The organism is Catenuloplanes japonicus (genome assembly GCF_000717135.1).
Lineage (GTDB): Bacteria > Actinomycetota > Actinomycetes > Mycobacteriales > Micromonosporaceae > Catenuloplanes > Catenuloplanes japonicus.
In genome coordinates, this window is the sequence record NZ_JNXY01000007.1 from 57,672 (window position 1) to 171,924 (window position 114,253).

A 114,253-nucleotide genomic window follows, 5' to 3' on the forward strand; every position below is an offset into this window, starting at 1 on the left:
AGCGCGCTGTTGCGCACGGCCGTGTTGCCGACCTGGTCCGCGATCTCCGCGATCCGGGCCGCGCGGCCGAGCCCCTTGCCCGTCCAGTACGTGTCCGGCCCGCGGTTGTCCTCCGGGTTGGCCTGCGCGGACGAGAGGTAGCCGGTCAGCGTGGTCAGGTCCGCGCCGGAGTTGCCGACGCCCGGGATCTCCGGCAGCGCGCCGTGGAACGTCATCGCGGTCCGGAAGCTGCTGACGCCGGTGAGCACCTTCATGACGCCGCGCGCGGAGATGTAGCTGTCCGAGATCGGCGTGGAGCCGCTCAGGTACTTCCACTGGTGCGGGTAGAGCGAGACCACGGTGCCGGTGGCGCTCCCCTCCCGGGCCACGGTGGTGAAGGAGTAGGTGGTGCTCAGCGCGTTGTTGCTGTTCGGGCTGTAGGTGTACGCGATCCGGGTGCCGGTCACGTGCGCGTGCGCGTAGGTCCCGTAGGACGACGCGAGCGCCTGCTTCGCCGCGGTCGAGGTGGAGGACGTCGTCGGCAGCACCGCCACCGAGAAGTACCCGCGTCCGGCCAGCGCCGACGTGATCGACGTGCCGCTGACCGCCCAGGTCGCGCCGGACGGCGCGTAGGCCACGTAGTCGCTGCCGCCGGCCGTGAAGCCGATGACGCTGCCGCTGTTCGACCAGACCGTGGGCGTGCCGGCCGTGGTGAGCTGCGCGTTGCCGCCGGTCACCTGGTAGTACGAGAACGGCAGCCCGTGCCCGATGGTGGCCTTGAGCGTGCGCGCGCCGTCGCTCCAGTAGGGAGTGACGGTCCAGTCGCTCCAGCCGTCCACCTTGACGTCCGGCGAGTTCAGCCCCGCGACGCCGACGAGCAGATCCTGCTGGTACGGGTAGTGGTACTCCCCCACGCCGGTCGCGGTGCCGCTGATCGTCGGCGTGGTGGTGTACGAGAGGCCGAGCCCGCCCGCGGACGGGTCGAACGCGAGCGGGTGCGCGTGCAGCGGCTCGCTGTAGGAGCAGTCGGTGCGCTTGAACAGCAGTGACGACCACCAGTCATTCGTGGGTACGGCGCCGGCGGGCGCGTTCGCGGTCACGTACTGCCGGGGATTCGTGGTGAGCGCGCCGCAGCCGTTGGGCAGCGCCGCGCCGGCCGGGGGCGTCTCGGTGTAGCTGCCGGCGCCGACGGTGGCCGCGTCCGCGGAGCGCGTGATCGCCACCGTGAGGAGGCCGGAGACGAGTGCGAGAACGGCGCCGGCGGCGATGGACCGCCAGCGGGATCGAGAGGGCATGGGTACCTCTTCCTGATGGCACCGGGGGACGAGCCGGTGTCCGCGCTCTCTGAGAGCGCTTTCCACGGGGGTGGCATCAGAGTGACGTGCGTCGCTATTCCTGTCAAGAGAGCGCTCTCAACATTGCCGATGCCGAATCATGAAGATCATCAATATTGGGTACGGTAGGGGCTTGGCCCTCGACGGAGGAGAGCGCGTGCGCAGCCGTACCCTCGCCGGATTTGCCCTGGTCCTTGCGCTTGTCGCGGGCTGCGACGGTGGCGGTCCCGCGCCGGAGACCACCGCGGACGCGGCCCGGGAGTCCGCACTGACCGCGCTCGCCCGCTCCGCCGACCACCTGCAGACCGAGAGCTTCACGGTGGAGGTCGAGTCCGGCGACGCCATGCGCACCACCAGCAGGATGGACGTGCCGCACCGCCGCGCCGAGATGGCGCTGCGGCAGGCGACCGGCGAGGAACGGACGATGACCGTGCGCACCCGGCTGCTCGGCGACGACGTCTTCATGCAGATCGAGGGCGCAGCGATCCCGGGCGTGGACGCGCGCTGGATGCGCATCGACCAGTCGAAGATCAAGCGCGGCCTGGAGGTCGGCTTCACACCCGGCACCAACGACGCCGGCGGCGCGAACCGTCTGCTCGCCGCGATCACGGACGCGAGCCGCCTGCCGGACGGCCGCTACAAGGGCACGGTCGACCTCGCCCAGGTCGGCACCGGCACCGGCCTGTCGTTCAGCACCTCCGACATCGCCGGCCTCGGCGACGCGGCCCGCGCGGTCCCGTTCCTGGCCCGGCTGGACGAGCGCGGCCGTCTCGTCCACCTGCAGCTCGACCTCCCGGCCGTCACCGCCGGCAAGGCCCCCATGATCGAGACGCGCTACTCCGCGTTCGGCGAACCGTTCGACGTCCAGGCCCCACCGGCCGACCAGGTCGTCACGCCTCCGGACTCCGTATATCAGTATTTCGGTGGCTGATCTTCACTCTTTCGATACCCCTACGGATCCGGTGCGCGCCGATTCCAGGCGCAGATTTACCTATGATTGAACAACGTCGACTTAATCAATTCCACAGCCGTCGCGAGTTGGCGACACTCTCCTGCTTTCACAGTCTCCGGGCGGTAGTATGAGTCCGTTTAGGACGACCTCGACGCCCCGAGCACTCTCCGAAGATCGCTCTTCAGGATCTTGGGCCACAGCCCTGGACGCCTGGGCACCGGAAACCCACGGGTCGGGTCATATCCCTGAATGCGTTTTCTTTCATTGGAGGACGAAAGGCACCACCTTGATACCCACTCCGGACGAGATAAAGGTGCTCCTGGAGAAAACCTTGAAGAAGGGGGCTCGCGCGCCACAGCTCAATGCGAAGCACCAGATGTTGCGAGACCTGCTCTGCCCGGTGGCAGAGAATGAGCAACGAACCGACCTGGAGCGGGCCAGAGACGCCGAGGCCCTGCTCCGCGCCGTGATCGTCGAGGTGGGCGAGAAACGTGCTCAGTTCCTCATGACTCTGCTACATCTCACGCCGGGCCCCGAGAAGCTGACTCTGCGCTATGAATCGGCCGGGCAGCTCATGCAGGTCACCGGCCGCACCGCCCGGACCAGCACCTACAAGGGAGCGTTCCTGGAGGACCTCGCGCTCCGTCTGCACAGTCGGCTCTCCGCACGCGAGGCCGCCTAGCAAGCCCCTTCCCCCCACTCCCGGATCAGGTCAGCGGGCGGAAGCACCTCCGTCAGCGCGAGGACGTCGGCGCTTCCGCTCTCCACCTCGTCCCGAGCCAACTCCAGCGTCTCGTACGCCGCGAGCCGTATGACCTTCTCGGAGTCGGCGAGCAGGGTGCGCCAGATGGCGGCCGCCCGATCTGGGCTCACGGCGAGCAGGAGATCTATGCGCACGGCGACCGCCTCCCGGTCCGCGACGTGCACGCTCTCGGCGAGTCGCGTGTAGACGTCCAGCGCCAGTGACACATCCGTTCGCGGCAGGCGTTCCAGTTCGTCGTCGAGGCGCCGCACGGCGTCGCGGCCATCGCCCGCGAGCTTCCGCCGGTGCGCGATGAAATCCTCCGCACTCCACCCGGCAGCCGGAATAACGTGCGCCATGACCCCTTCCTTACCGTCGCGTCGAACACCCCTGCGGGCGATTTGCTCCACTTTGAGGTAGAGCTGCCAGTACCTCCGCCACATAACTTCCATTTTTGTGTATTGATCGCTGCCAGCGGGCGGATGAATGATTGGCACGCCAGATCCGAAACGCCGCGAGGACAGTAGATGCACAACATTTCCTGGTTCAAGAGCAGTCGTTGCATCGCAGATCTGCACTGTGTCGAAGTAATGCGCGATGCAGATTCGATATTCGTACGCGACTCGAAGTATCCGGACTTTGCGATCACCTTCCACAAAGGTCAATGGACGTCATTCACACTAGCAGTCAAGTCCGGCCGTTTCGACGCCGAAAAAAACCACTAGACCTCGACTTAATGCCGGAGCGTGCGGGACGGTCGGCGGAAGCGACCGGTCCGATCGGGGACGGAGCGGGCCGATCGGAGGCGGGAACGAGGCCGATCGTGCGAGGGTTCCAGCAACCGGATCGGAGGGCCGGCGCTGACCGCGAGGCGGAACTCACCATCGATCAGTCGCAGGAACCGGCGGCGACGACCCCGGGTCAGCGATAGCCGCCATGAACCGTGCCGTGACCAGTACTCGCGGCCGACCGCGCCGCCGAACAGCCCGGCCGCGTAGTTGCAGACCTCGTCGTCGCTGATATCGCCGTGGATCCAGGAGTCCTGCCAGAGCAGCAGGATGAGGTTGACGTAGTAGAAGAGGCGCTCGTCGACGCCGTCCGGGGCCATGCGCGGGCCCCAGCACTGGGCGTAGAACGGGTCGTCGAGCGCCATCTTCACCACGGTCAGATGCCGTTCCCGCAGCAGCCAGGCGCGTTCGTGCCGGACCTGGCCGCGTTGCAGGAGCACCACCGCGGCCAGCGCGACCGCGGACAGCAGCGCCGACACCCCGCCGTAGGCCTGGCCGATCTCGCTCAGCTGGGACCAGTCCTGGCTGCCGCGACTGATCAGGCCGACGGCCACGGGTGACAGCAGGATGACGGTCGCGACCGCCGCCGCGAGCGCGATGACGGCGACGATGGCGACGCCGCGGAACAGCACACGCGTGGCCTCACCGCCGCGCCGTACGGGTGGCATGGTCATGGCACACGCTCCGGCCGTGAGAAGAATCGACGTGCATCTCATTGTCGCGGTGACGGCAACCGGGGCCCGGGACGTACACGAACGATGTCCTTGCTGGTCACCCGCATGGGCGACGCCCCTGTCCGGCGCCGAACCGGGCTCGAACACTGGACGTGAGTGAATGCAGTGAGAGCCTGAGTGAAAGGTGCCGTCATGGGGCCACGCGAGGTACCGGAGTGGATGGGCTGGGTGATCGCCGGCGTGGGGGTGCTGATCGTGGCGGTCGGCGCAATATTGCTGGCGTGAGGTTGCACCGGTAGGCGAAGATCTCTCTGTGACCACGCTCAGCCAGATCATCGCGATCACCAAGGGTGTCAAGGCGCAGAGCCTCCGCGATTTCACCGACTCGCACCGCAACACGCAGAAGGCGCCGCTGCTCGGGGGCATCTCCCGGAAGTACCGGCCGAAGGACGAGGAGGGCGAGCAGCTGCCGCCCGAGTCCACGCGTGTGCAGCTCTCCGCGGAGGACGTGCTGGGTGAGACCGCGAAGACGCTGACCCGGCTGTTCGACCTGGTGCTGACGCAGGACTCGGCGAACACGCTGGCCAAGGCGGACGTGGTGGTCGACGGCCGGGCGCTGCTGCGCGACGTCCCGGTGACGTACCTGCTGTTCCTGGAGAAGCAGCTCACCGACCTGCACACGTTCGTGGACAAGCTCCCGGTGCTGGACCCGGCGGAGAACTGGACGTTCAGCCCGGAGATCGGCGCCTACGCGTCCGACCCGGTGGAGACGGTGCGCAGCCGCAAGGTGATGCGCAACCACGTCAAGGCCGAGGCGACCAAGGAGCACCCGGCGCAGGTCGAGGTCTACACCGAGGACCAGCCGGTCGGCTACTGGACGACCGTGAAGCTCTCCGGCGCGCTGCCCGCGACCCGGGTCAAGGAGCTGCGCGAGCGCGTGGAGAAGCTGCAGCAGGCCGTGAAGTTCGCCCGCGAGCAGGCGAACGCGCACGAGGTGACCGACGCCAAGGCCGGGGAGGCCGTGTTCGGTTACCTGTTCGCGCGATAACCAAGGACTCCCCGCTGTGGAGCGGCGGGGCAGGGGTGCCGCATCAGGTGCCCTGACAAAAAACTGAGACTGAACGGATCAGGCTGAACCGTCTCGAAGGCCACAGTGGAGGTTCGACTCCTCCCCCCGCGACCGACCACCGCGGGGTAGCCCAACCGGTAGAGGCAGCCCCAGGGCGACATCAAGCTCAGATTCTCGCTCCAGGCTCAGCATTCGCCACCGATCGCCAGATCGAGTGGTCGCGGATTCCGTCACGAGGTTACCGGTTCGAGTCCGGTCCGCCCCTCCAACATGGTGCGGTAGCTCAATGGCAGAGCGCGATGACATCAGATTGAACTGCGGCCTTAAACGTCACTGGCGTGTGCAAATGGGTGGCCACTGTAAGGGGCCCCGGGTAGGGTAACCCGGGGCTCCGCCATATCTAGGCCCTCTCTGAGGTGAACGCGATCGCCTCGTCCTGGAAGCCGGCGTAGTTCAGGTGTGCGGCCAGGCTCGTGCCGGACTGGCAGAAGCGGTCGTTGCGGTTGCAGTACGACTGGATCCGGTCGGCGAACGCGTCCAGGCGCCCGGCGCCGCGCGGGAAGACACCCTGGCGGGCGCCGTCCGTGACGTTGAAGTCCTCGCCGCCGGTGAACGTCGGATCACCGAAGAGCAGCACGGATGCCACCTTCCCGGCCAGCGCGTCGTCCAGTCCCACCAGCGTGTCGCCGACCACGTCCGCCCCCTGGGAATAGCCCATCAGCACGAACCGGGTGTCCTCGCACTCCGCGGCCGTCGCGGCGATGTCGTCCTCGAGCTGGGCAACGCCGGCGCGCACGCTGGCCGTGTAGTTGAAGTTCGCCGGGTAGTCGAGCGCGGTCGTGCGGACGGTCCGGGAGATCTCCCGCGTCATCCGGTCGGCCAGCGGCGTGAGCACGATGCCGAGGCCGGGGCGTTCCGTGGTGCCGCGCGCGCCGATGATCTCCAGGTCCGCGCAGGTGTTGCCGGGGGCGACGGCGGCGAACGCGTACGGCCCGGCGACCACGCCACCGCCGACGATCAGCGCGCCCGCGACGAGCGCGGCCAGCTTCTTGCCCTTCATGGTGTTCTCCCAACTTATGTGAGTCCCGGTGCACATAGATTTACGGCGCCGCGACCAGGCCGGGTTCACACCGAACGGGTGACCCTGCGGTTTTCCGCAGGCAGACTCGGCGGCCCGCCCCATACCGGAGCGAAGCCTCCGTTTCTACGGTTCTCACCATGGCCATAACCAACGAACCGATGGACGGGGTCGCCGGCTGGGCGGTCTCGATCATGGAGACGCTCGGCGCGCCCGGCGCCGGTCTCCTCATCGCGCTGGAGAACCTCTTCCCGCCGCTGCCCAGCGAGGTGATCCTGCCGCTCGCCGGGTTCGCCGCATCGCGCGGCGACCTCAGCCTGGCCGCGGCGCTCTTCTGGACCACCGCCGGATCCGTGGCCGGCGCCGCGATCCTCTACTGGATCGGCGCCGCGATCGGCCGCGACCGGCTCCGGGCGATCGCGGACCGGCTGCCGCTGATCAAACTGTCGGACATGGACCGGACCGAGGCGTGGTTCGCGAAGCACGGCGGCAAGGCGGTGTTCTTCGGGCGGATGATCCCGATCTTCCGCAGCCTGATCTCGGTGCCGGCCGGGGTGCAGCGCATGCGCTTCGGCAGGTTCCTGCTCTACACCACACTGGGCAGCGCGATCTGGAACGCGGTCTTCGTGATCGCCGGGTACGTGCTCGGCGAGAACTGGCACGTCGTCGAGGAGACCGTCAGCGCCTACTCCAAGGGTGTGCTGGCGGTCTGCCTCGTCGTCGCCGCGGTGTTCGTGCTCTACCGCATCCGCAAACGCGTCCCTACTCGCCCAGGTATCTGAGCACGGCCAGGACGCGGCGGCTGTAGCCGTCCGCGTCCGCCAGGCCGAGTTTGTCGAAGATCGAGCGGACGTGCTTCTCCACCGCGCTCTGCGAGACGTGCAGGCGGGTGGCGATGGACGCGTTGTTGTGCCCCTGGGCCATCGCGTCCAGCACGTCCTTCTCCCGGCCGGTCAGCCTCGTCAGCGGGTCCGTGTGCGTGGTCCGGCGCAGCAGCTGCCGGACCACCTCCGGGTCGAACGCGGTGCCGCCCGCACCCACCCGGGCCAGCGCCTCCAGGAACTCCCCCACGTCCGCCACGCGGTCCTTGAGCAGGTAGCCGACCCTGGTCCCGTGGCCGGTCAGCAGCTCGACCGCGTAACGCTGCTCGACGTACTGCGACAGCATCAGCACGCCGATCGAGGGCCAGCGACGGCGGATCTCCAGGGCGGCGCGCAGGCCCTCGTCCGTGTGGCTCGGGGGCATGCGCACGTCGGCCACCACCAGGTCCGGCAGGTGCGCGGCGACGGACTCGACCAGCGCGGCGCCGTCGCCGACCGCGTCCACCACCGTGTAGCCCTCGTCCACCAGCAGCCGGCGCAGACCGTCCCGGAGCAGCGCGGAGTCCTCCGCCAGGATCACGCGCACGGCAGCGTCACCCGGACCTCGGTCGGGCCGCCCACCGGGCTGATCACGGTGAACCGGCCGTCCAGCGCCGCGACCCGCCGGGCCAGGCCGGTCAGCCCGGCCCCGCCCGGGTCCGCGCCGCCGGTGCCGTCGTCCGTCACCCGTACCGTCATCGTCTTCCTCTCCCGAGTCACCACGATCTCCACGCGGGACGCGGACGCGTGCTTGACCGCATTCGTCACCGCCTCGGACACCACGAAGTAGGCCGCGGTCACCACCGGCGCGGGTGGCGGCTCGGGCACGTCATAACGGACCGTCACCGGGAACGGCGCGCGCTCGGCCACGCCGGCCAGCGCGTCCCGCAGGCCCAGCGTGTCCAGTGCGGCCGGATAGACGCGCCACGCCACCTCGCGCAACTCGTCCAGCAGCTCGCGGGACTCGTCGTGCGCCTGGGCCAGCAGCCCGGCGGACTTCGCCTCGTCACCGGCCGCGGCGCTGCGCCGGGCGCGGCCGAGCAGCATGCCCAGCGCGACCAGGCGCTGCTGCACGCCGTCGTGGATGTCCCGCTCGATCCGGCGGCGCTCCGCGTCCACCGCCTCCACCACGTCCGCCCGGGTGGCGGACAGCTGCTCGATGCGCAGGCGCAGCAGGTCGGCCGGGGTCGGGCCGAGGAAGCGGCGGGCGACGCGCAGCTCCAGCCGGACCACGCCGATCAGCCCCTGCACGCCCAGGAACAGCGCAAAACCGCAGGCCACGGCCAGGTACGTAATGATCCACGGGCTGGGCGGGATGTTGTCCGGGTGCCGGCCGGTGAGCCAGAACCAGGTGAAGACCACGATGGTGGCGGCGCCGTAGACGAACAGCAGCAGGATGCCGCCACCGAGCAGACCGACCGGCCAACGGACGCCGAGATAGGCGATCGCGCGCTCCGGGCCGTACCCCCGATAGGTTTTGGCTTCCGAGTCCCCGAACAGGTGGAACAGGCGGTGCCGTTCGAACTCCACGAACGCCAGCACGGTACGCGTCAGGCGGTGCATCGATGCCTCGCGCGCGGACGGCCAGGCCAGCGCCGGGGCCAGCACCAGACCGGCCAGGGCGAGCCCGAGCAGCGTGGCGACCGCGGTCAGCGCGCCGACGACCAGCCCCCAGACCAGGCGGGCACTCGCGGTGGCCACGCTCCAGATCCGCACCGGGTCAAGGCTAGCGGCTGTGGTTCTCCGCAACCGGACCTGTGGACAACCGCAGGTCGTGCGCCGCGATCCGGGTCGCGAGGCCGTCGGCCAGCGTGGGCGGCGCGGCCAGCAGCACCGAGCCGACCAGCCGCACGTCCGCACCCGCCTCGGCCGCGATCGGCCAGCCGGCCGCGTAGTCCCAGCGCTTGGTGCGGTCCTCGACGTAGATGTCGAGCCGCCCGGCCGCGACCCAGCACAGCGCGAGCGCGGTGGAGCCGACCATGCGGACGCCGCGCACCTCCGGCAACAGCCCGGCGAGGAACGCGGACTGGTGGCCGCGATGACCCAGGTCGTAGGCGAAGCCGGTGGACAGCACCGCGTCCGCCAGCACCGGGTCCGGCGCGCGGCGGATCGGCTCGCCGTTGAGGTGGGCCTTGTCGTCCGCGGTCGCGTGGAACAGCTCGTCGTGCACCGGGTCGTAGACCACGCCCAGCCACGGACGCCACCCGTCGCCGTCGCGGCGCTCACAGCCCACGCTCACGCACCAGAACGGGATGCCGCTCAGATAGTTGACCGTGCCGTCCAGCGGGTCGACCACCCAGCGGAACTCGGACGCGCCGTCGTGCGACGCGCCCTCCTCGCCGAGCACGGAGTCGTCCGGCCGGTGGCGGCGCAGGAACGCCAGCGCCACCGCCTCCGCCGCCCGGTCCGCGTCGCTGACCAGGTCGGTCACGCTGCTCTTGACGTCGATCCGGGCCGGGCCGCGGAACCTGCGCAGCAGCTCCGCACCGGCCAGCCGGGCGACCTCCCGTGCGGCGTCGAGCGCGTCCGTCATCGCTTCTTGGCCGCGCTGTCCACACTGGGCGTGTCGCCCAGCGCCAGCAGGACCTCGCGCAACGCGTCCGCGGCGGCGCGGGCGGCCTCCGGGCTGACCCGGGCCAGCACCGCGTGCTGCGCCTCGGCCTGCGCGCGCACCGCGGCCTCGGACGTCTCCATGCCCTGCGCGGTGAGCCGCACCCAGGTGGAACGCGCGTCGCGGTCGTCCGCCTCCTTGACGACCAGGCCGTCCACCACGAGCCGGCGCAGCAGGTTGCTGGTGCCGCCGGAGGAGAAGCGCAGGCGGTCAATCAGGTCGACGGGCCGCAGCTGATAGGGCTCGCCGGCCGCGCGCAGCACGGACAGCACCTCGTGCTCGGCCTTGGTGAGACCCAGCGCGGCCAGGCTCGCGTTGGTCGCCTCGTGGATCAGGATGCTGAGCCGAGACGCGCGCTTGCACAGCTCCAGCTCCACACCCGCGAATGTGGGCAGGTCCGACCGCCACGCCTCGACAAGCGCGTCGACGGCGTCCCGGCGTGCGGTGGCCTCGTTCACCAGACCAGCATACATTTCACCTTGCATCCGGAAAGCTTTGCCGATAGCTTTTTGAAAAGCTTTCCTGGTTAGTCGCTCGACACGAGGGAGGGACAGCATCATGATCGTCCTCCGCAACGGCCACGTCATCACCATGGATCCGCAGCTCGGCGAGCTGCCCGCGACCGACGTGCTCATCTCCGGCGACCGGATCGAGGCCATCGGCCCCGCGCTCCCCGCCGACGGCGCCACCGAGATCGACATCCGCGGCGAGGTGGTCATCCCCGGCTTCGCCGCCATGGCCGGTCCGGACACGTTCCGCCGCCTGCGCGCCGCACTCCGCGTCGAACGCACCGGCAACGCCTGCACCCCCGCCCCCGGCTCCCGGCCGGTCACCGAGGCCGCGACGGCCACGCTGCGCACCGCCGGCACCGGCTCGATCAGCGTCGGCAGCCGCGCCGACCTGGTCACCCTCGCCGGCCTCGAACACGTCATGGACGTCTCCCGCCTCGCCGGCGCGGTCGTCACCTCACTCGGCCCCGACGACGTCCGCACCGTCATGATCGGCGGCCGCATCGTCTCCACCCCCACAGCATCGGCCGCCGCCTGACCGGCCTCCTCCCGAGGCCGCACGGCAAGATCAAAATAAAGATCCAATTCATTTTCCCGCTTCCAGCGCGGTCCGGCCCGTCTGCTCCCGCGGGCAAACCTCGCGTCGGGCTCCGCTGGCGCTCCGCTCGTCGCTCGGAGCCAGTCCCGCCGCTGGTCACGGAAAACCACGTACGCACCCACTGCGGTCCGCCCCACGGACCGCGGTAGCGATTCGTGGGGCGATCCACCGGCCTTCTCCGGCCGGGCCAGAAACGCGCATCACCAGAGCAAGCATCGAAGCAGGGTTCGCGGTGACGGCGAGGGCTGATCACGGCCCTCGCGCTCCAGCAGGACGCGACACCGACAGCGCACGGGCACGGGCACGGGCACGGGCACGGGCACGGGCACGGGCACGGGCACGGGCACGGGCACGGGCACGGGCACGGGCACGGGCACGGGCACTAGGCAGTCATGCGGTGTCTGGCCTCGATCGCTTGCAGGATCGACCGTCGATGAGACGCCGCCAGCACGCCACGCCCGAAATATCGCGACATAGCAGCCAGCAGGAGAACGCCTCCATCTTGTGGATCATTGGGTGCCGCAAAAACCAGGTCGACACGCCGCTGTGGACCTGGTTTTTGCGGCACCCAATGATCCTTTCTGCGAGGACCCGCTCGCGCCGGTCGGCATGGTCGCGGGCGAGCGATGGTTCCGGCGCGTCGGGTGCGGGCGGGCCTTTGCCTCCACGCCAGCAGGCCCGCAATCTCATGAAATTTCGGGCGCAGAGCGCCCGCTACGCTACGACAGACCCGCGCACGGTGCCCGCGCTGCGTGCCGGAGACGTCGCGTGGCTGGTATTACTTTCTCCCGGGTCCGGGTCCGGGTCCGGGTCCGGGTCCGGGTCCGGGTCCGGGTCCGGGTCCGGGTCCGGGTCCGGGTCAGGAGCACGCGGGTCCGGATCGTCGGCCGAAGGGCTCGCGGTCACGCCGGGCCGCAGCCACCCCGAGCGCGGGAAAATCGGGGTCCGGAATCGCCTCGGGCAAGCGTGAAGCGCACGGGCCGGGCCGCGCCTGCTATCTGGCCGACTTTGCCAGGTGGGCGGCGGGGAGGCCGGCGGCGGCGAGCAGGGCGGACTCGAGGCGGGGGTCGGCGGCCGCGTGCTCGGCGACCACGCGGGCCAGCAGGCCGGGCGGCAGCGTCGCGGCCACGCCGGCGAGACGGCGGACGGCGGACTCCGGTGTCTCGGGCTGCGGGGACCCGCCGGGGGCCGAACGCGCGGCGGCTGGTGACGGGACGGCCGCGGCGGGATCGTCGAGCGTGTCGGGGAACGTGGCGGACGGCGACCAGCGGAAGGCCTCGTTGAGCGCCGCGATGATCACGGCGACGATGTGGACGCAGAAGTCGTCCGGCTGGGCGCCCATGGCACCGCAGTCGCAGCGGCCGGCCAGCGAGCCGTCGACGAAGCCGGCCCAGGCCCGGTGCGGGACCGGGTTCTCCTGGCCGACGGTGCCGAGTGCGCCGCCGTGGTGGGGGCGCAGGTCGTCCAGTTCCTCCGCGACCGCGTGGGCCGCGTCGAAGATCTCCGGCGCCACGGCGCGGTGCAGGTAGTCAAGATCGAGGCCGGCCATGCGGCCCACCGTACCCGCTCAAACTTGACCTATGCTCGTGGCTCGTCGGCGGGGAGGAAGTCCTGGCCGGTCCAGACGAAGCGGGCCGTGGTGACCGCGTCGTCGCCGTCCGCGTCGCCGGCGATGAGCTGGTGGATCGCGATGCCGTCGACCTCGGAGTACGTGCACCACTCCTGATCGGACGTCAGCATCAGGTCCAGGTCCAGTCCGGTCAGCACCTCCATCAGCTGGCCGCGGTTCATCTGGTCGACGCCGACGAACACCTCGTCCAGCAGGATCAGCCGCGGCGCCTCGGGCGCGGCCCGGTAGTGCGCGGCCGCGGCGGCGAACAGCGGCAGGTGCAGCACGATCGCCTTCTCGCCGCCGGACTTCGCACCGTGCTGCTTGCGGGTGACCGGCGCCCAGTCCTCGCCGCCGGACCGCATCTGCACCACGAACCGGTGCCAGCGCCGGTAGTCGAGCACCTCGCTGAGCTGCTGGTCCCAGCCGGACGCGGCGCCGGTGGTACGCAGCTCGTCGATCCGCGCGCGGAAGAAGTCGTGCAGCACGCCGCGCTCGGCGTCGGAGAGCGTGCCGGGGTCGGCCAGCAGCAGGTCGCGGGCCTGCTTGAGGCCGGGTCCCAGGTCCGGGTTGACCTCCCAGACCAGTCGCACGCCCAGGCCGGAGACCGTGCGCACCTGCTCCAGCTGCGCGCTCACCTGCCGGACCAGGCCGGTCGCCTGCCGGATCCGCTCCGCCACGTGCCGCCGGGTGTCGCCGAGGAGCGTGCGGTCGAACAGGTCGCGCTCCTCCGCGCCGAGCATCGACCGGGTCTCGTCCCGCTCCGTCGTCACGCGCGCGGCCAGCTGCGCCGGGCTGATCCGCAGGCCGTCCACGCTGGCGGAGACGACCTGCACGTCACACTGCTCGTCGGCCTCCATGGACAGGTCGGCATATCCGGTGAGCGACTCGCGGATGGTGTGCAGCACGTCCGCCAGCGCGCTCTCGTCCTGCCGCAGGTGCCGGGGGCCGTGCGGCAGCGAGCCGCACTCCTCCGCGATCGCGCGGGCGGCCTGCAGCGTTGCCGTGACCGCGCCGAGGCCGGTCAGCCGCGCCTCCAGGCCGGCGTCCGGGCCGAGCAGGCCGGCCAGCCGGGCCAGGCGGGTGACGGCGGCGTCCCGTTCGGCCGTGGCGGCGTCCCGGGCGCGCTCCGCGGTGTCCGCGCGCGCGTTCAGGTCGCTGATCCGGCTGATCAGCTCGTCGTGGCGGGGGCGGAGCGCGCGCTCGTCCCGCTTCAGGCTCTCCGCGCGGGCGCGCAGCACGTCCACCTGGTCGAGGACCGCGCTGAAGTCGGTGCCGACCGCGCCCTCGACGGACTCCAGCCGGGTCTGGGCGGCCTCCGCCCGGGAGCGCGCGGCGGCCAGCGTGTCCTCGGCCTCGGACACCGCGGACGCGGACCGGGCCTCCGCGTCCTCCGCGTCCGCCAGCCGCTCGGTGGCCGCGTCGCGCCGGGCGCGGTCCGCCAGCCAGCCCTCGCCGGCCTGCCGGAGCGCGCGGAGCGCGTCCGCGAGCTGCTCCAGGTCGCCGGGCGTGGTGGGCAGGCTCTGCCGGGAGCCGGTCAGCGTCAGGTCGCGCAGCGTGGCACGGGCCGACTCGTCCGCGACCGCGAGGTCGGACTCGGCCTCGTCCAGCAGGTCGTGCACGGTGGCCAGGCGCAGCTCGGCACGCTGCACGGCCTCCAGCGCGCGGGCGCCGTCGGCCAGTGACGGGCGGGCCGCGGCCTCCGCGTCCAGCGTGGCGCGTTCGGTGCGCAGGCCGGCGATCGCGACCGCGACCTTCTCCCGGGCCGCGTCCAGCGTGGCCAGTTCGCCGGCCAGCTCGGCCAGGCGGCGCTGGCGGGCGCGCTCGCGGGCGTCCGGGCCGAGGAACTCGGCCTCGGGCTTGGACCAGCTGCCGTAGGCGAGGCCGAGCCGCCAGGTGCCGTCCGCGCCGACGCCGACGCCCTGCCGGGGCGCGGTCTCGGCATATCCGATCGCGTTCAGGATCTGGCGGACCGCGGTCGGCGCGACCGGCAGCGCCTCGCCGCGTTCGGCCGGGGCCGCGTCCAGGATGGACAGCAGCGAGTCGCCGGCCGCGGGCAGCGCGCCCATCGACGCGATCGCGGTGTCGTGCCCGTCCGCGGCCAGCGCGATCGCACCGTCCGGACGGATCCACGCGTCCAGCAGCCCGGACGCCTGCAACGCCGCCTCCACCGCGGCCTGGGTGCCCGGCGGTACGCCGTCGTGCCACGCCACCACGCGCCACAGCGGCGCGCCGGGACGGTTCTCGTCGCGGGCCGCGGTGCGGTGCTTCGGCGCGTCCGGGCCGGCGGGCGGGCGGCGGGTGAGCGCGGCGTACTCCGCGGAGAGCGGCGTGCGCTTGGCCAGCAGCTCGCGGTCGCGGGCCATGCCGGCGGTGTGGTCGGCCGCGATGCGCTCGCGGACCTCCGCGGTCACGTCGCCGATCAGCGAGGCCAGCGCCACCTCGTCCGCGCCGAGGTCTGCCAGGACCGGGGCGACCGGCGCGACCGGGAGCACGGTGCAGGCGGCGGCCCACGCGGCGATGCTCTCCCGGTGGGTGGCGACACGCTCCTCGTACGCCTGCCGGGCCGCGCTCAGCGTCTGCTGCGCCTCGTCCCGGTCCGCGGCGCGGGCCTCACGGCGCGGGGCCGCGCGCTCCCGGTCGGCCGCGGCCCGGCGGTGCGCGTCGATCACGGCGCGGACCTCGTCGACCTGTCCCTCACGCCCGAGCAGCACGCCGCGCAGCAGCGCCCGCGCCTGGTCGCTCGACTCGTCGGCCAACGGCTCGACCAGCCCGGTCAGGCCGGCGCGCCGGGCCAGCGCGACCGTGTCGTGCCAGGAGCGGGCCTCGGCCGCGGACGCGGCGGCCAGCTCGGTGCGGCGCGTCTCGGCCCGTTCGGAGTCCCGGTCCGCGTCGGTACGGCGCGCCCGGCAGGTCTCCTCGGCCGTGAGCGCGGCGTTGCGGCTCTCGCGCAGCCCCGAGCGGATCTCGTCGAGCTGGCGGCCCTCGCGGAACGCGGCGCTGTCCCGCAGGCCACCGATCGCCTCCTCGGTCAGCGCGCCGTCGCGTTCCAGCTCCTCGCGGCGCGTGGTGACCTCGGCCAGCTCCGCGACCGCGGACGCGTGCGCCTCGCGCTGGCGGGTGGCCTCACGGGACACCTCGTCCAGCTCGTCCGTCGCGTTGATCAGGTCGCCCGCGCCGCGGCGCAGGGCCCGGCGCGCGTACTGCTGCTGGCGCTCGGCCAGCCGGGTCGCGGCGTCGACCTCGGTGTCCAGCGCGCTGAGCCGTTCCCGGCTGTGGTCCAGGCGCTCGAAGCCCTCGGCGATCTCGGTCAGCCCGGACGGGTCGAGCGGCGGCAGCGCCTTGGACAGCACCTCGGAGAGCGCGTCCGGGTTCAGGTGCTCGGAGAGCTTCGGCGTGCGCAGCTGCAGCAGCGTGGCGATCAGCGTCTCGTACTGCGCGTCGGAGAGTCCGTGGAAGACCGCGTCGCGGACCGCCTGCCGGTACGCCTCCGCGCCCTCGTGCACCGTGCCGTGCCCCTCCAGCGCGGCCGTCAGGTCCGGCTTGGTCAGCGGCACGTTGCCCGGCTTGACCAGCGAGAACCCGCCCGGCACGCCGACCCGGGAGGTGGTGGTGAAGTAGGTGGCGTCGACCGTGCGGGTGTTCGATGACGCCGCCAGCCGTGCGCCGCAGGTGAACCAGCGCGCCGCGCCGCCTGCGTCGGTACGCCCGAACTCCAGCCACACGTACCCGACGCGCGTGGTGTGCGGGTAGCCGTCGCCCATCAGGTTCCAGTGCATGGTGCGCTCGGAACCGCCGAACGTGGACAGCCGCGACGGGCGCAGCGACGCGTCGAACAGGAACGGCAGCAGCAGCTCCAGCGCCTTCGACTTGCCGGTGCCGTTCGGCCCGCGCAGCAGCAGCCGACCGTGGTGGAACGTGAAGATCTCGTCGAAGTAGCGCCACACGTTCAGCACGCCGGCCCGGGTCGGGGCCCAGCGGTCCGACCGCAGCTGTCCGGCGAGCTGCCGCGCGACCGCGACCGCGAACGGGTCGTCCGACGGCTGGTGCGGGGGCAGGGTCAACAGGGTCAACGCGCCCTCCGGGGCCTCGGGGTCTTCGCGCTTCCGTCGGGCGTTTCCGCGTAGCGTGCGGCGGCCGGGCGGGCGGTGAGCCCGTCGACCAGCTTGAAGCGCTCCAGCACGGCCAGCGCCTCGGTCAGCAGTCGCTGCGCGCCACCGTCCGAGCGATAGGTCCGTGCCCAGGCCGGCATCTCGGTGAACCGGTCCGCGATCTGCGCGGCGAGCACGTCGTGCGGCACCGGCGCCGGGTACGCCGCCAGGATCGTGTCGAGCAGCAGCAGCGCGGTCTGCGCGGGCACGCTGTTCTCCGCCGGGAAGCGCTCGTCCGTGGCGACCGCGTCCGGGTCGATCGCGAGCATTCCCTCGGCCCGCTCCTCCAGCTGCAGGCCGGCCTCCGCGATCGCGGCCCGGATCAGCTGGCGGCCGGGGAGCCCGGTCGCATACGCCCGCTCCGCCTCGGGCAGCGCGTCGAAGTAGACCACCGGGTCGTCCAGCAGGCGGCGGACGACCGCGTGCCGGAGCCGGTCCGCGTCGTCGTCGTAGCCGGGCTCGTCGACCAGCGCGGACACGTCCGGCCCGGCCATCCGCGACGGCGACTGCGGCGCCGCCAGCAGCCGGGCCAGGCGGGTGGCGTCCACCCGGTAGAGCACCTTCGCGTCCGCGTGCTCCAGGTACGCGTCCGTGCTGCCGTCCGTGGCGGTGAGCACGCCGAACCGTTCCAGCAGCATCAGCGCGTCCACATAGGCGCGCCGGTCCTCGCGGCTGGCGCTGTCGAACGTCGGTATCGACGGCTCGACCGCGGTCGCCTGGGCCAGCAGGCCGGCCAGGATGCCGATCGTGGTGACCTGGCCGGGCAGCAGCTCGGCCGCGAGCATGCAGAACAGCGCGTAGCGGCGGCGGTCGAACGGGTCCCGGTTGCCGCGCAGGCGCCGGGCCGGGCGGGTGCCGTCCGGGGTCGCGGAGACCTTGGCCAGCCGGGCGTACCCCTGCCGGGCCTCGATCGACAGCCGCCAGCCGGTCTGTGCCTCGAACCACGGCACCAGCTCGGCCGCGTGCCGTGCGACCAGGAAGAAGTCGTCCGGGTCGGCGGCGCGGGTGAGCAGCGGCCGGGCCAGCAGCGCGCGGATCGCCTGCGCACGCTCGGTGCCGCGCTGTCGGTCGAGCTCGGAACGCAGGTCGCTCACGCGGTCGCCTCACGACGGAAGTCGGGACGCAGCGGCACCGGCGCGGCCTGACCGGGCCGGGACTCGCTGATCGAGACGATGAAGTCCGGCGCGACCAGCACGCCGCGCGCGGTCCGCAGGTACGCCAGGTGGTGGTCGGGCGGCGGCAGCAGCGTGACGACCAGCCGCCCGTCCGCGGTGGACGCGCGCCGCTCGCCGTCGCGCGCGGGCACGGTCAGCGCGCGGGCCAGCAGCTCCAGCAGGCGGGAGAAGCTGCCCGGGTCCAGCCGGGCGAACGAGGACAGCCGCACCAGGCCGGGCGTGGCCAGCCGCGACCACGCCTCCTCCAGTTCCAGCCGCTCGCGCAGCGCCCGCGCACGGCGCTGCTCCCGGATCTCCGTGGTGTCCCGGACGCGCGCGGTGCGGGCCGCCCGGTCGGACTGCCCGTGCGTGCGCAGCAGCGGCGAGACGTGCACGCCCGGCGCCTCGAACCAGGACGTGCCCGGCCCGACCGCGGTCGGATCGTCCGGCGCCAGGTGTGTGTGCCGCGCCGGCCACAGGCCGGTCGCGGCCGCCCACAGCTCGTGCGCGGCCTCGTCCGACTCCGCGGCGGAGAACCAGCGGGCCAGCGTGCGGAAGTCCGCGGCCGTGCCGGAACCGCGCCGGCGGCTCTCGCTGAGCCGCTCCAGCGCGCGCATCAGCTCCACGATCGCGCGGCGGGCCGTGTCGGCCAGCTCCTCGGCCCGTGCGCGGGCGCCGTCCGCCGGGAGGAACCAGTCGCGCAGACCGGCCCAGCGCGCGGCACGGCGGGCCAGGAAACGCGGTGCCGGATCGTCCTGACCGGGCAGCACCGGCAGGTCCGCGCCGCGCAGCGCCCGCGCGTGCAGGACCGCCACGCCGCGCCGGTCGACGCGCGCCACCGCCTCCGCGATCGTGTGCCGGCGGGCGTCCAGATCGGTCACGAAGTCGGTCAGGTAGACGATCGTCGCCTGCTTGACCTCCTGGAACGTGGCCGCGTCCGCGCCCTCGTCCCGCAGCAGGCCCTGCAGGCCGCCGTTGAACCGGATCACGCCGGACCGCAGATCCTGAAGGTGACCCTCCAGCTCGCTCAGTGCGGTGTGGACACGCCGGTCGTCCGAACCCTCGTCGCCGAGCAGCGTGTCCAGCTCGCCGAGGCGGGCCACGATCGCGTCCAGCACCGCGGTCTGCAGCGCGCCGGGCTCCTCCAGCAGGCCGATCGCGTGCAGCACGCCCTGGTAGGCGGCCTCGCCCTTACGGCTCAGCGAGTAGTGCAGGTTGCGGCGCTCGTATTCCGCGGCAGACGCGTACTGCGCGGCGTGATTCTGGGTGCGCTCGATCAGGCCGTGCTTGTGCAGCGCGCCGAGCGTGTACTCCATCGACTCGTCGGAGACCGGCTCGTACCACCCGATCTCGGGCAGGCCGGCCAGGACCTCGTCGAACGTCAGCGCCGCGCGGAGCCGCTCCGCGGACTCGCCGAACACCTGCATGACGGCGGTGTGCAGGTCGGCCCGCTCGGTGGTGGTGAAGGCGAACATGTCCGCCGGCACGCGCCGAAAGACAGGGCGTGCGTCGCTCACCCGCGCCCCCTCCTCCGCCGGTGCCTGGAAAACCGAGTCCTTCGGGGAGCCGATCGCGGACCCCATGGCAGGCTACAGGTCCGGCCGGGGTTGCGCTTTTCCCCGCATCCCCCCAACCCGGACAATGGCCGCGATTCCCTAATGCCCCAGGTGGGGAAACATCCACGAACACGAGTTGACGCGCGTGGCGTGCCAATCTGTGAGCGCGCACACGTTCGTGACCATCACGATCAAGAACAAGATCCAATTCATCTTCCCGCTTCCAGCACGGTCCAGCAGCGTTGCTCCCGCGGGCGCTTGAGCCTCCCTGGGGACGACCCCAGACCCCGAACCCGCTCACGCGATGGCCCGGCCCGCGTCTCGCCGCCGGAATTCGCGCCGGCCGGGAGAAGAGTCCAGATCAAGATCTTGCTTGCCCGCTTCCGGCGTGGTCCGGCAGCGTTGCTCCCGCGGGCAAACCTCGCGCCGGGCTCCGCTGGCGCTCCGCACGACGCGAGGAGCCGGTTCCGCCGTGTTGAGGTGCACCGGGTCCGTGGACGGGTGGGCGTCGAGCAGGTCCGGGATGCCCGCGCGCGCCACCACGATGCAGGCGTGCCGGTGGCGGGACGTGAGCACGCACAGCCGCCCGGACTCCAGGTGGAACGCGGTGGCGTCACGCCGGCCGGAGAGCGGGTGCAGCACCACGGTCACGTCGTACTCGCGGCCCTGCAACCGGTTCGCCGTGTCGACCGTGATGGTCTCGCCGGGCGTGCCGCGCAACAGGTTCCGGATCACCGCGGCCTGGTCGCGGTGGGCCGTGCCGATCGCGATCCGGGACGCGTCGACCGCGGCGCCGTCGCGCGACCGCTCGGAGACCGCGACCGCGCCCGCCTCCAGCACGCGCAGCGCGAGCGCGGCGCAGGCGGCAGCGGCCTCGCCGTCGGTGCGGATCGTGTGCCGCGCCGGCAGCTCGTAGAGCGCCCACCCGGTCGCGGCCGCCTGCGCGACGGCCGCGTCCACCGCGTCCGGATCCGGCCCCTCCGGGACGTGCACGCGCGCGGACCCCACGTCCAGCACCAGTGACCGGTCGCCCGGCTCGGTGCCGGCCCGGAAGCCGGTGAACGGGTAGAACGCCGGCGCGACGACCTCGGCCGCGGACGGCGGCAGGCGCCAGGAGACCGGCAGGCGGTGGACCGGCAGGTCCGGGTTGTGGCGCAGCAGCACGGAGACCGCGCTGAGCATCGGGTCCCAGGTCAGGCCGGTCCAGCGCGCGGACTCCACGGTCGAGAACGGGTCGAGCTGGCCGGGGTCGCCCACGAACAGCGCGCGGGAGAACCGGGACGCCACCCGCAGCAGCGCGTCCGAGCGCATCTGATAGGCCTCGTCCACGATCGCCCAGGCCCAGGAGCCGTCCGCGACCGTGGCCCACTTCGCGGCCGTGGCGATGATCACCGAGCCCTGGCCGACGTCGCCGATCTTGGCGCCGACCGTGACGGACCGGTGCTGCTGCACGCGCTCCGAGGCCCGGTAGTCGCCAGCCGAGAGCCGCCCGATCGGCAGGTCCGGCGCGGCCGTGGCGAGCCGGTCGATGAGGTCGTCGACCTGCTCGTTGGTCTGCGCGATGACGATCAGCTGCTCACCGGCCGCGGCCAGCACCTGCGCGGCCTTGACCACCAGCGTGGACTTGCCGGCGCCGGGCGGTGAGTCGACCACGACGCCGCGGTGCGAGCCCTTGCCCAGGTCCGCCAGGACCGCGTCGACGACCGCGTTCGCGGCCGCGCCGGGTGCGCTCACGACCAGTCCTCCGTCGCCGCGTGATCCCCCTGGTCCAGCGGGTCGTCCGCGATCGAGTACTGCGGCGGGCCGCCGTGCGTCCACGGCGTCTCCTCGCGGGACGGGAACGTGCCGGGCGGCGCGTAGCCGAGGCTGAGGCTGGTGTACGTGATCCGCTCCCCCACCTCCGGCACGCTACCGGCCGGCGCGCGCAGGCCGCGGCCCATGCCGCCGGACAGCTCCAGCACGACCTCGGTCTTGCCGCCGTCCTCGACCGGCGTCACGAAGATCACGCGGCCCTTCTGCTGCGGCTTGGACGGGGAGACCAGCGTCGTACCCTCGGGAAAGAGCACCGGATCTGTGGTCACGACCTGGATGCGGGGGCGCAGGACCGGGCGTTTGCCGGTGTCGTCGACCCGGTCCGGTTTGGAGAGCGTGACCTCGCCGACGAACGCCTCGCCGCCGAGCCGGTGCTCCGCCATGATCAGCGGGTCGTCGAAGGCGCGCTCGATCGCGTACGACTGGCCGGCCCGCTCCAGTTTGTGCAGCCGGGTGGCGGCCGCGACCGCGCCGTCGCGCCGGGCCTGGGGTGCGCCGCCGCCCTGCACGTAGAGCGAGAAGTCGCTGAACACGTCGCGGTCCTGCGCCCACCGGGCCTCGACGGACGCGCCGGGCGGCATCGACCGCATGACGCGCAGGCCGCGCCACATCAGCTCCCAGGTGGGCGCGAGCTGGCCGCGGAGCAGATCCTCCAGCTCCCGGTAGGCCGCGCGCTCCGCCTCGGGGTCGTCCCCCTCGGACGCGGCCCGGTAGATCTCCATGGCCGGTCCGAGCACGTCGTTGTCGAAGCCCGGGTCGGTGGCCGGGCCGGCCGGCGGGCACACCTCCGGGTCCTCGGCCAGCCGCGCGGCCTTCGCGCCGGACATGCCGGGCGGCGGCGCGATCCAGTTGACCAGCGAGCCGAGGTGGGCGTCCTCGTGACCGCTCTGACCGGTGGCCCAGTGCGCGGAGAGCATCTCGGTGAGCGAGAGCAGCATCGACGAGCCGGGCTGCTCCGCGCGGTCCGCGAAGAACGTCAGCCAACGACCCAGCAGCGGTACGGTCGGGAGCACCGGATAGTCGCCGTCCGTGCGCCGGAAGCGCGTGGAGCGGCCGAACAGCCGGACGAAGCCGATGCCGGCCGGCGCGGGCACGATGATCTGCGGCGCGTCGAGGTACCGGTAGCGCACGTCGCGCTTGCGGTCGGTGGGGACGGCCTCGGTGGCGGAGCAGAAGCCCTCCGCGTACGGCAGCAGGATCTCGGCCAGGCGCGCGGCGAAGTCGAAGCGCAGCCCGCGGTCCCGGGGCTGCGGGACGATCAGCAGCTCGGGGCGGTCCTCGTCGGTGCCGACCATCACGGCGAGCGGCGCGTTCGCCTCACCGGCCATGGTCAGCGGGATGAACACGAGCGGCATATCGGAAATATGCGCATGTCGTACCGTGGCGATCGGTTGAGCTCGTCCCGCCGCGACCGCCTGCGCCTTGGCCAGCGCGGTGAGCGTGCTCACGGCACGAGCTCCGCGCGCAGCCGGTAGGCGGCCTGGAGCAGCACCGCGGCCTCGGCCTGGTCCGGCGTGGGCTCGATGGTGCCGTGCGCCAGCGCGAGCACGGTCTGCACGTCCTCGATGCCGCCCAGCTCCTCGCGCACGGACCGGCCGAGCACCGCGGTGGAGGTGCGGGCCTCGGCGCGGCAGAAGAACGACAGCTCGCAGGTGGCCAGGCAGTCGGGCGCGTAGCGGGCGGGCACGGCCTCGATGTCGGCGGTCAGCGCCTCCGGGTCGCGCGCGGGCTCGCCGTCGTCGCCGGCCTCCAGGTCGAACGTGAGACCGTCCGGCAGCGTGTCGAGCAGCTGGTCGATGCGGGCCATCCGGGACAGCTGGCGGCGCAGCACGGAGAGCTGGCGGCGCACGTCGATCATGCTGGAGACCGGCTGGTTGGAGAAGTCCTTCGGGCAGACCAGCAGCACGTGGTGCGAGACGGTCTCCGGGTCACGGCCCGCCTCGGCCAGCGCCTCGCGGAGCGCGAGCACGTAGACCGCGGCCTGGGTGGCGGCCGCGGAGACCTTGCCGGGGTCGGCCTGCTCGTCGATCACCGGGAACGACTTGATCTCGACGACGTGGTACCGGTTGTCGAGCTGGAACGCGACCAGGTCCGGCTCCAGGTAGACGCGCCGGCCGGCGACCTCGAGCCGCAGCATCGGGTGGTCGAGCAGCGTGTCCGGGTTGTCGCGCAATGCTTCGAGCGTGCGGCTGTAGCGCTCCTCGTTGGACGCCTTCGGCCCACCCGACAGATCCAGATATTTCGGGACATCGACGCCGAGGAGGCCGACGAGCGCCGCGCCCTCGTTCGCCTTGAGCCGCGCCTCGAACACGTTGCCGCGCACGATCGCGAACGACGACTGGCCGAACCGGCCGGGGAAGCCGATGTGCTCGGCCACCTTCATCTTGTCCACGCCGGCGCCGTCCAGGACCGCGCGGCGGGTGCAGCCGGGGTTCCCGGTGAGCGCGGCGATCGTGCGGGCGTTGTGGCGGCGGGGGGCCACCGGGCCGCGGAGCCGGTCGAGCCGGGCGTCTGGCGTGCTGGTCTGCGCCATCCGAGCAAAGTACAGCCTCAAGGCGGGAATGCCAGGAAGAGACGCGGCGTGTCGCACAAATGTACGGCACGCCACGTCTATATCGGGATATTTACGTCTAGAACGGGCAGGTGCTCCGGTACTCCTCCACGCTCAGGCTGGTCCCGGGCCCGGGGCAGAGGAACTGCGTGTACCGGGTGTCGTCGTCCACGAACCGCTTCAGCCAGGCGATGCTGTGCTTCGCGATCGTGGTGTTCGACGAGTTCGGCGTGAAGTGCGTGGCGTTGTTCAGCTCCAGGTACGCCTTGGAAAGCGTAGACGGCAGGCCGTTGTAGAACGGCTCCGAGTGCGTGGCGACCGGCGCGACCGTGTCACCGTCCGCGCCGATGACCAGCGTCGGCACCCGCAGCGTCGACCAGGTCTTGGTCGTGTTCCAGCCGGTCAGCGGGATCGCCGCCTGCAGGCTCGGCCGGCTCCGCGCGGCCTCCAGCGTGCCGCCGCCGCCCATCGAGTGCCCGACCACCGCGACCCGGCTGCCGTCGATCCGGCTCCGCACCGAGCTGGACCCGGTGAGGTAGTCCGCTGCGGCCAGCAGCTGGCGGCCCCGGCTGTCCGGCTGGTCGAGCGTGGTGTTCGTGTCGATGGTGAAGACCACGAAACCCTGCGAGGCCAGCCGCGGACCGAGCCACGCGATGCTGGACTGGTACGCGGTGAACCCCGGCGCGATCACCACCGCGCCGAACGTGCCCTCGGCCGTGCTCGTCGGGTAGTAGATGGTGCCGCCGCCGAACCCGCTGACCAGCAGCGAGGACACGCTGGTCTCCGCGGTGGAGAACGGCCCGCGCAGCGCCTCGACGCTGGCGTTCGTGGGGTCGGGACCGCGCTCGTACGGGCCGGCGGCCGCGGCGGACGCCGGTGCGGCCCCGGTGAGCCCGCCGGCGGTCAGCGCGAGCGCGAGGACGGCCGCGCTCAGGAATCGTGGCTTGTGCACGTCGCTGTACTCCCTGCCTCGATCGTGGAACCGCGGCTCGGAGGAGGGCCACGGTTCGATGGACGTCGATAAATATGCGCGCGCCGGACCGCGGCACGCATCGGCGAAATCGCCGGTCTCGCCCCGGTTTTCGCCCGTGATCTAGGTTGTGAGCAGGGAAGATCGACTTTGCGAGAGGGCGGCCCGCATGGACGAGCGCATCACGATCGGCCGCGGCTCCGTGATCGGCGCGGGCGCGGCCGGCACCGCGAACATCCCGCCGATGGTGGTGGCCGCCGGCGTCCCGGCCCGCGTCCTCCGCCCGATCACCGACGCGGACCGCACCTGGACCTACCGCCCACCGGCCGGCCCCGGACCCGCCCGCGCGCGACCGGCCGCCGACGATCTCCTTGATCCGGTGTTGCCGCGCACGCACCGCGCGCCCGCGCGACCACCCGCCGAACACGCAGGAGCACCCCGCACCCACCCCTGACGATCGGGACCGGCCGGCGCGCATGGGAGACCGCGCCGGCGGCCACCCACGGATCCCGCAGGGAGGAGCGCCAGCGACGACCGGTGCCCGCGGGAGCGTGCGGGCCGCAACCACCCACAAAGTGGGAAAAATGCTTTTGAATTCTCTTAAGCGACCTTGGTGCCGAGCAGTGCCGGCACGTCGGCCGCCGGCACCGGGCGGGAGAACAGGTAACCCTGGATCTGGTCGCAGCCCAGGTCACGGAGCGTCTCCCGCTGGGACGTCTCCTCGACGCCCTCCGCGATCGTCGCCATCCCGCAGGAGCGGGCCAGCGCGACCAGCGCCGCGATCATGTCGCGGCCGCGCGGCGTGCCCAGGTCGTCCACGAACTGCTTGTCGATCTTCAGTGACTCGACGTTGAAGCGGTTGAGGCGGGCCAGCGACGAGTAGCCGGTGCCGAAGTCGTCGATGGCCAGGCCGATGCCGAGCGCCTGGATGCGGCGGATCGCGGTGACCACGCACTCCGAGTGCTCCATCAGCGCGGTCTCGGTGATCTCGACGACCAGGTTGTGCCCGTGCAAGCGGCGTCGTGCGAGCGCGTCCCGGAGCCGGACCGGCAGCGCGGGGTCGCTGATCTCGGCCGCGCTCACGTTGACGCTGACCTTGAGGTGGCCGGGCGCTCCCGCGTCGATCCAGCCGCCCAGGTCGGCCAGCGCGCTGTCGAGCATGGCCGCGGTGACCCGGCGGCTGAGGTGCGCGCGCTCCGCGATCGCGATGAAACGGTCCGGGCGGATCGGGCCGAGCGTGGGGTGCGTCCAGCGGGCGAGCGCCTCGAAGCCGCGGATCTCGCCGGTGGCCGCGTCGCAGATCGGCTGGTACGCGGCGTGCAGCTGCCCGTCGTCGAGCGCGCGGACCAGGTCGGCGCGCAGCTCCAGCTCCTCGGACGTGGTGTGGTGCAGGTCCGGGTTGAACAGCTGGACGTTGTTCTTGCCGCCGCGCTTGACCGCGTACATGGCGATGTCCGCGTCCCGGAGCAGCTCCATGGCGGTACGCGCGTCGCCGGCCTCGACCTCGACCAGCCCGACGCTGCACCCGAGCGCGATGTGCCGCCCGCCGATCTCGAACGGCTCCTGGAACATGTCCAGCATCCGCCGGGCCAGCGCCCTCGGGTCGCCGTCGAAGTCGTCCAGCAGCACGGCGAACTCGTCGCCGCCGAGCCGGACCACGGTGTCGTCCTGCCGCAGCACGGTCGTCAGCCGGGCGGCGACCGTGGTGAGCACAACGTCGCCGGCCGGGTGGCCGAGGCTGTCGTTGACCTCCTTGAAGTCGTCCAGGTCGAGGAAGAGCAGGCTGAGCCGCCGGGGCGGTGCGGGTAGCAGCTCGTGCAGGCGCGCGGTGAGCATCGCGCGGTTGCCGAGGCCGGTGAGCGCGTCGTGGGTGGCCTTGTGCTGGAGCCCGCGCTCGCTGACCTCGAGCCGGCGCAGCAGCGCCAGGTTCTCGCCGAGCACCAGCACCTGCCGGATCAGCACCGCGGTGAAGAGGACCACCAGACCGACGACCTCCGCGGCGCGCGGCATGCTGCCGGTGGCGATCCGGGCCGCGAGCGTGACCGCGGCCGGGACGATCGGAAGGTACGGCCCGTAGACCGCGAACCGGGACGTCGTGGCCGTCTCCCGGCGCGGTGAGGTGCCGCGGTAGCCGAGCGCGGCCACCGCGGAGAACGCGAACGCGAGCGTCCACATGCCCGGGTTGATCGCGTCGAACGGGCGGCCCTCGTACATCACCCGGTGGGTGAACGTGACGTCCGCGATCGTGATGGTCGCCAGCGTGGCCATGACCAGCAGCGGGCCGCGCCGGTGACCGGACGGGATCTCGGTGGCGACCAGCACGGCCAGGAAGATCAGCAGGATCATGTCGCTGAGCGCGTACGTCAGCCCGAACGCGACGCCGGCCCGGCCCGCCCCGGCCCGCTCCCAGATCTCGCCGAAGATCCCGCCCCAGGCCACGATGAAGACGGCCGCGGCCGCGACCACGGCGTCGAGGATCATCCGCAGCCGGGCCCGGTTGCCGGCCGCCCGGGACATGGCCCAGATCGCCGCGAGCATCAGCACGAAGAACGCCAGCCGGATGACGATCAGGCCCGGCGAGGGTTGCGGGGAACCGTCCGCGACCAGGTAGTACCACGCCCAGCTGACCGGCCCGAACGACCAGGCCAGGTACGCGGCGCACTGCAGGCGCCAGGCGACCCGGTTGCGCAGGTTCGAGGTACGCATCGCCGCCCGCAGCCCCAGCACGGCCGCGGTCCACGCGGCAGCCAGCGTGAGCAGCGACGACAGGCCCTGGCCCAGGTTGCTCCCGGCCGCGGGCAGCAGGCCCGCGGCCAGGCCGGCGGCGAGCACGACGAGGGCCGCGACAGCGACGGTCCGCTGAGCTCGGGTCATGACCGAAACGGTCGGCACCTACCCGGCCAGGGTTAGATTTTCGCTGGTCAGGGCAGTCAGAGAGGAGCTACGCGGAGAGGGAGGACGGCGATGTCACTACTGCACCGGCACCGCAACGAGACAGAGGCCGACAAGAAGGACTCTCCGGAAGCCGCTCCGGCGTCGCCGGAGGACGGGCCGGACAGCCCGGCACAGCTCAGTGGCAACTCGATCTGGAGCGCGGTGAAGCGCACGGTCACCGAGTTCCAGGACGACAACCTGTCCGACTGGGCGGCCGCGCTCACCTACTACGCCGTCCTGTCGATCTTCCCTGGGCTGCTGGTGCTCACCGCCGTGCTCGGCCTGATCGGCGACGACACGCTCGACCGCGTGGTGAGCGACCTGGGCGGCCTGGTGCCGGAAGCGGTCAACGGCATCCTGGTCAGCATGGCCGACCAGCTCAGCGGCGCGGACTCGTCGTCCGGCGTGATCGCGATCATCGGTCTGATCGGCGCGTTCTGGTCCGCCTCCGGCTACGTGGGCGCGTTCATGCGCGCGTCGAACTCGATCTACGAGGTGCCGGAGGGCCGCCCGGTCTGGAAGACGCTGCCGATCCGGGTCGGCGTGACCGCGCTGGTCGGCGTGATGCTGGTCGCCTGCGCGATCATCGTGGTCTTCACCGGCGGGCTGGCCGACACGGTCGGTTCCGCGATCGGGCTCGGCGACGCCGCGGTCACCGCGTGGGAGATCGCCAAGTGGCCGGTGCTGCTGGTGATCGTGAGCCTGATGTTCGCGGTGCTCTACTGGGCCTCGCCGAACGCGAAGACCGGAGGATTCCGCTGGGTCACGCCGGGCGGGGTGATGGCCGTGCTGCTCTGGGTGGCCGCGTCCGCCGCGTTCGGGTTCTACGCGGCGAACTTCGGGTCGTACAACAAGACGTACGGCACGCTCGCCGGTGTCATCGTGTTCCTGGTCTGGCTGTGGATCTCCAACATCGCGATCCTGCTCGGCGCGGAGCTGGACGCGGAGCTGGAGCGGCGGCGCGCGATCGCGTCCGGCACGCCGGCCGACAAGGAGCCGTTCCTGGAGCTGCGCGACGACCGCAAGGTCAAGAAGCCCTGATCCTCCGGCATTCAGGCACGAAGAAGGGGCGCCCCGAACGGGGCGCCCCTTCTTGCTGCCGGCTCAGATCCCGGAGGTGCTGCGGGAGCCCGAGAACGTGTCGTCGGTCGCGGTGAGGGAGGAGGCGGGGGTCGTCGTGGTGCTGGACGTGGTCGACAGCTTCTCGCCGAGCTTGCTGTTGGCCAGCTTGTCCTTGCCCTCGGCGTAGAGGCGGGTGGCCTGCGCCTGTGCGACGCCGGTGGCCTCCTGCACCGTCGGGTGGTCCAGAACCTTGCGGGCCTGGACCCGCAGCTCCTCGTACTTCTCCCGGCCGGCGCGGGCGCCCAGAACGAACCCCGCGGCCAGCCCGCCGATGAACAGAAGCTTTCCGCGCATGGTGGCGGCTCCTCTCGTACTGTGACGCAGTTGGTCGCGCCTGTCGTGTGTTGTGCTGCGGGGATACGTACCCATCCTGCCCCGAGGCCATGCACCGTGTGCGGTAGTCGCTGAAATGTCCGGAAACCGGTTCGGTAACCCGGTGGCGTCACCCCCGGGTCCGTCATGTAATGTTGTCCGCGTCGCAAGGGAACACCCCAGGCGGCAGCACGATCCCCTGTAGCTCAATTGGCAGAGCAGCCGGCTGTTAACCGGCAGGTTATTGGTTCGAGTCCAATCGGGGGAGCTCGAGTCCTGAGGTCACTCCGTCCGCGGAAAGCGCGGACCGGGTGGCCTCTTGTCATTCTCCGGGGCCGAGCCCCGGAGACCCCACGGTGTGATGGTGGCGCGAGGTGGGACGCGCGAGTTCCGCGCCGGCTTTTCAAGATCAAAATCCTTCGGGGGTACGCCGGGCGCGTTCTTCATCGGTAGCCGCTACCCTGTTGGCCGTTGCGTCGTTTACTGCGTCGGTTTGGAGTGGAGCCGTCATGCGCACCCGAAGTGCGGTCCTGATCGCGTTCGCCGTCGTCGTCGGCTGGCTGGTGGTGGCCGGCGTGACCGGCCCGTACTCCGGCAAGCTCAGTGAAGTCTCCACCACGGACAGCACCGCGTTCCTCCCGGCCGACGCCGAGGCCACCCGCGCCTCGAACGAGGCCGCCGGGTTCACCGACCGGAGCACCATGCCGGCGATCATCGTGTACGAGCGGGACGCCGGCATCACCGACGCGGACCGCCGGCGCGCGGACGCGGACGCCGCGGAGCTGGCCGGCCTGGACGGCGTGGTCAGCCCGCTGCCGGGCGTGCGTCCCAGCGAGGACGGCAAGGCGCTTCAGCTGATCGTGCCGGTGGACAGCACGCGCGACGCCGACGAGATCATCACCGCGGTCCGCGCGGCCGTTCAGGACCAGGACACCGGGCTGGCCGTGCACGTGGCCGGCCCGGCCGGGCTGCGCGCGGACCTCAAGGAGGTCTTCGGCTCGCTCGACGTGACGCTGCTGCTGGTCACCGGCGGCGTGGTGCTGGTCATCCTGCTGGTCGTCTACCGCAGCCCGGTGCTGTGGATCATCCCGCTGCTGTCCGCCGCGGTCTCGTTCGGCCTGGCCGCCACCGCGGTCTACTTCCTGGCCAAGAACGACGTCGTGAAGCTGGACGGGCAGGCCCAGGGCATCCTCACCGTGCTGGTGTTCGGCGCGGGCACGGACTACGCACTGCTGCTGATCGCGCGTTACCGGGAGGAGTTGGGGCGCTTCGACCGTACCGTCGATGCGCTCCTCGCCGCCTGGCGCGGCGCCGCACCCGCGATCATCGCGTCCGCGGCCACGGTGATCGCGGCCCTGCTCTGCCTGCTCTTCTCCGGGCTGAACTCGAACCGCGCACTGGGCCCGATCTCGGCCGTCGGCATCGCCGCGACGCTGATCGTGATGCTCACGTTCCTGCCCGCGCTGCTGCTGCTCGGCGGTCGCGGGGCGTTCTGGCCGCGCCGGCCGCGGACCGGCGGATCGTCGGAGGACTCGAAACTGTGGACGCGGGTGGCCGGCACCGTGGCCCGCCGCCCGCGCCTGACCTGGGTCGGCACCACGCTGGCGCTGGCCGTCTGCGCGCTCGGCATCCTCCAGGTCGGCGGCACCGCGCTCGGCCAGTCGGACCTTTTCACCACGCAGACCGACTCGGTGACCGGCCAGAAGTCACTGGCCCGCCACTTCGACGGCGGCTCCGGCTCCCCCACCACGATCTTCGTCGCGCAGTCCGCGGCCCCGGCCGTCACCACGGCGGTGCAGGGCGTCGACGGTGTCGCCGCCGGCGGCGTGCGGACGGTCGGCGAGGGTGGCGCGCCGGCCGGCCCGCCGAAGGTCGTCGGCGGCCGGGTGCAGCTGCAGGCCACGCTCTCGGACGAACCGGACAGCGCGGCCGCGGAGGAGACCGTGCGCCGGATCCGGGCCGCCGCGCACGCGGTGCCGGGCGCGGACGCGGTGGTCGGCGGCTACACCGCGGTGCAACTGGACACGCAAGAGACCACGGAGCACGACCGCAACGTGATCATCCCGCTGGTGCTGGCCGTGATCGCGGTGATCCTCGCGCTGCTGCTCCGCTCGCTGCTGGCGCCGGTGCTGCTGATCGCGACCGTGGTGCTGTCGTTCGGCTCCACGCTCGGCATCTGCGCGCTGATCTTCCGGTACGTGTTCGGCTTCCCCGGCATCGACGCGTCGATCCCGCTCTTCGCGTTCGTGTTCCTGGTCGCGCTCGGCATCGACTACAACATCTTCCTGATGAGCCGGGTACGCGAGGAGTCCGCCGCCCACGGCACCCGCGCCGGCGTGCTGCGCGGCCTGGTGGTGACCGGCGGCGTGATCACGTCCGCGGGCGTGGTGCTGGCCGCCACGTTCTCCGCGCTGGCCGTGGTGCCGCTGGTGATCCTGGCCGAGCTGGGCACCGCGGTGGCGGTCGGCGTGCTGCTGGACACCGTGATCGTCCGCTCACTGCTGGTGCCCGCACTGGTGCACGACCTCGGCGACCGGGTGTGGTGGCCGAGCCGGCTGTCCCGGCGCCCGGAAAATTCGGCAGAGAAGGACAGTCGGTTGATCTCCGTTTAGCCGATATTCCGCCGATATAGACGTGGTACTGCTTGATCAAAGACCCCCGGCCCCGGCTGATTGCCGGTGGCCGGGGAAGCGGCGCTCGGGATACGATCCCCGCGCTGGGGCGGTAGCTCAGCCGGTTAGAGCAGGGGACTCATAATCCCTCGGTCGCGGGTTCGAGTCCCGCCCGCCCCACCAGCTTGACCAGCGGAAACGTCATTTTGTCCATCGACGCTGGTCATCAGTGAATCATTAACGGACAAATACCATGTCCGTTTTGTTCTCATTTGTGATCTTCGAAGTGGGAGATCCGTCGGGCGTGCACAAAGCGGCGGGGAGGCTCACCTCCCCGCCGCTCACCGCTTACGTGATCGAGATCTCAGCGCAGGACGCCGGGTGCCGCGTCGCCGCCGCCCCACACGTCGTCGTCCTCCTGGAGCCAGGTGCTGCGCTCCTCCTCGTTGCCGAAGCCCGCGCCCTGACCGCCGCCCCCGCCCAGGCCACCCACGCCCGCGCGACCGGCGCCGCCCTTGCCACCGCCGGCGACACCGCCGGAGAGGCTCGGCTTGCCGCCCTTGCCCGCGCCACCCTTGCCCGCGCCCTTGGCCGCGCCCGCACCACCGGCGCCCGCGCCCATGCCGGCCATGCCCGCGCCGCCCGCGGAGACGCCCTTGCCGAGCGAGCCGCCGCCGGGAATGCCACCGGAGCCGAGACCACCGCCGGAGCCGAGACCGCCCGCACCCGCGCCGAGACCGCTGGTGCCGAGGCCGCTCGAACCGATGCCGCCGCCGGAGCCGAGACCACCGACACCGCCGCCGGAGCCGATGCCACCACCGCCGGCGCCGGCCAGACCGGTGCCGCTGGGGATGTTCGCACTGCCGGTGCCGGGGGTGAACCCGGTCCCGGCCTCGGGGTCGAAGCCGCCGGTGGTCGGGTCGAGGGACGGGTTCGAGGTGCCCGGGGGGTTACCGATGCCGGGCGGGTTGCCGGTGCCGGGCGGCGTCACGGAGCCGACGCCGGGCGGGCTCATGGTCGGGCCGCCACCACCGCTGATGCCGCTGGGAGGCGTGACGCCGCTGGGGGTGGTGCTGGGGGTGCTGGTGTCGTACCCGCTGTAGTCGGTGCGGTTCCCGCCACCGGGATCGGTGTAGATGCCCTGCGGCGTCTTGTTCGACTCGGTCCGGACGTCGCCGTTGAGCGCGTCCCAGATGCGCTCCGCGTCCTCGCTCTCCCGGGTGAAGACGTCGCGCACCGAGTCACCGATGTCGTTGATCAGCTCGATCGGGCCCGAGTTGAAGAATCCGGCCTCGAGCTTCAGCTTGTAGTCGAAGAACCCGGTCGGGACGTCGACGTGACCGTCCCGCGCCTCCAGGATGTCGCCCAGCGCCGCGTTCGGGATCGGGAAGTCCCGCTGCGCCTCCTCGATCAGAGCGGCCGTCTGGTTGAGCGTGCCGACGATGGTCCCCTGACGGTTCGCCTCGTCGTTGAGGTCCTGGATCTTCTTGGAGATCCCCTCGATGTGCGTCTTGAACGCCTCGTACGCGTCACCCTTCCAGGACTCGCCCAGGTCCGTGACGTTCGTGTCGAGGCTGGTCTTCACGGAGTTCAGGTTGCGCAGCAGCGCCTCCCAGCCGAGCGCCGCGCTCTTCAGGTCACCGGGGCGGCCGTGCGCCACGACCTGGATCGCCATCTCCTCCCAGGACGGACTCATACCTGCTGCCCTCCGTAACCGCTGTCGCTGCCGCTACTGCTACTCGTGCCGTACTGCCCCGGCGCCACCGTGTAGGTGTCCGAGGACGACGAGGACGAGGTCGTGGTCCCCGGCGTGTGGTACTCACCGTCCTGGTACTGCGCGGTGGTGTCGTAGTCGGCCGCGCCCTGCCCGTCGCCGTACCGGCCGGCTGCCGACTCGCTCGAGAAGATCTGCTCGAACGCGGACGCGGACAACTTGTTCGCGCCCTCGGCGCTCTCGTACTGCTCCTTGATCGTGCGAAGCGTCTGGGCGGCCTGCCACAGCTCCTCCGCGATGGAACGCACGGACCGCTCGGCAGAGTCGTAGTGCGTCAGGTGCTTGCGCGCCATCTCGCCGGCCGACGGGTAGCTGCCGAACGACGTCCGGCCCTTGTCGTTGAACGGGCCCATCAGCCGCTCTTTGATGTCCATCGGCATGGCCGGCAGCAGCCGGTCGCCCAGGTACTGCGAGTGCTCCTCCAGCCAGGCGATCGCGCCGTCCAGACTGGCCGCGTCCCACTCGGTCTTGGTGCCCGACGGGCCGGACGCGGAGTTGATCGAGGACGGTTGGTGGGTGTTCCACACGTTGTCCTGCGTCACGCCGCCTTCGGCCAGGATCGGCACCGGCGCGAGCGGGAACACCGCACGCGCCACCGGCGGCATGTAGACCGGCACCGAGTACTGGTCGTCGTCGCCCCCAGATCCACTCATCCTGCTGTCCTCCCCGTGATCACTGAACTCATGGTGCCTCGCCCTCTGTCACCGCTGCGGTGGGTAGGGCGGTTGGCCGCCGTGCGGCGGCGGGTACTGCGGGCCGGGTGCGGGCGGCGGATATCCGCCCTGCGGTGGCGGCGGGAATCCCTGCTGCGGCGGATAGCCCTGCTGCTGCGGCGGGGGCACGTACCCCTGCTGCTGGGGTGGGTAGCCCTGCTGCGGATAGCCCTGCTGGGCGAAGGCCGGCGCGGGCGTCTTCTTCCGGCCGGAGCGGGCCGCGACCATCACCACCACGAAGATGATCAGAACCGCCAGCACGCCGCCGGCGATGTAGAGCGGCATCGGATCGCCCTCCAGCGACACCCCGAGCCCGCCGTCCTCCTCGCCGCCTGGCTGGCCCTGCGCCGGAGGCGGGGTCGCGGCCGCGCCGCCGTTGCCGTCCTTGGGAAGCAACGGGTTCCGGTCCACGGTCGGGACGTCCTCGGTCAGCGCGGCCACCGGGTTGATGATCCCGTCGCCGTACTGACCGTCCCAGCCCTTGTCGCCCTTGTCGTCGGCGGTCGCGATCAGCCGGTTGATCACGTTGTTCGCGTCCATGTCCGGGTACTTCGCCCGGATCAGCGCCGCGACGCCGGACACGATCGCGGTGGCCGAGCTGGTGCCGTCGGTCGTGATGTACGGCGACCCCGCCGCGGCGGCCCCGGCCGAGATGATCTTCTGCGCCGGCGCGGAGACCACCGCGCCACGCCCCTGCACGGAGCCGGCCGCCCAGAAATTCCCGTCCGTGCCGATGCCGGTCACGCCGATCACGCCACGGATCTTGGCCGGAGAGATGACCTTGGTGTCGCCCTCGCTGAGGTTGCCGGCCGCCGCGATGACCACGACGTCCTTGCTGAGCGCGTAGTCGACCGCCTCGATCTCGGCCGGCGCCGGCTCGGCGTCCGAGCCGAACGAGAGGTTCAGCACCTTGACGCCCTGGTCCGCCGCCCACCGGATGCCCGCGGCGGACGCGTCCGCCTTGGTCCGGTCGTCGGCGCCGCTCGCGGCGTACGGCAGAATCTTGACGCCCGGCGCGATGCCCAGCACGTGGTTGGCCCCACCGCCCTTGCCGGCGATGATGGCCGCCATGCCGGTGCCGTGACCGCTGGGATCGGACAGCCCGTCACCCGCGAAACCCGGCGCACCCGAGCCCGGCAGCACCTGCCCCGCGAGATCCGGGTGCGACCCTTCCACGCCGGAGTCGACCAGCCCGACCGTCACACCCTTGCCGGTGGAGATCTTGTGGGCCTCGGAGATCTTCAGCAGGTCGAGGTACCACTTCTGGCCCTGCGCGACCGTGTCCGCATATGCCGCCGTCGGCGCGACGAACAGCGCGCCGCCGCCGGCCAGCGTCATGGCCAGCGTGGCCGCCGCGAACCGCAACGCCCCGCCGGCTCGGCGCCGGCCCCTCGTGGGCTTCACCGCTGGTTCCCCCTGTCGGATGTCGCTCGGCGGCCGCCCGGAGCGGCCGTGATTGTCCATATGTGCTGCCGAGAATACGGCCATCATCGCGCGGTCAGGCAACCTCGCCCACCGCGTGGACCGGCCCATCCGCCGATCAAGGCATCCATGTCCGTCAACTCTGCACCCATTGCCGGATTTGCGTCTTGTTTCGGACGTACCGGCCGGCAACCCCGCAGTCCGCCTCCCGACTCCCCCTCGGCACGGCCGTGACCTCGGCTTCCACCGGCCGAGCCGCCATGATCGCGCCCCGGCGCAACCCCCTGGTGTCGTAAGATCACGGGCCTATGACTGCCTACCGTTCCCGGGTTCGCGGATCCCTGCTCGGAGGCGCGGCCGGCGACGCGCTCGGCAACCCGGTCGAGTTCCACCGCGAGCCCGCGGTCAGCGACCTGCTGCTCTCCCGCGACGGCGTCGCGCTGATCACCGACGACACTCAGATGACGCTCTTCACCGCGGAGGGCCTGCTCCAGTCCGGCGACCGTCCCGCCGAGTCCGTCTACCGGGCCCATCTGCGCTGGTACGACACGCAGCGCCTGCCCGGCCCGCCCGCGGGCGCGCACGGCCTCGCCGCCCGCCCGTTCCTCTACGCGCAGCGCGCGCCCGGCAACGCCTGCCTGAGCGGTCTCGCGCTCGGCCGGATGGGCACGTTCGCGCACCCGGCGAACCCGGACTCCAAGGGCTGCGGCTCGGTCATGCGGTCCGCGCCGTTCGGGCTGTGGACGCACGTCACCGCGGAGGACGCGTTCGCGCTCGCCGCGGAGTGCGCGGTGCAGACGCACGGCCACCCGACCGGGTTCCTGGCCGCGGGCACGTTCGCCGCGATCATCCGCCACCTGCTGGACGGCGCCGGCATCCGCGAGGCGACCCTGCTCGCGATCGAGATCCTGGTCCGACGCGGCGAGCACGAGGAAACGCTGACCGCGCTGCGCCGCGCGCTGGACACGCCGTTCGCGCCCGGCAACACCGGCATCGAGCGCATCGGCCTCGGCTGGATCGCGGAGGAGGCGCTGGCCATGGCCGTCTACGCCGCGCTGGCCACGGACGACGTGCGCGACGCACTGCTCGTCTCCGTCAACCACGCCGGCGACAGCGACTCCACGGGCGCGATCTGCGGCAACCTGCTCGGCGCACGCCACGGCGAGGACGCGCTGCCGGCCGACTGGGTCGCCCGCCTGGAGGGCCTGGACACCATCGGCGCCATCGCCGACGACTTCGCGGAGGCGGACCGATGACGATCACCAACTGGGCCGGGAACGTCACGTTCGGCACCGACCGCCTGCACACGCCCGCCACGCTGGACGCGCTGCGCGAGATCGTCGCCGTCAGCCCGAGACTGCGCCCGCTCGGCACCGGCCACTCGTTCAACCTGATCGCGGACACGGACGGTGACCTGGTCTCCGTCGCCGGCCTCCCCGCGCAGGTGAGCATCGACTCGGTGGCGAACGAGGTCACGGTCACGGCCGGCGTCCGCTACGGCGAGCTCGCGTCCCGCCTGCACGCGGCCGGATACGCGCTGCACAACCTGGCCTCGCTGCCGCACATCTCGGTGGCCGGCGCGGTCGCCACCGGCACGCACGGCTCCGGTGTCACCAGCCCCGGCCTCGCGTCCGCCGTCACCGCGCTGCGCCTGGTCACCGCGGACGGCGAGCTGCTCGACCTGCGCCGCGACGACCCGCGCTTCCCCGGCGCGGTGGTGCACCTCGGCGCGCTCGGCGTGGTCGTCGAGGTCACGCTGCGGATCCGCCCCACGTTCGACATCGCGCAGTATGTCTACGAACGTCTCCCCTGGTCACACCTGTCCACCGGCTTCCGCGAGATCACCGCCGCCGGCTACTCGGTCAGCCTCTTCACGGACTGGACCGGCCCGGTGATCAACCAGATCTGGGTCAAGCGCGACCCGCTCGATCCCCCGCTGCCCGCACACTGGCACGGCGCCACGCTCGCCACCACGCCGCTGCACCCGGTCCCCGGCATGTCCGCGGTCAACTGCACGCCACAGGGCGGCGAGCCCGGCCCCTGGCACGAGCGGCTCCCCCACTTCCGCCTCGACTTCACACCGAGCAGCGGCGACGAGCTCCAGACGGAGTACCTGGTCCCGGCCTCGCACGCGCTGGACGCGCTGGACGCCGTGGACGGCATCCGCGACCTGATCGCACCGGTCCTCCAGATCTCCGAGATCCGTACCATCGCCGCCGACGACCTCTGGCTCAGCCCCGGCCACGGCCGCGACAGCGTCGCGATCCACTTCACCTGGAAGCCGGACGCCGAGGCCGTGACGCCGGTCGTCGCCGCGCTGGAGGAGCGCCTGGCCCCGTTCGACGCCCGCCCGCACTGGGGCAAGGTCTTCTCCACCGCCCCGGCCGCGCTGCGTGCCCGCTACCCCCGCTTCGACGACTTCCTCGCCCTCCGCGCCACCCTCGACCCCACCGGCAAACTCCTCAACCCCCTGCTGACGAGCCTCTTCGGCCTTTAGTCCTTCCCACTCAGCTCCCGCAGGCGGCTGAGCCACCTTGAGGAACCCAGACCCCGATATTCCCGCTTCCGGCGTGGTGGCGGTCCGCATGCTCCCGCGGGCAAACCTCGCTGCGGGCAAAGACTCCGCTGGCGCTCCGCTTTCCCCTTCGCCTCGGAGCCGGTCCCGTCGTGGTCCCGCAAAGGCCGCGACCTCGCCGCCACTCACGGCCCCGGGCGCGACGTCTGATCGCGGTGGCTAAATGCCGAAATTTCGGGCGCGGAGCGACCGGCACACGCCGAGCTCGGACCCCGGTCGGACGCCGGTCTCGGACCCCGGGGTCGGAAATCGAGCTCGGACGCCGGGGTCGGACGCCGAGCTCGGACGCCGGGGTCGGACGCCAGCTCAGCGCCGCCGACCCCGCGGCCAGGCAGCGATATCACGCGCGCTCCCGGCGCGCGAGGGTCAGCGCAGGACGCCGGGGCCGATGTCGGTGGGGCCGCCGCCCCAGACGTCCTCGTCCTCGGTCAGCCAGGTGGTGTGCTCGTCCTCGTCACCGAATCCGGTGCCGGCCGCGCCGCCGGCGCCGGGGATGCCCGCCGCGCCGGGACGGCCCGCGACGCCACCCGCCGCCGGGCCGGTGCCGGGTGTGCCGCCGATGCCGGGCCTGCCGCCGCGGCCCGCACCGGCCTGACCTGCTCCGATGCCACCGCCCGCGCCGCCGATCGAGGGGGTGACCGGCCGACCGGCCGCGCCACCGCCGGGCAGCGCCCCGATCCCCGGCGCGCCGAGGCCCCCGCCGCCGAGACCACCGCCCGCGCCACCGCCAAGCCCGCCGGCGCCCGCACCGAGACCGCCGGCACCGAGGGGGCCTACGCCACCGGGACCGCCGGCGCCGAGAGCACCGGCGCCACCGGGACCGGCTCCGCTCACGCCGGCGAGCCCGGTGCCGCCGGGCACGTCGGCGCCGCCCGCGCCGGGGTCGAACCCGGCACCGGCGACGCCCGTGCTCGGCGGCGTGCCGGGCGCGGACCGGTCGAGGCCACCCACGGACGGCGCCGATGAGGACCCGGCGCCGGCCGACGGGTCGAAGCCGGCCGCGCCGCTGCCGAGCGCGGGCGAGGCGGCGGAACCGGACGGCGGCGTGCTCTGGGCCGCCGGCGCGCCCGCGGGCGGCGGCAGCGGCGTGCCGGCCGGTGTCCCGCTGCCGGGCCCGCCGGCCTGCAGCGGGACGGCGGCGTCGGAGGTCACCGCCGCCGCGCCGACCGTGGTGCCGGGCGGCGTCTGCGCGGCCTGTTCCTCGAACACGTTGCTCAGGACGGTCCGGAGCTTACCGGCCACCTCGGTGTACTCGGTGTAGAAGTCGTTGACCGCGGTCATGGTGGCGCCGAGCCGGAACGGGGCGGTGGAGATCCCCTGGCTGGTCAGCGTGGCGAGGAAGAGGCCCGGCGGGATCGGCTCGCCGGACTCGCGGGCCGCCGCGACCATGGGCAGGGAGACCTCCGGGATCGGCATGCTCTCCTGCATCTTCGTCAGTGCCTTCGCGGCCTCGCCGAGCGTGCCGTAGACGGTGCCCATCCGCTGCGCCTCGTCGAAGATCTGCTGGAGGTTCTCCGAGATGCCGGTGACGTGCGACCTGAACGACTCGTACGCCTCGCCCTTCCACGTCTCGCCCAGATCCTGGACGTCGGTGTCCAGGCTGGCCTTGACCGTGTCGAGGTGGTCCAGCACGCGTGCCCAGCCGGCGGCCGCGGCCTCCAGGTCGGCCGGCCTGCCGTGCACCACGATCTGGGTGACGACCGTCTCCCAGGAGTCCTCGTAGTTCCTCTCTGCCATGGGGTCACGCTCCGGTCAGGTCGTAGCGGCCGCTGCTCGACGACGCCTCGGCCGCGAAGAGCTGGTCGAACGCGGCGGCGCTCATCCGGTTCGCCTGCTCGGCGGTCTCGTACTTCTCCTTGACCTCGCGGAGCGCCTGGGCGGTCTGCCACAGCTGCTCGGCGACGGTCTGCACCGCGCCCTCGGCCCGCGTGTAGTGGCCGAGGTGCCGGTCGGACAGCGCGATCGCGGTGGGGAACGAGCCGAACGGCGGCGCCGCGCTCCCGGGCGGCCCGGTCAGCCGGTCCTTGATGTCGTTCTGCATGGTGGGCAGCAGCCACTCGCCGAGGAACGCGGCGTGCTCCTCCAGCCAGGAGACCGCGCCGTCCAGCGTGGACGCGTCCCACTCGGTCCGGAGGCCGGGCGCATCGGTCACCGGCTTTGTCGGGTTGTCGCTGCGCTGCGCCGTCACCGCCGGCGGTATGTAGACCGGAATCTCCTGATTCGCACGCTCGTCCGCCATCGCGTCGTCCTCTCCGGTGCACGCCGGCCATCGATCCACTGAGGCCAATACGTCGAGGAGCGGCGAACGGTTCGCCGGACGCGCATGGTTCCTATCTGCGCAGCAGACGGCTCATCCGGCGGGACGCGCCCCAGAGGCAGAGGCCGAGCAGCGTCAGCAGGTAGGCGACGTCGAGCACCTGGAACCAGCCCAGGCCGCCCGCGGTGATCGCGCGGATCAGGTCGACCGCCCGGTAGAGCGGCGTGACCTCGATGACCCAGCGCACCACCGCCGGGTACGCCTCCGCGGGCACGAACGTGCCGGAGAACAGGAACAGCGCGAACTGGATGGTGCCGATCAGGTCGAAGTCCTGCCACCCGCGCAAATACGTCGCGACGAGCATGCCGACCGCGCCGAACGCGAACCCGATCAGCACCGTGGCCGGCAGCGCCGCGAGCGCGGAGAGCGGCCCGGTGAGGCCCATAGCGACCATCACGGCGAGGAACGACGCGGAGTACAGCGCACCGCGGGTCATCGCCCAGCACAGCTCGCCGAACGCGATCTCCATCGGGCCGACCGGGGTGGCGAGGACGCTGTCGTACAGCTTCCAGAACTTCATCTTGCCGAAGAAGTTGAACGTGGTCTCGGTGAGCGCGCCGGTCATCGCGGACGCGGCGAGCATGGCCGGCGCCACGAACGCGGCGTAGGACACGACGCTGCCGTCCGCCAGCCGCATGTCGCCGACCAGCGTGCCGACGCCGATGCCGATCGAGAAGAGGTAGAGGAACGGCTCCAACGCGCCGGAGACGAACGCGAGCCAGCCGACGCTGCGCAACGCGACGACGTTGCGGCCGGCGACCGCGACCACGCGGGTGCCGGAGGCGGCGAGGCGGGGCAGCGCGAGTGCGACGATCACGATCAGACCCCCAGCCGGCGGTGGAAGCCGCGCACCGCGAGCGTGATGCCGGCGACGGCCCAGAGCGCGAGGTAGAGCAGGTGGCCGGCGACCGCCCAGTCCGGCGCGCGGCCGAGCGTGACCGTGCGGCACAGGTCGACCGCGTGCCACAGCGGCGTCACGTACGCCACCCAGCGGAGCACGACCGGCATCGTCTCGATCGGGAAGAACACGCCGGAGAAGAGCGTCATCGGGATGACCGCGAACCGCATCAGGAGGCTGAGGTAGACCTCGGTGGGCACGGCGATGCTGTACGCGAAGACCGGCGCGGCGACCGCGAGGCCGAGCAGCACCGCGATCGGCAGGCAGGCCAGCGCCCACGCCGACGGCAGCGCGCCGAACAGTACGCCGACCACGAGGAACGCGGAGCTGCCCCCGATTACCCGGAGCAGCGCGAACAGCAGGTGCCCGCCGACGATGTCGACCGGCCGCAGCGGTGTGGCGGCCTGCGCGGGATAGAGCTTGATCCACTCCATGTTGGCCATCACCGGCCAGGTGGACTCGCCGAGCGCGATCTGCAGTGCGGTCGAGGCGAGCAGGCCGGGGACCAGGAACTCCAGGTAGGAGACGCCGTCGACGCCGCCCTGCACGTAACCGCCGACGCCGACGCCGAACCCGAGCATGGTGAGCAGCGGGACCACGAACGAGCCGAACACGGTGCCGCGCCAGTTGCGCGAGAAGTCGATCAGGTGGAACTCGAGGGCGGCGATCATCAGTCCACCAGCGTCCGGCCGGTGAGGTGCAGGAACACGTCCTCCAGCGAACTGCGGCGGATCAGCGCGCCGGACGGGGAGAGCCCGCGCGCGTGCACCTCGGTCAGCGCGGCGTCGCCGTCGGACGCGTAGAGCAGGATGCGGTCGGGCAGTTCCTCGGTGCGCTCGCCGATGCCCTCCAGCTTGGCGGCGAACCCGGACTGCGACTCGGCCTGGAAGCGCAGCTCGACGACCTCGCGGGTGGAATATCGCTCGATGAGCGCGCGCGGCGAGCCCTCGGCCACGATCTTTCCCGCGTCCATCACCACGAGCCGGTCGCAGAGCTGCTCGGCCTCGTCCATGTAATGGGTGGTGAGCACGAGCGTGACGCCGCGCTGCTTCAGCCGGAACAGCCGCTCCCACACCAGGTGGCGGGCCTGCGGGTCGAGGCCGGTGGTGGGTTCGTCGAGCAGCACCAGGTCGGGCTCGTTGATCAGCGCGCGGGCGATGGTGAGCCGCCGCTTCATGCCGCCGGACAGTGGCTCGACCTCGGCGCCGGACCGCTCACTGAGCTGCACGAACTCCAGCAGCTCGGTGGCCCGGCGGCGTGCCTCGCGGCGCGGGATGCCGAAGTAACGCGCATAGGTCGTCAGGTTCTGCAGCACGGTCAGGTCGGGCGCGAGGTTGTCCAGCTGCGGGCAGACGCCGAGCCGGGCGCGGATGGCGGGTCCCTGCCGCACCGGATCCATCCCGAGGATGCGCAGCAGACCGTCGGTCGGCGGCGAGACGCACCCGATCATGCGCATTGTGGAGCTCTTGCCGGCGCCGTTCGGCCCGAGGAAGCCGAACGACTCGCCGGGTTGCACCGTGACGTCGATGCCGTCCACGGCGGTGAAGTCGCCGAAGCGTTTGACCAGCCCCGCAGCCTCGATCATCGGAGTCATCCCCCGACCCTAGACCGGGGGTACGACAGATTCCGACGGATTTATCGCGGCGCGGCCGCCTCGGCGTCCCGGCGGGCGTGCGCGACCAGTTCGTCCGTCCACGCGCGCACCTCGGCGTCGTCGAACGGCGTGCCGGGGTCGTACCGCACGGTCCAGCGCAGACCGTCCACACCGCTCACCCGGCGCGCCACCACGCGCGCGCCGCCCCCGCCGGCCAGCGGATGATGGGTGGTGATCGCGACCGACTTCATCACGCGCACCTGCACCTGATGCGGCACGTGGCCGGGCGCGAGCAGCAGCGTGGAGATCGCGGGCTCGTCGACGACCACGGTGTAGCCGTCCCGCTCCTCCGCGACGCGGCCGGCGATGACGGTGAGCTCGCGGCCGGACCAGACCGCCTTGATGATCTCGTGCCAGCCCAGCCGGTGCAGGCCGGGCAGCCAGAGCCCGCGGTTGGTGACCACGACCACGCCCTCGGTGGACGTGCTCGCCCAGGTGAGGATGCGCTCGTCACGCTCCAGCGTGGGCCGCAGCGCGACCGGCGGCTTCGTCCTGCGAAGGAAGTCGAACACGTCTCACAGCCCTCCGACGGCCTGCTCGCGCAGCGCACGCGCGTGCTGCTCGAGCGACAGCAGTTCCCCGAACAACGCGAAGTACTCGTCCTTGTTGGCCACCGGGTTGATCCGCTGGACCTTGGACTTCAGGTCGGCTATCCGCGCGGTCACGGTCGCGGACTGCAGCCGGGCCAGCGTGACCGCGACGTACTGCGGGTCGGGGTCCCGGTCGACGCGCAGCGGCTCCACGGCCAGCTCGCTGACCAGTGCCTTCGCGCCGAGGTCGTCGCAGAGGTCGCGGACCTTCTCGATCCAGACCACGCCGCCGCCGGCCGCGGTGGTGGTGCCGCCGGCGTCGCCGACCGCGCCGCGCAGCACCACGTGCACCGGGTCGGTGAAGTGGGTGCCGTCGAGCGCGTCGAACATCGGGCCGGCCAGCACCGGCTCCTGCAGCGCCAGCTTCAGCGCCTCGCGCTCGACCTGCAGCTGCGGCGCGGACGTGACCTGGACCGGACGGCGCCGGTTCTCGTCCGGCTGGCTGCCGCCGGCGCGGCGGACCGCGTGCTCGACCTCGGGCATCTCCAGACCCAGGTCGTCCGCGAGCCGGCGGGTGTAGCCCGGACGCAGCGAGCGGTCCTTGATCTGCGCGACCAGCGGCGCGGTCGAGCGGAGTGCGGCGACCCGGCCCTCGACGGTGTCCAGATCGTACTGCCGCATGATCGACCGGAGCGCGAACGCGATCATCGGCTCGCGCGCGCCCACCAGGTCGCGCACGGCCAGGTCGCCGCGGTTGAGGCGCAGCTCGCAGGGGTCCATGCCGTTCGGGCTGACCGCGATGAACGTCTGGGCCACGAAGCGCTGGTCGTCGGAGAACGCGCGCATCGCCGCCTTCTGCCCGGCCGCGTCGCCGTCGAACGTGAAGATGATCTCGCCGCCCAGGTCCTTCGCGTCCATCAGCAGGCGGCGGAGCACCTTGATGTGGTCCTCGCCGAACGCGGTGCCGCAGGTCGCGACCGCGGTCGGCACGCCGGCCAGGTGACAGGCCATCACGTCGGTGTAGCCCTCGACGATCACGGCGCGGCTCTCCCGCGCGATGTCCCGTTTCGCCTGGTCGATGCCGTAGAGCACGTGCGACTTCTTGTAGAGCGGCGTCTCCGGCGTGTTCAGGTACTTCGGGCCGTCATCGTCGTCGAACAGCTTCCGCGCGCCGAAACCGATCACGTCGCCGCTGATGTCCTTGATCGGCCAGAGCAGCCGCCGCCGGAACCGGTCGATCAGCGAGCCGGACCGCGCCGGGCGGGACAGACCGGCGGTGACCAGCTCATCCGCCGAATAGCCCTTCTGCCGCAGGTGCCGGGTCAGCGTGTCCCACCCGTCGGGGGCGAAACCGCAGCCGTACCTCTCCGCATGCTCGCGCCCGAACCCGCGCTGGGCCAGGAACTCGCGGGCCGCCCGCGCACCCGGCGTGATCAGCTGCGACGTGTAGAAGTCGGCCGCGTCGTGGTGCGCCGCGACCAGCCGCTGCCGCTGGCCGGGCTGCTGCCTCGGGCCGGACGGACGGCCGCCGCCGGTCGGCTCCTCGTAACGCAGCTGGATGCCGGCGCGCCCGGCCAGCCGCTCGACCGACTCGACGAACGTCAGGTGGTCCGAGTCGATCAGGAACTTGATCGCGTCGCCGCCCTGGCCGCAGCCGTGGCAGAAATACACGTTCCGCGCGGGGGACACGGTGAACGACGGCGTCTTCTCGTCGTGGAACGGGCACAGGCCCTTCAGGTTGCCGCCGCCGGCCGACTTCAGGGTGACGGTCTCCGAGATCACGTCGGCGATCGCCGTCCGCTCACGCACCAGCGCGATGTCCTCGTCCCGAATCCTGCCGGCCATCCCCGCAGCCACCTCCCGCTATCCCACGCCCACGGTGCCACACCCGAAAAGCAAAACCCTCAGAGCGCTCCAAGGGTACGGCGAGAGCCCGGCACGACGGAGGGGCCAGTCCCCGGTTCGTTCTCAGGTGAGCGCGCGGTGCCAGGACATCGCGGCCGGATCGGTGAGCGACGCCACCTGATCGATCACCACGCGCAGCCGTGCCGCGTCGTCCGGGGCGGCCCGCCAGATCGGCGCGAAGACCGGGTCCAGCCCGTCCGGCGCGCGCACGGCCAGCACGTGCACCAGCCGGGTGAGCACCTCACGCTGCTTCTCCTGCTGCGACTCCGCGCCCGGCCGCCGCATCACGTAGCGCAGCGCCATGCCCTTCAGCAGCGCGCACCGGATGCGCACGTCGCGCGGGACGAGCAGGTCCGCGGCGTACCGTCGCAATGACCGTGATCCGAAGCCCTCGACCGTGGCCTCGACCGGCGCCGCGACCAGCCGCCCGGTCAGCACGCTGGTCATCCGCTTGACCGCGATCTGCGCGCGGTGACTGCCGTCGTAGGCGAGCGCGGGTGCCAGCATCGGCCCGGCCAGCATCGCGGCCAGTTCCTCGCCGAGCACGTCCACCGGCTCGGACGAGTAGACGCCGGACACGTCGGCGCAGAGCGCGGCGCGCTCGTCCGCGTCCGCGGCCAGCCGCTCCAGGTCGATGTAGCCGCCGTGGATGCCGTCCTCCAGGTCGTGCACGGAGTAGGCCACGTCGTCCGCCCAGTCCATGACCTGGGCCTCGAGCGACTGACGTTCGCCCTCGGGCGCGTCCCGGCGGAGCCACTCGAAGACCGGCAGATCGTCCGGGTAGACGCCGAACTTCCGCCGCACGCCGTCGCGCCGCCACGGATATTTGCAGGTGGCGTCCAGCGAGGCCCGGGTCAGGTTCAGGCCGGCGCCCTCGACCTTCGCCTCCAGCCGGGTCAGCACGCGCAGCGTCTGCGCGTTGCCCTCGAACCCGCCGCAGCCGGCCGAGACCGCGTCCAGCGCGGTCTCGCCGTTGTGCCCGAACGGCGGGTGGCCGAGGTCGTGGGCCAGCCCGGCCACGTCCACCACGTCCGGGTCGCAGCCGAGCCGCTCGCCCATCTCGCGGGCGATCTGCGCGACCTCCAGCGAGTGGGTCAGCCGGGTGCGGAGGAAGTCGTCCGAGCCGGCCACGTGCACCTGCGTCTTGGTCGCCAGCCGCCGGAACCCGGCCGAGTGCAGCACCCGGGCCCGATCCCGCTGGTACGGCGTCCGCGCGTACCCCGTGTCCTTGGACTGCTCGGACGCCCACCGCTCCGCGTCGCCGTCCTCGCCGATCATGAGCCGAGCCTAATCCGGCTCACCCCGCCCCGGCGCGGCCGACGCCGGGATTTCCGCCGCCGTTCAACGGACCTCGATCCCGCGGGCCGCCTCCCGCACGTCCGGGTCCGGGTGCGCGACCAGTTTCCGCAGCTCGTCCGGCCACGGCGCGGCCCACCCGGCTTCCCTGCCGAGTCGATCGACCATGCTCAGCGCCACCGTGGCGGCCGCCGGGTCGTCCCCGGCGGTGAGCCGGTCCAGCACCTGACGGACCGACGGGAGCGACGGCTCGGCCGGCAGGTCCAGCCACCGCCCCGCCCGTTCCCAGCGCAGCGGACGCCGGTCCAGCGCGGCCACCAGTTCGTCCCAGATCCGCGGGTCCGGGCCGGGGCCCTTCAGCGTCCGGCACGCCAGCCCGGTCAGCAGCCTGACCACGGCCGTGTGCTGCCCGGCCGTCCGGCAGGCCTCGATCATCGGGCGCAGCACCTCGGGCGCCTCCGTCGTGTATCTCAGGCCGTTGACCAGCCGGCTCAGCCGGTGCCAGGCGGCCTCCGGGGTGAGCGGGGCATCGGGCGCACCGGGCGGCAGCGTGGTCAACCGGGCCAGCTCGGCCGCGGCGCGGTGCATCGCGGTCCGCCCGGCGGGCGATCCGGACATCGTGCCGACGAGCTGCGACACGCGCCACTCCGCCTTGCCGGGCAGCGCCGCGAGCAGCAGCACCACGATCCGGGAGGCCGCGTCCGGATCGTACGGTGCCCAGTCCGTGTAGGCGGTCAGCAGCTCATCGCCGGGACTCGCGACCGCGGCGGCACCGAACAACGCCGCCGGGCCCGCACGCCGGGCCGACGGGACCGACGACGGCGTCAGGCCGGCGATGACCGCGTCGCGTAGCGCCTCCGGGCCACGCAGCGCGTCCGCCAGCGCGGCCGGCACACGCGGGTCCGTGAACCGGCCGCTCAGCCCGCCGGCCGTGGCGGCCCGCACGTCCCGGTGCCGGTCCTCGTCCGCGAGCGTCGCCAGCAGCAGATCCGTCACCTCCGGCAGCGGCAGGCCGGCCAGCGCGCGCACCGCCTCCTTCGCCGCGCCGACCGCGCCGCCCGGCGCGGTCACCAGCGGCGCCAGCAGGTCGAACGCGGTCCGCTCCGGCAGCGCGTCCACGATCCGCCGTAGCCCGGACGCGGCGCCACGCGCCACCGGCCCGGCGGCTCCGGCGGCGCGGTCCACCAGGAACGAGACGGTCTCGGGCTGCGGCCTGCCGCCGCCGAGCGCGAACAGCGCCGCGCCCGCGATCGGCGCCGGGGCCTCGGTCGCGATCCGGCGCAGCACGGCCGGCTCGTGCACCAGCCGCACCGCGGCGGCAGCGGCGCGCGGATCGGCCTCCGGGTCGGCGGCTCGCGACCAGGCCCACTCACCCAGCGCCCGGACCTGCGCCGACGTCCAGGTGCCGGGCGCGAGCGGCCGGACCGGGGGCAGCGCCGCCGCGCGGGACAGCACCGCTTCCAGCAGGTCGGCGCGGCGTTCGGTGATCACGCGCCACAGCGCGGGTGCGGTGCCGAGCGCGGGCGCGACGTCGATCAGCGCGACCGTCCGCGCGACCGGGTCCCCGGCCCGCACCCACAGCTCCGCCGCCTGAGCCGCCGAGCCGGAGGCCGCTCCGCCGGACTCCTCCAGCGCGAGCGTCCGCAGCAGGTCGTCCAGCTCCGGGACCGCGGCCACGCCGGCCGGGCCGAGCAGGCGTGCGGACTCCAGCAACGATTCCGGTCCGCCGCGCAGCGCACGGTCGCGCAGCCCGGCCCAGGCTGCCGGCGCGACGGAGACCGGCACCCGGGGCTGGTCGCGGACGGCCAGGTCGAACGTGTCGGCCCAGCGGCTGAATCCGGTCGTGCCGGCCCGGCGGCGGCCGACGGCCCTGGCGAGCAGCGGCGCCAGCGTGGTGACCCGGTCCGGCAGCCCGTGCGCGGCCGCGATGCCGATGCTCCGGTCCAGCCAGTGGATCACCAGGTCGAGGCTGCCGGTGGAGGCGTCGCGGGCGGTCAGCACCAGCACGGCGGCGTCACGCAGCACGTCGTCCGGCACCGCGGCCAGCAACCGGGCCGGTGCGGTGACGATGCCGGCCAGCGCGGCCGCGCGTACCCGGTCCTCGTCCTGCAGCGCGCGCCGCGCCTCCAGGACCGCGGCAACGAAGATCGCCGGGTCCGGTTCGCGCCGCGCGCAGGGAATCAGGGCCCGCCAGCCGGCCTGGCGGACGGTGACCCGGTGGTCCGCGACCGCGCTGCGCAGCGTGGGCAGCGCGCGATCCCAGGAGCGCAGCGCCACCCGGTCGACGGTGTCCCAGCGGGAGTGGTCGCCCTGGCCGCGCTCGGCCGTCTCCAACCGGTCGAGCAGCTGGTCGAGGTCGCCGGGCGGCAGCGTGCCCAGCTCCGCGACGGTCAGCCGGTCGTCGGGCAGCGCGGCCTCCAGCACGGGCCGGCGGCGCGCGAGCGGCAGCGCGCCGAGCAGCGCCGTGTGCACGGACGCGGAGCCGAAGCGCCAGTCCGCCGCGATCAGCGCGACCACGTCCGGGTCCGGGAGCGCGGCGACGCCACGCCGTGCACGCCGCGACAGCCGCTCGACGTCGCGGGGACGTGGCGCCTCCGGGGCCCGGATCAGCCGGACCACCCGTTCGGGGCGGGCCATCAGGCGTCCCATCGCGTCCTCGCCGACCAGGTCCCACAGGCCGGGATCGCGGGCGAGCGCGTCCGCGAGCACCCGCGGTGCGCGTGCCGAGACCACGTCGACGACGTCGCTCGCCCGCTCACCGCGTGTCGCGGTGAGCGTGGCCAGCACCTGTGCGGGCGCGACCCGGGCCAGCGCGGACAGCAGGCCGCGACGTGGCGCGAGCCGCGGCAGCCACTCACCGATCACGGCCGGGGAGCAGGCCGGGAGCAGCCGGGCGACGTCGCTCTCGCCGTACCGCCGCATGATCTTCCCGATCTGGGAATCGGCCAGCCGGCGGCGCCGTGACCAGCGCAGCGTGCGATAGAGCGCGGCCCGCTCCCGTGGCGCGGAGTCGTCCAGGATCAAGAGCAGATCCGCATCGGGTACGGGCAGTCGCGCGGCCGCCGCGATCGCGGGCAGACGGAGTTCCGGGTCGGCCAGCGCGGTCCGCACCGTGGCCAGGTCCCGGCGGATCACCGCGAGCTGCAGGCCCCAGCGTCGCTCGTCCGGCGCGCCGGCGTCGAGGGCGGCGTGGAGGGCGCGGTAGTCCGCTTCGGACAGACGCCGTCCGTCGTCCGCGAGGGCGCGCATCCGGTCGGGGTGGGGCAGGGCGGCGAGGTGGTCGCGGGTGAGGATCAGGGAGACCTCCGGGTCGGCGATCGATCAACCGCTCGATGGTCTCACCGGCCGCAAGGCGATTTCAGGTGCGCGGCGCCAGCACGCAGAACTCGTTGCCCTCGGGGTCGGCCAGCACGACCCAGCCGTCGACCGTGCCCTGGCCGACGTCGACGTGGCGGGCGCCCATGTCGACCAGGCGCTCGACCTCGGCCTCCTGGTTGTCCGGGCGGAGGTCGATGTGCAGGCGGTTCTTGACGGTCTTGAGCTCGGGGACGGACACGAAGATGAGGCCGGGTGTCTCGTCGGCCTTGCGGCGGATCTCGACCTCGCCGGGGCGCTCGTACGTGATCTGGTAGTGCAGCGCCTCCGCCCACCACCGGGCCAGCCGGCCGGGGTCTTCGGCGTCGACGACCACGTTCTCCCAGTCGCTGCCCATGGTGCTCCTCATCGTCCGGCCGTTGGCGGCAAGGTGACGAACACGTTACGCCCGGAAGGCCATTACGGCATCTCACGTGCGCCCGGCGCAACAAATCGTTAATGGTCGATTCTTACAGGAAGGAGGTCTTCATTCCCCCCAAGGGGGTGGGTGGCCGGGGCGGCAGCCGTCGCACACGGTCGTGGGATAGAGAAATTCCACGTCCGGTAGTAGCGTGCCGGAAGCACAACGTCACTGGCCGGCCACCGCCGGTCCCACACCATTGCCCGGAGTCTGTTCGTCCGCCGCTGGCCGGAGCGGGGGCGAGGCAACCGCTCCGGGTAGAGGAGAGCGTGTGTCCGGCATCGACGACTGCTTACGGCAGGCGATGACAATTCCCGGCGCGATCGGCGCGAGCCTGGTCGACTACACCACCGGCTTCGCGCTGGGGTCCGCGGGCGCCGCACCCGGCGACGACCCGGACGGCACCGCCACCGGCACCGCCGACATCGTGCACGCCGCGGTCAGCCGCTCGCCGTTCGCGTCCACCCGGCCGGGTGACGGCGTCGAGGACGTCATCATCACGACCGCGGGCGGATATCACCTGATCAGGCTGCTGCGGACCGGGTTCGACAGCCGCCTCGCGCTCTACCTGTGGCTGGACAAGGACATCGGCAACCTCGCGGTGGGCCGGCGGCGGCTGCAGATGCTCGCCGAGGGCCTGGTCGCGGCCTGAGCGCCGGTGCGCCGACCGCGCACCGAGACCGAACAGACGGCACGAGACCGAGAGATCGGTGAGGAGTTCACGTGAAGGCCGCCCGCGCCGCCAAGGCAACCCTCCCCCGTCGGGCGCTGAGTCAGCTCGTCAACGCCGGTGAGACCGGTGCGCTGTACGTCGACGGGGACCCCGGCGGCGTCATCTATCTGACCGAGGGACAGGTCACCTACGCGGAGTCCGCGGCGGCGCCGGGCGCGGGCGAGCTGCTCACCACGTCGGGCCGGCTCTCGGCTCCGACGTGGGATTCCGCGGTCTCGTCCGGGAAAGACGCACACCGTGTCGGTCGCCTGCTCATCGAACAGGGGCACCTTACCGAAGGCGAGCTTGAGCTCTGTGTCCTTGGGGTGATCTATGACGCGGCGTACTTCGTACTGCAACCGGCGGCCGTGCCCGTCCGGTTCGCAGCGGGTGAACAGCACTGGTTCGGCCCGGTCTGCCGGGTGGACGCTGACGTGCTGTCCAAGGAGACCACCCGCCGGCGGCGCCTCCTCGACGAGGTCTTCGACTCGTCCACGCTGGACACGGCGCCGGTTCGGCCGGCACCCAGACCGCCCGTGGAGCGCGTCGTGCTGAGTGCGCTGCAGTACGAGCTGCTGCTCGCCGCGGACGGCGAGCGCACGCCCGCGACGCTCGCCCGGCTCCTCGGCCGGGCCGGGTTCGTCACGTTGCAGCAGGTGAGAACGCTGGCGGCGGCCGGTCTGATCATCGCGGAGCCGGAGCACAGGCCGGTGGAGGTGTCCGGCGACACGGAGGCGCCGGACACCTCGGCGAGCGGTGGGCGGGTCGCCGGTGGCGTGCTGCGTGCCGCGGTGCCGGCGCGGGTGTCCGCACCGGCCCGCGCCACGGCCACCGCGGTGGTGGATCCCCCGGCCAGGCCCACGATCCCGGAGTTCCCGGCGAAACCGGTCGGCCTCCCGGTCCGCCCCACGGCCGGGCCCAAGAAGCCCTCGGGTGTTTCGGACACCGAGGTCACGTCGTCCGGCACCGAGAGCATCCCGCCCGACTCCGCCGACCTCCCGGTCCGGGCGCCCGCGACGGACGACACCATAGCCATCCCCGTGGTCAGGAACGACGAGCCGAAACCCGCGCGCAAGTCCACCGGCGGACGCCGCCGGGCCGGGAACCGCACCGCCGCCGCGATCGCGACCGAGAACCTCCCGCGCCGCAGCCCCGGCGAGCAGATGCCGGACGGCGCCGGTGACGTGGAGACCGCGCCGGACGGCGGTCCGCTGCGCGGCGACGCGCCGGACGAGGCCCTGCTCACCCGCATCCGCAGCGCGCTGAAGGCCCTGCGGTGAGCGCGTCGCCGCCGGTCCGCGCGCCCCCGGCACGCGCCGGAGGCGATCCGTTGCATACACCCGAGTCCAAGCCCTCCCCCGCACCACCCCTGCCCTCGCGAAGGAGAACTGCCGTGGAAACCGACCGGGCGGTGCTGGCCGAGCTCGCCAGGCTACGCAGCCGGTTGCCCGATCTGTCGGCCACCGTGATCGCCGGCGTCGACGGGATGCTGCTGGCGTACGACGCTCCGGGCCTTCAACCGGAGACGATCGCCGCGCTCTCGGCGGCGAACCTCGGCCTGACCCAGCGCTTCGCCCAGACCGTGGGCCACGGAGAACTGCGCGAGACCATGATCGAATCGTCCGGCGGGTACGTGGCCATCTACGCCGCCGGGCTCCGCACGCTGCTCGCCGTGCTCGCCAAACCGAGCGCGAACGTGGCGCGTATCCATCACGAGGCGCGGCGCACCGCGCGCCGCCTCGGTGAGCTGCTCGATCCGGTGGAGGCGCGCCGGCCCGTACCGGTGCAGCCCGCTCCGGTCCTCCCGGTCGACAGCCAGGTGCCGCTGGCCAAGCGCACCCCGATGGCCGCGCTGCAGTCGAGCGTGCCCGGACAGCGCGCCGGCTGACCCAGACTCCCCAGCCCCTTTAATCAATTTCGGAGGAAAGGCACATGCCCGACATGGACACCGCACTCAAGGAAGCGATGAACATCGACGGCGCGATCGGCGTGGCGCTGGTGGACTACACCAGCGGCATGGCGCTCGGCGTCGCCGGCGGCACCAAGGAACTGGACCTGACGGTGGCAGCCGCCGGGAACACGGACGTGGTCCGCGCCAAGCTCCGCGCGATGGAGATGCTGAACCTGAAGGACGGCATCGAGGACATCCTGATCACGCTCGGCGGCCAATACCACCTGATCCGGCCGCTGACCGGCCGGTCCGGCAAGGGCCTGTTCCTCTACCTCGCGCTGCTGAAGAACCGGGCCAACCTGGCCATGGCGCGTCACCAGCTGAAGAAGATCGAGGAAGACCTCGACGTGTGACGGGACAGCGGGCCCGCAGCACGCGGGCCCGCTGTCATGAAAGCCTCACACCGCCGCGCGCCCCGCCTCCAGCCGCGCGATCGGCACCCGGAACGGTGAGCAGGACACGTAGTCCAGGCCCACCTCGTGGAAGAAGTGCACGGAGTCCGGGTCGCCGCCGTGCTCGCCGCAGACGCCCAGCTTCAGGCCCGGCCGCGCGGCCCGGCCCTCCTCGGATGCGATCCGCACCAGCCGGCCGACCCCGTCGCGGTCCAGCGACTCGAACGGGGAGATGCCGAAGATGCCCAGCTCCAGGTAGCGCCAGAAGAACGCGCCCTCGACGTCGTCGCGTGAGAAACCCCAGCCCATCTGGGTGAGGTCGTTGGTGCCGAACGAGAAGAACTCGGCCGCCTCCGCGATCTGGCCCGCGGTCAGCGCCGCGCGCGGCACCTCGATCATGGTGCCGATCAGCACCTCGACGCCGCTGTCACCGATCACCTCGGCCAGGATCTTCTCGGCCTCCGCGCGTACCGTCTCCAGCTCTTGAACTGCCCCGACCAGCGGGACCATGATCTCCGGCCGCGCGGTGCCGCCCGCGCGCGCCACCTCGACCGCGGCCTCCGCGATCGCGCGCACCTGCATCGCGAACAGGCCGGGGATGACCAGGCCGAGCCGTACGCCACGCAGGCCCAGCATCGGGTTCTGCTCGTGCATGCGGGACACGGCCGACAGCAGTCGCTCGTCGTGCCGGGCGTCCTCGCCGCGCTCCCCCGCCACCGCGACGCGCACGGCCAGGTCGGTCAGCGACGGCAGGAACTCGTGCAGCGGCGGGTCGATCAGCCGTACCGTGACCGGCAGCCCGTCCATCTCGCGGAACAGCTCGACGAAGTCCGCACGCTGCAACGGCAGCAGCGCGTCCAGCGCGGCCTTCCGCTCCGGCTGGTGCTCGGCCAGGATCAGCTTCTCCACCAGCTCGCGGCGGTCGCCGAGGAACATGTGCTCGGTACGGCACAGCCCGATGCCCTCCGCGCCGAAGCGCCGGGCGCGGGCCGCGTCCTCGCCGGTGTCCGCATTGGACCTGATCCGCAGCCGCCGCCGCGTGTCGGCGTGCGACATGAGTCGGTGCACCGCCGAGACGAGTGGATCTTCGTCAGGCACGAGGGAACCCTCGAAGTACCGCACCACGGACGACGGCTCGACCGGCACCTCGCCGAGGTAGACGCGCCCGGTCGTACCGTCGATGGAGAGCACGTCGCCCTCCGCGACCCGGGTGCCGTTGACCGTGAACGCGTCCCGGCCCACCTCCAGGTCGTCCGCGCCGCACACGCACGTCTTGCCCATGCCGCGCGCCACCACGGCCGCGTGGCTGGTCTTGCCGCCGCGCGAGGTGAGGATGCCCTGGGCCGCGATCATGCCGCCCAGATCGTCCGGGTTCGTCTCGCGGCGGACCAGGATCACCGCCTCGCCCTGCCCGGCCAGCTCGATCGCGCGCTCCGCGGTGAAGACCGCCTTGCCGACGGCCGCGCCCGGCGACGCACCGACCGCCTGCGTCAGCACCTCGGGCGAGCCGGACAGGTCGAACCGGGGGAACATCAGCTGGCCGAGCTGCGCGCCGGTGACGCGGCGGATCGCCTCGTCCAGGTCGATCACGCCCTCGTCCACCAACTGCGCCGCGATCGTGAACGCGGCCGCGGCCGTGCGCTTGCCGACCCGCGTCTGCAGCATCCACAGCGTGCCACGCTCGATGGTGAACTCGATGTCGCACAGGTCGCGGTAGTGCTCCTCCAGCAACGTCATGATCCGCAGCAGCTCGTCGTAGGAGGCCTTGTCCAGCCGCTCCAGCTCCTGCAACGGCACCGTGTTCCGGATGCCGGCCACCACGTCCTCCCCCTGCGCGTTCGCCAGGTAGTCCCCGTAGACGCCCTGCGCGCCGGTGCCGGGGTCGCGGGTGAACGCCACGCCGGTGCCGGAGTCCGGGCCGAGGTTGCCGAAGACCATCGCCACCACGTTGACCGCGGTGCCCAGATCCGCCGGGATGCGCTCCTGCCTGCGGTAGAGCACGGCCCGGTCCGCGTTCCACGAGTCGAAGACCGCGCGGATCGCCAGGTCCAGCTGCTCGCGCGGCGCCTGCGGGAAGTCCCGGCCGACGTGCTTCGCGAAGATCTTCTTGTAGGTGCCGACCAGCGCCCGGAGATCGTCCGCGTCCAGGTCGAGGTCGTTCCGGGTGCCCTTGTGGCGTTTCGCCTCGTCGAGCGCGGTGCCGAACTCCTCGGCCGGTACCTCGCAGACCGTGGCGCCGAACATCGCGATCAGCCGGCGGTAGGAGTCCCAGGCGAACCGCTCGCCGCCCTGCGCCGCGAGTCCGTTGACGCTCTCATCGTTGAGTCCGACATTAAGGACGGTCTCCATCATGCCCGGCATGGAGAACTTCGCGCCGGACCGCACGGAGACGAGCAGCGGGTCCGCGGCATCGCCCAGCCGGCGCCCGATCCGCTCCTCCAGCGCGGTCAGCCGCGCCTCGATCTGCTCCCCGAGCCCGTCCGGCAGCCGCTTGTCGTGCAGGTAGGCCCGGCAGGCCTCGGTCGTGATCGTGAACCCGGGCGGGACCGGCAGCCCCAGGTTCGTCATCTCGGCCAGGTTCGCACCCTTGCCACCGAGCAGGTCCTTGAGATCCTTGTTGCCCTCTTCGAAGGCGTAGACGTACTGCATGAATGATCTCCCGTCCGTTCCGCGCTGAACGTGGGCACCGGTCGATGCCGGTGGTGGGCGAAATCTAAGCGGAGAACGTCGCATTGGGCGAGGGAAGGGTGACTATTCGCACATCACACCGCCCCGACCTGCGACATTGCCGCCGGGTGCATGGAAGCGCTTCCATGCACCCGGCCGGCGCCGCTTGACGACATCAATGCCCAGAAACCCCAAGATTCAGCCGGGGTACGACGAGAGCCCGGCACGAATCATCGCGCCGGGCTCTTCCTGTCGTTCTCGGGTGCGGGGTGTGCGGTCAGGTGCCGTAGGGCGCGCCATAGGGCGGCTGCGGGCTCGGCGGTGGGTAGGGCGGCCCGCTCTGCGGCGGATGGGGCGGCCCGCTCTGCGGGAACGGCGGTGCGCTCTGCGGCGGATAACCCGGCTGGTCCGGATAGCCCTGCGGCGGATACGGCTGCTGCTGCGGCGGATACGCGGGCTGCTGCGGCGGATGCGCCGGTTGCTGCGGCGGATAGCCCTGCTGCTGCGGGTAGCCCGGCTGCTGGGGCGGGTACGGCGGCTGCGCCGGATAGGGCTGCGGTGGCATCGGGTAGGCAGGCTGCTGCGCGTACCCCTGCGGCGGTTGCCCTTGGGGTGGGAAACCCTGCGGCGGATAACCGGGCGGCGGCATGAACCCGGGCGCCATGTTCGCCGGCACGAACTGGCGTGGCCGGTGCCCGGACACCATCGCGTCCAGGAAGACGAAGAACGCGCCCGCGGCCAGGAAGAACCCGGCCAGCCACGCGCCGCCGCCGGCCTGCGTGCCCGGGAAGAGGTCGCTCGCCGCCTGCGTGTCCTCGACCTTGGTGATGACCGACATGGCCGAGGCCCACACGCCCACCGCGGCCGGGACCGCGGCGACCGCGGCCAGCGCGCCCATCGCCCGGTTCGTCCGGAGGCCGGCCATCGCCGCCGCGCCCAGCGTGAACAGCAGCGCGACCGCCGCCCAGATGCGGGCCGAGCTGCCGTCGGTGAGCGTGGCGGGCGAACTCGGCGCATTCGCCGCCGCCTCGGCGAGGCCGGGGATGGACGAGTTGCCGCTGCGGTCGTCGCCCTCGGTCGTGATGCCCGGCGTGGTGCCCAGGATCAGGTTGAAGCCGGAGACGCTGATCGTGGTGTGCTTCTGGCCCCAGTCCGAATCCGCCGTGTCCAGCACCACGAACGGGCCCGCGAACGCCAGCGCCGCGACCAGGAAGATCAGCGCGCTGATCACGCGTCTAGCCACCATGACGGACACAGACCTCTCGACCGGGCACGGTGTGACCCCGTGCCCCACGAATGTAGTGGTAGATCAGCGAATCCGTGAGCCCCGTCATTTTCCTGTTATTCCGGTCGTACCCATCCGTCTCCTGGTGGGCCACAATCGGCCCGCACCGCGAGAAGGAGACGTCGCATGGCCGGTCAGCCGCTGATCGCGCTCCCAGGGCGCCATCGCCGACATTTCGCGCCCACCACCCGCGCCGCCCTGGTCTCCGTCATCTGGCTGGCCGTGGTCGTGGTCGCCCCGCGCGTGGCCCCGCCGCCGGAGATTCACGCGGCCGCGCTCCTCGCCCACCTGATCTCGCTGCTCATCGGCTTCGGCGCGGTGCTGTTCGTCGACTGGTCCGGCATCCTGTTCCTGGCCGGGCGGCGCTCGTTCACCGACGTGCTGCGCACCGCCGAGAGCGCGATGACGCCGACCTGGATCGGCTTCATCGGCCTGCTCGCCTCCGGCGCGCTGCTCAACCCCGCCAGCACCCACCTGACCACGATCAAGCTGCTGGCCGTCCTGGTCGTCGGCCTGAACGGCATCTACGCCGGCTCCCTGGCCACCCGCCTGTCCCGCTTCACCGGCCACCGCCCGCCCACGTCCCTGCTGGTCCGCGCCGGCCTCGCCGTCGTGATCTCCCAGCTGGCCTGGTGGACCGCCTTCATCATCGGCTACCTGAACAGCCAATCCTGATAGGCGTAGCACCTGGTAGCACACCGACGTAGCATGAGGTCATGTCTGAACCCATGCCGCGCGAAATCACGCAGCGTGAGCTGCGGAACGATTCCGGTTCGATCATGCGCGGGGTCGAGCAGGGCGAGTCGTTCACCATCACTCGTAACGGAACGCCGATTGCCCGGCTCATTCCGCTCCGGCGCCGGACCTTTGTTCCCCGCGAGGAGCTCAAGACCATCTTCGCGTCCACCCCGCCGATGGATCTCGAGCGCTTCCGTCGCGACCAAGAGGCGACCATCGATCAGGACTTCTTCGATCGTGAATCGTAGACACGAACTCGGCCTGGCCGACACGAACATCATCATCCTGTTCGATCAGCTCGACCTCGACGAACTGCCGGGTGACATAGCGGTCAGCGCCATCACGCTCGCGGAACTCTCCGCCGGGCCGCACCAGACCGACGATCCGGTCGAACGTGCGGTCCGCATCCGCCGGCTCCAGGACACAGAAGCCGCGTTCGAAGCGCTCCCATTCGGCGTGCAGGCTGCGCGCACGTTCGGGCAAATGGCTGCCGCCGTGATCGCGGCGGGCCGCAAGCCTCGCGGCCGCACCGCCGATCTGATGATCGCATCCATCGCCGCCGCCAACCGATTGCCGCTCTACACGATCAATCCCGCCGACTTTGCCGGACTGGACCGGCTCGTCGAAGTCGTTCCGGTCACCCATCCCGACAGGCGCTGAGGTCAGCCGCCCGAATTGTCGAGTTCGGCGCCTTCGGGGACGGCGTCGTCCTCGCGGTCGGCGAGCCAGCCCTGGGGGAGGAAGACGTGGGCCGGGGAGTTGGTGCGGCCGCGGGGCTGGCCGAGGGCCTCGACCGGGAACGGGGCCGCGGGGTCGAGCTTGCCGAGCAGGTCGTCGAGCTCCATCAGCGAGGATGACATGGCCATCGCGCGGCGGATCTCGGTCCCCACGGGGAAGCCCTTGAGGTACCAGGCGACGTGCTTGCGGAAGTCGGTGACGCCGTCGCGCTCCGTGCCGTACCAGTCGGAGAGCAGTTCGGCGTGGCGGCGCATGACCTGGGCGACCTCGCCGAGCGCGGGCATCAGCCGCTCGGGACGGCCGGCGAACGCGGCGGCCAGGTCCGCGAAGAGCCACGGGCGGCCGAGGCAGCCGCGGCCGACCACGACGCCGTCGCAGCCGGTCTCGCGGACCATCCGGAGCGCGTCGTCGGCCTCCCAGATGTCGCCGTTGCCCAGCACGGGCACGTCGAGCGTCTCCTTGAGGCGCGCGATCGCCTCCCAGTCCGCGGTACCGGAGTAGCGCTGGGCTGCGGTGCGCGCGTGCAGCGCCACCCACTTCACGCCGACGTCCTGCGCGACCTGCCCGGCCTCCAGGTACGTCAGGTTGTCGTCGTCGATGCCCTTGCGCATCTTGATCGTGACCGGGATGCCGGACGGCGCGGCCGCGTCCACGGCCGCCTTCACGATCGCCCCGAAGAGACGCCGCTTGTACGGAATCGCCGCCCCGCCGCCCTTGCTGGTGATCTTCCGGACGCTGCAGCCGAAGTTCAGGTCGATGTGATCGGCCAGGTTCTCGTCCACGATCCGCCGCACCGCGCGCGCCGTGATCACCGGGTCGACGCCGTAGAGCTGCATGCTCCGCGGGTTCTCCTCCGGCCCGAACTCGATCATCCGCTCGGTCTTCGGGTTCCGGTGCGCCAGCGCGATCGTCGTGATCATCTCGCACACGTAGATGCCGGCGCCCTGCTCCCGGCAGAGACGGCGGAAGGCCACGTTCGTGATCCCGGCCATCGGCGCGAGCACGACGGGCGGGTCGACGGGGTAGCGGCCCAGCGTAAGCGTCACCCGTCGAGAATCCCACAGCGCCGCCGCCGGACCCAAAACGGTGGAAACGTTGACAACAACCGATCTTCTCGGATCGGATAGCCACGTGCGTCGATTCCGAGTGTCGTCAGCGATCCTGGCCGCCGCGATCATCCTCACCCCCGGCGTGGCCCACGCGGCCGCGCCGCCGCCGATCTTCGGGTCGGACTGGGACGATCCGGTCACCGCCGCGCCGCCCGTCGAGCGCCCGCACGGCCGTTCCTGCACCACCAGGATCGTGGACGCGGAGTTCCGCGACTTCACGCCGTTCACCGGCACGTTCACCCCGCCCGCGGCCTGTCGCGGCCCGTGGCAGAAGGTGGTGCTCACGCTGCACGGCGCGATCGCCGGCCGGCAGTACGACCGGCTCGGCTACCTGCGCGTCGGCGGCATCACGATCTTCAAGCACTCGACGCCGCAGCCCAGCCCGGACGGCATCGAGTGGACCGTGGACAAGGACGTGACCGGCTACGCGCCGCTGCTGAGCCGGAGCCGGCCGGTCGAGATGCTGATCGGCAACGTGGTCGACGACACGTACACCGGCATCCTGGACGTGACCGTGGACCTGACGTTCTATCCCGGCCGTGCGCCGGAGGGCGGCGCCGACCAGATCATCGGCCTGGCGGACCAGCACAACGAAGGCACGAGCCTGGTCGGCGCGCTGACCGTGCCGCGCAACGCGGAGCGCCTGGTCGCGGAGGTCTACGCGACCAGCTCCGGCGGCGGCTGCGAGGAGTACTGGTACCTCTCGACGCCGCCCGCGGCCGGCTACTCCTGCGCGGCGGACGCGGGCCCGTACCGCGAGGTCCAGATCCGGATCGACGGCACGCTCGCGGGCGTGGCCGCGCCGTACCCGCACGTCTACACGGGCGGCTGGTCGAACCCGTTCCTGTGGTACACGATTCCCGCCCCGCGCGCCTTCGACATCCAGCCGATCCGCTACGACCTGACGCCGTTCACCGGCACGCTCACCGACGGCCGCCCGCACCGCGTCGAGGTCTCCGTGCTCGGCGTGCCGCCCGGCCAGTCCGGCTGGGACGTGCCCACCTCCGTCCTGGCCTGGCGCGACCCGCACCGGCGGCAGGTCACCGGCGCGCTCGTCACGTCCGCGGCGGGCACGCTCACCAACACCTCGGTCACCGACGGCCGCACCGTCACCACCACCGGCCGCCACAGCCTCACCACCAGCGGATACGTCGACACCTCCCACGGCCGCGTCACCACCACGGTCACCCGCGCCGTCACCGACGACGCCACCCACACCTGGGCCGAGGGCGAGACGACCGACGCGCTCGAGGCGGTCTGGACGGACACGGACAGCGTCACCACCCGCACCGGCCACGGGAAACCCACCACGATCAAGAGCACGCGGCGGTACGTCATGGACGGCGCCACCGCCACCGCCACGGACGGCCGCCGCACCACCTCGATCACGCTCACCGACGCGGCCGTGATCACCGGCGCGCCCGGCGGCCCGGTCCGGCTCACCGACACGTACACCGGCGAGGCCTCGTTCCTCACCACCGTCCCCCGCCCCGAACGCCAGGCCCGGGGCGTCTCCCGCGAGCACTACCTGCTGGTCACGCCGCACGGCCGCTACGACCGCACCGTCGCCACCGAGCAGGGCTACCGGGCCGGCTCCTGAAAGCCGGGTGGCCGCCGTCCCCCGTCGGTACGGCGGCCACCTCAGCCAGCGGGGACCGGGTCGCGGTGGTCGGCCAGGTCGCGGAGGTGCCAGACCGGGGAGCGGAGCAGCGACAGGGGCATGCAGACCGCCGCGATCACGAAGAGCAGCAGCGTGGTGCGAGCGCCGATGACCCCGGCCAGCGCGCCCGCCGCCAGCCCGCCCAGCGGAATCGCGCCCCACGAGACGAACCGGACCGTGGCCATCACGCGCGACAGCAGCTCCGGCGGGCTGGTGATCTGCCGGTACGTCCGGGTGATGACGCTGAGCACCACCACGCCGGACGAGAACACGACGTTGCCGAGCGCGAACGCCGCGTACCCCCGGAGACCACTGCCGAGCGGGATCAGGATCGCACCGGCGACCGACACGAACCCGGCCAGCACCAGCGCACGCGCGGTCCCGATCGCGGCGGCGAGCCGGGTGGTGAGCGCGGCGCCGATCAGCGTGCCGACGCCGTCCGCGGCCAGCAGCACCCCGACCACGCCGGGCGGCGCGTGCAGCTCACGGACCAGGTAGAGCGCGAAGAGCGCGTGCTGGGCGCCGCACACCGTGTTCGCCGCGGTCGCGGTCCACATGCACGGGCCGATGATCGGATGCCCGGTCACGTACCGCCAGCCCTCCCGGATCTGCGCGACGACCTCGACGCGGCCGGGGGCGACGGCGACCGGGCGCGCCGGCAGCGTGCGCAGCAGCGCGGCGGACGCGAGGTAGCTGACCGCGTCCACCAGCAGCGTGGGCACCGCGCCGAGCACCTGCACGATCACGCCGCCGAGCGACGGGCCGCCGAGCAGCGTGGCCGCGTGCGTGCCGGACGTCAGGCTGTTGCGGGACTGGAGCTGCTCCGGCGGGACGATCGAGGTCAGGAACGTGGAGTTGGCCACGTCGAAGATCACGTTGGCGAAGCTGATCACGAGCGCGACGGCCACCAGCTGCGCGACCGTGAGCACGCCGGCCCACCAGGCGAGCGGCACGGAGAGCACGGCGAGGAAGCGGGCCAGGTCCGCGCCGATCTGGGCGCCGCGCAACGGCAGGCGCCGGACCAGCACGCCGGCGGGCAGGCCGATGACGATCCAGGCGACGTACTGCGCGGCCGCGATCACGCCCATCTCGAACGGCGTGGCGTTCAGCGTGACCAGCGCGGTCAGCGGCAGCGCCACCGCGCCGACCGCGGAGCCGACCTGGCTGGTGGTCATCGCGGCGTACCAGCGGGCGAACACACTCATGGCGGACCCCGTTTCCAGTAAGTTCCAATCTGGAACTCACTATAGTGAGAAACATGAGGCGAGAGGAACTGGCGGACGCGGACTGCGGCATCGCGCAGGCGCTCGGCGTGCTCGGCGACTGGTGGACGTTCCTGCTCGTGCGCGACATCGCCGGCGGCACCACCCGGTTCGACGCGCTGCAGCGGGAGCTGGGCATGAGCCGCCGTGCGCTGACCGAGCGGCTGGCCGGGCTGGTCGACCACGGCGTCCTGGAGAAGAAGGCGTACTCCGCGCATCCGCCACGCTTCGACTACCTGCTCACGCACCGGGGAGAGGCGCTGCTGCCCACGCTGATCGCGCTGCAGGACTGGGGCGTGCGGCACGTGATGGGCGACGGCGCGCTCACCGCGACCGGCAACGACGCGGAGGTGCGCCGCGTGGAGAGCCTGATCGGCCGCCGCCTGCCGGACCTCAAGATCAAGGACCAGGACGACCGGCCGGTACGCCCCGCGGAGCCCGGCGGGTGGACCGTGCTCTTCTTCTTCCCCGGCGCGTTCGCCCCGGCCGACACGCACGCCTACCCGCCCGGCTGGGGCGCGATCCCGGGCGCGCCCGGCTGCACGCTGGAGACCCGGACCTACGCGGACCGGCACCCGGCCTTCGCAGCGGCGGGCGTGGCCGTGCGCGGCATCAGCACGCAGCGTCCGGACCAGCTGGCCGCGTACTCCGCGTGGGCCGGACTCCCCTATCCGCTGCTGTCCGATCAGGACGCGCGTCTCGCCGCGGGGCTGCTGCTGCCGACGTTCCGGGCCGCGGGCGTGGACCGGTTCAAGCGGCTGACGCTGCTGACCGACCCGGAACTGACCGTCCGCGCAGTGCAGTTTCCGGTGAGCGACCCGGCCGGATCCGTCGATGACATGCTGGAACGCGCCTCACGCCGTACCCGCTGAAGGTCTTCTGTGGACTGCCGCGCGCGACACACTATGCTTGCCGGGTCCATCCGGCCCGCACAACCAACCTTCCGAAGGGTGCGCACGTGGCGGAGAGCGCGATCGACACCTCGGTTCCCCAGACGGCCAGGATCTGGAACTATCTGCTCGGCGGCACGGACAACTTCGAGGCCGATCGCGCGGTCGGCGACGAGATCCTGACAAACCTCCCGCAGCTCGCGGTGAACGCGCGGCTGTCCCGCGACTACCTGGCCCGGGTCACGCGCTGGCTGACCGCGGAGGCCGGGATCCGGCAGTTCCTGGACATCGGCACCGGGCTGCCCACGGCGGACAACACGCACACGGTCGCGCAGTCGGTGGCGCCGGACGCGCGCATCGTCTACGCCGACCACGACCCGATGGTGCTGCAGCAGGCACGCGCGCTGCTGACCAGCACGCCCGAGGGCGCGACCGCCTATGTGCACGCGGACCTGCGCGACCCGGACACGATCCTCACCGAGGCCGCGAGGACGCTCGACCTGTCGAAGCCGGTCGCGCTGTTCCTGATGGGCGTGCTCGGCCACGTGGAGAGCGACGACGAGGCGAAGCGGCTCATCGACGCCTACATGGGAGCGCTCGCACCGGGCAGCTGTCTCGCGCTGTACGACGGCAGCGACACCAGCCCGGAGAACACCGAGGCGGTCCGCATCTGGAACATCTCGGCGAACCCGAAGTACCACCTGCGCACGCCCGCGCGCTTCGCCGCGCTCTTCGCCGGGCTGGACCTGGTCGACCCCGGCGTGGTCTCCGTGACAGCCTGGAAGCCGGAGACGGACGCACCCGAGATCGACCAGTACGGCGCGGTAGGACGAAAACCATAACCATGACATCTTCCCCGCGGCTCACCGGCGGGCCGGCCAACGCCGGCCCGACAGTGAGCCGTATGCAGCTCGGCGCGCGCCTGCGCCAGCACCGGCTGGCCGCGGACGTGACGCGTGAGGCCGCCGGCTACTCGATCCGCGCGTCCGAGTCCAAGATCAGCCGGATGGAGCTGGGCCGCGTCGGCTTCAAGGAGCGCGACGTCACCGACCTGCTCACGCTCTACGGCGTCCAGGACCAGGACGAGCTGCTGGCGCTGGTCCGCGAGGCGAACCGGCCCGGCTGGTGGCAGGCGTACTCGGACGTGCTGCCCACCTGGTTCCTCAACTACCTCGACCTGGAGCAGGCCGCGGAGCTGATCCGCACCTACGAGATCCAGTTCGTGCCGGGACTGCTGCAGACCGAGGCGTACGCGCGGGCCGTCATCTCGATCGGCCACGGCCGCAGCGCCAAGCGCGAGATCGACCGCCGCGTCGAGCTGCGGATGGCCCGCCAGACCATGCTCGCGCGCGCGGACTCGCCCCGGCTGTGGGCCGTGATAGACGAAGCGGTGCTGCTGCGCCCGATGGGCAGCCGCGCGATCCACCGCGAGCAGCTCGAGTTCCTGCTCACACTGATCGACTCGCGCGTGGTGCGCCTGCAGGTCGTGCCGTTCAGCGCCGGCGGTCACGCCGCGGCCGGCGGCGCGTTCAGCATCCTGCGGTTCGCGCACGAGGAGGTGCCGGACGTGGTGTTCCTGGAGCAGCTGACCGGCAGCCTCTACCTGGACCGCGAGGACGACGTCGACCAGTACGCGGCCGCGGCCGGCCGCCTCATCATCGAGGCCACCACGCCGGAGCGCACGGCGGACGTGCTCCGCCGCGCGCTCCGCGACCTCTAGCTCTCACCGGCGATCGGGGGGTTCCCGGGCTGTTCCGGCGACCTGAGGGACGCCCCGATCCTCGTCGCTAACCGAACGCCGCTTCCCGGGCGTTCACCCTGACCGCGGCCAGATCGGCATCCGTGAGGCCGGCCTCGCGCGCCGCCTCGAACTCGGCCGGCAACGTAGTCGCGGACGCGCGCGGATCGTCCGTGCACAGCGCCACCGGCACGCCGGCCGCGAGCAGCCGCCTCACCGGGTGCGCCGCGTAACTCGGGGCCACGCTGGTGTGCAGGTTGCTGGTCAGCGCCACCTCCAGCGTGATCCCGCGCGCGGCCAGGTGCTCCAGCAGCGCCGGATCCTCCGCCGCGCGCACGCCGTGCCCGATCCGCTCCGCGCCGAGGTGCCGCACGGCCGCCCACACGCTCTCCGGCCCGGCACCCTCGCCCGCGTGCACCGTGACGTGCAGGCCCGCGTCACGGGCGCGGGCGAACGCGGGCGCGAAGTCCGCCGCCGGCACGCCGCCCTCGTTGCCCGCGAGATCCACCGCACAGAACAGGTCGCGCCGGGACAGCAGCGTGTCCACCTGGTCGAGCCCGCACTCCGGACCGAGGTCGCGCAGCAGGATGCCGATCAGCGCGGTCCGCACGCCGGTCTCCGCGGAGGCCGCGCGCACGCCGTCCGCGACCGCGTCGATCACGCCCTCCGGCGCCAGCCCGGTCTCCTGCCGGATGAACCACGGCGCGAACCGGATCTCCAGGTAATCCAGGCCCTCCGCGGCCGCGTCCTCGACGCACTCGCGCCCGGCCCGCTGCCAGTCCTCCAGGCGGGAGAACGCGGCCGGCGCGGCGTCGACCTTGGCCAGGAACGGGACCAGACCGCCGAGCGGACCGCGCGCCACCAGCAGGTCGTCGAGGTCGTCGACGGCCGCGAGCCGGTGCCCGTCGCGGACCGCGAGCGCGCGCGTGGTGGCGACGCGCAGCGTCCCCTCAAGATGACGATGAAGATCAAAAAACATGACACAGCTCCAGCGGTACGGGATGAACTCGCAGACAACGGCCGACATCGGAAATGTCGGCAGTTACTGGTAGAAGTCCATCCGGTACGAGTGGTCCCCGAACACGGCCGCCCGGCGCGCGGGCCGCAGGCATCGGGTCGAGGTCACGCCAAGATCCTAACCGGCGTGTGCCCCGGTCCCGGGCCGGCGGGGTGAGGTGGAGCTCGGGGTCGCGTCCCGGTAACCCGGCGCCGACTCCCGCTGACCCGGTGGCGCGACCGGTCCGCCCTGATCCGCGCCGTTCCGGGCACCCGCCGCCGCGCCGCCCCGACCGCCCGGCGTCGCATCGTCCGGGCCGCCCGGCGTCGCATCGTCCGGGCCGTCCGGGCCGGGCAGGTCGACCTCGGCGGGCTCGGTGCCCGGCGGCTCGCGGTCCGGCGTCGGCTCGCCGTCCGGGTGCGCGAACAGGTAGCGCAGCGCCGTGTTCAGCACGGCCAGCAGCGGCACCGACACCAGGCCGCCCACCACGCCGGCCAGCACGATGCCGGACGCGATCGCCAGGATCACGGCCAGCGGGTGCAGCGAAACCGCGCGGCCCATGATCAGCGGCTGGAGCACGTGGCCCTCCAGCTGCTGCACCGCGATCACCACCCCCAGCACGATCAGCGCGCTCAGCGGGCCCTGTGCGACCAGCGCCACCAGCACCGCGACCGCGCCGGTCACGGTCGCGCCGATCACCGGGATGAACGCGCCCAGGAACACCAGCGCGGTCAGCGGCAGCGCCAGCGGAATGCCCATCACGGCCAGCCCGATCCCGATGCCGACCGCGTCCACGAACGCCACGAACACGGTCGCCCGCACGTACGACACCAGCGTGTGCCAGGAGTAGTGCCCGGCGCGCGCCATCGGCAGCCGGGCGCCGCGCGGCAGCAGGCGGCACAGGAAGTGCCACATCGCGCCGCCGTCGCGCAGCATGAAGAAGAGCGTGAACAGCACCAGGAAGAACCCGGTGACGACCTCGCCGACGGTCCCGGCCGTGCTCAGCGCGCCCGTGGTCAGCGCGCCCTGATTGCCGGCGACCTGCTGTTGCAACGCCTCCACGTACCCGTTGAGCTGGCCCTGCGACAGATGCAGCGGTCCCTCGGTGAGCCAGGCCTGCACCTCGTCGATGCCGCTGCCGACCTGTGTGGCGAGGTCGTCGTACTGCGCGATGAACGTCTGGACGATCAGCCCCAGCCCGCCGAAGACCAGCACCAGCGAGACGACCAGCACCAGCGCGGCCGCGACCGACCGGTTCACGCCGTGGCTGCGCATCCGGGCCGCGACCGGCTCGAACAGCGCGGCCAGCAGCAGCGCCACCGCGACCGGAATGATCACCACGCGCAGCAGCCCGACCACCCTGATCAGCAGGTACGCGGCCGCGACCAGCAGGATCACCCGCCACGCCCAGGACGCGGCGATCCGGATCCCGCGCGGCACCAGGTCGTCCGTGCTCGGCGCGGACCGCATCACCACGACCGGCGGCTCCGCGGCCTCGGCGGTCCTGTCCGGAGGTGCGAGCGGCGACGGCGGTGTGAACGGCGGTGGCGCGGCGTTCCGCGCGACGAGCACGCTCCGGGCGCGGGCGCGGGCGGTGGCGAACCAGGTCATGACGGCTCCTCGGCGAAGATCCGCGCGGCGGCGGAGGACATCCGCACGGCGGCGCGGTCACCGCCTGGTTACCCGGCCGCTGACCGGCGGAAACAGGACGTCAATGCCCAGATTGCCGGCACGTCCGCAGCCTCCGGTACCCGTGGGAGACCGGGCCCACGGCCCGGTCTCCCACGAGCGCTACACGGTCAGCACGTGCAGGACGGCGGGGGTGGTGCCGCCGGGCCAGTACTCCGAGGTCACCGCGTACACATGGGCGCCGTTGGGCTGCCAGGCGATCGCCGCGTCGGACAGCCGCGCGCCGAGCTCGAAGCTGCCGACCTGCGTGCCGGTGGCCGTGAAGACGTAGACGTCCGGCTCGTAATTGCCGTCGATGCCGGCCGCGATCAGCGTGCCGTCCCGGGACACCTCGACCGCGTTCGGGTACGCCCCGGTCTGCAGGACGGCCGAGACCGGCTCCTCGCGGATGTCGCCGGCGGGGTAGCCGTTCACCGCATACGGATAGCCGCAGGCGAAGAAGAGCGTGGTGCCGGTCGGGTCGAGCGCGAGGTCGCGCATGTTGCTGCCGATCGAGTTCCACTCGGCCTCATTGCGCGGGGTCAGCGTGCCGCCGCTGCCGATCGTGTAGACGAACGCCTCCGCCGGGCTCTGCCCCGGCGTGCCCGCGACCAGCACGGTGTTGTTGCGCAGCGCGCTGGTCAGCAACGGCTGGCCGTAGAACTGGCCGCTGACCGAGGTGGTGCTGACCACGGCGGGCTGGCGGCCGAGGTTGACCCGGCCGATGCCGCCCTGCCAGCCGCCGCAGCCGTAGCCGAACCAGAGGTTGTTGCCGGTCAGGGCCAGCGTCTGCGGGCAGCCGGCGCCGACGGCCGCGGTGTCGTAGCGGGCGAACTCGGTGAGCGTGCCGGTGTTGAACGCGGCGATCGCGTTGCCCGCGGTGAGCGCCACGTAGAGCGTGCTCCGGTCGTTGCTGAGCTGCAGGTCCGCCGGGCCGGGCAGGTTGCCGAGCGTGCCGGTGACGACGCCGGCCCGGTCGGTGACGACCACGTCGGTGCCGGTGGCGCCGCTGCTGACGAAGACCCGGTCGCCGGACGACACCACGTCGTCGGCGAACGTGATCGGGAGCGGGACGGCGGTCTGGGCGATCGCGGCCTGCGCGGTGCCGGGGGCCGTGAGCGCCGACGTGGCCACGGCGAGCGCGACCAGCGGAACGGACAGAGCGGTGCGGAGTCTCACGAGGGTCTCCTCAATGCTGCCGGAAGACACAGGGAACCCACGCACGCTGCCGCGCGCGTTTCACAGACGTGCGTATCCGTAAGTCCCCCGTGCCACGCCACATCGGCGCATGGAAATATCTATCACGCCGGTACGACGATTTCTGCCCGCTCCGGCGGCCGGGCCGGCCGCGGCGGTCCCGCCCCGCGGGGGTCTTCGGTGACCAGCGGCGGCACCGGCTCCTCGCGTCGTGCGGAGCGCCAGCGGAGCCCGACGCGAGGTTTGCCCGCGGGAGCAACGCTGCCGGACCACGCCGGAAGCGGGAAAATGACCTGGATCTTGATCTTGGTCTTAGCGGAAGGTCGCGCGGTCGGCGGCCGCTCTGCCCTCGTGCCAGCCCTCGTCGCTGTCGACGCGGGCGCCGCGGGCACGTTCGGTGCGGGGGAAGACGCGCTGCATCGTCTCCTGGACCTGGAGGTCGCGGGAACGGAGGACCGGCAGCAGGTTGTCGCTGCTCGCGATCGGGACGGCCTCGCGGGCGGCCTGGGCGAGGCGTTCGCCGATGCGGTGGGCGAACGCGACCAGGAACGATGCGCGGAACGTCTTGAGGCGGGACTTTCCTGCCTTGCCGCCGCCGGACTTGGCACCGCCGGGCTCGGCGCGGGACATCGCGCGCTGCGCCTGGACCAGCAGGGACGCGTGGAGCAGGTCGACCGCGTCGATGTCGGCGTCGAAGCCGAAGACGGTGGAGAAGCCGAGGTCGGGCGTCCAGACCGCGTGGCAGCGGTTGGCGCGGGCGACGGCGTGCAGCAGCGCGGCCTTCTCGCTCTCGTAGGGGGCGTCGACGGCGATACGGCGGGTGAGCGGGACGATCTCGGTGCGGTCCGCGGTGAGCAGCGCCTCGTCGAGGCTGTGCCGGGTGATCATCTCCTGGGCCTTGGCCGTGTAGGCGTCGGCCTCGGCGGGGAAGTCGGTGGACTCGGCCTTGGCCAGCAGCGCCCGCACCCGCTCAAGCACCCTGTTGTCGGATTTTTCGGTATTTACCACCCGGGGCAATGCGGCACCCGGCGGCGGCATCAAGATCTCGATCGACGGGAGGGTACGCAGCAGCGCGAGCGCGGACAGGATGAGATCCAGCACCGCGACCCGGTCCGTGCGCAGACGTTTCGCCAGCTCGGACGGGTAGTCCGGGTCCGAGGTCCACCAGCGTTCCGCGCCGATCTCCGCGGCCTGGGCGGTCCAGCGCGGGTCCGCGGCCGGTGCCCGGTGCAGCATCGCGGCGGCCGCGTCCGCCACCAGGCGTGCGGCCTCCGGCCCGGCCCGGCGCGTGACCAGGCGGTGCAGCTCGACGGGCTGCCATCCGGCCTTGAACAGCCGCTCCCCGGACTCGCGCAGCGCGGCGGACAGCGCCGGGTCGACCGTGCCGGGCGGCAGCACGGTCAGCTCGTCCAGGCCCTGCTCATAGCCGGTCGTGCCGCTCAGCATCGCCCGGATCGTCCCCGCCGCCGTTGAAGTCACGCCGCACAGGCTACGTGGCGGTCACGGTCGCGGATCCCACGGCGTGTGTGGTCGGGTTCAGCGTCAGCGTCTGGGTGCCGGAGGCCGTGAGCGTGACCGGACCGAGCGTGACGGTCACGGCCGAGGTGCCGGAGCGGCTGGTCAGCAGCGTGCCGTCCGGGCCGCGCAGCTGGTACGACACCGCGCCCAGCCCGGCGTTGCCGATCGTGAGCGTGACGGCCTGCCCGGCCACGCCGTCGAACGACACGGTCGCGTTCTGCCCCGGCGCCTTGATCGACACGGACGCGGGGGCGCCGCCGATCGTCACGGTCGCGGCCGCGTCCGCCGGGACCTGGTGGATCTGCAGCGTGGCCGTGCCGGTCCCGGCCGCGGACGGGTTGACCAGCACGCTGTAGACGCCGTCCGCGGCGAGCGTCACCACGTCCGCGAAGCAGGTGGTGCCGCAGGACCCGGCCGAGGACAGCGTGGCGCCGTCCGGCCCGCGCAGCACGATGCCGGCCGCGCCGAACGTGCCCCCGGTGAGCCGGACGGAGACGCGCAGGCCCTTGAGACCGCGGAACGACACCACCGCGTTCTGCCCGGGGGTGACGGTGGTGACGCCGACCGCCTCCCCGCCGGCGATCGCGTCGTAGGTCGCGTCGGTCACGTCGAACACCTCCGCCGTGATCGTGCCGACCGCGGTGCCGGACGGGTCGATGACCAGCGTGTACGTCCCCGTGCCGGCGGCCGTGACCGTGTCCAGGAAGCAGGCTGCGCCGCATGAGGCGGCCGAGGACAGCGTGGTGCCGTCCGGCCCGCGCAGCGCCACGGCGGCCGCGCCGAACGTGCCCGCGGACAGCCGGGCGCTGATCCGCTGCCCGGCCACGGCGTCGAAGACCACCAGCGCGGACTGGCCGGGCGCGGTGGTGGCGGCCGTGACCGCACCCCCGCCGGGCGTGGTGCGCACCAGCGTGTCGGCGGGAACCGCGTGGACCGTGACCGTGATGCTGCCGACGTCCGCCCCCTGCGGGTCGAGCACGATCCGGTAGACGCCGTCGGTCGCGGCCGCGCCCGCGTCGAACGCACAGGTGGCGGCGCACTGCTGCAGCGCGAGGTCGGCGCCGGACGGGTCGCGCAGGTATCCGTGGGCCGTGCCGTATGTGCCGCCGCTGAGCTGCACGAACGTCCGCTCGCCGCGCTTGAGCGCGAACTCCGCGACGCCGTTCTGCCCGGGGACGTCCGTGGCGAGCAGCGCCGGACCACCGCCGGGGATCGCGCGGACCACCGCGTCCGCGGGCACGTCGTACAGCTGGGCCGTGATCGATCCGGTGTAGGAGCCCTCCGGGTCGACGACGATCGTGTAACGCCCGGCCGCCGGCAGCGCGAGCACGTCCAGGAAGCAGGAGACCGCGCACGCCGCGGACGTGAGCACGGTCCCGTCCGGCGCGCGCAGTGACGCGGTCGCCCTGGTCAGCGTGCCCTTGGTGAACGCGGCGGACAGGTGCCGGCCGGCCACGCCGTCGAACACCACGGCTGCGTTCTGCCCGGGTTCGGAGATCTTCAGCGTGACCGCGGGCCCGCCCGGCGTGACCTCGGCGATCACGTCGGGCGCGCTGACCGTGATGGTGACGACGGCGGCGCCGGTCTGCGCGCCGGACGGGTCGAGCAGCACCGTGTGCGTGCCGGACGAGGTCAGCGGCACGCCGGTCAGCGCACAGTTGCGGGTGCAGTCGCCGGTGGCGAGCGTCTCGCCCTTCGGGCCGTAGAGCGTGATCCTGCCCGTGGTGAAGCCGCTGTCCGAGACCGCGACCGTGACGTTGTCGCCCGCGTTCGCGTCGAAGAGCACGCGCGCGTTCTGCCCGGCGGCCTTCGTCGCGACCGGGGCCGGATCGCCGATCTTCGTGGCGATGACGACGTCGTCCGGCACGTCCAGGACCTGCACGGTCAGCGCGCCGACCCGGATGCCGGACGGACTGAGCAGCAGCCGGTACTCGCCGTCCTCGGGGAGCGTGACCACGTCGATGTCGCAGGGCACGTCGCAGATGCCGCCGCCGAGCGAGGCACCGCGCGGATCCAGCAGGTACGCCGTGAGCGTGCCGACCGTGCCCGCGCTGACCCGGGTGAACACGCGCTGCCCGGCCGTGCCCTTGAAGACCAGGTTCGCGTCCTGGCCCGGCGCGTCCGTGCTGATCGTGGTGGCCGGGTCGCCGATCGTGTACGCCGTGCGCAGGTCCGGCGGCACGTCGTGCACCCGGACCGTGACCAGGCCGTAGGAGAGCGGCGACGCGTCCAGGTAGATCGTGTACCGCCCGGCCGCGGCCAGCTCCGTGGTGTCCAGCACGCACTCGACGTTGTCGCTGCAGGAGACCGCGCGCAGCGTGCCGCCGGCGGGATCGCGCAGGTAGAGCCACATGCTGCCGAACTGGATGTCGGTGAGCTCGATCAGTGCGCGCCGGCCGGCCTCCGCCTGGAACGCGACGATCGCGTCCTGGCCCGGCTCGACCGTGCGGATGGTGACCGGGTCGCCGCCGAGTTTCGCGGTGACCTCGACGGCGGTGACCGCGGCCGACGCGGCGGTGGTGCCGAGTCCGATGAGGACGAGTGCGGCCGCGACGGACACGGCGAGCCTGGAGTGACGCACGGTTGCCCCTGACAGCAGGTGGTTTCCAGCAAGCTAGTACACCTGTGGGGGCCGGCACAGCAGTTATGACCGCCGATGCGGAGAACTGTGCCGGAACGGCCGCCGCACGGTCGTCCGAACGTCCGTCGCCCGGCCGGTGGCGTACCGGCCGGGGCGACGGGGTTGATCTAGCAGCCGGGCAGGCGCTCGATCAGATAGGTCTCGATCTGGTCCAGCGACACCCGCTCCTGCTGCATGGTGTCCCGGTTCCGCACGGTCACGGCGTTGTCCTGCAGCGTGTCGAAGTCGACCGTGACGCAGAACGGCGTGCCGATCTCGTCCTGCCGGCGGTAACGACGGCCGATCGCCTGCGAGTCGTCGAACTCCACGACCCAGCGCTTACGCAGGTTGGCGGAGAGCTCCTTGGCCTTCGGCGACAGCTCCGGGTTGCGGGACAGCGGGAGCACCGCGACCTTGACCGGCGCGAGGCGCGGGTCGAAGCGCATGACGGTGCGGGTGTCCATGCCGCCCTTGGTGTTCGGCGCCTGGTCCTCGTCGTACGCCTCGAGCAGGAACGCCAGCACGGCCCGGGTGAGGCCGGCGGCGGGCTCGATCACGTACGGCGTCCAGCGCTCCTTCTTCTCCTGGTCGAAGTAGGAGAGGTCCACACCGGAGTGCTTGCTGTGCGTGGTCAGGTCGAAGTCGGTCCGGTTCGCCACGCCCTCCAGCTCGGAGAACTCGGTGCCGCCGAACATGAAGCGGTACTCGATGTCGACCGTGCGCTTGGAGTAGTGGGAGAGCTTCTCCTTCGGGTGCTCGAACCGGCGCAGGTTCGACTCGGAGAGGCCGAGGTCGAGGTACCAGTTCCAGCGCTCGTTCAGCCAGTACTCGTGCCACTGCTCGTCCTCGCCCGGCTGGCAGAAGAACTCCATCTCCATCTGCTCGAACTCGCGGGTCCGGAAGATGAAGTTACCGGGCGTGATCTCGTTGCGGAACGACTTGCCGACCTGCGCGATGCCGAACGGCGGCTTCTTGCGGGCCGCGGTCGCCACGTTCGCGAAGTTGACGAAGATGCCCTGGGCGGTCTCCGGGCGCAGGTAGTGCAGGCCCTCCTCGGACTCGACCGGGCCGAGGTAGGTCTTCATCAGACCGTTGAACATGCGCGGCGCGCTGAAGGTGCCCTTGTTGCCACAGTTCGGGCAGTTGAGCTCGCTGAGGTCGGTGGGCGTCCGGCCGTGCTTGGCCTCGAACGCCTCCTCCAGGTGGTCGGCCCGGAAGCGCTTGTGGCAGGACTGGCACTCGGTCAGCGGGTCGACGAACGCGTCGAGGTGACCGGAGGCGGCCCAGACGTCCTTGGACAGGATCACGGCCGAGTCGAGGCCGACGATGTCGTCCCGCTGCTGGACCATGGTCTTCCACCACTGGCGACGGACGTTGTCCTTCAGCTCGACGCCGAGCGGACCGTAGTCCCAGGCCGATTTCGTGCCGCCGTAGATCTCGCTGGACGGGAAGACGAAGCCGCGGCGCTTGGCGAGGCTGACAACGGAGTCAATGCGATCGGCGGGCATGATTTCCTTCTACGCCGGCTGGCGGTCGGCGCTTTGAATAGGTGTCGACATCGTGCGGAACCGTTGAAGGTTACCCCTGGGTTCCGCAGACTTCGAGCTGAGCCGTGCTCGTGTCCTGTACCAGGATGTACTGCACACGGGCCTGCTGACCACCGGAATACGTCAATTCTGCGGGCATGAGCAGTTCCGTGGAGTACGCGCTCAGCTCCCCCAGACGGTACGAGTCGAGCACCGGCTCCTCGGCCATGTCGTCGATGAACTGCCGCCGGGTCGTGCTGTCCTGCTGCTGATCGCAGATGTAGCTGTAGGCGAGCGAGTAGTCCTCGTCCCGCAACGCGTCGAGGTACTGCCCGACCTGCGCCTTGGCCTGCTCGGTCAGCGCCTGCGTGGTGGTCAGGCCGATGCCGAGCACCGCGACCGCGCCCCCGCCGCAGCAGATCATGGCCACCACGGCGGCGATGCCGACGCTCATCCAGATCCGGCCGGAACGACCCTCGGACGGCGGCGCGGGGAACGGCGGCGCCACCCCGGGGCCGGGCGGAGGCGGGACGACACCCGGGCCGGGCGGCAGGGCGCCTGCGCCGGGCGGCATGTCGCCCGCGCCGGGCTCTGGGGTCGGCGCGGCGGTCTCTCCGGCGAGGGTCATGGACCCACGATAATCGCTTGATCTAGCGATGCGGGTGCCTGGCCCGATCACTGTCCACGACCTGCACCTCGCCGCCGGGCGCCGCGGTCGCCAGCTCCTCGAACGCGGACGGCTCGTCCACCGACTCGGCCATCAGCGGGATCGCGGCGATCTTGACGTCGAAGTCGCCGAGCGCCCGCCGGTAGGCGCCGACCGACTCCCAGTCCGTGACCAGGCTCCAGTGGGCGGGGTCGTCGAGCGCGCGGGTGAGACGGCCGGAGACGTACCCGGGCCGGGCCGACAGCGCCGCGAGCGCGGCATGTCCCCGGCTCTCGAAGTCCGCGGCCGCATCTTCGGCCACCACGAAGCGGTTGATGACTAGCACTGGAGATCCCTTCAACCCAATAATCAAAATCTTCATAGGGTACGACGAGAGGACTTCCGTGATCGCGCGGCTGAACCCGACCGGCGTGTTCCTCGCCACGCTGCTGGTGGTGCTGCTCGGGCTGCTGATCCCCGGCCCGGTCGGCGGCGTGATCCTGCTGCTGCTCGCGGCCGCCGTGACCGCGCTGGCCGTGACGTCCTGGCGGGTGACGGCCGCCTCGCTGCGCCCGGTGCGGGTCGTGATGATCGCGCTGGTGATCGCGGCCGCGCTCTGGAAACTGCTGTGAGCGGCCCTCACATGCACCCATGCGTCTTTGACAATGATTTCCGCTATCCGGAAAGTGGAAATCATGTCAAGCAGCAACACCCCCGGCTTCCGGACATCTAAGATATTCGCCGTCGCGGCCACCGCACTCCTCGGTGTCACCGCGCTCAGTGCCTGCGGTGACGACAGCGGGGCCTCGGCCGCGCCCGGCACCGTCGGCGTGGTCGCCGCGTTCTACCCGCTGCAGTTCGTCGCGGAGAAGGTCGGCGGCGACGCGGTCACGGTCACCAGCCTCGCCAAGCCCGGCGCGGAGCCGCACGACCTGGAGCTGAACCCCCAGCAGGTCGGGCAGCTCACGGACGCGCAGCTGGTGCTCTACCTGAAGGGCTTCCAGCCCGCCGTCGACGAGGCCGTGGCGCAGAACAACGCGGATCGCGCGTTCGATGCCGGCACCTCGGTCACGCTGCTCTCCGGCACCGCCTCCCACTCGCACGACGAGGGCGCGGAGGAGGAGCACGCGGAGGAGGAGGGCGGCACCGACCCGCACATCTGGCTCGACCCGACGCGGCTCGCCACCGTCGCGGACGCGGTCGCGGCCAAGCTCGGCGCCGCCGACCCGGACCGTGCCGCCGACTACACCGCGCGGGCCGCCGCGCTGCGCACGGAGCTGACCACGCTCGACGCGGAGTACACGCAGGGGCTGCAGACCTGCGCACGCCGGGAGATCGTGACCAGCCACACCGCGTTCGCGTACCTGGCCGAGCGCTACAAGCTGGAGCAGATCGGCATCTCCGGCCTCTCCCCCGAGGACGAGCCGTCGCCGCAGCGCCTCGCCGAGGTCGCCACCGAGGCCAAGGAGCACGGCGCCACCACCATCTTCTTCGAGACGCTGGTCAGCCCGAAGATCGCCGAGACGATCGCGAACGAGGTCGGCGCCAAGGCGGAGGTTCTCGACCCGATCGAGGGCATCGCGGACGGCTCTGGCGACTACTTCAGCGTGATGAGGACCAATCTGGCTTCCCTGAAGACGGCACTAAGCTGCTCCTGATGAACGAAATCGTCTCGGTGTCGCACGGGGTGGTCGGCTACGACGGCCGCCCCGTGCTCCGCGACGTCTCGCTGACGGTCTCCGCCGGCGAGGTCGTCGCGATCCTCGGCGCCAACGGCTCCGGCAAGTCCACGCTGATCCGCACGATCCTCGGCCTGGTCCCGCTCTCCGGCGGGGCCATCGCGCTGTTCGGCACGCCGCAGCGGCGGTTCCGCCAGTGGCACCGCGTCGGCTACGTGCCGCAGCGCCTCGACGCCGGCGGCGGCGTGCCCGCGACCGTGGGCGAGGTCGTGGCGTCCGGGCGGCTGGCCCGCCGCGGCGTGTTCCGGCCGCCGGGCCGCGCCGACCGGGCCGCGGTCGCGTCCGCGCTCGAGGCCGTCGGGCTCAGCGACCGGGTCAGGGACCCGGTCGCCACGCTCTCCGGCGGCCAGCAGCAGCGCACGCTGATCGCCCGCGCGCTGGCCGGCGAGCCGGAGCTGCTGGTGCTGGACGAGCCCACGGCCGGCGTCGACTCCACCAGCCAGGTCGCGTTCGCGGCCGCGCTCGGCGGCTTCCTCGGCACCGGCGGCACCGTGCTGCTGGTCGCGCACGAGCTGGGCCCGCTGCAGCCGCTCATCCAACGCGCGGTCGTGGTGCACGACGGCCGCATCGCGTACGACGGGCCCGAGATCCCGGAGCCGGCCGGCCACCACGCGGACGCCGGGCACGACCACCAGCACCAGCACTGCGCCGAGGACCCGAGCCTGGCGATCGTCCGAGGAGCCGTCGACCGGTGAGCCTGTTCCAGTACGACTTCATGATCCGCGCGCTGATCGGCGCGCTGATCATCGGCCTCACCGCGCCCGCGCTCGGCATCTACCTGGTGCAGCGCAAGCTCTCGCTGATCGGCGACGGCATCGGGCACGTGGCGCTCACCGGCGTCGGCGTCGGCCTGCTCACCAACCAGTCCCCGGTCTACACGGCCGTGATCGTGGCCGCGATCGGCGCGATCGGCGTCGAGCTGGTCCGCGAGCGCGGGCGCACCTCCGGCGACCTGGCGCTGGCCGTGCTCTTCTACGGCGGCATCGCGGGCGGTGTGGTGCTGGTCGGGCTCTCCCCCAAGGGCGGTGCCGGGAACAGCCTCACCGCGTACCTCTTCGGCAGTCTGACCACCACCTCCCCCAGCGACCTGACCGTGATCGTGGTGCTCGGCCTGATCGTGCTGCTCGCCATGGTCGCGCTGCGCCCCGCGCTGTTCGCGATCTGCCACGACGAGGAGTACGCCCGCGTCTCCGGCCTGCCCGTCCGCGCGCTGAACCTGCTGCTCGCGGTCACCACCGCGGTCACGGTCACGATCGCGATGCGCGCGGTCGGCCTGCTCCTGGTCAGCGCGCTGATGGTGGTCCCGGTCGCGGCCGCGCAGCAGGTGACCCGCGGCTTCCGGGCCACGATGGCGCTCGCCATGCTGATCGGCCTCGTCTCGGCCGGCGCCGGTGTCACTCTCGCGGGGGAGGCGAACACCGCGCTCGGCGCCACGATCGTGCTCCTCACCATCGCGGTCTTCCTCGGCCTGGCGATCGGCGCGGCCGTGTGGCGCCTGGTCCGCCGCCGGATGCTCCCCGCCGCGCCGGTCGCCGCCGAGCCACCGGACGTGGTGCTCGGTCGGTAGCCCGTGCGGGTCGGTTGTACGGTTGCCAGGTGACCAGCGCGACCGGGTACGGGGCCTACGAGGCCGCAAGCGAGCTTCTCCGTGCCCTCTCCGCGCCGATCCGCGTCGCGATCGTCACCGAGCTGGCGAAGGGCGAGCAGTGCGTGCACGACCTGGTGGAGACGCTCGGCGCACCCCAGCCGCTGGTCTCCCAGCACCTGCGCGTGCTGCGCGGTGCCGGTGTGGTGCGCGGTTCCCGGCGTGGCCGGGAGATCGCCTACACCCTGGTGGACGAGCACATCGCGCACATCGTCGCGGACGCGGTGAGTCACGCCGGCGAGTCCGGCGCGACCGTGGTCACCGCCCCGCTGCCGCCCCGGCCAGCCGCAGCCCCCGCGCCCACGCACGCCGGAGATGCCCGATGATCGCTGATAACGCGGCCCAGTCCGCCGCCGTCCGCAACACCCGCCAGCGCACCGCCGTCAGCTCACTGCTCGCCGAGGTCGAGGGCTTCCACAGCGCGCAGGATCTCCACGCCATGCTCCGCGACCGCGGCGAGCGCGTCGGCCTGACCACGGTCTACCGCACGCTTCAGGGCCTCGCCGACAGCGGCGAGATCGACGTCATGCGCCCGCCCGGCGGCGAGCACCTCTACCGCCGCTGCAGCTCCGGCCACCACCATCACCTGGTCTGCCGCTCCTGCGGCAGCACCGTCGAGGTCGAGGGCCCCGCCGTCGAGTCCTGGGCCGACCGCGTCGCCGCCCAGCACGGCTTCGTCGACGTCAGCCACACCCTGGAGATCTTCGGCACCTGCAAGGACTGCGCCACCGCCTGAAGCCGGTTCAGTCCGGGCTCCCATATTGATCAACGATCTTCGCCTGGTATTCGGGCGGGATGATCGCCGATCGGATGATCTGGCCGAACCCGGGCTGAATCCCCAGCGCGCCGTCGGGCTCGGTCTGCCAGTCGTCCGGATCCACCCCCGGAACCGCGTCGAGAATGACCGCCAGGATCCGGTCGTCGATGAAGCCCTCCGCGACGATCGCAAGGTAGGCATCACCCGCCTGCGCTCTGACCAGGGCGGAGATCTCGTATTTCTCCATCTGGGCCGACCACACCTTGCCATCGCACAGCGATCGGGCAATCAGGTCACAGACGAGATCTCTGACTCGCGCGACGACCTGCACCGCGAGCTCCGCCCGCAGGCGGCGGACATCCACGCTGCGCGGCAGAAGATGCGCCGAGGAGGACCTCCCGGTCCCCCGCCCGGCGCGCCCGCACTCGGCGGCGAGCCGGGTGTAGAAGTCGTCTGCGTCGCTGTCGCCCTTGCGTGTGCCGGCCGCGCCCAGCCACCACCACGCGCCCTCCGTGACGATCTCTGGCTGATGCTCGTAGGCCGGATCGAGACGATGGACCGCCGCGCGGTGCCGCCCAGTCTTGACCTTGAACCACACTCGGTCGCCGAGCGAGGCGACCCGCTCCGCACCGCCCGCCGCCACCTGCGCAGGAATGCGTTGCGCGTGGGCGACGACCGGATGCGCGAGGCGGTGCAGACGTTGTTCCAGCACGGGGAAGGCGAGACCGAGATCGTCAAGAGCACGTTTCGTCGGTCTCACCGGCAATTCAGACATCACACTCTCTTACGTCCGTCGGGGGTTGCCCGGAAGGACTCAGCCTTTCGGGTCGGCGAAACCGCCGAGCTCGTCGAGCTCGTCACGGGACATGCCGGTGAGAAGCGAGACAGAGCCGGCGAGGGTGCCGTCGAGCTGCTTGAGCGCAGCCGTGACGGCCACTTGGATCTCATCGCGATGGTTCTCGATGTATTCACGCACGGCAGTATCGACAACGTCTTTCTTGGATCGGCTGAGGAAGTGGGCGGCATGCGAGATGAGCTGATCGGTGCTTGCATCAACCTTGATAGGTGTCACAGCGGCCATGGTGTATCTCCTCAACATCCGGGCGCCGGCAGAAGCGCCCGCTGACTAAGTGACCCAAGTACCAAAGTACCCTCCGCCACGACCGCCACATTACCCCCTCCTCCGCCCTCCTGGGAAAATATGTCCGATTCCCGCGATCCTCCGGAGGGTGGGACCCGGCGTGCGGGCGGCGTTACCGTGCGGGACCCTGGGCGCGTGAAGATTTACGCGGATCGCATGCCGGCGTTCGTCCGGCAGGTTGTTACCGACCTGCTCGTGGTGGCCTGGATCTATGCCTGGATCAGGGCGGGGCTGTGGCTCCGCGACCTCATCGAGAAGCTCGCCGTTCCCGGTCAGAAGATGGAGGGCGCCGGCCAGGGCATCGCCGACAACCTCACGGACGCGGGGAACAAGGTGGGCCGGGTGCCGATCGCGGGCGACGAGCTGACCGCGCCGTTCACCCGGGCCGCGGAGGCCGCACAGGGGCTGGCGAACGCGGGCCGGGACCAGCAGGATCTGGTCGCGGACCTGTCCTGGGCGCTGCCGCTGGCGCTGGTCGCGGGGCCGATCGCGCTGGTGCTGTTCGTCTGGCTGCCGCTGCGCATCCGGTGGATCCGCCGGGCCGGCTCGGCCGCGTCCGCGCGCGGGTCGATCGCCGGCCGGGACCTGCTGGCGCTGCGCGCGCTGACCGGTCAGCCGGTACGCCGCCTGGCGAAGCTGAACCCGGACGTGGCCGGCGCCTGGCGGCGTGGCGACGAGAAGACGCTGGACGCGCTGGCCGCGCTGGAGCTCAGGTCCCTGGGTCTGAAGTAGGGATGCGGCGCCGCACGTCCGGCACCGTGGACGGGCCGGGCTCCCACGGCGCCACCCACGGACCGGTCCCGGCCGGTGGCACGATGCCGCGTTCCAGGAACGTGTACCGCCCGGCCAGGATCCGGCGTGCGGCCGCGTTGTCGACCGAGTCGGTGTTCTCCCAGAGCGCGGCGAAGAGCGCGTCCGCCCGCAGCCGCGCCTGACGGCTGAACAGGTCGGCCAGCTCGATGACCTCGGGATGGGCGCCGGCCTCGGCACGCGCCCGCACGCAGGCGGCGGAGATGGCGAACAGCTCCGCGCCGATGTCCACGATCCGGGCCAGGAACGCCTGCTTGCGCTCGAGTTTGCCCTGCCAGCGGCCCATCGCCCAGAACGTGGATCGGGCCAGCTTCCGCGAGCAGCGCTCGACGTACCGCAGGTGGGTGGCGAGGTGACCGAAGTCCGCGTACCCACCGGGGGTCTGGCCCTTGCCCACGGCCAGCGTGGGCAGCCACTTCGCGTAGAACGCGCCGGCTCGGGCCCCGGCGCGCGCCTTACCGGTGAGGCCGACCTCCGGGTCGATGATGTCGCCGGCCACCTCCAGGTGCGCGTCGACGGCCTCGCGCGCGATCAGCAGGTGCATGATCTCGGTCGAGCCCTCGAAGATGCGGTTGATCCGCAGGTCGCGCAGCTGCTGCTCGGCGGCGAGCGGCCGTTCGCCGCGGGCTGCCAGCGAGGCGGCGGTCTCGTAGCCGCGGCCGCCGCGGATCTGCACCAGCTCGTCCGCGATCTGCCAGGCGAGCTCGCTGGCGTAGAGCTTGGCGAGCGCGGCCTCGATCCGGATGTCGCCGCGTTCCTCGTCCGCGAGCAGGCAGGACAGCTCCAGCATGGACTCGATGCCGTACGTGCCGGCCGCGATGAACGACAGCTTCTTCGCGACCGCCTCGTGCCGGCCGACCGGCTGTCCCCACTGGACGCGCGCGGCGGACCACTCGCGCGCCGCGGCCAGCGACCACTTCCCGGCGGCGACGCAGAGCGCGGGCAGCGAGAGGCGGCCGGTGTTGAGCGTGGTCAGCGCGATCTTCAGCCCCTTGCCGACGCCGCCGACCACGTTGCGGTCCGGGACGAAGACGTCGTGGAAGCGGGTGACGCTGTTCTCCAGGCCGCGCAGGCCGAGGAACTCGTTGCGGCGCTCGACCGTGACGCCCTCGCTGTCCGCCTCGACCACGAACGCGGTGATGCCCGCGTCCGGCACCCGGGCCATCACGACCAGCAGCGACGCGATCGTACCGTTGGTGGCCCAGAGCTTGATGCCGTTGATCCTGTAGCCGCCCTCGACCGGGGTGGCGGTGGTGCGCAGGCGGGCCGGGTCGGAGCCCTCGTCCGGCTCGGTGAGCAGGAACGCGGAGATCTCCCCGGCCGCGAGCCGGGGCAGGAACGCGCGCTTCTGCGCATCCGTCCCGAAGAGCTTGAGCGGCTGCGGCACGCCGATCGACTGGTGTGCGGAGAGCAGCGCGCCGAGCGCCGGGCTGACGGACCCGACCAGCGTGAGCGCGCGGCAGTAGTGCAGGTGGGAGAGGCCGAGCCCGCCGTACCGCGTGTCGATCTTCATGCCGAAGGCACCGAGCGCGGCGAGGCCCTGGAGCACCTCGTCCGGGATACGTCCCTCACGCTCGATGAGCGCGCCGTCCACCTCGGAGCGCAGGAACGCGTCCAGCCGCGCGAGGAACTCGGCGGCGTCGCCGGCGCGGGCCGGGTCGTCGTCCGGCCAGGGGTCGATCAGGTCGAGGCGGAAACGACCGAGGAACAGCTCCTTGGCGAAGCTCGGCCGGTCCCAGCTCTGCTCGCGGGCCGCCTCGGCGACACGCCTGGCCTGGCGCTCGGTGACACCGCCGGCCTCGTCGGCGGGCGTGTTGCGCTCTGTGGTCGTCACGGCAAAACCCCTGACACGGTACGGGCGTGCGCCGCACCCTCCTGCTGAAGTTACTAGCCTCGGCGCGCGTTGGGGAGCACCGCCTCCGCCGTCTCCTTCTCGTCGTCCTCGTCCTCGTCATCCACCCAGTTGCGGCGCGACCACGGCAGGAAGGCCCAGAACGTGGCGAACCACAGTCCGGTCGCGACGGTCAGGATGATCGCCCAGGTGAGGTTGAGCAGGAAGTCGGTGATCACGAAGACCGAGCTGACCATCGAGACCAGCATGAACGCGAGCCCGCCGGTGGCCATCTTGTGCGCGTACTTGACCAGCTCCGGCTTGCGGCCCTGACGGAACAGCGCACGGTGGAACGCGACCGGCGAAATGATCATCGCGGTGGCGAACGCGGCCGAGACCAGCGCGACGAGGTACACGTCCTTCTGCACCTGGGTGGTCTGCCCGAAACCGGCCGCGAACGGCAGCGTCAGCAGGAACGCGAACAGGATCTGCACCCCGGTCTGCGCCACCCGCAACTCCTGGAGCAGATCCTGGAAGTTGCGGTCCCACCGCTGCTTCTCGGTCTCCTTCGGATTCACCATCGCCTGCCCTCTGCACGTCGTTCACGGGCCGTTCAAGTGCCCGTGCCGAACGAGGATCAAACCCGATGGAGCGGCAGCCAGCGGGCCGCGAAGTCGACCGCGGCGGCCTGCGCGACCAGCATGGCCGTCCCGCCGCCGACCGTACCCGTCCGGACCGGCACGAACTCGGGCAGATCAGCGCCGATCAGCTCGAAGTCGGACGCGTCAAACGTGACGTCCTCCCAGGTCACCCAGGTCTGCTCGCCGTCCGGGCCGCGCACCGCACCGCCCTCGGTGTGCCGGGGCACCCGGCCCCAGCGGTACTCGGCCAGGTGCAGCGACGTGCACGTGTCCCAGCCGGTGCCGAGCATCAGCACGTCCGCACCGAGCCGGTACAACCGGCCGAGCGGGGACGTCTCGCCGAGCCCGTCGTCCAGCGCGTGCCCGTCCGTGATCTCGGCCGCGCGCGGGCCGAGCGCGGCGAACGACAGCTGCGGGTGCGTGCTGCGCCGCGCGCCGGGCCACGTACGGACCTGCTCCGCGATCGCGCCCATGAACCTGCTGGGCGTGCGCGCCGGGTCGAACGCGGGCGTCTCCGCGCGGATCACCTCCCACCACTCGACCGGCACCGGCGGGTTGATCCATCGGGCCGGGTCCGAGTTGACCGGCGTGTGGGTGGGCACGACCAGCGTGCCGTCCGGGCCGAGCACGTCGCGCAGCGCCAGCACCACCGCCTCCGCGCCGCCGACCACCCAGCCGAGCGCGCGCAACGAGCCGTGCACGAGCAGCACACCACCCGGGGGTACGCCGAGCGCGCTGAGCTGCCCGGCGAGCGAGGATCTGGTCGGCGGCAGGAGGCTGTCGTTCACCCGGGAACGATATCGGCCCGATCCAGGATCGCGCGGGCCAATTCCTCCGGTGCCCGCTCCGGCACCCAGTGGTCGACGCCGGTCAGCTCGGTGAACCGGTAGTCGGCCGTGACGTACCTCGCGGTGCGCTCCGCCCCGGTCCGGCCGAGCGCGGGATCACGGTCGCTCCACACCAGCGTGGTCGGCACCTCGATCGGCCCGGTGCGCAGCGAGGCGGGCGCGCGGTACCAGTTCAGCGCCGCGGTCAGCGCGCCCTTCTGCCGCATCCGCGAGACGTAGCGGTCGGCGCGTTTGCGGATCAGCATGCGCCGCAGGCCACCGGCGCGGAGGATCGCCTCCGCCAGGAACCGGGTCCGGAACAGCAGGAAGTACGCGGAGCGCCGTCGCTGATCACGGTCGTTGCGCAGCGCCCAGCCGAACGCGCGCGGGTGCGGCACGGACACCGCGGTCAGCGACCGCACCCGGTCCGGATGCTCGCCGGCCAGCGCCCAGGCGACGGCCGCGCCCCAGTCGTGGCCGGCGACGTGCGCCCTGGCCAGGCCCAGCCCGTCCAGCACGCCGGCCGCGTCCGCGACCAGCTTCTCCATCGTGTACGCGGCGGCCCCGGCAGGTCGTGCGCCGGGCGAGTATCCGCGCTGGTCCAGCGCGTACGTGCGCATGCCGGCCGCGTGCAGGTGCGGCACGACCAGCTCCCACTCCGCGCTGTGCTGCGGGAAACCGTGCAGCAGCAGGATCGGCTCCCCGTCCGGCGGGCCGCCGACGTACACGTCGAACGTGAGGTCGCCTACTCGTACTGCTGTTTCGGTGCCGGAATCTCCGTCCACGTCTCCACCTCGAGGTAGGGCACGGTGGCCTGGTTGACCGGATCCTTCGTGGTCTGCGCCGTGTACGCGCCGGTGACCTCGATCCAGGTGTCCGAGGGTACGTTCGACGGCACGTTCCCGCTCAGTCCGACCTTGATCGGCCGGCCGTCCGCGGCGCAGCAGCTGAGGATCATGCGGGCCAGCATCGGCTGCCCGTCCGGCCCCTGCGTGACGAAGCCGGTCACCAGCAGCCGCCGGTCGGTCAGCGACTTCCCCTCGTCGAACACGGCCCGGGACGCGTAGTCCAGCATCGTGACCTTGACCGGGTCGCCCTCGGGCAGCGCCGGGTAGTCCGAGTCGGACTGCACGCCGGCCAGCGCGGTGCCGGACTGACCGGCCGCATAGGACCCGAGCGCGGGCGGCGCGACCAGCAGCAGGCCGAGCACGGGCAGCACCAGCAGCCAGCCGACCCGCGGCTCGTGATGCTCACCCGCGCCGTCGCCGTGATCGTGGTCGTGGACGCGCGGGGAGCGCAGGTCGTACCAGAGCGTCATGACCGCGGCCGCGATGAGCAGCAGCGCGGCCGCGATCAGGAACGGCCGCAGCCCCTCCTTCACGTAGCGCAGGTAGAGGTCGCCGATGGACGCCTTGAGGATCGCGCCGCCGAACAGCAGCATGATCACGGCTTGGGCCTGACGATTCACAGCAGCACCAGCCCCACTCCGGACGCGACCAGGACCGCCGCCACGAACGTCGCCGGCGCGAACCGGGTGGCGAAGCGGCGGCCGAACACGCCGGCCTGCATCGAGATCAGCTTCAGGTCGACCATCGGGCCGACCACCAGGAACGCCAGCCGCGCGGTGAGCGAGAACTGGGAGAGCGAGGCGGCCACGAACGCGTCCGCCTCGGAGCAGATGGAGAGCAGCACCGCGAGCACGGCCAGCGCGATCACGGCCAGCACCGGTTGCGCGGCCAGCGTCTGCAGCCACGCCTCCGGCACGATCACGTTGATCGTGGCGGCCGCCATCGCGCCGACCACCAGGAAGCCGCCCGCGTGCGTGATGTCGTGCCGGACCGCGGCCCAGAACGCGCGCGCCTTGGAGACGCCCTCCAGGTCGGGGCGGTGCGGCAGCTTGATCCACTCGGTCTTGCCGAGCCGCAGCCAGAGCCAGCCCATCATCATGGCGACGATCAGGCTGGCGACCGCGCGGGCCACCACCATCTCCGGATTGTTCGGGAACGCGACCGCGGTGGCGGCCAGCACGATCGGGTTGATCGCGGGCGCGGCCAGCAGGAACGCGAGCGCGGCGGCCGGGGTGACCCCGCGGCGGATCAGCGAGCCGGCGATCGGGACGGACCCGCACTCGCAGCCGGGCAGGATCACGCCGGCCACGCTGGCCACCGGCACCGCCAGTGCCGGGTGCTTCGGCAGCGCCCTCGACCAGAACGAGCGCGGCACGAAGACCGCGATCACGGCCGAGAGCAGCACGCCGAACACCAGGAACGGCACGGCCTGCACCATGACGGAGACGAAGACCGTGGTCCAGGTCTGCAGCGCGGGGTTGGAGATCAGACCGGCCAGCGGGTTCCGGAAGACGACCAGGATCACCAGCAGGACGGCCAGCACCTCGACCGATCCGACCCGGTCGCGGAGCGGTGTCCGGCGAGGCGGTTCGGGGGGCGGGGGCGACCAGTCGATCTCGTCGTCCGGGAAGGTCTGGGTCACGCCCGACAGCGTAGCCGGACACACCCGCTGTCCCGCTATGACAACGTGCGGTAGCGTCACCCGATACAGCGCGGCATCCAGCCGTGGAAACGCCACAACTTCATATCCGACAGGGGAGCGCACCAGCGCTGAGAGTGCGGCCGGCGAGCCGCAGACCCTCAACCACCTGATCTGGGTAATGCCAGCGCAGGGAGTTCGGTCTGAGAACCTCATCGCCGCGCCACGAGTCCATCCGGTGGACCCGTGGCGCGCGTCTTCCCCCCATCGTGTTCAGGGGGCAATCCGTCATGAAAAACACCTACCGATGGCGCACCGTCGACATCGTCGTCGCCTCGGTGATCGCCGCCGCGTTCGGCGTGGTCTTCTGGGCCTGGAACCTGTTGTGGAACGCGTCCGGTGCCGCCTTCGCGTTCTTCCCGCCCGCGCAGGCCGTGCTCTACGGCGTCTGGCTGCTCCCGGGCGTGCTGGCCGGGCTGATCATCCGCAAGCCCGGCGCCGCGCTCTACGCGGAGACGCTCGCCGCGATCATCTCCGCACTGCTCGGCAACGCCTGGGGCACCACCGTCATCCCGCAGGGCCTGGTCCAGGGCTTCGGCGCGGAGCTGGCCTTCCTCGCGGTCGGCTACCGGTCGTTCAAGCTGCCGGTCGCGGTCCTGTCCGGCCTGCTCGCGGGCCTGGCAGCCGGCCTGTGGGACACGTTCGCCTGGTACGCCGCGAACGCGCTCTGGGAATTCCGGATACCGATGATCGTGATCACCGCGCTCAGCGCGGCCGTGATCGCGGGCGCGGGCGGCTGGGCGCTCACCCGCGCGCTGGCCGCGACCGGCGTGCTGGATCGTTTCCCGTCCGGCCGCGACCGGGCGTTGGTCTAGGCGTGCGCGTCGACGTCCGGGGCTTCGGGTGGCGGTTCGCCGGCCGGCGGGACTGGGCCGTGCGCGGCCTGGACCTGACCGTCGAGGCCGGCGAGCGGGTGCTGCTGCTCGGAGCTTCGGGCGCCGGCAAGTCCACGCTGCTGGCCGCGATCGCCGGCCTGCTCCCGGAGGACTCCGGCGAGGCCGAGGGCGAGATCAAGACGGACCGGGAGACCGGCCTGCTCTTCCAGGACCCGCAGACCCAGCTGGTGATGAGCCGCAGCGGCGACGACGTGGCGTTCGGCCTGGAGAACCTGGGCACGCCCGCGGACGAGATCTGGCCGCGCGTCGACCGTACGCTGCACGACACCGGTTTCCGCTATGGCCGTGACCGGTCCACGGCCGCGCTCTCCGGCGGCGAGGCCCAGCGGCTGGCGCTGGCCGGCGTGCTGGCCCCGCGTCCGCGCCTGCTGCTGCTGGACGAGCCGACCGCGAACCTGGACCCGGCCGGCGCCACGCTGATCCGCGACGCGCTGGCCCGCACGCTGACGCCGGACACCGCGCTGATCGTGGTCGAGCACCGCGTCGCGGAGGTGTTGCCACTGGTCAACCGGGTGGTGGTGCTGGCCGCGGGCGGCGGCGTGCTGGCGGACGGCCCACCGGACCGGATCTTCGCGGAGCACGGCGCGACGCTGGCCGACGCGGGCATCTGGGTGCCCGGCCACGCCATCGCACCCCGGAAGGCCGCGCAGGCGGCCGGCGACCCGCTGCTGACCGCGGAGAACGTCACGGTCCACAACCGACTTGCGACAACCTCCCTGGGGGTACGCGCGGCGCGCGTCCACGCCGTGCTCGGGCCGAACGGCGCCGGGAAGTCCACGCTGGCCCGGCTGTGCGGCGGCCTGCTGGCGCCCACCACGGGCGCGGTGCGCGCCGCCGAGGCGCTGGCCGGGCCGGACGCGGCCCGGCCGCCGCACCGGTGGCGGGCCGCCGCGCTGGCCGGCCGGATCGGTTCGGTGTTCCAGAATCCGGAGCACCAGTTCGTCACCGGTACGGTCCGGGACGAGCTGGCGCTGGGTCCGCGACGCCGGCGGCGTACCCCCGTGGATGTTGATCTGGTGGTTGATGGCCTGCTGGAACGGCTGCGGCTGACCCGGCTGGCCGGTGCGAACCCGTTCACGCTGTCCGGCGGCGAGGCGCGGCGGCTGAGCGTCGCGACCGCGCTCGCGGCCGGGCCGCGCGTGCTGGTGCTGGACGAGCCCACGTTCGGCCAGGACCGGCGCACCTGGATCGAGCTGGTGGACCTGCTGGCCGCGCTGCGCGATCAGGAGGGCGCCGCGATCGTGGCCGTCACGCACGACCCCGATTTCGTGGCCGCACTGGCCGACGAGACGACCACGCTGACCGCCGGGGCCGAGACCGCCGAGGGAGCCGCGAACGCTGAGGGAGCCGCGAGCGCCGGACCGAGCGGGAGAGCCGGAACCGCCGTGACCACCCGGACAGCCGCGGCCCACGGCGCCGCCGAAGCAACCGGCACCACCGGAGCCACCGGAACCGCAGCTCCGGAGCCCGGCCGATGACCGCGGTGCCGGCCCCCGGCAACTGGCGTGGCGCGCTGGCCCGGCGGAATCCGGCCGCGAAGCTCGCGGCCGCGCTGCTCTTCTCGCTGCCGCTGATCGCCACGCTGGACCCGGTCGCCCCCGCGCTCGCGATCGTCGTGGAGCTGGCCGTGCTGCCGTTCGCCGGCGTGCGCCCGCTGACGCTGCTGCGCCGGGCCGCGCCGCTGCTGCTGAGCATCGCCGGCCTGCTGGTCACGGTGCTGCTGTTCGCGGCGGACCGGTCCGGCACGGTGCTGCTGGCGGCCGGGCCGGTCACGCTCACCACCGGCGTGCTGGAGACCGCGCTCGGCCTGACGCTGCGCGTGGTCGCGATCGCGCTGCCCGGCCTGATCGTGCTGGCCACCACGGACCCGACGGACCTCGCGGACGCGCTGATCCAGAACGCCCGCTTCTCGCCGCGGTTCGCGATCGGCGCGCTGGCCGCGTTCCGCCTGGTGCCGCTGCTCACGGACGAGTGGCGGACGCTGGCAGCAGCCCGCCGCGCGCGCGGTGTGGACGCGGGCCGCAACCCGGTCGCGGCGATCCGGATCTTCACGTCCACCGCGTTCGCGCTACTGGTCGGCGCGATCCGGCGCGGTGTGCGGCTGGCGACCGCGATGGACGCGCGCGGCTTCGACGCCGGGATCCCGCGCACGGTGGCCCGCCGGCAGGTCTTCGGTTACCGCGACGCCGCGCTGATGATCGCCGCGGTCGCGCTCAGCGCGGCCGCGTTGACCGTAAGTGCGCTGGCAGGCACGTTCCGCCCGGTCTTCTGAAGATCCATTCGCATGTTCGCATAGGTGCCCATGTCACGTCACCTGGTGTTTGCCGTGGACGACGAGCGTGACCACTGGATCATCGCGAACAGAAGTGAGGGACCCATGGGCCACGGCCACCCGCACACCCACGATCACGATCACCACCACGACCACGACGGCGCCTCCACGCCGGACGCGCTGGATCTGTCCATCCCGGACGGTGAACTCTCCCCCGCCGACGCCAGCCGCCGCGGGTTCCTGCGCAGCGCGGGTCTGCTCGGCGCGGCCGCGGGCCTGACCGGTGCGGGCACGGCCGCGGGCGTGTTCGGCACGGCGGACATCGCGGTCGCGCACAGCGCGTCCACGAGGACCGGCGACTTCACCTGGCGGGCCGGCGACCACCACATCCACACGCAGCACTCCAGCGACGGCAAGTACCGGGTCGCCGATCACGTGCAGCACGGCGTGGCGTACGGGCTGGACTGGCTGGTCATCACGGACCACGGCGGCGCCACGCACGCCAAGATCGGTGTCGAGAAGGTCAACCCGGACATCGTGAAGGCGCGCGAGCAGTTCCCGGAGGCGCTGGTCTTCCAGGGCCTGGAGTGGAACATCCCGGCCGCGGAGCACGGCACGATCATCGTCCACCCCGGTAAGAAAGAGGTGGAGGTGCTCAAGGAGTTCGAGACCAACTACGACGGCAGCGTCAAGGGCGCGTCCTCGCAGTCGGCCGCGAACGAGGCGCTCGCCATCGCCGGCCTCAACTTCCTGGCCGCCGCGAAGAAGAACCGCCGGGTCAGCGACGCGATGTTCTTCGCGAACCACCCGTCCCGCAAGGGGCTGGACTCGCCGCACGAGATCCGCGGCTGGCGTGACGCGCAGCCGGACATCGCGCTCGGCTTCGAGGGCGCGCCCGGCCACCAGGCCGCCGGCATCCCGGCCACCAAGTACGGTCCGGGCAGCGGCCGCGGCTACTACGACAGCAGCCCGGGGGCGGACTCGTTCGCGGCGTACCCGCTGGAGAGCTACCGCACCTGGGGCGGCTTCGACTGGATGACCTCCACGGTCGGCGGCCTCTGGGACAGCCTGCTCTCCGAGGGCAAGCCGTGGTGGATCACCGCGAACTCGGACTCGCACAACGTGCTCTGGGACACCTCGGTCCGCGGCGCGAACAGCAACTTCGACGCGAACGGCCGCTACAACGACCCGGAGCACGGCGGCACGCTGGACGTGGCGAACGGTGACTTCTGGCCCGGCTTCTACAGCAAGACGCACGTCGGCGCCGCCGGCGACGACTACCGCCACGTGATGGACGGCCTGCGCGTCGGCCGCGTGTGGGTGGACCACGGCGGCCTGGTCAAGTCGCTGGACGTGCGGGCGCGCGTGCAGGGCGACCGCAACCGCAACGGCGGCACCCCGCTGGGCGGCGTACTGAAGGTCCGCAAGGGCACGTCCGTCGAGGTCACCATCGAGGTCGAGCTGGCCGACAAGCCGAACTGGGCGCAGCTGCTGCCGGTGCTGGCCCGTGTCGACCTGATCCAGGGCGCGGTCACCGGCGCGGCCTCGGACCGGGACGTGTTCACCGCCCCTCGCACGAAGGTGGTCAAGTCGTTCGAGATCGCGAAGGGGAGGAAGACGGCCTCGTTCACGTACTCGTTCGGGAAGGTCACCGCGCCGTTCTACTTCCGGGTGCGCGGCACCGACGGGCACTTCTCGCAGCCCGGCATCCACGGCGCGGGCGTCGACCCGACCGGCCCGAAGCTGGACGTGGTCGGCGACGCCGACCCGTGGCTCGACCTGTGGTTCTACGCGAACCCGATCTGGGTCCTGCCCTCCTGATGTCCGCCGTCCATCTCGGGCTGAGCCTCGGGCACGCCACCGATCCGGAGGCCGAGCACTGGCTCGCCGGTCACCTGCCGGGCACGCTCGACGTGCCCGGCCTGGTCGCGTGCACGCACAACGTGCCCGCGCCGTACCCCCACGTGGCCCTGAGTCTCGAAATTCAAGAGCCATCAGGGGGTACGGGTGGCCCGCTGCCCGAGACGGACCCGGCGCTCCGGGTGGCGGCCGACGAGGCCGCCGCCCGGCACCGGGACCGCGTCTCCGGCCGGGCCGTGCGCTATCCGGGCGTGGACGCGCTGATCGGCACGCTGACCGTGGCCGAGATCCTGGAACTGAGCGCGATCGAGCGGGTCACCGTGCTCGGCGGCGGCGAGGCGGCCCCGGACGCGCTGGTCGAGACGCGCGACTTCGTCCGCCCGCTCTTCCGCGCCGGAAAGCTGGAGCTGGTGCTGGTTCCGGTCGTCGGCGGCCGGCTCGCCCCGTTCGAGGTCCCGAACCCGACGCCGTGCTGCTCAGATCACTGATTACGGGTTTTGATCTTCTCAGCCACCCACGGCACCGGTGCCCGCGGGAGCAACGCTGCCGGACCACGCCGGAAGCGGGAATATGAATTTATGCAGTCGCCGCAAGGCGGGCGCTGAACGCTTCCGGGGGCTCCGCGCGCGCGTAGTGCCAGCCCTGGACGAGGTCGCAGTCGAGCGAGCGGAGCAGCGCGGCCTGTTCCGCGGTCTCCACGCCCTCGGCAGTCACGGTCAGGTCGAGCGCGTGCGCGAGGCGGACCAGCGCGGCCAGGATCTCGCGGTCGACGCGGTCCGGGAGGTCGGCGCGGGTCTTGCCGGTGACGAACGTGCCGGCCAGCTTCAGGCCGGTGACCGGCAGGTTCCGCAGGTAGGCGAGGTTCGAGTAACCGGTGCCGAAGTCGTCGATCGCGATCCGCACGCCCAGGTCGGCGAGCGCGCGCAGCCGGCGCAGCGGCTCGCCCGTGGTGCCCATCAGGGTGCTCTCGGTCAGCTCCAGCTGCAGTGACCCGGGCTCCAGTTCGGACGCGGCCAGCGCCTCGCGGACGTCCGCCACGAAGCCGGGCTCGCGGAGCTGGCGCACGGCCACGTTCACGCTGACCAGCAGCGGCCGGCCGGGGTGCGAGTCGCGCCAGCGGGCGGCCTGGCGGCAGGCCTCGCGCAGCACCCAGCGGCCGAGCGGCACGATCAGGCCGGTCTCCTCGGCCAACGGCACGAAGTGGTCCGGGCCGAGCAGGCCGCGGTCCGGGTGCTGCCAGCGGACCAGCGCCTCCACGCCGGCCAGCCCGCCGTCACCGACGCGGACCAGCGGCTGGTACTCCACCACGAACTCGTTGCGGGCCAGCGCGCGCGGCAGCTCGGCGGAGAGCTCGTAGCGGCCGATGTCGGTGGCGTAGCGGTCCGCGTCGAAGAACGCCCACCGGTCGCGGCCGTCCGCCTTCGCCCAGTAGAGCGTGGTGTCCGCGGCCTTCATCAGGTCGGCCGCGGTGGTGCCGCCGCCGGCCACGCGCTCGATCAGGCCGGCGCTGGCGGAGACGCTGAGCGAGCGTCCGTCCAGCGTGACCGGGCGGCGCACCGCGGCGAGCGCGGCCTCGGCCACGCTGACCAGCTCCGCGGTGCCGGACGAGCGCGGGACCAGCACCACGAACTCGTCGCCGCCCATCCGCGCGACCAGCGTGCCGTTCCCGGTGCCGGAGACCGCGGCGGCCAGCCGGCCCGCGACCGTGCGCAGCAGGCGGTCGCCGGCGGCGTGACCGAGCGTGTCGTTGATCGCCTTGAAGTCGTCCAGGTCCAGGTAGCAGAGCCCGACGCGGCCGTGCGGGCGCGGATCGGCCAGCGCCTCCTCCAGCCGCTGGAACAGCAGCGTCCGGTTCGGCAGGTCGGTGAGCGGGTCGTGCAGCGCCTGGTGCTCCAGTTGCAGCCGCAGCCGGTAGCGCTCGGTGATGTCCTCGACCATCGCGACCACGAACCGGGGCGTGCCGTCGTGCGCGCGGACCAGCGACACGACCAGGTCGGTCCAGATGCTGTCGCCGTCGTTGCGGGAGTAGGGCTTCTCCAGCCGGAAGTGGTCGCGCCGGCCCTCGATCAGGTCGCGGTACGTGTCCCAGACACCGGGCGAGTCCTCCGGGTGGATGAACGTGCCGACGTTCTGCTGGAGGAACTCCTCGCGCGTGTAGCCGAACATCTCGCAGATCGCGTCGTTCACGTCGATGATCGCGCCGTCCAGCTCCGCCACGCCGATGCCGATCGCGGCCTCCGCGAAGATCGCCTGGAACCGGGCCTCGCTGGTCCAGCGCGCCTCCTCCGCGGCGGAGCGGGCGCTGAGCGCGGCGTCCCGGATGTTCTCCTGCTCCGCGAGCACGCGTTCCTTGAGCCCGGCGGCGAACCCGGCCGCGAGCGCGCCCTGCACGGCGGCGAGCCGGTCCGGCCGGCCGAGCACGGCCAGCTCCGTGCCGAGGACCGCGAGCGTGCGGTCCAGCGAGGCGGGCTCGGTGAAGTGGTCCGCGACCAGTGCGGCGCCGACGCGGTACGCGGTGAGCAGGTCGTCGTGCTCCGCTTCGAGCACGCCGACGAGACGCTCCGCCTGGCCGGTCAGGTAGTCGACCAGCTCGCGGTGCGCCATCGAGACGTAACTGGTGCGGCTGATCGCCCGAGCCCAGGCCGGAGCGATGCGGTCCGCCAAGGACTCAGCTGATTCGGGCGACACCCGCAAACCCCGGGTAGGTGGCGGCGTCCGGCCCGATGTCCTCGGGTGAGTCCGGACGCCACAGCGGCATCTGGACCACGCCGGGCTCGACCAGGTCCAGCTCGCCGAAGAGCGCGGCTATCTCGGTGCGATCGCGCATGCGGAACGGGCTGGTCGTGCGGTTGTAGAGCGCCTCGGCCTTGCCGGCCTGGTCGGGCTGGCCGGAGCTGTCGTTGCTGGCGTGCGAGATCACCAGGTAGCTGCCGGGCGCCGCGCTGGCGGCCATCGTCGCCACGATCTCCTCCGGACTGTCGTCGTCCGGCACGAAGTGCAGCACGGAGACGAGCAGGATCGCGACCGGGCGGCTCAGGTCGACGGCCGCGGCCAGCGCGGGATCGCCCAGCAGCGCGGCCGGCTTGCGGAGGTCACCGGCGACCACGGTGGCGCGCGGGTTGCCGGCCAGGATCGCGCGGCTGTGCGCGAGCGCGACCGGGTCCCAGTCGACGTAGGCGATCCGGGCGTCCGGGTTGAGCGCCTGCGCGACCTCGTGCACGTTGCCGACCGTGGGTATGCCGGAGCCGAGGTCGACGAACTGGTCGATGCCCTCGGCGACCAGCGCCCGCACCGCACGGCGCAGGAAGGCACGGTTCTCCTGCGCGTGCCGGGGCAGGTCCGGCATCGCCTCCAGGACCTTCGCGGCGAACGCGCGGTCCACCGCGAAGTTGTGCGAGCCGCCCAGGTAGTAGTCGTAGACGCGCGCGACGCTGGGCTTGGTCAGGTCGACCTCGGCCGGCGCCCAGACGGGACGCTCCACACCTTCCACGGGAGGACCCTTTCGTCGCGGCAATCGGCTCGCGACAGCATAGGCGTCGTCCACTGTGGAAGGTGCGTCACGGGTGCAGGTTTCGCATGGTGCACAAACCAACTGAGCGATCAGTCATTCTCGTCGGGCTTGGGCGGCGGCACCGGGTTCGGCAGCGCGCCGCCGAAGCGCCGGTCGCGCTGGGCGTAGAGCTCGCAGGCGTACCAGAGGTGACGGCGGTCGAAGTCCGGCCAGAGCGTGTCCAGGTAGACCAGCTCGGCGTAGGCGGACTGCCAGAGCAGGAAGTTGGAGATGCGCTGCTCGCCGGAGGGACGCAGGAACATGTCCACGTCCGGCACCTCGGGGTGGTAGAGGTACTTCGCGATCAGCTTCTCGTTGACCTTGTCCGGCTTGATCTTGCCGGCCGCCACGTCGCGCGCGATCGCCTGCGCCGCGTCCGCGATCTCGGCCTGGCCGCCGTAGTTCACGCAGAACTGCAGCGTCAGCTTGGTGTTCTTCTTCGACATCTCCTCGGCGGTGGTCAGCTCGCCGATCACGCTCTTCCACAACCGGCCCGCACGGCCGGACCAGACGATCCGGACGCCGAGGTCGCGCAGCTCGTCCCGGCGGCGGTGGATGACGTCCCGGTTGAAGCCCATCAGGAAGCGCACCTCGTCCGGCGAACGCCGCCAGTTCTCCGTGGAGAACGCGTAGGCCGACAGGTACGGAATGCCGAGCTCGATCGCGCCCTCGATGGTGTCGAACAGCGAGTGCTCGCCCGCCTCGTGCCCCTTGGTCCGGGCCAGGCCGCGCTCCTTGGCCCAGCGGCCGTTGCCGTCCATCACGATCGCCACGTGCTTCGGCAGCGACTCGGCCGGCAGCGCCGGGGGCCGCGCACCGGACGGGTGCGGCGTGGGCGGACGGACGGAATGCGCGCTGCCGCGCGGAATGAGGGCACGCATGATGTGTCGTTTTTCCTAACTAATGACGGTCCACTAGCGGCAGGGAGCGTAACCCGCGCTCGAGATGCCATTGCAGGTGCGCCGCCACGAGGCCGCTGCACTCCCGCTGCAGGGACGGATCCGAACTGTCCGCGACCTTCCAGTCGCCCTTGGCGAGCGCGCCCATCAGCTCCAGCGTGGCCGGGGCCGGGTGCGCCGCGCCGGGCGGCCTGCAGTCCACGCAGACGCTGCCGCCGGCCGGGATGGAGAACGATCGGTGCGGGCCGGGCTCGCCGCAGACCGCGCACTCGGTCAGCGCCGGCGCCCAGCCCGCGATGCCCATGCCACGCAGCAGGTATGCGTCCAGGACCAGCGTGGCGGCGTGCTCGGCCGCGGACAGCGCGCGGATCGCGCCCAGCGTGAGCTGGAACATGCGCAGCGACGGCTCGCGCTCGATCGGCGTCAGCCGCTCCGCGGTCTCGGCCACCGCGCTCGCGGCGGTGTAGCGGGGGTAGTCGGTGAGGAACCGCTTGCCGTACAGCTCCACGGCCTCGACCTGGCTGACCATGTGCAGCCCGCCGCCGTGGTCCTTGGGGTCGCCGGACAGCTGCAGATCGATGTGGCCGAACGGCTCCAGCCGCGCGCCGAACCGGGAGTTGGTGCGCCGCACGCCGCGGGCCACCGCACGCAGCCGCCCGTGCCGCCGGGTCAGCACCGTGATGATCCGGTCGGACTCGCCCAGCTTCTGCACGCGCAGCACCAGTCCGTCGTCGCGGTAGAGCTGGCGGGGTATGCGGGGCACTCCCCCATTGTGCCCGGTCTTCGCCATCAGGGGAGTCTCAGGGGAAAGCTTGGATCCGGGTGCGGGTGACCGCGCACTAGCGTCAGGGCATGACCACACGCACCACTGCGGCCGCGGGGGCCGTCCTCCTCGCCGGGATCGCCGCGCTCAGCGCCGGCTGCGGCGCGCGGACCGTGCACGTGCTGGAGTTCCAGAACATCGAGGCCGTCGGGATCACCGCGATCAGGATGACCGGTGGCGGCGGGGACGTGGTGGTGAACACCTCCGACCGCACGGACACGCAGGTCGACCGCAAGGTGAACTACCAGACGCCCGCCCCGCCGGACACCACGTACCGCATCGACGGCAGCACGCTGGTGATCGACACCGACTGCGGCTCGTGGTGCGACGTCGACTGGACGATCAGCGCGCCGCGCGGCGTCACGGTCTCCGGCAGCAACTCCTCCGGCGACGTGACGCTGACCGCGGTCGGCGCGGTGGACCTGGAGGTCGCCTCCGGGTCGATCACCGCCACCGGCGTGGCCGGCACGATCCGCGCGCACGCCGAGTCCGGCGAGGTGACGGTGGCGGACGTGACCGGCAAGGCCGACCTGAGCGCGGAGTCCGGTGAGGTGACCGGTCGCGGCCTGGCCGGCCCGGTGACCGCGACCGCGCAGTCCGGCAGCATCAACCTGACGCTCACCCAGGTGGCCTCCGTCACGGCGAGCGCGGAGAGCGGCGAGCTGACGGTCCGGGTGCCGGACGGCAGCTACCGCGTGCGGGTCGCGGCGGACTCCGGCGACCTCGACGTGGGCGTGCCGAACGACCCGGCCGCCGGCACCGTGCTGGACCTACGCACGGAGAGCGGCGACCTGCGCCTCCTGTCCGCGTGAGACCAGCACCTCCTCGGTGACCTGGCCGCGTGCCTGGCCGCGCCTCTCCTCGGCCGGCTCCAGCGCGGCCAGTGCGGGGTAGGCCAGCCGGGGCGGGTCCGGCAGCAGGCGCTTCGCCGGGACCAGGCCGGGGAACAGCTGCGGGCGGCGCTTGGCGGCCACGTCCTCGATCCAGCCGAACGCCATGACCGCGAGCGCGACGCCGGCCAGCACGACCGCGAGCTTGACCGAGATCGCCAGCGCGCCGGTCTGCGGCCAGCCGTAGTGGAGCGCGACCCAGCCGACACCGACGATGATCGGCACGTGCCAGAGGTAGATGGTGAGCGCACGGCTGTTGAGCAGCGTGACCACCCGGTCGAGGCGCGGGCGGCGGCTGAGCCAGGGCAGCGAGTCCGGCGCGAGGCCGAGCGCGATCAGCACGAACGCGGCGGACCAGAGCGCGTTGCCGATGCGGATGTCGTTGAGGTCGTACCCGCGCGGTCCGGGGTGGGTGATGATCCAGGCCGCGCCGGCGACCGCGAGCACGGCCGCGAGCGGCACCAGCCGGCGCCAGGTGAGCCGGCGCAGCATCCCGTCGTGGTGGGCGAAGCCCAGCATCCAGGCGCCGAAGTACATGCCGATGTCGCGCAGCACGTAGTTGTCGATCGTGACCAGCTTGAGCTCGGTCGCGATCAGGAGCACGAACGGCGCCGCGAGCGTGGGCAGCGGGAACCGGCGGAAGATCGGCAGCACGACCGGAGAGAGCGCGACGAACCAGAGGAAGTCGCGCAGGTACCAGTTGGCGGAGAGCGCGGCCAGGCCGAACCCGTTCGCCGGCGGGTCGATGAACGGCGCGGCCCAGAACAGGATGCGCCAGTCCCAGCCCAGGCCGGTGGCCAGCATGACCGGCAGGAACAGCGCCATCACGCCCCAGAGCGAGGGCAGCAGTCGCCGCATCCGGCGGCCGATCGCGGAGACGCCGAATCTGTCGACCGAGGCGGCCATGAGTGAGCCCGCCAGTGCGAACATAACCGACATAGCGGGCAAAAGAATGGTCAGCGCCGCCAGTCCGGTGACGTGATAAACGACCACCCGAACAACGGCGGCCGCACGCAAAAGGTCCAGATATCGATTTCTCATCTGCCCAAGCCTGGTCGGGCCCGGCGCGCGGTCCGCCCCGGACGGGAATCAGCAACGGGAAGCCGTTCAGCCAGTACCCAGACAGAGCGGCCGCCGAACATCTCTTTACGGCGGCGAAGCGCTTATCAGCTCGCGACAAAAGGGACAAAATGCCGCACGGGCGAGTAAAAGGCTCCATTCACGTGCATCAACGGCAATCATACCGGGGTACGGATGGGTAACCCCGGCCGAGCGGAGTGGACAAAAACACGCCAGCTCGGCCGAACCGTTATAAAGATCGCCTCGTGCTGTATATGCACATAGGAGCGACTAAAACCCCAGCCGCCGGAGCTGCTTCGGGTCGCGCTGCCACTCCTTGGCCACGCGAATGTGCAGGTCGAGATAGATGCGACGGCCCAGCAGCTTCTCGATCTCGACGCGGGCGCGCGAGCCGACCTCCTTGAGCCGGGCCCCCTTCGCACCGATCATGATGCCCTTCTGGGTGGGGCGCTCGACGTACAGATCCGCGTAGATCCGCAGCACCGAGTCCTCCTCCACCATCTCCTCGACCAGCACCGCGATCGAGTGCGGAAGCTCGTCCCGCACGCCCTCCAGCGCGGACTCGCGGATCAGCTCGCCGATCAGCACGCGCTCCGGCTCGTCCGTGAGGATGTCGTCCGGGTAGAGCTGCGGGGACGGCGGCATGTACTTCGCCATCACGTCGGTGAGCGTGCCGACCTGGCTGCCGGAGACGGCGCTGACCGGCACGATCTCCGCGAAATCACCCAGCTCCTGCACGGCCAGCAACTGCTCGGCCAGCTTCTTCTTGTCCGGCACCAGGTCGGTCTTGGTGACCACGGCCAGCACGGTCGCCTTCAGCTCCGCCAGCTCGCCGGTGATGAACTTGTCGCCGCGCCCCACCGGCTCGTCCGCCGGGATGCAGAGGCCGATCACGTCGACCTCACTCCAGGTGGAGCGCACCAGGTCGTTGAGCCGCTCGCCGAGCAGCGTGCGCGGCCGGTGCAGACCCGGCGTGTCGACCAGCACGATCTGGCCGTCCGGACGGTGCAGCACGCCGCGGATGACGTGCCGGGTGGTCTGCGGCTTGTTCGACGTGATCGCGATCTTCTGTCCGATGATCGCGTTGGTCAGCGTGGACTTGCCCGCGTTCGGCCGCCCCACGAAGCACGCGAAACCGGCCCGGTAGGTCGCCTTCATGCGGTGACCGTGCCGAACACGACGCCGTCCGGCGCGGCCGCGAAGATCGGCGCGTCCGACGACAGGTCCCGCACGGCCGCGTGACCGGAGCCGTCCAGCACGGACGCCTCGGTCACCACGGCAGCGGCCTCCAGCCGGGTCGCGCCGGCCGAGACCGCGGACGCGACCGCGAGCTGCAGCGCGGTGACGGCCAGCGACGGCAGCTCCACGGTGGCGGCCGCGTAGGTGCGGCCGTCCTGGTCCCGCACGGCCGCGCCCTCCACGGCGCCGGCACGGGCGCGGACGCTGCGGGCCAGCGTGACGAGTTTGGCGTCCTCGGCGGCGAGCGTCACCTCCCCGGTCGGGGCCGGTACGGCGGTTCCGGTGGGCTCAGGCATCTGCGGGCTGCCTCTCGTCGGCATGCGGTGTGTCAGGTCGGGCGGCCGCGTCCTCGTCGGTCTCCTCGGGCGCGCGGCGGACCAGCACGGAATCGATCCGGTTCCGCCGGCCCGTGGTTCCCTCGGCGACCAGGCGCAGCCCGCCCACATTAGCGGTAGCGCCCGGGATGGGAACGCGGCCCAGTGCCTGGGCAAGCAGGCCGCCCACGGTCTCGACCTCGTCCGCGGGCAGCTCGACCGCGAAGATCTCGCCCAGATCCTCGATCGGCAGGCGCGCGGTGACGCGCACGGAGCCGTCCTCCAGTCGCTCGACCGGGGGGCGCTCGTCGACGTCGTACTCATCGGTGATCTCGCCGACGATCTCCTCGAGGATGTCCTCGATGGTGAGCAGGCCGGCGGTGCCGCCGTACTCGTCGACGACCACCACCAGGTGGGTGCGCGCGGCCTGCATCTCGGAGAGCAGGTCGTCGACCGGCTTGGACTCCGGCACGAACGTGGCCTCGCGCATCAGCTCCGCGACCGCGGTGGCGTCCGCCGCCGGGTCCGCGCTGTGCGTGCGGCGGATCACGTCCTTGAGGAAGATCACGCCGAGCACGTCGTCCACGCTGTCGCCGATCACCGGGATCCGGGAGAAACCGGATCGCATGAACAGGACCAGCGACTGCTGGAGGCTCTTGTGCCCCTCGATCCACACCATCTCGGTACGCGGGACCATCACCTCACGGGCGATCGTGTCACCCAGCCCGAAGACCGAGTGGATCATCTCGCGCTCGCCGTGCTCCACGACGCCGCGCTGCTCGGCCAGGTCCACCAGCTCACGCAGCTCGACCTGGGTGGCGAACGGGCCCTCGCGGAAGCCCTTGCCCGGCGTGACCGCGTTGCCGATCAGGATCAGCAGCGAGGCCAACGGGTTCAGCGCCCGGCCCAGCCAGCGCACCAGCGGCGCGGTCGCGCGGCCCACCGCGTAGGCATGCTGGCGGCCGACCGTGCGCGGCGCCACGCCGACGGCCACGAAGCTGACCACGGTCATCGCGCTCGCGGTCACCAGCGCGGCGGTCCAGCCGGCGCCGAAGCTGTCCACCGCGACCAGTGCGACCAGCGTGGTCGCGGTCAGCTCGGAGAGCAGCCTCAGCAGCAGCAGAAGGTTGATGTGACGGGCCGCGTCGGTCGCCACGATCTGCAGCGTGCGGGCCCCGCGCAGACCCTCGCGGGCCTGCTCCGCGGCGCGGGCGGGAGAGACCGCCGCCAGCGCCGCCTCGGTCATAGCAAAGATCCCCGCGAGGGTCACCAGGCCCGCGGCGCTGAACAGCAACTGCAGGTCGGGCAGCCCCGCGGGGACGGCCGTATCGGCGGCGAGCATCAGGAGGGTTCTTTCGCCGATCGGCGATGGGCCTGCCAGCCGCTGAGCAGGCGGGCCTGGAGACCGAACATCTCCCGCTCCTCCTCCGGCTCGGCGTGGTCGTAGCCGAGCAGGTGGAGCGCGCCGTGCACGGTCAGCAGGTGCATCTCGTCCGCGGCGGCGTGCCCGGCCGTGACCGCCTGCTTGGCCGCCACCTCCGGGCAGAGCACGATGTCGCCGAGGAGCGCGGGCTCGCTGCCGGACGACTCGCCCGGTCCGTGATCCACGCTCCCCTCGTCCATCGGGAAGGCGAGCACGTCGGTCGGACCGTCGCCGCCCATCCACCGGTGGTTCAGCTCCGACATGTACTCGATGTCGACGAGCAGGATGGACAGCTCGGCGAGCGGGTTGACACCCATCTCGTCGAGCGCGTGACGCGCCACGTCCAGGATGGCGTCGGTGTCGACGTCGACCCCGGACTCGTTGGCGATCTCGATGGACACTGCGGTTGTCGTCTCTTTCCCTGTCTAGCGCCGGCGGCCGGCGCGGCTGCCGGCGGCCCGTCCCTGCACGTTGGCCGGGTGGACCTGTGCCTGGTTCTGGTCGGCGTCCCACTTCGCATAGGCATCCACGATGTCGCCGACCAGGCGGTGACGCACCACGTCGGCGCTCCCCAGCTGCGCGAAGTGCACGTCCTCGACCCCGTCCAGGATGTCACGCACCATGCGGAGCCCGCTGGTGGTGCCCCCCGGAAGGTCGACCTGCGTCACATCGCCGGTCACCACGATCTTCGAGCCGAAGCCGAGGCGGGTGAGGAACATCTTCATCTGCTCGGGCGTGGTGTTCTGCGCCTCGTCCAGGATGATGAACGCGTCGTTGAGCGTGCGACCGCGCATGTACGCCAGCGGCGCGACCTCGATCGTCCCGGCCTGCATCAGGCGCGGGATCGACTCCGGGTCGAGCATGTCGTGCAGCGCGTCGTAGAGCGGCCGCAGGTACGGATCGATCTTCTCGTTGAGCGTGCCGGGCAGGAAGCCGAGCCGCTCACCCGCCTCGACCGCGGGCCGGGTCAGGATGATCCGGTTGACCTGCTTGGCCTGGAGCGCCTGGACCGCCTTCGCCATCGCCAGGTACGTCTTACCGGTACCGGCGGGGCCGATGCCGAAGACGATGGTGTTGACGTCGATCGAGTCGACATAACGCTTCTGGCCCAGCGTCTTGGGCCGGATGGTCTTCCCGCGCCGGGAGAGGATGTTGAGCGTGAGCACGTCGGCGGGGCGCTCGGCGGTGCCCTGCTCCAGCATGGCGACGGTGCGGCGGACCGCGTCGACGCTCAGCGTCTCGCCCTTCTCGATCAGCTCGACGAGCTCGGCGAACAGGCGCTCGGCGCGCGCGTTCTCCGCGGGCACGCCGGTGATGGTGATCTCGTTGCCGCGCACGTGCACGTCACACGCGGGCAGCGAGCGCTCGATGAGCCGGAGGATCTCGTCGCCCGGACCGAGCAGATTCACCATGATCTTCGAGTCCGAGACCGTGATTTTGGTCTGTGCCCGGGTGTTTCCCGAGTTTGGTGTGCCGGTCATAGTGCGGCCCGGAGGCCTCCGCCACCTGCTTCCGATCTTGATGCCGCCCCCCATCGGCGCGGCGGGCGATCAGCTGCCATCGTATCGGGTCATCGCCGGGCACACCGACGCCATTTCCGCGGGTGACACGCCGCCCGGACAGCGCTTCGTACAATCGCGTCCCTGGATGGGTCCGGGGTCACAGCGAGGGCCGGGTTCCCGGGATCTCCCGGACCGCGTCCACGAACTGCCGGTGCTGCGCGGCCAGGCCGTCGCCGGAGACGAACCGCAGCCAGGAGCCGTCGTCGAAGGTGATCACCACCGGGTAGCCCAGCGGCCGGTTCTCGCTGTCGATCCGCGTCACGTGCCGCCGGTCCAGGCTCCACAGCAGCACCGGCGTCCGCGTGTCCGGACCCTCGTCCGGCCGGTCCGGCATCTCCACCGCGTGCAGGTGGGTGTTGCTGACGGCCAGCTTGAGCCGGTCGTTGCGGCGCATGAGCATCAGCAGCACACCGGCCGGGGAGTGCAGCCCGCCGCCGAACGTGTACCGGTGGTCGTAGGCGATCTCGGCCAGCTGGTCCGCCAGCGGCTGGTCCCGGCGCAGGCCGAACGCCACCCGGAACGCCTCCTGCTCCGGCGTCAGCGGCTGCTGTGTCACGCCGCCGTCCGCGGTGCGCACCGCGGCCACCGCCGCCACGGCCGGGGCCGCCGCCAGCGCCGCGACGATCCGGAACGGTGTGATCACGGCCTCCACCCAGACCACCGGGTTCAGCACGTTGAGCAGCCCGAACAGCGCGCGCGGGTCGAGGGCTGAGGCCAGGTCGTCGGCCAGTTTCCGGTTCGCGCCGACATGCATGTCCACCCGGGCGCCGGACATGCACACGTACCGCAGCTCCTCGCCCGGGATCAGCAGCGGCCGCACCAGCGCGATCTCCGGCTGGTTGTCGCCCATCCGCCGGTAGTCCTCGCGGATCTCGGCGACGGTGTCCCGCGCCTTCCGCACGCCGCCGGCCGCGGCCTGACCGAGCCGGCCGAGACCGCGGCCGAGATCGCCCAGTCCGAACCGGCCCTTACCCTCGCCCGTCGTCATCGCCCGCCCCGTGGCCTCATCGGCCGGCGGGCTGGTCCGCCGGCTGCTGACCGAAGACATTCTCGTCGATCCACCGTGCGCCGTCGTCGACCGCACCGGTCACCGCGTCCTTCATCTGGTCCGAGCCGGGCACCGAGAGGCCGGTGACCAGCGCGGTGGTGCCCCAGGCCGCGCCGTGGAGCACGCTGTTCGGGATGTTGTACGGCGCGTGGTCGATCATGTTCACCAGGATGTCGGTGCCGCCTTCGAGCAGGCCGCGGCTCTTCAGCGTCTTGATCCGGTCGAGCGCGCCCATGTCGAACGGTGTGCCGGACTTACCGAGCTTGTACGTGCCCTGCAGCGGGTCGGTGACCGCGTGGTACCACTTGTCGGCCTTCCCCGCCTCCGCGCGCTTGTCCGCGTACTTCTTGCCCTTGAGCAGCTTGTCGGTCTGCATCTTCTTGAGCTTCTCCAGGTGCCGGGCCAGCTTCTCCAGCCGGGCGGCCACCTTGAGCAACAGCTCCTGGATCTTCTTCAGGACCTTGGCGACCTTCTCCATGTGCTTCACCAGCGGCTTGATGATGGAGATGATCTTCTTCGAGGTGGCGAGCACCCGCACCGTGCTCGCGGTCAGCGCGACCGCCCACGAGGCACCGGCGGTGACCACGGTCATCAGCAGCGCGGTGACGAACGTGACGATCAGCCAGTTGACCAGCTCCACGCAGATCTCGACCAGCACGTCGTGGACGGTCTGCAGCGCTTCGGCCACACCGCGCAGGTACTCCGCGGTGCCGGTGAACTGGTCGGCCACCTCCAGCAGCTGCTGCTCGGTCTCGGCCATCTTCGCCGCGTACGCCCGGCCGGACTCCGCGGCCCAGCTGCCCTGCTCGGCCAGGCGCACGGCACGGTGCTCCTCGGCCAGCGCGCGCACCTCGGCCGCGAGCGCGTCCCAGTCCGCCGCGCGTGCGGTCAGCGTGGCCGGATCGCCGTCGACCAGGTCGACCAGCTGGATGAGCGGCCAGGCCAGCACCTTGCAGACGCTGTTGACCGCCTCCTCCACGCCGGACAGCGCGTTGTCCATGCTCTTGTAGAGCTCGACCGCGGTGCCCGCGGGACCGCTCATCGGGGAAGCCTGGTCTCGAGCGCGGTGAAGCTCCGGCCGGTCCGGCTCTCGTTCTCCTCGTACCCGCGGACCGTCTCGTCCAGCGCGCCGCCGATCCGGTCGAACGCGTCCGTGCCCGCGCGGAACATGGTGGTCGCGCCGCCCGACACCTCCGCGTACTTGCCGCGCAGGAAGTCGCTGATGAACGGCAGGTGCCCGAACGCGCCGTCCGGCAGCTCACTCGCGGCCGTCACGCGCGGTGACAGGCTGGACATGCCGGACGACACGCGCCCGGCGGCCGCCCGCAGCCGCGCGATCGCGGTTAAATCGACCTCGATGTCCGCCATCTGTTCCTCCCCCGGTTGGACATGCGGCCTGAAGATACAATTCCCGCGCCACCGCAGCCAGCCCCGGCCGGAGGCGTGACCTGCGAAGGCAGGCGGAAAGCACGGGGAGGTAGAGGCATGACAGATCCATCGTCCGCGTTCGAGTCACTGGCCGCGCGGATGGAGGCGTTGCAGGCGCGCGCCACCGGGATGCGGGAGGAGCTCGCCGCGGCGACCGTCTCCGCGCCGGATGAGAGCGGCCTGGTGTCGGTAACCGTCGGCAGTACCGGCGACCTGGTCGGGCTGGAGCTCGACCCGCGCGCGATGCGGTCCACCACGGACCAGCTCTCCGCGATGATCCTGAACGCGTACCGCAGGGCCAAGGAGCAGGCGGACGCCACGCTCGCCGCGCACACGGCCGGACTGGAGACCTCGATCGGCGACGAACTGTCCGGCCTGTTCGGCCGGCCCGGCGACTTCTCCTCGCTGGACCGGCTCGACTCCGCGCTGGCCCGTCTCCAGGACCTGGATGCGAAGAGGCCGGGGGCACAGGCATGAGCGAGCTTGCGAGCGAATCATGGGCTCAGCGCCTTGACTCATGCCGGCGGCGGAGCGAAGCGGGGGAGACGGCATGAGCGAGCCTGCGAGCGAATCATGGGCTCAGCGCCTTGACTCATGCCGGCGGCGGAGCGAAGCGGGGGAGACGGCATGAGCGAGGCGGGCTGGGCGGGCCTGCTGACCGCGATCCACGACCTGTTGTTCGCGTGCGACCGGGAGACCCGGTTCACCCTGGCCGGCAAGGATCGGCGGCTGTCGCTGATCGTGCGGGCCGGCTCGGTCACGGTGGAGATTCCGCCGTACGACCCGGCGCGCCTGACCACGCTCGGCTGGAAGGCGCCGGAGCACGGCCGGGACGACTGGTTCTACGAGGTGCCGCGCTCGGTCGAGCACGTGGACTGGCTGTGCCGGTTCGCGGTGCACAGCGCGAGCATGCTGATCAGTCCGGATCCCGACACGATCACGTTCTACGAGGCCGGTCCGTACCTCGGCGAGGACGACCGGCCGGCGGACGACCGGCCGGCGGACGACCGGCCCACGCCGGCGCCGACGCTGACCGTCGTCCCGGACCCGGTCGAGCCGGAGCCGCTGATCCCCGCGCAGCCGGTCGCGGTGCCCGAACTCCCGAGGCCGGCGGTCCCCGTGCTGACGCCGGAGGAGGAGCTGGCCGCGCTGCGGGCCGTGCTCACCGAGGCGGTCGCGGAGCGCGACCTGAGCGGCTACCTCGCGGCGCTGCGCACGGCCGCGGTCTGCATGCCGTTGCTGGAGGACCCGTCGCCGGAGACCGGCGTGCGCCCGGCCGTGGTGCGCGGCGCGGACAACGCGATATTCCTGCCGATCTTCACGTCGGCGGACGGGCTGACCGAGTTCGCCGGGAACGGCGTGCCGTTCATCGCGATCTCGTTCAACGACCTGATCGACGACTGGCCGGAGCCGGACTGGGGCGTGATCATCGATCCGCGCACGGACCGCGCGCTCACGCTGACCGCCGGCTCGCTGCTCGAGCTGCGCGCCGCCAACCCGCCGGACGAGCAGTTCGCGGCCGCGGCCGGCTGACCCATGGGCGTCCCTCAGCACGACTGAGGGACGCCCGGCACCTCAGGACACGCCGTCGAACGTCTCCTGGACGCGGGTGTAGCGGTAGGTCGCCCAGTGCATCCGGACCACCGTTCCCGCGTCGTCGCGGGTGAGTCGCAGCAGCTCGCCGGCCTCCCGGCCGGAGACGGTGCGCAGCACGTCCGGGCGATCCGGCAGCGGCGTGAAGACGGCCGGGGGCCGGTTCGCCGGCGACTCCGGGAAACGCGCCTGAAGCGTGCCGTCGTGCCAGGAGAACACGTGCTGGAAGCCCTCGGCGAACCACGGGCCGAGCACGGACCGGTACGCCTGCGGCACCGGCGCGCCCGGCCGCCACGGCGCGATGTCCGCCGGGTCGGACTCCGCGGCCGCGGTCAGCAGCGCGTGCGGCAGCTCGCAGGTCACGTCCGCGGTGCCGGACGAGCCGAGCACGGCCACGCCCATCGCGCCGGGCGCCTCCGGGCCGCGGCGGCCGTACACCCCGGCCAGGAATCCGGGCATGGCGCCGTCGTGTCCGACGTGCACGGTCCGCGGACCGGCCTGGGTGACGATCAGGCCGAGGCCGAACGCGCGCGACCAGACCGTCTCGTCCGTCGGCGTCAGTGGCCAGCGCATCTCGTCCAGCGTGGCGGGCGCCAGCACGCGGCCGGCCGGGTCGACCGCGGCCGGGTCGGCCAGGAACGCCGCCCACCGGGCCATGTCCGAGGCCGAGCTCCACAGCTGCGCGGCCGGCCCGACCGCCTTCATGTCGAAGCGCGGCTCCGGCCGGGCCGTGTCCGAGTAGAGGTCGACCAGGAAGCCGACCGCGGCCTGCTCCGGTGGCGCGACCGTGGTGGCCCGCAGGCGCAGCGGCCGCAGCACGCGGTCGTGCAGCACCTCGGCCCAGGTGCCGCCGCGCAGCCGGGCCACGGCCTGGCCGAGCAGCGCCAGCCCGAGGTTCGAGTAGTGGTAGCGGCGGCCGGTCGGCAGCACGCGCTCGGCGCGGGCCAGCTCCGCCAGCAGGCCCTCGGTCTCCGGCGTGACCAGCGTGTCCCACACGTCGCCCCACGGCTCGCGCTGGAGGCCGGACGTGTGCGAGAGCAGCCGGCGGACGGTCAGGTCGCCGTGCGCGGGCACGTCCAGGTGGCGGCCCAGCGGGTCGTCGAGGTCGAGCAGTCCCTCGTCGCGGCACTGCATCACCAGGACCGCGGTCAGCGTCTTGGTGACCGAGCCGATCCGGAACCGGGTGTCGTCGTCCAGCGGGCGTTCCGTGCCGGACGCGCCGACCGCGGCGGTCCACAGCGGACGGTCGGCGCGGTGCAGCGCCACCTGCAGCGCGGGGATCCGGCCGTCGGCCTGCGCCTGCTGGACCTGGCGGAGCAGCGAGGTCACCGGGGGCTCAGCATCGGGCCGAGCGGTGCGCCACCGACCACGTGCGCGTGGACGTGGAAGACCTCCTGGCCGCCGTACCCACCGGTGTTGAAGATCGTCCGGTAGCCGTGGGCGAGCAGGCCCTCCTTCCGGGCCACCTCCGCGGCCGCGGCCAGCACCTCGCCGGCCAGCGCGGGGTCGGTGACGGCCAGTGCGGCGACGTCCGCGTGGTGTGCCTTCGGGATCACCAGCACGTGCACCGGCGCCTTCGGGCCGATGTCGCGGAACGCCAGCGTGGCGCCGGTCTCGTGGACGACGTCGGCCGGGATCTCACCGGCGACGATCTTGCAGAACAGGCAGTCAGCGCTCATCCGGAAATCTTAGAGATGCCCGTTATGTCAGCCCGAGGCGATCCAGCCAGCCGCTCTTCGGCGGGCGGACCGTCACCTCGCCGAACCAGACGGTCGCGCGCACCTCCAGCACCGGCGCGCCCGGCGGCACCCCGCCGCTCAGCTTGGAGGTCTTCGCGCCGAACACGGCCCGGCCGGTCAACCGGACATCGATGCCCTCCGGCACGTAGATCGTCACGCTGCCGAAGATCACGGTCGCCTCGATCACCGTGTACTGATGCGTCAGGTGCGCGTCCTGCAGCTCGATCTTGATCTCGCCGAACGTCGCGGTCGCCTCCACCCGCTCCGGGACCGCGAACGCGCCGCGCCGGGTGTCGCTGCCGAAGATCGCCGCCAGCTTCTCCCCGGCCGGGACGATCTCGCCGCGCACGGGTGCGGGCGCTACCGCGTACCCCCGTGGGTCGATGGGTTTGATCTCCTGCCCGATGGGCAGATCGTCCGTGAGACCGGCCAGATCGGCCCGGGTCTTCGCCGCGTAGGCGGAGGCGGCCCGCTCGGAGTACTCATCCAGCGTCAGACGGCCGTCGCTGGTGGCCTGGCCCAGGATCTCGACCACCGCCGCGCGCTCCGCGTCGGACACCCGCAACCGTTGCTCATCCACGCCGCACAGCGTAGTGCGGGCGCGCAGCCTGCGGAACTGACAGGATCGGGACGAAGAAGTCACACGATGTGAGGGTGGTGCCGAACATGTCGGACGACGCGAAACGGGAGGACGCCGTCGAGCGCGCGCTGGCGAAGCTCGACGTCGAGGACAAGGTGCGCCTGCTGTCCGGGCAGGACTTCTGGACGCTCCCCGCACTGCCGGGGATCGGCCTCGCGTCGCTGGTCATGTCGGACGGGCCGGTCGGCGTGCGCGGCACCGGCTGGGCGCCGGACGACCCGTCGATCGCGCTGCCCAGCCCGACCGCGCTGGCCGCCACCTGGGACACCGAGCTCGCCCGCACCGCGGGCCGCACGCTCGGCCAGGAGTGCCGGCGCAAGGGCGTGCACGTGCTGCTGGCGCCGACCGTCAACCTGCACCGGTCGCCGCTCGGCGGCCGGCACTTCGAGTGCTACTCGGAGGATCCGCTGCTCACCGGCGAGATCGGCGCCGCGTACGTGACCGGCGTGCAGGACCAGGGCGTCGGCACCACGGTCAAGCACTTCGTCGGCAACGACGCCGAGACCGACCGGATGAAGGTCGACGTCCGCGTGGACCAGCGCACGCTGCGCGAGCTGTACCTGGCGCCGTTCGCGCGGATCACGGCCGCGGGCGCGTGGGGCGCGATGGCCGCCTACAACACGGTCAACGGCCTGACCATGACCGAGCACGGCCCGCTGCAGAACGGCGTGCTCAAGGACGAGTGGGCCTGGGACGGCGTGATCGTCTCCGACTGGACCGCGGCACGCAGCACCGTGCCGAGCGCGCTCGGCGGCCTCGACGTGGTGATGCCCGCGTTCGGCGACCCGTGGGGACCCGCACTGGTCAAGGCCGTGCACGACGGCGAGGTGCCGGAGGACGTGCTGGACGACAAGGTGCGCCGCGTGCTACGCCTCGCGGCCCGCGTCGGCATCCTCGCCGGCGCGCCCCCGGTCGTGCCGTCGGTCCCCGCGCTGGACGGTTCGCAGGTGGCACGGGACATCGCGGCGCGCTCGTTCGTGCTGGCCCGCAACGAGAACAACCTGCTGCCGCTGGATGCCGGCACGCTCGGGTCGGTCGCGCTGCTCGGCGCGCTCGCGGTGGACGCGCGCGTGCTCGGCGGCGGCAGCGCGCTGGTCTTCCCGCCGCACGTGATCTCCCCGCACGACGGGCTGGCCGCGGCGCTGCTTTCTGCAAGGCTCGTCTACGCGCCCGGCGCCGACCCGCGGCCGACGCTGCCGCCCGCGTCGTTCGACGAGCTCACCGCCACGCTCCGGGCCACCGACTTCCGCGTGCTGTACTCGGCCGCGCTGCCGGCCGCGACCGTCCGCTGGATGGGCGGCCTGCCGGCCGGCGTCGCCCCGGACGAGCTGTCCACCGTGGAGCTCTCCGGCCGCCTCACGCCCACGGTCACCGGCGTCCACGACCTGTCCATCGTCGGGTTCGGGCACTTCGTGCTGCGCGTCGCCGGGGACGTGATCTTCGAGGGCCCGGTCTTCGCCGACGACCTCGACCCGGAGACGGTCTTCCACGAGCCGGTCGAGCGCCGCTTCCCGGTCCCGCTGACCGCGGGCGACGCCGTCGACGTCTCGCTGACGCTGGAGGTCACGCCCGCGACCGCCGGGTTCGTCGGCTTCAGCATCGGCTACGCGCCGCCCGGCCCCACCCCCGACGAGCTGCTCGACCAAGCCGTCGCCGCGGCCCGCGACGCGGACGTGGCCGTGGTCGTGGTCGGTACCACGGAGGAGGTCGAGTCCGAGGGCTTCGACCGCACCTCGCTCGCGCTCCCCGGCCGCCAGGACGAGCTGGTCTTCCGCGTCGCCGCCGCGAACCCGCGCACGGTCGTGGTCGTCAACTCCGGCTCGCCCGTCCTGATGCCGTGGGCGGACGAGGTGCCGGCCGTGCTGCTCACCTGGTTCCCCGGGCAGGAGGCCGGCGCCGCGCTCGCCGACGTGCTGCTCGGACTCACCGAGCCCGGCGGCCGCCTGCCCACCACCTGGCCGCGCCGCGCCGAGGACTGCCCGGTGCTGTCCACCACGCCGGCCTCCGGCGTGCTTTCCTACGACGAGGGCGTCTTCATCGGATATCGGGCGTGGCAGCGCGGGACGGTGGCGCCGCTCTTCCCGTTCGGCCACGGGATGGGCTACACCACCTGGTCGTACGAGTCGATGGAGATCCACCCCGAGCCCGACCACGTGGGCTCCGTCGTGGTCACGCTGCGCAACACCGGATCCCGTCCCGGCCGCGAGGTCGTCCAGATCTACGCGGGCGCGGTCGTCGGCACCACCGTCGACCGCCCGGAACGCTGGCTGGCCGGCTTCGCCCCGGTCACGGCCGCGCCCGGCGAGACCGTCACGGTGCGGATCCCGCTGCCCGAGCGTGCGTTCCAGATCTGGGACGACGGCTGGCAGGCCGTACCCGGCACCTACCGCATCGAGGCCGCCCGCTCCGTCGACGACCGCCCGCTGAGCGCGGAGCTGAGCATCTGACAATGTCCCGGTGCCCCTGATCAAACACGCGACCGCAAGCGTCTTCCTGTTCGGCCAGCTCGACGACGGGTGGCGGATCGGCCTGATCCGCCACCCGCGCTTCCACCGCTGGATGCTCCCCGGCGGCCACGTCGAACCCGACGAGAACCCGGCCGAGGCCGCGCTGCGCGAGGTCCGCGAGGAGTCCGGCGTCGAGGCGTCGCTGCTGCTCCCGTTCACCGGCGTCGTCCCGGACTATCCCGCCGAGGCCCTGGTCCCCGTGCCTCTCTGGATCGTGGAACAGCAGGCCCCGTCCGAGTCCCGCCTGCCCTCCCCGCACATCCACGTCGACCATCTCTATCTGGCGCTCGCCTCATCGGCTTCGCCGACCACAGACCCCGAGCTGCCCTTCCGCTGGTACGCCCCGCAGGAGCTGCCCACCCTGGACATGTTCCCCGACACCCGGAACGGCGCCGAGCTGCT

The 114,253-nt window shown here is 72.1% G+C and carries 106 protein-coding genes, 3 tRNA genes, 1 pseudogene and 1 riboswitch (2 of these 111 only partly in view); of the genes and pseudogenes, 42 read left to right on the forward strand and 68 right to left on the reverse strand.

The features are described from left to right. Positions 1-1,274 carry the beginning of a glycosyl hydrolase gene (locus tag OP04_RS13405; protein WP_033339979.1) on the reverse strand. 1,609 nt of this gene lie to the left of the window's left edge, so only the first 1,274 of its 2,883 coding nucleotides appear in the window; the start codon lies at positions 1,272-1,274; the stop codon falls past the left edge of the window. A 196-nt stretch (positions 1,275-1,470) separates the two neighbouring features. On the opposite strand from OP04_RS13405, the gene OP04_RS49590 reads away from it, so the two are divergent. Further along, on the forward strand, positions 1,471-2,244 hold the full coding sequence (locus OP04_RS49590; RefSeq protein ID WP_051797814.1) for a hypothetical protein: 774 nt from the start codon (positions 1,471-1,473) through the stop codon (positions 2,242-2,244). A 334-nt stretch (positions 2,245-2,578) separates the two neighbouring features. After that, positions 2,579-2,947 carry a hypothetical protein gene (locus OP04_RS13415; RefSeq protein ID WP_033339980.1) on the forward strand — a complete coding sequence of 123 codons (369 nt, stop codon included), beginning with the start codon at positions 2,579-2,581 and terminating at the stop codon, positions 2,945-2,947. Here OP04_RS13415 and OP04_RS13420 read toward each other — a convergent pair. Continuing rightward, entirely contained in the window at positions 2,944-3,366 is a 423-nt protein-coding gene (locus OP04_RS13420; protein WP_157239785.1) for a hypothetical protein, read from the reverse strand. The two genes, OP04_RS13415 and OP04_RS13420, sit on opposite strands and share 4 nt — an antisense overlap. Before the next feature lie 168 nt (positions 3,367-3,534). On the opposite strand from OP04_RS13420, the gene OP04_RS51670 reads away from it, so the two are divergent. After that, positions 3,535-3,732, forward strand: coding sequence for a DUF397 domain-containing protein (locus OP04_RS51670; protein ID WP_085066436.1), 198 nt, complete (start codon positions 3,535-3,537; stop codon positions 3,730-3,732). A gap of 8 nt (positions 3,733-3,740) precedes the next feature. Here the strand turns inward: OP04_RS51670 and OP04_RS13425 are convergent, their stop codons facing one another. Further along, positions 3,741-4,469: a DUF6082 family protein gene (locus OP04_RS13425; RefSeq protein ID WP_033339982.1), complete on the reverse strand. Its 729-nt coding sequence runs from the start codon at positions 4,467-4,469 to the stop codon at positions 3,741-3,743. A gap of 313 nt (positions 4,470-4,782) precedes the next feature. Between OP04_RS13425 and OP04_RS13430 the strand changes: the two genes are divergently transcribed. Both OP04_RS13430 and OP04_RS53290 read left to right on the forward strand, forming a co-directional pair. Next, positions 4,783-5,517, forward strand: a complete 735-nt coding sequence (locus OP04_RS13430) for a DUF7873 family protein (RefSeq protein WP_033339983.1) — start codon at positions 4,783-4,785, stop codon at positions 5,515-5,517. A 143-nt stretch (positions 5,518-5,660) separates the two neighbouring features. Continuing rightward, positions 5,661-5,806 (forward strand) — tRNA-OTHER (locus OP04_RS53290). 132 nt (positions 5,807-5,938) lie between these two features. Here the strand turns inward: OP04_RS53290 and OP04_RS13435 are convergent. Then, a complete protein-coding gene (locus tag OP04_RS13435; RefSeq protein WP_033339984.1) occupies positions 5,939-6,598 on the reverse strand; it encodes a cutinase family protein in 660 nt (219 codons plus the stop codon). 158 nt (positions 6,599-6,756) lie between these two features. Between OP04_RS13435 and OP04_RS13440 the strand changes: the two genes are divergently transcribed. Further along, positions 6,757-7,398, forward strand: coding sequence for a DedA family protein (locus tag OP04_RS13440; protein ID WP_033339985.1), 642 nt, complete (start codon positions 6,757-6,759; stop codon positions 7,396-7,398). Here OP04_RS13440 and OP04_RS13445 read toward each other — a convergent pair. The 4 genes from OP04_RS13445 to OP04_RS13460 are packed head-to-tail and all read right to left on the reverse strand — an operon-like array spanning position 7,379 to position 10,545. Then, positions 7,379-8,023 (reverse strand): response regulator, encoded by a 645-nt coding sequence (locus OP04_RS13445; RefSeq protein WP_033339986.1) that lies wholly within the window; start codon positions 8,021-8,023, stop codon positions 7,379-7,381. The two genes, OP04_RS13440 and OP04_RS13445, sit on opposite strands and share 20 nt — an antisense overlap. After that, a complete protein-coding gene (locus OP04_RS13450; protein WP_033339987.1) occupies positions 8,014-9,192 on the reverse strand; it encodes a sensor histidine kinase in 1,179 nt (392 codons plus the stop codon). The genes OP04_RS13445 and OP04_RS13450 overlap by 10 nt, the downstream gene beginning before the upstream one ends. Before the next feature lie 10 nt (positions 9,193-9,202). After that, the gene (locus tag OP04_RS13455; protein ID WP_033339988.1) at positions 9,203-10,009 is read right to left on the reverse strand and encodes an inositol monophosphatase family protein; all 807 of its coding nucleotides are present in this window, start codon (positions 10,007-10,009) and stop codon (positions 9,203-9,205) included. Next, positions 10,006-10,545, reverse strand: coding sequence for a MarR family winged helix-turn-helix transcriptional regulator (locus tag OP04_RS13460; protein ID WP_033339989.1), 540 nt, complete (start codon positions 10,543-10,545; stop codon positions 10,006-10,008). The genes OP04_RS13455 and OP04_RS13460 overlap by 4 nt, the downstream gene beginning before the upstream one ends. Positions 10,546-10,645: 100 nt before the next feature. Here OP04_RS13460 and OP04_RS13465 point away from each other — a divergent pair, with 100 nt between their 5' ends. After that, positions 10,646-11,134, forward strand: coding sequence for an amidohydrolase family protein (locus OP04_RS13465; RefSeq protein WP_033339990.1), 489 nt, complete (start codon positions 10,646-10,648; stop codon positions 11,132-11,134). A 774-nt stretch (positions 11,135-11,908) separates the two neighbouring features. Here OP04_RS13465 and OP04_RS53300 read toward each other — a convergent pair. From OP04_RS53300 to bdeA, 9 genes are all read right to left on the reverse strand, one after another. Further along, complete coding sequence (locus tag OP04_RS53300) at positions 11,909-12,100, reverse strand: hypothetical protein (protein WP_157239787.1); 192 nt, start codon at positions 12,098-12,100, stop codon at positions 11,909-11,911. Between the two features lie 88 nt (positions 12,101-12,188). Further along, complete coding sequence (locus OP04_RS13470; protein ID WP_157239789.1) at positions 12,189-12,743, reverse strand: hypothetical protein; 555 nt, start codon at positions 12,741-12,743, stop codon at positions 12,189-12,191. 29 nt (positions 12,744-12,772) lie between these two features. Continuing rightward, a complete protein-coding gene (locus OP04_RS13475; RefSeq protein WP_051797817.1) occupies positions 12,773-16,876 on the reverse strand; it encodes a TIGR02680 family protein in 4,104 nt (1,367 codons plus the stop codon). Next, the gene (locus OP04_RS13480) at positions 16,873-18,048 is read right to left on the reverse strand and encodes a TIGR02678 family protein (RefSeq protein WP_033339992.1); all 1,176 of its coding nucleotides are present in this window, start codon (positions 18,046-18,048) and stop codon (positions 16,873-16,875) included. Before OP04_RS13480 ends, OP04_RS13475 begins: the two co-directional genes overlap by 4 nt. Further along, entirely contained in the window at positions 18,045-19,625 is a 1,581-nt protein-coding gene (locus OP04_RS13485) for a TIGR02677 family protein (RefSeq protein ID WP_232323576.1), read from the reverse strand. Before OP04_RS13485 ends, OP04_RS13480 begins: the two co-directional genes overlap by 4 nt. Before the next feature lie 336 nt (positions 19,626-19,961). Continuing rightward, entirely contained in the window at positions 19,962-21,398 is a 1,437-nt protein-coding gene (locus tag OP04_RS13490; protein WP_232323577.1) for an AAA family ATPase, read from the reverse strand. Continuing rightward, positions 21,395-22,924, reverse strand: a complete 1,530-nt coding sequence (locus OP04_RS13495) for a hypothetical protein (protein ID WP_033339993.1) — start codon at positions 22,922-22,924, stop codon at positions 21,395-21,397. Before OP04_RS13495 ends, OP04_RS13490 begins: the two co-directional genes overlap by 4 nt. Next, positions 22,921-24,009, reverse strand: a complete 1,089-nt coding sequence (locus OP04_RS13500) for a hypothetical protein (RefSeq protein ID WP_033339994.1) — start codon at positions 24,007-24,009, stop codon at positions 22,921-22,923. The genes OP04_RS13495 and OP04_RS13500 overlap by 4 nt, the downstream gene beginning before the upstream one ends. 97 nt (positions 24,010-24,106) lie before the next feature. Next, positions 24,107-24,979 carry a bis(hydroxyethyl) terephthalate hydrolase gene (gene bdeA, locus OP04_RS13505; RefSeq protein WP_033339995.1) on the reverse strand — a complete coding sequence of 291 codons (873 nt, stop codon included), beginning with the start codon at positions 24,977-24,979 and terminating at the stop codon, positions 24,107-24,109. A gap of 187 nt (positions 24,980-25,166) precedes the next feature. Between bdeA and OP04_RS54615 the strand changes: the two genes are divergently transcribed. Further along, complete coding sequence (locus OP04_RS54615; protein WP_033339996.1) at positions 25,167-25,451, forward strand: LbetaH domain-containing protein; 285 nt, start codon at positions 25,167-25,169, stop codon at positions 25,449-25,451. 146 nt (positions 25,452-25,597) lie between these two features. On the opposite strand, the gene OP04_RS13515 is transcribed toward OP04_RS54615, so the two are convergent. Then, the gene (locus OP04_RS13515; protein WP_033339997.1) at positions 25,598-27,871 is read right to left on the reverse strand and encodes a putative bifunctional diguanylate cyclase/phosphodiesterase; all 2,274 of its coding nucleotides are present in this window, start codon (positions 27,869-27,871) and stop codon (positions 25,598-25,600) included. Positions 27,872-27,961: 90 nt separating this feature from the next. Between OP04_RS13515 and OP04_RS13520 the strand changes: the two genes are divergently transcribed. Next, positions 27,962-28,972: a YihY/virulence factor BrkB family protein gene (locus OP04_RS13520; RefSeq protein ID WP_033339998.1), complete on the forward strand. Its 1,011-nt coding sequence runs from the start codon at positions 27,962-27,964 to the stop codon at positions 28,970-28,972. Positions 28,973-29,035: 63 nt separating this feature from the next. On the opposite strand, the gene OP04_RS13525 is transcribed toward OP04_RS13520, so the two are convergent. After that, a complete protein-coding gene (locus tag OP04_RS13525; protein WP_033339999.1) occupies positions 29,036-29,347 on the reverse strand; it encodes a hypothetical protein in 312 nt (103 codons plus the stop codon). A gap of 213 nt (positions 29,348-29,560) precedes the next feature. On the opposite strand from OP04_RS13525, the gene OP04_RS13530 reads away from it, so the two are divergent. The 3 genes from OP04_RS13530 to OP04_RS13540 all read left to right on the forward strand — a co-directional run bounded on the left by OP04_RS13530 (position 29,561) and on the right by OP04_RS13540 (position 32,160). Beyond that, positions 29,561-29,633, forward strand: a tRNA-Asn gene (locus tag OP04_RS13530). 241 nt (positions 29,634-29,874) lie between these two features. Then, the gene (locus OP04_RS13535; protein ID WP_033340000.1) at positions 29,875-31,977 is read left to right on the forward strand and encodes an MMPL family transporter; all 2,103 of its coding nucleotides are present in this window, start codon (positions 29,875-29,877) and stop codon (positions 31,975-31,977) included. Between the two features lie 106 nt (positions 31,978-32,083). After that, positions 32,084-32,160 (forward strand) — tRNA-Ile (locus OP04_RS13540). A gap of 181 nt (positions 32,161-32,341) precedes the next feature. Here OP04_RS13540 and OP04_RS49595 read toward each other — a convergent pair. Genes OP04_RS49595 through OP04_RS13555 form a run of 3 tightly spaced genes read right to left on the reverse strand, consistent with a single transcriptional unit; the run spans position 32,342 to position 35,868 of the window. Continuing rightward, the gene (locus OP04_RS49595) at positions 32,342-33,673 is read right to left on the reverse strand and encodes a WXG100 family type VII secretion target (protein ID WP_051797819.1); all 1,332 of its coding nucleotides are present in this window, start codon (positions 33,671-33,673) and stop codon (positions 32,342-32,344) included. Then, complete coding sequence (locus OP04_RS13550; RefSeq protein ID WP_157239791.1) at positions 33,670-34,404, reverse strand: hypothetical protein; 735 nt, start codon at positions 34,402-34,404, stop codon at positions 33,670-33,672. The genes OP04_RS49595 and OP04_RS13550 overlap by 4 nt, the downstream gene beginning before the upstream one ends. A 48-nt stretch (positions 34,405-34,452) precedes the next feature. Beyond that, positions 34,453-35,868 carry a S8 family serine peptidase gene (locus tag OP04_RS13555; RefSeq protein ID WP_198153812.1) on the reverse strand — a complete coding sequence of 472 codons (1,416 nt, stop codon included), beginning with the start codon at positions 35,866-35,868 and terminating at the stop codon, positions 34,453-34,455. A 326-nt stretch (positions 35,869-36,194) separates the two neighbouring features. Between OP04_RS13555 and OP04_RS13560 the strand changes: the two genes are divergently transcribed. Then, complete coding sequence (locus OP04_RS13560) at positions 36,195-37,142, forward strand: ADP-ribosylglycohydrolase family protein (RefSeq protein ID WP_033340002.1); 948 nt, start codon at positions 36,195-36,197, stop codon at positions 37,140-37,142. After that, positions 37,139-38,383 (forward strand): D-arabinono-1,4-lactone oxidase, encoded by a 1,245-nt coding sequence (locus OP04_RS13565; RefSeq protein WP_033340003.1) that lies wholly within the window; start codon positions 37,139-37,141, stop codon positions 38,381-38,383. The genes OP04_RS13560 and OP04_RS13565 overlap by 4 nt, the downstream gene beginning before the upstream one ends. A 444-nt stretch (positions 38,384-38,827) precedes the next feature. Here OP04_RS13565 and OP04_RS53305 read toward each other — a convergent pair whose 3' ends face one another. From OP04_RS53305 to OP04_RS13615, 10 genes are all read right to left on the reverse strand, one after another. Further along, entirely contained in the window at positions 38,828-40,198 is a 1,371-nt protein-coding gene (locus OP04_RS53305) for a WXG100 family type VII secretion target (protein WP_051797823.1), read from the reverse strand. 4 nt (positions 40,199-40,202) lie between these two features. Continuing rightward, positions 40,203-40,700: a hypothetical protein gene (locus tag OP04_RS13575; protein ID WP_051797825.1), complete on the reverse strand. Its 498-nt coding sequence runs from the start codon at positions 40,698-40,700 to the stop codon at positions 40,203-40,205. Between the two features lie 91 nt (positions 40,701-40,791). Further along, positions 40,792-41,592 carry an ABC transporter permease gene (locus tag OP04_RS13580; RefSeq protein WP_033340121.1) on the reverse strand — a complete coding sequence of 267 codons (801 nt, stop codon included), beginning with the start codon at positions 41,590-41,592 and terminating at the stop codon, positions 40,792-40,794. A 5-nt stretch (positions 41,593-41,597) separates the two neighbouring features. After that, positions 41,598-42,347 carry an ABC transporter permease gene (locus OP04_RS13585; protein WP_033340004.1) on the reverse strand — a complete coding sequence of 250 codons (750 nt, stop codon included), beginning with the start codon at positions 42,345-42,347 and terminating at the stop codon, positions 41,598-41,600. Beyond that, entirely contained in the window at positions 42,347-43,270 is a 924-nt protein-coding gene (locus tag OP04_RS13590) for an ABC transporter ATP-binding protein (RefSeq protein WP_033340005.1), read from the reverse strand. Before OP04_RS13590 ends, OP04_RS13585 begins: the two co-directional genes overlap by 1 nt. 41 nt (positions 43,271-43,311) lie before the next feature. Further along, entirely contained in the window at positions 43,312-43,842 is a 531-nt protein-coding gene (locus OP04_RS13595; RefSeq protein ID WP_033340006.1) for a hypothetical protein, read from the reverse strand. Between the two features lie 3 nt (positions 43,843-43,845). Continuing rightward, on the reverse strand, positions 43,846-45,705 hold the full coding sequence (gene dnaG, locus OP04_RS13600) for a DNA primase (protein WP_033340007.1): 1,860 nt from the start codon (positions 45,703-45,705) through the stop codon (positions 43,846-43,848). Positions 45,706-45,828: 123 nt separating this feature from the next. Then, positions 45,829-47,043, reverse strand: coding sequence for a deoxyguanosinetriphosphate triphosphohydrolase (locus tag OP04_RS13605; RefSeq protein WP_033340008.1), 1,215 nt, complete (start codon positions 47,041-47,043; stop codon positions 45,829-45,831). A gap of 63 nt (positions 47,044-47,106) precedes the next feature. Then, positions 47,107-50,310, reverse strand: a complete 3,204-nt coding sequence (locus OP04_RS13610; protein WP_033340009.1) for a thioesterase domain-containing protein — start codon at positions 50,308-50,310, stop codon at positions 47,107-47,109. A gap of 109 nt (positions 50,311-50,419) precedes the next feature. Then, a complete protein-coding gene (locus OP04_RS13615; RefSeq protein WP_033340010.1) occupies positions 50,420-50,773 on the reverse strand; it encodes a VOC family protein in 354 nt (117 codons plus the stop codon). A gap of 334 nt (positions 50,774-51,107) precedes the next feature. Here OP04_RS13615 and OP04_RS13620 point away from each other — a divergent pair, with 334 nt between their 5' ends. The 4 genes from OP04_RS13620 (at position 51,108) to OP04_RS13635 (ending at position 53,852) form a co-directional block, all read left to right on the forward strand. Then, a complete protein-coding gene (locus OP04_RS13620; RefSeq protein WP_033340011.1) occupies positions 51,108-51,488 on the forward strand; it encodes a hypothetical protein in 381 nt (126 codons plus the stop codon). A gap of 71 nt (positions 51,489-51,559) precedes the next feature. Further along, entirely contained in the window at positions 51,560-52,828 is a 1,269-nt protein-coding gene (locus tag OP04_RS49605) for a DUF4388 domain-containing protein (RefSeq protein WP_051797826.1), read from the forward strand. Between the two features lie 113 nt (positions 52,829-52,941). Further along, positions 52,942-53,436 carry a roadblock/LC7 domain-containing protein gene (locus OP04_RS13630; RefSeq protein WP_033340012.1) on the forward strand — a complete coding sequence of 165 codons (495 nt, stop codon included), beginning with the start codon at positions 52,942-52,944 and terminating at the stop codon, positions 53,434-53,436. 44 nt (positions 53,437-53,480) lie between these two features. After that, positions 53,481-53,852, forward strand: a complete 372-nt coding sequence (locus tag OP04_RS13635) for a hypothetical protein (protein ID WP_033340013.1) — start codon at positions 53,481-53,483, stop codon at positions 53,850-53,852. Between the two features lie 45 nt (positions 53,853-53,897). On the opposite strand, the gene ppdK is transcribed toward OP04_RS13635, so the two are convergent. Further along, the gene (ppdK, locus tag OP04_RS13640; RefSeq protein WP_033340014.1) at positions 53,898-56,540 is read right to left on the reverse strand and encodes a pyruvate, phosphate dikinase; all 2,643 of its coding nucleotides are present in this window, start codon (positions 56,538-56,540) and stop codon (positions 53,898-53,900) included. Between the two features lie 295 nt (positions 56,541-56,835). After that, positions 56,836-57,804 (reverse strand): hypothetical protein, encoded by a 969-nt coding sequence (locus OP04_RS13645; RefSeq protein ID WP_157239795.1) that lies wholly within the window; start codon positions 57,802-57,804, stop codon positions 56,836-56,838. A gap of 165 nt (positions 57,805-57,969) precedes the next feature. Here OP04_RS13645 and OP04_RS13650 point away from each other — a divergent pair, with 165 nt between their 5' ends. Genes OP04_RS13650 through OP04_RS13660 form a run of 3 tightly spaced genes read left to right on the forward strand, consistent with a single transcriptional unit; the run spans position 57,970 to position 59,241 of the window. Then, entirely contained in the window at positions 57,970-58,518 is a 549-nt protein-coding gene (locus OP04_RS13650; RefSeq protein ID WP_051797828.1) for a hypothetical protein, read from the forward strand. Positions 58,519-58,559: 41 nt separating this feature from the next. Next, positions 58,560-58,829, forward strand: coding sequence for a type II toxin-antitoxin system Phd/YefM family antitoxin (locus OP04_RS13655; protein WP_033340016.1), 270 nt, complete (start codon positions 58,560-58,562; stop codon positions 58,827-58,829). Beyond that, entirely contained in the window at positions 58,819-59,241 is a 423-nt protein-coding gene (locus OP04_RS13660; RefSeq protein ID WP_033340017.1) for a type II toxin-antitoxin system VapC family toxin, read from the forward strand. The genes OP04_RS13655 and OP04_RS13660 overlap by 11 nt, the downstream gene beginning before the upstream one ends. A 2-nt stretch (positions 59,242-59,243) precedes the next feature. Here the strand turns inward: OP04_RS13660 and dusB are convergent, their stop codons facing one another. Continuing rightward, positions 59,244-60,365, reverse strand: a complete 1,122-nt coding sequence (gene dusB / locus OP04_RS13665) for a tRNA dihydrouridine synthase DusB (RefSeq protein WP_269746679.1) — start codon at positions 60,363-60,365, stop codon at positions 59,244-59,246. 85 nt (positions 60,366-60,450) lie between these two features. On the opposite strand from dusB, the gene OP04_RS13670 reads away from it, so the two are divergent. Then, on the forward strand, positions 60,451-62,028 hold the full coding sequence (locus tag OP04_RS13670; RefSeq protein WP_033340018.1) for a peptide-N4-asparagine amidase: 1,578 nt from the start codon (positions 60,451-60,453) through the stop codon (positions 62,026-62,028). A gap of 41 nt (positions 62,029-62,069) precedes the next feature. On the opposite strand, the gene OP04_RS13675 is transcribed toward OP04_RS13670, so the two are convergent. Continuing rightward, positions 62,070-63,293: an MFS transporter gene (locus OP04_RS13675; RefSeq protein ID WP_033340019.1), complete on the reverse strand. Its 1,224-nt coding sequence runs from the start codon at positions 63,291-63,293 to the stop codon at positions 62,070-62,072. A gap of 53 nt (positions 63,294-63,346) precedes the next feature. Between OP04_RS13675 and OP04_RS13680 the strand changes: the two genes are divergently transcribed. The 3 genes from OP04_RS13680 (at position 63,347) to OP04_RS13690 (ending at position 65,960) form a co-directional block, all read left to right on the forward strand. Further along, the gene (locus tag OP04_RS13680) at positions 63,347-64,222 is read left to right on the forward strand and encodes a winged helix-turn-helix transcriptional regulator (RefSeq protein WP_033340020.1); all 876 of its coding nucleotides are present in this window, start codon (positions 63,347-63,349) and stop codon (positions 64,220-64,222) included. An 86-nt stretch (positions 64,223-64,308) separates the two neighbouring features. Further along, the gene (locus OP04_RS13685; protein WP_033340021.1) at positions 64,309-65,082 is read left to right on the forward strand and encodes an SAM-dependent methyltransferase; all 774 of its coding nucleotides are present in this window, start codon (positions 64,309-64,311) and stop codon (positions 65,080-65,082) included. A gap of 2 nt (positions 65,083-65,084) precedes the next feature. After that, positions 65,085-65,960: a helix-turn-helix domain-containing protein gene (locus tag OP04_RS13690; protein ID WP_085066445.1), complete on the forward strand. Its 876-nt coding sequence runs from the start codon at positions 65,085-65,087 to the stop codon at positions 65,958-65,960. A 67-nt stretch (positions 65,961-66,027) separates the two neighbouring features. On the opposite strand, the gene add is transcribed toward OP04_RS13690, so the two are convergent. The 8 genes from add to OP04_RS13730 all read right to left on the reverse strand — a co-directional run bounded on the left by add (position 66,028) and on the right by OP04_RS13730 (position 76,496). Then, on the reverse strand, positions 66,028-66,957 hold the full coding sequence (gene add / locus OP04_RS13695; protein ID WP_033340125.1) for an adenosine deaminase: 930 nt from the start codon (positions 66,955-66,957) through the stop codon (positions 66,028-66,030). A 156-nt stretch (positions 66,958-67,113) separates the two neighbouring features. Then, a complete protein-coding gene (locus OP04_RS13700; RefSeq protein ID WP_085066446.1) occupies positions 67,114-68,586 on the reverse strand; it encodes an AI-2E family transporter in 1,473 nt (490 codons plus the stop codon). Between the two features lie 180 nt (positions 68,587-68,766). After that, a complete protein-coding gene (locus OP04_RS13705; RefSeq protein ID WP_051797830.1) occupies positions 68,767-69,822 on the reverse strand; it encodes a YncE family protein in 1,056 nt (351 codons plus the stop codon). Between the two features lie 330 nt (positions 69,823-70,152). After that, positions 70,153-71,319: a DUF2786 domain-containing protein gene (locus OP04_RS13710; RefSeq protein ID WP_232323578.1), complete on the reverse strand. Its 1,167-nt coding sequence runs from the start codon at positions 71,317-71,319 to the stop codon at positions 70,153-70,155. A 10-nt stretch (positions 71,320-71,329) separates the two neighbouring features. After that, positions 71,330-73,939 (reverse strand): hypothetical protein, encoded by a 2,610-nt coding sequence (locus tag OP04_RS13715; RefSeq protein WP_033340024.1) that lies wholly within the window; start codon positions 73,937-73,939, stop codon positions 71,330-71,332. Between the two features lie 167 nt (positions 73,940-74,106). Further along, positions 74,107-75,486, reverse strand: coding sequence for a glycine--tRNA ligase (locus OP04_RS13720; RefSeq protein ID WP_033340025.1), 1,380 nt, complete (start codon positions 75,484-75,486; stop codon positions 74,107-74,109). Between the two features lie 70 nt (positions 75,487-75,556). Next, positions 75,557-76,132 carry a hypothetical protein gene (locus tag OP04_RS13725; RefSeq protein WP_157239797.1) on the reverse strand — a complete coding sequence of 192 codons (576 nt, stop codon included), beginning with the start codon at positions 76,130-76,132 and terminating at the stop codon, positions 75,557-75,559. A 22-nt stretch (positions 76,133-76,154) separates the two neighbouring features. Beyond that, positions 76,155-76,496, reverse strand: a complete 342-nt coding sequence (locus tag OP04_RS13730; protein WP_033340129.1) for an antibiotic biosynthesis monooxygenase family protein — start codon at positions 76,494-76,496, stop codon at positions 76,155-76,157. 58 nt (positions 76,497-76,554) lie between these two features. Here OP04_RS13730 and OP04_RS13735 point away from each other — a divergent pair, with 58 nt between their 5' ends. The 6 genes and pseudogenes from OP04_RS13735 to OP04_RS13760 all read left to right on the forward strand — a co-directional run bounded on the left by OP04_RS13735 (position 76,555) and on the right by OP04_RS13760 (position 80,270). After that, entirely contained in the window at positions 76,555-76,782 is a 228-nt protein-coding gene (locus tag OP04_RS13735; protein ID WP_408606744.1) for a DUF6703 family protein, read from the forward strand. A gap of 63 nt (positions 76,783-76,845) precedes the next feature. After that, positions 76,846-77,808, forward strand: coding sequence for a metal ABC transporter substrate-binding protein (locus tag OP04_RS13740; RefSeq protein ID WP_051797834.1), 963 nt, complete (start codon positions 76,846-76,848; stop codon positions 77,806-77,808). Next, positions 77,808-78,584 carry a metal ABC transporter ATP-binding protein gene (locus OP04_RS13745; RefSeq protein ID WP_033340026.1) on the forward strand — a complete coding sequence of 259 codons (777 nt, stop codon included), beginning with the start codon at positions 77,808-77,810 and terminating at the stop codon, positions 78,582-78,584. The genes OP04_RS13740 and OP04_RS13745 overlap by 1 nt, the downstream gene beginning before the upstream one ends. Then, the gene (locus tag OP04_RS13750; RefSeq protein WP_033340027.1) at positions 78,581-79,456 is read left to right on the forward strand and encodes a metal ABC transporter permease; all 876 of its coding nucleotides are present in this window, start codon (positions 78,581-78,583) and stop codon (positions 79,454-79,456) included. Before OP04_RS13745 ends, OP04_RS13750 begins: the two co-directional genes overlap by 4 nt. Positions 79,457-79,485: 29 nt before the next feature. Then, a pseudogene (locus OP04_RS13755) lies at positions 79,486-79,779 on the forward strand (ArsR/SmtB family transcription factor); the annotation flags it as partial. A gap of 77 nt (positions 79,780-79,856) precedes the next feature. Beyond that, a complete protein-coding gene (locus OP04_RS13760) occupies positions 79,857-80,270 on the forward strand; it encodes a Fur family transcriptional regulator (RefSeq protein WP_033340028.1) in 414 nt (137 codons plus the stop codon). 7 nt (positions 80,271-80,277) lie between these two features. Here OP04_RS13760 and OP04_RS13765 read toward each other — a convergent pair whose 3' ends face one another. Both OP04_RS13765 and OP04_RS13770 read right to left on the reverse strand, forming a co-directional pair. Next, positions 80,278-81,066, reverse strand: coding sequence for a hypothetical protein (locus OP04_RS13765; RefSeq protein ID WP_033340133.1), 789 nt, complete (start codon positions 81,064-81,066; stop codon positions 80,278-80,280). Positions 81,067-81,105: 39 nt separating this feature from the next. Continuing rightward, complete coding sequence (locus OP04_RS13770; RefSeq protein ID WP_033340029.1) at positions 81,106-81,372, reverse strand: hypothetical protein; 267 nt, start codon at positions 81,370-81,372, stop codon at positions 81,106-81,108. Between the two features lie 195 nt (positions 81,373-81,567). On the opposite strand from OP04_RS13770, the gene OP04_RS13775 reads away from it, so the two are divergent. Continuing rightward, entirely contained in the window at positions 81,568-82,164 is a 597-nt protein-coding gene (locus tag OP04_RS13775; RefSeq protein WP_033340030.1) for a hypothetical protein, read from the forward strand. Here OP04_RS13775 and OP04_RS13780 read toward each other — a convergent pair. From OP04_RS13780 to OP04_RS13805, 6 genes are read right to left on the reverse strand one after another with little or no spacing between them, the layout of a single operon-like run. Further along, on the reverse strand, positions 82,142-84,076 hold the full coding sequence (locus OP04_RS13780) for an acyl-CoA dehydrogenase family protein (RefSeq protein WP_033340031.1): 1,935 nt from the start codon (positions 84,074-84,076) through the stop codon (positions 82,142-82,144). The genes OP04_RS13775 and OP04_RS13780 overlap by 23 nt on opposite strands. Before the next feature lie 53 nt (positions 84,077-84,129). Beyond that, on the reverse strand, positions 84,130-84,654 hold the full coding sequence (locus tag OP04_RS13785) for a DUF6328 family protein (RefSeq protein ID WP_033340032.1): 525 nt from the start codon (positions 84,652-84,654) through the stop codon (positions 84,130-84,132). Positions 84,655-84,710: 56 nt separating this feature from the next. Next, a complete protein-coding gene (locus OP04_RS13790; protein ID WP_033340033.1) occupies positions 84,711-85,502 on the reverse strand; it encodes an aminoglycoside N(3)-acetyltransferase in 792 nt (263 codons plus the stop codon). After that, a complete protein-coding gene (locus OP04_RS13795) occupies positions 85,499-86,326 on the reverse strand; it encodes an alpha/beta fold hydrolase (RefSeq protein ID WP_051797840.1) in 828 nt (275 codons plus the stop codon). Before OP04_RS13795 ends, OP04_RS13790 begins: the two co-directional genes overlap by 4 nt. After that, the gene (locus OP04_RS13800; protein WP_033340035.1) at positions 86,287-87,009 is read right to left on the reverse strand and encodes a TIGR03943 family putative permease subunit; all 723 of its coding nucleotides are present in this window, start codon (positions 87,007-87,009) and stop codon (positions 86,287-86,289) included. The genes OP04_RS13795 and OP04_RS13800 overlap by 40 nt, the downstream gene beginning before the upstream one ends. Next, positions 87,006-88,031: a permease gene (locus OP04_RS13805; protein WP_198153814.1), complete on the reverse strand. Its 1,026-nt coding sequence runs from the start codon at positions 88,029-88,031 to the stop codon at positions 87,006-87,008. The genes OP04_RS13800 and OP04_RS13805 overlap by 4 nt, the downstream gene beginning before the upstream one ends. A gap of 101 nt (positions 88,032-88,132) precedes the next feature. Further along, positions 88,133-88,242, forward strand: a riboswitch (TPP riboswitch). Between the two features lie 76 nt (positions 88,243-88,318). Between OP04_RS13805 and OP04_RS54620 the strand changes: the two genes are divergently transcribed. Genes OP04_RS54620 through OP04_RS13830 form a run of 5 tightly spaced genes read left to right on the forward strand, consistent with a single transcriptional unit; the run spans position 88,319 to position 93,604 of the window. Then, the gene (locus tag OP04_RS54620) at positions 88,319-88,903 is read left to right on the forward strand and encodes an ECF transporter S component (RefSeq protein ID WP_033340036.1); all 585 of its coding nucleotides are present in this window, start codon (positions 88,319-88,321) and stop codon (positions 88,901-88,903) included. Positions 88,904-88,905: 2 nt separating this feature from the next. After that, a complete protein-coding gene (locus OP04_RS51700) occupies positions 88,906-90,462 on the forward strand; it encodes an ABC transporter ATP-binding protein (RefSeq protein ID WP_232323579.1) in 1,557 nt (518 codons plus the stop codon). Next, positions 90,459-91,256 carry an energy-coupling factor transporter transmembrane component T family protein gene (locus tag OP04_RS13820; RefSeq protein WP_051797842.1) on the forward strand — a complete coding sequence of 266 codons (798 nt, stop codon included), beginning with the start codon at positions 90,459-90,461 and terminating at the stop codon, positions 91,254-91,256. The genes OP04_RS51700 and OP04_RS13820 overlap by 4 nt, the downstream gene beginning before the upstream one ends. 30 nt (positions 91,257-91,286) lie before the next feature. Continuing rightward, positions 91,287-93,077: a PHP domain-containing protein gene (locus tag OP04_RS13825; RefSeq protein WP_232323580.1), complete on the forward strand. Its 1,791-nt coding sequence runs from the start codon at positions 91,287-91,289 to the stop codon at positions 93,075-93,077. Further along, the gene (locus tag OP04_RS13830; protein ID WP_051797844.1) at positions 93,077-93,604 is read left to right on the forward strand and encodes a hypothetical protein; all 528 of its coding nucleotides are present in this window, start codon (positions 93,077-93,079) and stop codon (positions 93,602-93,604) included. Before OP04_RS13825 ends, OP04_RS13830 begins: the two co-directional genes overlap by 1 nt. 88 nt (positions 93,605-93,692) lie before the next feature. Here the strand turns inward: OP04_RS13830 and OP04_RS13835 are convergent, their stop codons facing one another. From OP04_RS13835 to recO, 4 genes are all read right to left on the reverse strand, one after another. Continuing rightward, complete coding sequence (locus tag OP04_RS13835; RefSeq protein ID WP_033340037.1) at positions 93,693-95,720, reverse strand: putative bifunctional diguanylate cyclase/phosphodiesterase; 2,028 nt, start codon at positions 95,718-95,720, stop codon at positions 93,693-93,695. A gap of 64 nt (positions 95,721-95,784) precedes the next feature. Continuing rightward, entirely contained in the window at positions 95,785-96,597 is an 813-nt protein-coding gene (locus OP04_RS13840; RefSeq protein ID WP_033340038.1) for an SAM-dependent methyltransferase, read from the reverse strand. Positions 96,598-96,716: 119 nt separating this feature from the next. Next, entirely contained in the window at positions 96,717-97,547 is an 831-nt protein-coding gene (locus OP04_RS13845) for an isoprenyl transferase (RefSeq protein ID WP_051797846.1), read from the reverse strand. A gap of 19 nt (positions 97,548-97,566) precedes the next feature. Then, the gene (recO, locus tag OP04_RS13850; protein ID WP_033340040.1) at positions 97,567-98,328 is read right to left on the reverse strand and encodes a DNA repair protein RecO; all 762 of its coding nucleotides are present in this window, start codon (positions 98,326-98,328) and stop codon (positions 97,567-97,569) included. Between the two features lie 89 nt (positions 98,329-98,417). Here recO and OP04_RS13855 point away from each other — a divergent pair, with 89 nt between their 5' ends. Then, positions 98,418-99,200, forward strand: coding sequence for a DUF4097 family beta strand repeat-containing protein (locus OP04_RS13855; protein ID WP_051797850.1), 783 nt, complete (start codon positions 98,418-98,420; stop codon positions 99,198-99,200). Here OP04_RS13855 and OP04_RS13860 read toward each other — a convergent pair. From OP04_RS13860 to OP04_RS13900, 9 genes are all read right to left on the reverse strand, one after another. Beyond that, positions 99,159-100,319, reverse strand: coding sequence for an acyltransferase family protein (locus OP04_RS13860; RefSeq protein WP_085066450.1), 1,161 nt, complete (start codon positions 100,317-100,319; stop codon positions 99,159-99,161). The two genes, OP04_RS13855 and OP04_RS13860, sit on opposite strands and share 42 nt — an antisense overlap. Positions 100,320-100,628: 309 nt before the next feature. Then, on the reverse strand, positions 100,629-101,516 hold the full coding sequence (era, locus tag OP04_RS13865) for a GTPase Era (RefSeq protein ID WP_033340041.1): 888 nt from the start codon (positions 101,514-101,516) through the stop codon (positions 100,629-100,631). After that, positions 101,513-101,893 (reverse strand): hypothetical protein, encoded by a 381-nt coding sequence (locus tag OP04_RS13870; protein ID WP_033340042.1) that lies wholly within the window; start codon positions 101,891-101,893, stop codon positions 101,513-101,515. Before OP04_RS13870 ends, era begins: the two co-directional genes overlap by 4 nt. Then, positions 101,886-103,253, reverse strand: coding sequence for a hemolysin family protein (locus OP04_RS13875; protein ID WP_033340043.1), 1,368 nt, complete (start codon positions 103,251-103,253; stop codon positions 101,886-101,888). The genes OP04_RS13870 and OP04_RS13875 overlap by 8 nt, the downstream gene beginning before the upstream one ends. Beyond that, entirely contained in the window at positions 103,253-103,735 is a 483-nt protein-coding gene (gene ybeY, locus OP04_RS13880; protein WP_033340044.1) for an rRNA maturation RNase YbeY, read from the reverse strand. The genes OP04_RS13875 and ybeY overlap by 1 nt, the downstream gene beginning before the upstream one ends. A 24-nt stretch (positions 103,736-103,759) precedes the next feature. Beyond that, positions 103,760-104,815 (reverse strand): PhoH family protein, encoded by a 1,056-nt coding sequence (locus OP04_RS13885; RefSeq protein ID WP_033340045.1) that lies wholly within the window; start codon positions 104,813-104,815, stop codon positions 103,760-103,762. Positions 104,816-104,993: 178 nt separating this feature from the next. Continuing rightward, positions 104,994-105,884, reverse strand: coding sequence for a hypothetical protein (locus OP04_RS13890; protein WP_157239804.1), 891 nt, complete (start codon positions 105,882-105,884; stop codon positions 104,994-104,996). Between the two features lie 16 nt (positions 105,885-105,900). Then, the gene (locus OP04_RS13895; RefSeq protein ID WP_033340047.1) at positions 105,901-106,986 is read right to left on the reverse strand and encodes a WXG100 family type VII secretion target; all 1,086 of its coding nucleotides are present in this window, start codon (positions 106,984-106,986) and stop codon (positions 105,901-105,903) included. Beyond that, the gene (locus OP04_RS13900; RefSeq protein ID WP_033340048.1) at positions 106,983-107,312 is read right to left on the reverse strand and encodes a hypothetical protein; all 330 of its coding nucleotides are present in this window, start codon (positions 107,310-107,312) and stop codon (positions 106,983-106,985) included. The genes OP04_RS13895 and OP04_RS13900 overlap by 4 nt, the downstream gene beginning before the upstream one ends. Before the next feature lie 117 nt (positions 107,313-107,429). Here OP04_RS13900 and OP04_RS13905 point away from each other — a divergent pair, with 117 nt between their 5' ends. Together OP04_RS13905 and OP04_RS56440 are read left to right on the forward strand one after the other, a co-directional pair. Further along, positions 107,430-107,849, forward strand: coding sequence for a YbaB/EbfC family nucleoid-associated protein (locus tag OP04_RS13905; protein WP_033340049.1), 420 nt, complete (start codon positions 107,430-107,432; stop codon positions 107,847-107,849). A 150-nt stretch (positions 107,850-107,999) separates the two neighbouring features. Continuing rightward, positions 108,000-108,905 (forward strand): SseB family protein, encoded by a 906-nt coding sequence (locus tag OP04_RS56440; RefSeq protein ID WP_033340050.1) that lies wholly within the window; start codon positions 108,000-108,002, stop codon positions 108,903-108,905. 42 nt (positions 108,906-108,947) lie between these two features. Here the strand turns inward: OP04_RS56440 and OP04_RS13915 are convergent, their stop codons facing one another. The 3 genes from OP04_RS13915 to OP04_RS13925 are packed head-to-tail and all read right to left on the reverse strand — an operon-like array spanning position 108,948 to position 111,284. After that, a complete protein-coding gene (locus OP04_RS13915) occupies positions 108,948-110,294 on the reverse strand; it encodes a serine hydrolase domain-containing protein (RefSeq protein WP_033340051.1) in 1,347 nt (448 codons plus the stop codon). Beyond that, positions 110,291-110,644 (reverse strand): histidine triad nucleotide-binding protein, encoded by a 354-nt coding sequence (locus OP04_RS13920; RefSeq protein ID WP_033340052.1) that lies wholly within the window; start codon positions 110,642-110,644, stop codon positions 110,291-110,293. Before OP04_RS13920 ends, OP04_RS13915 begins: the two co-directional genes overlap by 4 nt. 22 nt (positions 110,645-110,666) lie before the next feature. Further along, positions 110,667-111,284, reverse strand: a complete 618-nt coding sequence (locus OP04_RS13925) for a DUF1707 SHOCT-like domain-containing protein (protein ID WP_198153815.1) — start codon at positions 111,282-111,284, stop codon at positions 110,667-110,669. Between the two features lie 86 nt (positions 111,285-111,370). On the opposite strand from OP04_RS13925, the gene OP04_RS13930 reads away from it, so the two are divergent. Further along, positions 111,371-113,791, forward strand: a complete 2,421-nt coding sequence (locus OP04_RS13930; protein ID WP_033340142.1) for a beta-glucosidase — start codon at positions 111,371-111,373, stop codon at positions 113,789-113,791. A 10-nt stretch (positions 113,792-113,801) separates the two neighbouring features. Then, positions 113,802-114,253: the 5' portion of an NUDIX hydrolase gene (locus OP04_RS51705; RefSeq protein WP_085066461.1), read on the forward strand. The gene runs 67 nt beyond the window's last position; only the first 452 of its 519 coding nucleotides appear in the window; the start codon lies at positions 113,802-113,804; the stop codon falls past the right edge of the window.

Bases quoted from the DNA above. Each gene is read 5' to 3' on its own strand.
- OP04_RS13420 (WP_157239785.1), bottom strand. From the start codon at position 3,366: ATGGCGCACGTTATTCCGGCTGCCGGGTGGAGTGCGGAGGATTTCATC.
- OP04_RS51670 (WP_085066436.1), top strand. From the start codon at position 3,535: ATGCACAACATTTCCTGGTTCAAGAGCAGTCGTTGCATCGCAGATCTG.
- OP04_RS13425 (WP_033339982.1), bottom strand. From the start codon at position 4,469: ATGACCATGCCACCCGTACGGCGCGGCGGTGAGGCCACGCGTGTGCTG.
- OP04_RS13435 (WP_033339984.1), bottom strand. From the start codon at position 6,598: ATGAAGGGCAAGAAGCTGGCCGCGCTCGTCGCGGGCGCGCTGATCGTC.
- OP04_RS13440 (WP_033339985.1), top strand. From the start codon at position 6,757: ATGGCCATAACCAACGAACCGATGGACGGGGTCGCCGGCTGGGCGGTC.
- OP04_RS13455 (WP_033339988.1), bottom strand. From the start codon at position 10,009: ATGACGGACGCGCTCGACGCCGCACGGGAGGTCGCCCGGCTGGCCGGT.
- OP04_RS13465 (WP_033339990.1), top strand. From the start codon at position 10,646: ATGATCGTCCTCCGCAACGGCCACGTCATCACCATGGATCCGCAGCTC.
- OP04_RS13470 (WP_157239789.1), bottom strand. From the start codon at position 12,743: ATGGCCGGCCTCGATCTTGACTACCTGCACCGCGCCGTGGCGCCGGAG.
- OP04_RS13500 (WP_033339994.1), bottom strand. From the start codon at position 24,009: ATGGCGCAGACCAGCACGCCAGACGCCCGGCTCGACCGGCTCCGCGGC.
- OP04_RS54615 (WP_033339996.1), top strand. From the start codon at position 25,167: ATGGACGAGCGCATCACGATCGGCCGCGGCTCCGTGATCGGCGCGGGC.
- OP04_RS13515 (WP_033339997.1), bottom strand. From the start codon at position 27,871: ATGACCCGAGCTCAGCGGACCGTCGCTGTCGCGGCCCTCGTCGTGCTC.
- OP04_RS13520 (WP_033339998.1), top strand. From the start codon at position 27,962: ATGTCACTACTGCACCGGCACCGCAACGAGACAGAGGCCGACAAGAAG.
- OP04_RS13525 (WP_033339999.1), bottom strand. From the start codon at position 29,347: ATGCGCGGAAAGCTTCTGTTCATCGGCGGGCTGGCCGCGGGGTTCGTT.
- OP04_RS13535 (WP_033340000.1), top strand. From the start codon at position 29,875: ATGCGCACCCGAAGTGCGGTCCTGATCGCGTTCGCCGTCGTCGTCGGC.
- OP04_RS49595 (WP_051797819.1), bottom strand. From the start codon at position 33,673: ATGAGTCCGTCCTGGGAGGAGATGGCGATCCAGGTCGTGGCGCACGGC.
- OP04_RS13550 (WP_157239791.1), bottom strand. From the start codon at position 34,404: ATGAGTGGATCTGGGGGCGACGACGACCAGTACTCGGTGCCGGTCTAC.
- OP04_RS13560 (WP_033340002.1), top strand. From the start codon at position 36,195: ATGACTGCCTACCGTTCCCGGGTTCGCGGATCCCTGCTCGGAGGCGCG.
- OP04_RS13565 (WP_033340003.1), top strand. From the start codon at position 37,139: ATGACGATCACCAACTGGGCCGGGAACGTCACGTTCGGCACCGACCGC.
- OP04_RS53305 (WP_051797823.1), bottom strand. From the start codon at position 40,198: ATGGCAGAGAGGAACTACGAGGACTCCTGGGAGACGGTCGTCACCCAG.
- OP04_RS13575 (WP_051797825.1), bottom strand. From the start codon at position 40,700: ATGGCGGACGAGCGTGCGAATCAGGAGATTCCGGTCTACATACCGCCG.
- OP04_RS13585 (WP_033340004.1), bottom strand. From the start codon at position 42,347: ATGATCGCCGCCCTCGAGTTCCACCTGATCGACTTCTCGCGCAACTGG.
- OP04_RS13590 (WP_033340005.1), bottom strand. From the start codon at position 43,270: ATGACTCCGATGATCGAGGCTGCGGGGCTGGTCAAACGCTTCGGCGAC.
- dnaG (WP_033340007.1), bottom strand. From the start codon at position 45,705: ATGGCCGGCAGGATTCGGGACGAGGACATCGCGCTGGTGCGTGAGCGG.
- OP04_RS13605 (WP_033340008.1), bottom strand. From the start codon at position 47,043: ATGATCGGCGAGGACGGCGACGCGGAGCGGTGGGCGTCCGAGCAGTCC.
- OP04_RS13610 (WP_033340009.1), bottom strand. From the start codon at position 50,310: ATGCGCGCCCTCGCGGACGACGGACGGCGTCTGTCCGAAGCGGACTAC.
- OP04_RS13615 (WP_033340010.1), bottom strand. From the start codon at position 50,773: ATGGGCAGCGACTGGGAGAACGTGGTCGTCGACGCCGAAGACCCCGGC.
- OP04_RS13635 (WP_033340013.1), top strand. From the start codon at position 53,481: ATGCCCGACATGGACACCGCACTCAAGGAAGCGATGAACATCGACGGC.
- ppdK (WP_033340014.1), bottom strand. From the start codon at position 56,540: ATGCAGTACGTCTACGCCTTCGAAGAGGGCAACAAGGATCTCAAGGAC.
- OP04_RS13645 (WP_157239795.1), bottom strand. From the start codon at position 57,804: ATGGTGGCTAGACGCGTGATCAGCGCGCTGATCTTCCTGGTCGCGGCG.
- OP04_RS13650 (WP_051797828.1), top strand. From the start codon at position 57,970: ATGGCCGGTCAGCCGCTGATCGCGCTCCCAGGGCGCCATCGCCGACAT.
- OP04_RS13655 (WP_033340016.1), top strand. From the start codon at position 58,560: ATGTCTGAACCCATGCCGCGCGAAATCACGCAGCGTGAGCTGCGGAAC.
- OP04_RS13675 (WP_033340019.1), bottom strand. From the start codon at position 63,293: ATGAGTGTGTTCGCCCGCTGGTACGCCGCGATGACCACCAGCCAGGTC.
- OP04_RS13680 (WP_033340020.1), top strand. From the start codon at position 63,347: ATGAGGCGAGAGGAACTGGCGGACGCGGACTGCGGCATCGCGCAGGCG.
- OP04_RS13690 (WP_085066445.1), top strand. From the start codon at position 65,085: ATGACATCTTCCCCGCGGCTCACCGGCGGGCCGGCCAACGCCGGCCCG.
- add (WP_033340125.1), bottom strand. From the start codon at position 66,957: ATGTTTTTTGATCTTCATCGTCATCTTGAGGGGACGCTGCGCGTCGCC.
- OP04_RS13700 (WP_085066446.1), bottom strand. From the start codon at position 68,586: ATGACCTGGTTCGCCACCGCCCGCGCCCGCGCCCGGAGCGTGCTCGTC.
- OP04_RS13720 (WP_033340025.1), bottom strand. From the start codon at position 75,486: ATGCCCGCCGATCGCATTGACTCCGTTGTCAGCCTCGCCAAGCGCCGC.
- OP04_RS13725 (WP_157239797.1), bottom strand. From the start codon at position 76,132: ATGACCCTCGCCGGAGAGACCGCCGCGCCGACCCCAGAGCCCGGCGCG.
- OP04_RS13740 (WP_051797834.1), top strand. From the start codon at position 76,846: ATGTCAAGCAGCAACACCCCCGGCTTCCGGACATCTAAGATATTCGCC.
- OP04_RS13745 (WP_033340026.1), top strand. From the start codon at position 77,808: ATGAACGAAATCGTCTCGGTGTCGCACGGGGTGGTCGGCTACGACGGC.
- OP04_RS13760 (WP_033340028.1), top strand. From the start codon at position 79,857: ATGATCGCTGATAACGCGGCCCAGTCCGCCGCCGTCCGCAACACCCGC.
- OP04_RS13765 (WP_033340133.1), bottom strand. From the start codon at position 81,066: ATGTCTGAATTGCCGGTGAGACCGACGAAACGTGCTCTTGACGATCTC.
- OP04_RS13770 (WP_033340029.1), bottom strand. From the start codon at position 81,372: ATGGCCGCTGTGACACCTATCAAGGTTGATGCAAGCACCGATCAGCTC.
- OP04_RS13785 (WP_033340032.1), bottom strand. From the start codon at position 84,654: ATGGTGAATCCGAAGGAGACCGAGAAGCAGCGGTGGGACCGCAACTTC.
- OP04_RS54620 (WP_033340036.1), top strand. From the start codon at position 88,319: ATGAAAAACACCTACCGATGGCGCACCGTCGACATCGTCGTCGCCTCG.
- OP04_RS13820 (WP_051797842.1), top strand. From the start codon at position 90,459: ATGACCGCGGTGCCGGCCCCCGGCAACTGGCGTGGCGCGCTGGCCCGG.
- OP04_RS13825 (WP_232323580.1), top strand. From the start codon at position 91,287: ATGTCACGTCACCTGGTGTTTGCCGTGGACGACGAGCGTGACCACTGG.
- OP04_RS13830 (WP_051797844.1), top strand. From the start codon at position 93,077: ATGTCCGCCGTCCATCTCGGGCTGAGCCTCGGGCACGCCACCGATCCG.
- OP04_RS13835 (WP_033340037.1), bottom strand. From the start codon at position 95,720: ATGGCGCACCGCGAGCTGGTCGACTACCTGACCGGCCAGGCGGAGCGT.
- OP04_RS13845 (WP_051797846.1), bottom strand. From the start codon at position 97,547: ATGCGTGCCCTCATTCCGCGCGGCAGCGCGCATTCCGTCCGTCCGCCC.
- OP04_RS13855 (WP_051797850.1), top strand. From the start codon at position 98,418: ATGACCACACGCACCACTGCGGCCGCGGGGGCCGTCCTCCTCGCCGGG.
- OP04_RS13860 (WP_085066450.1), bottom strand. From the start codon at position 100,319: ATGAGAAATCGATATCTGGACCTTTTGCGTGCGGCCGCCGTTGTTCGG.
- era (WP_033340041.1), bottom strand. From the start codon at position 101,516: ATGAAGGCGACCTACCGGGCCGGTTTCGCGTGCTTCGTGGGGCGGCCG.
- OP04_RS13870 (WP_033340042.1), bottom strand. From the start codon at position 101,893: ATGCCTGAGCCCACCGGAACCGCCGTACCGGCCCCGACCGGGGAGGTG.
- OP04_RS13875 (WP_033340043.1), bottom strand. From the start codon at position 103,253: ATGCTCGCCGCCGATACGGCCGTCCCCGCGGGGCTGCCCGACCTGCAG.
- OP04_RS13885 (WP_033340045.1), bottom strand. From the start codon at position 104,815: ATGACCGGCACACCAAACTCGGGAAACACCCGGGCACAGACCAAAATC.
- OP04_RS13890 (WP_157239804.1), bottom strand. From the start codon at position 105,884: ATGACGACGGGCGAGGGTAAGGGCCGGTTCGGACTGGGCGATCTCGGC.
- OP04_RS13895 (WP_033340047.1), bottom strand. From the start codon at position 106,986: ATGAGCGGTCCCGCGGGCACCGCGGTCGAGCTCTACAAGAGCATGGAC.
- OP04_RS13900 (WP_033340048.1), bottom strand. From the start codon at position 107,312: ATGGCGGACATCGAGGTCGATTTAACCGCGATCGCGCGGCTGCGGGCG.
- OP04_RS13905 (WP_033340049.1), top strand. From the start codon at position 107,430: ATGACAGATCCATCGTCCGCGTTCGAGTCACTGGCCGCGCGGATGGAG.
- OP04_RS56440 (WP_033340050.1), top strand. From the start codon at position 108,000: ATGAGCGAGGCGGGCTGGGCGGGCCTGCTGACCGCGATCCACGACCTG.
- OP04_RS13920 (WP_033340052.1), bottom strand. From the start codon at position 110,644: ATGAGCGCTGACTGCCTGTTCTGCAAGATCGTCGCCGGTGAGATCCCG.
- OP04_RS13930 (WP_033340142.1), top strand. From the start codon at position 111,371: ATGTCGGACGACGCGAAACGGGAGGACGCCGTCGAGCGCGCGCTGGCG.